Below are 115,343 nucleotides of genomic sequence, written 5' to 3'. Positions count from 1 at the left end.
CTATTTTGTTGCCATCTTTGTATAATCAAAAGATGAAGATTATGAAAGCAACAGATAATACAGTAAAGAAGACGTTTCCCGTACTCCAGATGTCATGCGCGTCGTGTGCTATAAGCGCGGAGAGTATCGTTAAGGAACTGAAAGGAGTGGTAAATGCATCAGTTAACTTTGCTACTGCAACATTGGCTGTAGAATATTTGCCGAATGATATATCTCCCGAAAATATGCGTGATGCAATTCAGGACGGGGGATATGACCTGCTTATTGAAGAAGACGAGAATACAACCGCTGAAACTTTGGAAGAAATTCACCGGAAGAAATTCGGTGATCTGAAACGGAAAACGATATTAGCCATCGTCCTTTCTATACCGGTAGTTGCAATAGGGATGTTCTTTATGCATATGCCTTATGCCAACGAAATAATGTGGGCGCTTTCCACTCCTGTTATTTTCTGGTTGGGTAAAGGCTTCTTTATCAATGCATGGAAGCAGGCAAAACACAAATCTGCCAATATGGATACGCTTGTGGCATTGAGTACAAGTGTGGCTTATTTGTTCAGTGTGTTCAATACGCTGTTTCCTGATTTCTGGATAGTAAGAGGAGTAGAACCCCATGTCTATTTCGAGGCTGCCAGCGTTATCATTGCATTTATTCTATTAGGACGGTTGCTGGAGGAAAAGGCAAAAGGGAATACTTCGTCTGCCATAAAAAAGCTGATGGGCTTGCAACCGAAGACTGTTACGATTATACAAGAAGATGGTAGTCACAATCAAATACCAATTGAAAATGTAAGCATAGGCGACCTGATTCTGGTTAAGCCCGGAGAAAAGATTGCAGTCGACGGACGGGTTAAGGAGGGGACATCATATGTGGACGAAAGCATGTTGAGCGGAGAGCCTGTCCCCGTATTGAAAGAAGCAGATGAAAAAGTATTTGCCGGAACAATAAACCAGAAGGGAAGTTTCCGCTTCAAGGCTGAGAAAGTAGGCTCCGAAACCATGCTTGCTCAAATTATAAAGATGGTGCAGGAAGCGCAGGGCAGCAAAGCTCCAGTGCAAAAACTGGTTGATAAAATAGCCGGAATCTTTGTCCCCGTGGTAATAAGCATTGCTATTGTGTCTTTCATTGTCTGGCTCATACTAGGTGGTAGCGGAGGTTTTACACATGGCTTACTGGCATTGGTAACGGTGCTGATTATTGCCTGTCCTTGTGCTTTGGGACTTGCAACGCCTACAGCGATAATGGTCGGGGTAGGGAAAGGCGCTGAAAAAGGCATCCTGATAAAAGATGCCGAAAGCCTCGAACTGGCGAAGAAGATAAATGCAGTTGTGCTGGACAAGACCGGAACCATAACAGAAGGTAAACCTCAGGTAACCGATATTCTCTGGTTGGATAATGATGACAGCCGCAAAGCTGCTTTACTAAGTCTGGAGAAGCAGTCGGAGCATCCGCTGGCAGAGGCTGTGGTACGATATTTCGATGCAGAGGCGTCTATTCCCGTTTCCGGTTTCGAAAGTATTACGGGAAAAGGAGCTAAAGGCTTTGTTGGCGGGCAGTTATACTTTTCCGGAAATTATAAATTGCTGAATGAGAACAATATTACTATAAATGAAGTATTAAACAATAAGGCAAAAGAACTTAGCTCCCAGTCTAAAACCGTAATCTGGTTTACCGATGATAAACAGGCGATTGCAGTCGTTGCCATTGCCGATGAGATAAAGACGACTTCACAAACCGCTGTCCGGCAATTGCAATCATCCGGAATAGAGGTGTATATGCTCACCGGAGACAATGGCTCCACAGCAAAGGAGATAGCTGCACGAGTCGGTATAAAACACTATAAAGCCGAAGTATTGCCTCAACAAAAGGCTGAATTTATAAAGCAATTGCAAGCAGAAGGTAAAATAGTAGCAATGGTCGGAGACGGGATTAATGACAGTACGGCGCTGGCTCAGTCCGATTTGAGCATAGCGATGGGTAAAGGCAGCGATATAGCTATGGATGTGGCAAAGATGACAATTATATCGTCGGACCTCACCAAGATACCCGAAGCTATTAAGCTGTCGCGGCAAACTGTGACTACTATACGGCAAAACCTGTTCTGGGCATTTATATATAACCTGATAGGAATCCCTATTGCCGCGGGCATCCTTTTCCCAATCAACGGCTTTTTACTTAATCCGATGATAGCAGGCGCGGCCATGGCGTTGAGTAGTGTCAGTGTGGTTAGCAATAGCTTACGCTTGAAATGGAAGAAATAAAGATTTATAACCCTCATAATTGCCCGTAGGGCAAAGTAACTCATAACTTATAACTCATTAAACATATGGAAACAAAGATATTCACATTTAAGACCAATATCAATTGTGGCGGATGTATCACCAAAGTTACCCCGTTCCTCGATGAAGTAAAAGGTATTTCAAACTGGAATGTTGATACCGCCAATAAGAATAAAATACTTACAGTAGTATCGGACGGCATCAGCGAAAGCGAAGTAATAGATACTGTGCAAAAAGCCGGATTTAAAATAGAAATGATATAGAGTATTATTTAACGGTTGTCTGATTATATAATTAGTCGCCCGTTTTTTTGAGTAGATTCATCTTTGTTGCTAAATATCTAAATACTTTTTATTATTTATATCTCTAGTTATATTGAAGTTTTATAAATGCCTCAAAGAACGATTGTTTTTTACATATAGATAAAGTTTCTCTGAAAATATTCAGATAGTTACTATGATTTTCATCCGTGCAATATTGGCGCATTCGTTTTTATTGTCTTACCTTTGTCGCAGCATTTCTAACGTTGTGTAATGTCATGGATTGGTTAATGGAGACCATTTTTGAACCCTCGTCGGTTCAATCTATTATAATTATTTCGGTCGTTTCGGCCATTGGGTTGCAACTGGGTAAGTTACAGCTGTTTAATATTTCACTGGGTATCACCTTTGTTTTCTTTGTCGGCATTATTCTGGGGCATTTCAATCTTGACCTGAATAAAGATATGCTTAATTTTGCTCAAAATTTTGGGCTTATACTCTTTATCTATGCTTTAGGATTGCAGGTGGGTCCCGGCTTCTTTTCATCTCTGCGGAAAGGTGGCCTCCGTTTAAATCTGCTGGCTTTGGGCGTCGTATTCCTCGGATTGGCAATGGCGCTTATATTCAGTATTGTCAGCGATATTTCTTTACCTAATATGGTCGGTATCCTTTGTGGAGCCACAACGAATACCCCGGCTCTGGGGGCGGCACAACAAGCATTGAAGCAAATAACCGGCGGAGATGTGAAAGCCATAGCCGATATGGCATTGGCTACAGCCGTTGCATATCCGTTGGGAGTAGTAGGTGTAATACTGGCTATCATATTCCTGAAGAAAGTATTCGTGGCCAAAGGGGCTTATGCCGTTCCCAGCGAGAAGAAAGACCATAATACATATGTAGGGGAGTTTCACGTGACCAATCCTGCCATAGAAGGAAAGACGATCCGTGATATCATGAAACTGTCCTCAAAGCGTTTTGTGATATCACGCATCTGGCGCGACGGCAAAGTGACCATACCTACTTCCGAGAGTGTGATGCAACATGACGACCATCTGCTGATTATCTCCATCAAGTCGGATGTGGAACATATCAAGGTTTTGTTCGGTGAGCAGGAAAACGTAGACTGGAACAAGGAAGATATAGACTGGAACCATATAGATAACAGCCAACTCGTATCGCGCCGTATTATCGTAACCCGCAGCAAGGTTAATGGTGTGAAGTTAGGTACATTGAGGCTCAGAAACAATTACGGGATCAATATTACCCGTATCAATCGCGCGGGTATAGACCTGCTTGCTTCACCGGACTTGTCGTTACAGATAGGCGATAAGCTCACAGTTGTAGGAGAGAAGGCATCGATAGACAATGTTGCTAAAATACTCGGTGACGAAGAGAAACGTCTCGACCGTCCCAATCTCATTGCTATCTTTGCCGGTATTGCATTAGGTCTTATACTGGGAGCATTACCCCTGCCTTTCCCGGGTATGACATTCCCTGTGAAGCTGGGTATAGCCGGAGGACCTATCATTGTAGGGATACTGATGGGCGCATTTGGCCCGCGCTTTCGCTTTACCACATATACAACTCAAAGTGCAAACTTACTGATGCGCCAGTTCGGGCTCACGGTTTATCTGGCATGCTTAGGAATCAGCGCCGGAGAGCATTTCTTCGAGACGGTATTCCAGACAGAAGGGCTTTTATGGATAGGCTTCGGTTTTATACTAACTGTTGTCCCTGTCATTATTGTAGCCCTGTTTGCCATGAAGATGTTCAGACTCAACTATGCCAAATGTGTTGGAATGCTATGCGGCAGTATGGCGAATCCAATGGCGCTCAACTATGTAAACTCGATAATAGAAGACGATGAACCATCAGTAGCATATGCTACTGTTTATCCCGTATCCATGTTTGCCCGGATAATCTTTACGCAACTATTGCTGATGTTCTTTATTTAGTTACGGGTTGTTGAAAGTGAAGGACAAAAAAACGAAAAATATTTTTCACTCTTCATTTTTAGTTTTTCACTTATTGTTTATTCTTCTTCCGGCTTGGCACCATTATAGCAATATGTACAAACGCATTCTTTAGGCAGTCCGATTGATGCGATCAGATCCTCTACCGTAATAAACTTCAGTGTTGTTATATTCAGTTTTTTACGGATGCAGTCTATCATATTCTTATATTGCTGCGAATCGGTAGTAGCGTACTTATCCAGATCTTTTGCGTGATCTCCTTCCAGTTCCTCCACCGTACGGCGGGCAATCAGTTCCAATGGTGAACGTGATGCCGAAAAACCCAGGTAAGGGCATGAAAACAAAATCGGCGGGCTACCTAAGCGAATATGTACTTCTTTAGCTCCGTATCCGTAGAGTATATTCACATTATCGTTGAGCTGCGTGCCCCGCACAATAGAATCGTCACAGAATATTACGCGCTTGTCTCTTAACAGTTCCCGGTTGGGGATTAGTTTCATCTTAGCTACCAGGTCACGCACTTTCTGATTGGCCGGCGTAAAACTTCGCGGCCACGTAGGGGTATATTTGATAATGGCGCGGCGATAAGGGATTCCTTTTCCTTCGGCATATCCCAAGCCCATACCGATACCCGAGTCGGGGATAGCGGCAACATAATCAGCTTCCGTATCGTCTCTCTTAGCCATGGCCTGCCCACTGGCATAGCGCACAGCATCGACATTTATTCCTTCATAGTCGGATACCGGATAACCATAGTACACCCAGAGAAAAGAGCAGGCCTGCATCTTTTTGTTTGGTTTGCGCAGTTGAGTCATACTGTCGGCAGTAAGCATAACTACTTCTCCGGGACCGACATTATATTCCAATTCGTACTCCAGATTAGGAAAACTGCAAGGTTCGCTTGTTGCTGCGTATGCTCCGTCTTTCTTTCCTATAAGGACAGGAGTACGCCCCCATTTATCACGTGCCGCGATAATCCCTTCTTCGGTAAGGATAAGCATGGAACAAGAGCCTTTTATCTTTTCCTGAACAAGCTCTATTCCTTCTACAAAGGTATTGGCCTGTGATATAAGGAGAGCGATCAGTTCCGTTTGATTAATTTGTCCTGCATTAAATTCCGAAAAATGACATCCTTTATCGAGCAATTCCTTTTCCAGTTCATCTATATTATTCACTTTGGCGACCGTTACCACGGCATATTTGCCCAGATGGGAACTGATAAATATAGGCTGAGGGTCGGTATCGCTGATAATACCGATACCCGAGTTACCCTGAAATTTGTCCAGGTCGGCTTCGAAGCGCAGGCGAAAATATGAATTCTCAAGATTATGAATTGCCCGTTTAAAGATTCCGTCATGGAGTGTAACCATCCCTCCTCTGCGGGTTCCCAGATGCGAGTTGTAATCCGTTCCGTAAAAAAGGTCTGTAGCACAGGCTGTTTTAGATATTGTTCCAAAGAAACCACCCATTTTCTATTGTGTTTTTAATTAGTTGCAAAAAGTAATTTTATACCGTGTCTTAAAGTCATAACAGCCAATCATTGTTATACTTATATGGATAACATAAGGTGTGATACCTTATTTTTTAGATTGGGATATAAAAGTACAGATTTCGGGGAATAACCACCCTATAAGTAACAGATTAATTTAAAATTAATACACATGTTTCAGTTTTCAGTTAATAATACTCTCGCAAAGACGCCAAGGCACAAAAGGTAACAAAAGTAACACATATACCAGTTATCAGTTAACAGTCATCAGTTAACAACTTGTATCTCGTGTCTTGTCTACTCGTATCTCATATAACTTTCAACTTACGACTTGCTAAAAGGTAACAAAAGTAACAGTTTTTTAGCTTTCTTATCTTTTTATATTTTCTAATAAATTCAGTTTTCCAAAGAACGATATTCCAGTGAATACTATATAGATAAACTCTTAAAAAAATCATACATGTCTGAAGATCAAGATTCAATTTGTATAAAGATAAAAGCATGGAAAATATCCCATGCTTTTATCTTTTGACTATATATAATATTGTTTCCTATTTTTTCAATGTAAAGAAGAATTCCAATCCTCCTCCGGCGCGGTTTTTAACCTCTATCTCTCCTTTGTGGAACAGAACGGCATTCTTTACAATGGATAGACCTAAGCCAGAACCGCCCGTATCACGAGTACGCCCTTCGTTAACACGGTAGAAACGTTCGAAAAGCCTAGCCAGATATTGTTCGTCAACACCCCGGCCCGTATCGCAGAAACTAAAATACAGATATTCATTATCCTCCATATAGTTTTTGATATTGATTTCTATATGTTGTCCTGCATAACTGATTGAATTATCTATCAGGTTTCGGAAGATAGAATAGAGTAGGGTATAATTCCCGTCTATAGTCAGGTCATCTTTGATGGATACATTTAGTTTTATATCATTAGCTGCCAGTCCGTCGGTTAAATCTATCCTGACTTCATCCACGAGCTGTGCCAGATTCACTTTCTCCAGTTTAAACTGGGCAGGAGCTTCTTCTATTTTACTTATGAGGCTTACATCATCTATCAGGTTCGACAGGCGGATGGTCTGTTGGTGAGCCCTGTGAATAAACTGTGCTTGTTTATAGGCTTCGAGTTTTTGAGAATCCAGCGTCTCAAGATATCCACGCAGGCTTGTAACAGGAGTTCTCAGTTCATGGGCGATATTGTTTGTCATCTCCTGTTTCAGCAGACGTGTTTTCTCAGTACGTGTAATGTCTTTTATTGTAATCTCGAAGCTGTCGTCTTCGAAAACAATTGTCTGAATAGAGAAGGTCTTTCCGTTCTTTTTCAGTTGGAACGTATGGAAATTCTCATCCTTTGTCCGTTTACTGATAAACGCTATAGCAGGATCGAATACTTCTTCTTTGATAATGGCTTCCAGATTGAAAACAGGCTGGTCTACAATAAAATTGAAATACTGGAAAAAATGTGTGTTGGCATATATTTTCTTAAACTCTTTGTCGAAGATACAAATGCCTTCATGTGAAAACTGGAAGTGTTGTATCAGTTTTTCCCGCTCCACTTCTATTTCGCGCTTACTGTTTTCTTTCTGTTTGAGTATGGTTACCAACTGCCTGCCGATTTCGCCCAACTCATCGTCAGGGAATTCTATCCTTTCGGTCAACGGCTTGTCATCTTTTATTTTAGTCGTCAGTGTTTTTAGCTGCGAGATAGACTTTCCGAATCTGCCTGCTGCATAATTCAGAAGAATCAGTACTATAACAAATATCCCGATGACAATATATATAAAGAAATTATCTGCTTTAAGCATACCTTTTGTCTCGATGGTATATGGCAGGGCTACCCGTACATAGTATCTTTTATAGTGCTTGGCATAATATAAATATTCGTGTTTGGTAGATGCTGACATCCGGATATTGGAACCTGTATTCTGATACAAAGCATTGCGTATTTCCGGACGGTCGAGGTGATTATCCAGTGTACTTATATCCTTAACATCTTTGTCGAAAGTAACCTTTCCTTCCGTATTTATAATGCTGATACGGATATCTTCGGGTAATATATAGGCAAGTGTATCTACATGTACCATGTCGCTATCCGTAAGCTGACGCATTTGTATATATGTATGTATCATCTCGGCATAGCTGTCGAGCCTGTCTTCCAATGCTCTTGTCCGTTGTGCCTTTTCCTCCTTCTGTTCGAATATAATAATAGACACCGTAAAAAGTGCAAATATGATAAAGAAGTAGGAAAATATTCGTTGCTTGTAAGTTAATTTCATAATCTTTTCAGTTACAAGTTACAAGTTACGAGTTACAAGAACAGAAACTCGTAACTTGTAACTACTTATTTTGTAAATTGAATGTATATCCATAACCTGTACGGTTTACGATATAATCGCCATATGTACCAATCTTTTTTCTGAGACGCGCGATGTGTACGTCCACAGTTCTTTCCAGAACAATTCCGTCATCTTTCCAAGCCTTATCCAGTATGTCGGTGCGTGAAAATATGCGGCCGGTGTTCTGTACAAGCAATACCAATATATTGAATTCGGTTTTGGTAAGCTCTACAACTTCTTTATCTACGGTAACGGTTTTTGTATCGAAATCTATCTCCAGATTGTTCACTGTCAGCAGATTCTTATGTGCCGCGTTACTTTGGTTTTCCGCCCTTTTCAACACGCTTCTTACACGGGCTACTACTTCCTTTATAGAGAAAGGCTTGGATATATAATCGTCTCCTCCAATGGAGAAGCCTGTCAGCATATCATTTTCGGTATCCTTTGCCGTAAGAAAAATGATAGGAATATTGTTTCCGTCTTTTCTTAACTGGTCGGCGAATTTGAATCCTGAAATCCCTCCCATCATCACATCCAGTAATATCAACCGATGCTTGGGTGTCAGCATTTTCGCAGCCTGTTCGGACGATTCGGCGAGGTCTATATCATAACCCTCATTTTGCAGGTTGAATTGCAGAATTTCGCGGATATCCGGCTCATCGTCTACTATCAAAATGGATATATTCTTATTGTTTGTTTCCATGTCTGATGTCTTTTCCTTCTGTTAAATAAATAGTGGCTTCAGCGATATTGGTAGCGCTGTCGCCGATGCGTTCCAGATTGTGAGATATGGAGTTTACATTTATCATATTCTGTATTTCTTTTTTGCTCAACTTCTTATCGGCAAAAGTCTCTTGTAAAGATAAGCCTATTTGATGATATAATTCATCAACTTTGTCATCATCTTCTATTACCTGATAAGCAATATGGCTATCTTCATTGGAGAAAGAGAAAATTGCGTTCCGGAGCATTTCGCTGGTATACTGTACCATCTTGCTGATAATCTTTTTTATATCTTCGAAATATGGAGTGGATAGATCCACTTTTTTCAAGAAATGGATGATGTTCAGCAGCATATCGCCAATGCGTTCCAGATTTGTGGTCAAATCCTGATAAGTTATTATCTTACGCAGGTCGGCGGCAATAGGGTTGAACTGGAAAATGGTAAATACCACCTCTTCACGTACTTTTATTTCCAGCCTGTCCATGATTATTTCGTTCGATTCGGCTTCTTCATAAAGCGATTCGATTGTATTGTCATTGAGCAGTTTTGTGGTTATCTGCATCTGTATCATGGCTGTCCGTGACAATAGTTCGAAGTCGTGGAGAAGAAGTTCGAGTTGCTTAGCTTTTATATTTGTTGTCATGTCTTTTAGCTTTTAGCCATTAGCTTTTAGCCAATAGCTTTTTGTTTTACATTATAATATTTTGGGCTAACAGCTAACAGCTATCAGCTAAAGGCTATATTAACTAAATACCCCTGTCAGGTAATCCTCCGTACGCTTGTCTTTCGGCTTGGTAAACATCTGTTTGGTAGTACCATATTCCACCAGTTCGCCCAGATACATAAACATCGAATTGTCTGATAAACGGGCTGCCTGTGACATATTGTGCGTAACGATTACTATTGTATATTCCTTTTTCAGTTCAAATATCAACTCCTCTACTCTGTTGGTCGATATAGGGTCGAGGGCCGAGGTTGGCTCATCCATCAATAGTAATTCGGGTTTCAGAGCCAGTGCGCGTGCTATGCACAAACGTTGTTGCTGTCCTCCCGAAAGGAATGTGCCTTTCTTATTCATAGAGTCCTTTACTTCGTCCCAGAGGGCGACACTGCGTAAACTGCTTTCCACAACTTCGTCCCGTTCCGTTTTACTTAGCTTAATATTATTCAGTTTATATCCTGCAATGACATTATCATAAATACTCATTGTAGGGAACGGGTTAGGCCGCTGAAATACCATGCCTGCAAGGCGTCGAACCTTCATTGGGTTCATATCAAAGATATTTTTCCCTTTTAGCAGGATTTCTCCTGTTGTTTCAATCTCAGGATACAATTCATGCATGCGGTTTATAGCGCGCAGAAGTGTACTCTTACCACAACCCGATGGTCCCATGATGGCTGTAACCGTATTCTCCCTGATATTGGCATTCACCATATTCACAGCATTCTTGCCGGGAGTATATGAAACAGATACATCCTTGAGTTCCAGTATATATTGTTCGTTCAAATTTACTGTATTTTCCATTTTTTTGCTATACTTTTTGCGAAAAGATTTATACCCAATACAAATAAGAGAAGCAGCAGGGAAGAAGACCATACCAGATTCGCCAGATTGGGATCGTTATAAAATTCCCATATCAGTAAGGATATGGCGCTTGTTGGGTTGGTTGCATCCCAGTTTACAGTAGATGCACCCAATGCTGTAACCAACAGAGGGGCAGTTTCGCCCATCACTCGGGATATGGCCAGTAGCGATCCGGTAAACAATCCGCTGAATGCCGAAGGTAATAATACCCGCAATACAACGGTTGTGTATGAACCGCCCAATGCCAGTCCGGCTTCCTTAAGGGATGTCGGCAGCATCTTTATACTTTCTTCGGTGGAACGTATTATCATCGGCAGCATCATTATGGCGAGAGCAATACTACCTGCCAGAGCTGAATAGCCCGACATAGGGATAACTATCCAGATGTAAACCACAACCCCGATGACTATCGACGGTATTCCCTGTAAGAGGTCACTAAGGCTGCGTACAAAACCCGCCATACGTTTTTTGGGGTTTTCGGCAAGGTAAACGCCCACCATTATCCCGACAGGGATAGCTATTACTATAGCAATGGCGAGGATAAGCAATGTACCGGTGATACCATTCAGTATCCCCCCCGGTATAGGGCTGTCGCTGATACGGGCGAGCATGGCTTCCATAGAGGTAGGCGCTACTTCCGTAAACAAGTTTAGATTGAATTGTTTGTATCCTTTTTTTACTAGTTCCCAAAGGATAAGAAAAAGAGGAATCATAGTGATAGCCGACAAGGTGCAAACAGCGAAGAAGAATATTTTACTCTTCGTCAGCCTGTATTTGGCTGTGGATGTCAGTCTCTTTTTCTTTTTCATTTATTTACCATTTTCATGATGTACTTGGCTACAAAATTGATACATGCCGTTATCAGGAACAGTAATAATCCGATGGCCATTAATGAACTTAGTTTTACTCCGCTGGCTTCTCCAAACTGGTTGGCGATAATACTTGCCATTGAATTTCCTGTATCTGATATACTGGTAGGTATGTTATTGGTGTTTCCTATCAGCATGGTCACGGCCATTGTTTCTCCCAGGGCACGCCCGAATGCCAATACATAGGATGCGAATATACCCGAACCTGCAACAGGCAGGTTTATGGAGGTTATTACTTCCAGGTTGGTGGCTCCGAGGCTGTATGCTCCTTCTTTAAGATCGTTAGGCACCATAGCGATGAACTCGGCACTGAGAGATGAAGCATAAGGGATAATCATAATTGCCAGAACGATAGATGATAACAATATACCGAATCCCTGATCGCTCACACCCATATCAATCAATATAGGGCGCAGGGTATAAAACCCCCACAACCCGTATACTATCGACGGTATCCCTGCAAGCAGGTCTACGACAGAGCTTACTATTGTCGATATCTTTTTATTTCTGAAGTATTCTCCGTTAAACAATGCTACGGAGAGAGAGAATGGGATACAGAAAAGCAGGGCTAAGATAGATGTCATCATTGTGCCTGCAATGAAAGGCAATGCACCGTATACATTGTTTCGTGAATCCCATTCGGTAGAGGTGATAAAGCCTAATCCAAATTCGGAGAATGCTCCGATGCTTTTGCTTACCAGCCCGTATATGACTCCTGCTGTGAGTAATATTATCAGGCAGGCTGCGATGAATAATGTGGCTTTAAATATTTTATCTTTGAGCCCGTCCGAACCTCCCCGAGGGGAGGCTTTGGTAAACCCTGATGAATTTTTAGTCTTCAAATAAAACATGTTGTATCGTTTTATAAACCTTCCCTAAAGGGAGGAATGTCGGAGCCTTAGTGGGCGGCTCCTTTTGCTACAGATAATTGATATGTTTCTATTTTCTTTCCATCATAAGTCATCGACTCAATAATAGCTTTTGTTTTTTCAACAGCTACCGGAGGAAGTGGTGCATAGTGTGTCTTAGTGGCTATGGCCTGTCCTTCTTCACTGATGATATAGTTGAGTAATCCGGCAAGTGCCTTGGCCTGAACCTCAGACTTTGCGTTATAATTCTGCTCTTTATATGCGATAATCCATGTAAATGTGCTGATTGGATATGCTTCAGGATTTGGAGAGTTAGTGATAACTACACGCGTATCGTTTGGTATATCTACATTGGCAGAAGCCGAGATACTTTTGCTATCGGCCGCTATAAAGTTGCCTGCGCTGTTTTGTAGTAATGCTGCGGACATATTTAATGCCAGTGCGTATTCGGAGCCGATATATCCTATTGCTCCTTCTGTTTCGGCAATAATTCCTGCTACGCCCGGATTGCCTTTAGCTGCAATACCTACCGGGAATTTCAATGATTTGCCTTCGCCTATCTCTGCTTTCCATGCTTCGTTTACCTTCGACATATATTCGGAGAATACAGATGTGGTTCCACTGCCATCCGAACGATAAACAGCTGTGATGCCTTTATCCGGTAAGTTTAAGTCAGGATTTATTTCCTTGATCTTAGCATCATTCCAGTTTGTTATTTTACCTCTGTAAATATCTGAGATAATATCTGCTGTCAGTTTGAGCCCTTTTACATCTTTCAGATTATATGATAATACAACAGCTCCCAGACAGGTCGGGATGTGTACTATGTCCGCACCCATATCTTTCAGTTCAGTATCCGATAAGAATACATCGGTTGCACCGAAATCCACTGTCTGGTCTTTGAGGCTGCGGATACCTCCGCCGCTACCGATAGCTCCATAGGTAACAGGACTACCTATTTTTGCATATTCTTTAAACACTATGTTATAGAATGGTGCGGGGAATGTAGCTCCAGCTCCGGATAATGCTGATTCTTTCTTTCCGCACGAGCTTAGTGCGATAGCTAATGTGATTGCTGTAAATAATAAAACTTTTTTCATTTCCTTTTACTTTTAAATTCTGATGCAATATTATTATGTTATTATAACAAACGGACTAAGGATTTGTTACGAAACGGTTAAGATTAAAGGCGTGTCGTTGTCGTGAGTTCTGGAAATGATTTAGTCTGGTTAGTTATCGTCAGAAGGTGTAGTATTAGTCATTGTTGCTTCCTTATCGGCAATGCGGGGAATTCCATATACAGGAAAGAAAAAAGAAGGTGTGCCAAAAGTATTTTTCACTTTCTATTTACATACGCTACGCTCCTGTGACCGTTGGTTGTCATGTTGAACGGAGTGAAACATCTCGTTCCTCAGGGTCGAGATCCTTCGTTACACTCAGAAACAACGTTCGGCAGAGCGAAGCGGAGCCAATGACAAAGAGGGTAGCACATTGATCGTGTTGTTCTCCTTTTGACACACCCTCCCTCAAGATTATTTTGTGTATCAGAAAACTTACAAATTAATCTCCAGGTTGATAAAGAAATACTGTTCAGCTTTACCTCTGTCTGCGTTTATGTTGCGAAAGTTGGGAGCGATTTTCAATTGTTTCAATGGCTGGAATTCCGCACCTATCATCATAAGTTGGCCATCCAGGCTGTTCCATGGTGATGTAAAATTATCGGGATTGGACGAATCCATCAAATCGTAACGTGCAAATGTCCTCCATTTGGGGGCTACCTTGGCCGATGCATAAACGGAATAGCCATAATAGTCTTTTTTGTCTATAAAGCCTTTGTTATAAACTCTGTTATATTCCACACCTCCCGATATTTTCTTATCCTGATAGCCCGCAAAGAGCGATAATGAGTACTGGTCTTTGTATTTAGCATCTGTTATTCCTGTTGGCAGGGCATCCCGTTGAGTTTCATCGTCGTTGTATACGTCTGCATAAACCCTGAATATTGTGTTTTTTATCGGGTGCAGGCTTAGTCCGGCAGCATAACGCATGCTATTGTCTTTTTTCACTTTTTTGTATCCTTCTCCATTGGTAAGGCTAATGTCGGCAGAAATATAGTCATTGAAAGTGTATTCTGCCGTAACGCCTAAGTCTACGCTAGGAGCCATTTTATTCAGATCCTGAAAAGATTTCATTACATAGCGGTGCATCCAGTATTTTTCCTGAATGCTGAATTGCATCAGATTGGTTTGCCCGAGATTTACATTAAAGCCTTTGTCGTTCCAGTTTACAAAAGCATTGCGTAGATATACCTCAAGCCCGTCGGATGATGTTTTTCCTGCTGCACCGTCAATAATGACCTGTGCCTGTATCGTACGGGTAAATTTATAGTTATATCCGAGAAATGCCCGCGTAATATCAAATCCTTTTTCTTTATTCACGTGTCCAAAACCTGTACTGTAATCTAAAAATCCTCTGGCAATAACATTACCTGATGGTTTGAAAGAAACGGAGTCCTTTTCCTGAGCAAAGCAAGGGTTGATGGCCTGTAAAATTATGAGGCTGAAAATAAAATAAAGTTGTTTCATATCAATTTCCTATTTTTTTCTGCAAAGTAAAGCGTAAAGATTTGAAAACAGCTTTGTATTATCATTAAGGTTTCGTTAAGATAACGTTACAAAAAATGCAGACTCAGACTGTGCAATGATTACCATGTTTTTATATACTTAGATTTCTGCAAAAATAGTGATTTATTTATATTGTTGAATGATAAAATAAAAAGCTGTTTGGGCATCTGCCCAAACAGCTTTTTCTATCGAAAGAATTATAATAGAATTATTTCTTAGGATTCATTATCACTTCAATAAAGTTACTCTGTGATATCAGTTGTTTTGTAATATCTTTGATGTCGTCTTTAGTCAAAGCATTTACGATTGACAGATAATTTGAGTAATTATCCTCTCCATAGAAATGGTATGCACTCAGTACACTCACCCAGTAACCATTTTGCTTTTCATCTTCCTGGAATTTCTTCACCATATATTCTTTTACTTTCTGGAAATCTGCATCTTCAGGTCCTTTTTCCGCTATGTTTTTCACTTCACGGTCAACAATAGGAGCTATTGACATGGCTCTTTCAGGATCGGTGTCGAATGTCATTTGCAGAGTGGTCTGCCCTTCCGGTATTCGACTGATTCCGGCTTGAGCACGTACTCCATATGTTCCGCCTGCTTCTTCTCTGATGGTGCGTACATATACGATATCCAGGATTTGTTTCAATGCAGATAATGCGATTTGGGCCTTCTGATCGCGTTTCAATGTTCCGCTATATAATTCGAATACAGAAGTCTTAGGTGTTTTCATTTCCTGCTCGAATACATCTTCAAACTTGCCTTTGCGTATATCTGCCTTTACATTTTTATATTTAGCATCTTTGTTCCCTGATGGTAGAGATGCCAGATACTGTTCTACCAGCGGTTTTAAAGTAGCTTCGTCTATACTTCCCACAAATGTGAAAGTGAATGAACCGGGATTAGCGAATACTTCTTTGTAGATTTCGATGATACGGTCATAATTCAGTTTCTCCGCATCTTCCAGGGTCATTTCTTTCATACGTGGATTGTTCTCGTATTTAGCTTCATTGGTGCGCAGCCCCATAACATAAGATGGCTCTGAACTCAGGTTTTTCAACTGGTTCTTTATTGCATCCATCAATGTTGTGTATGCCCCCTCATCTTTACGAGGCGCGGTAAAGTACAGATATGTAAGCTGCAACAGAGTTTCCTGGTTTTTGATATTTGATGAACCATTCAATCCTTGTGTCCAGCCTGATATGTATGCATTTACATTTGCCGATTTACCAGCTAATGCCTTTTTCAGGTCAGTAGAACTGAAGTTTCCGATACCGCCTACATATGGCACCATAGATGCCATGTTTGCATTGTTTATATCTGCATCGGCTATAATGGATGTGCCTCCATAGGCATGAGATGCCATAATGATTTCATCATCTTTAAAATCAGTCTTTTTGATAACGACTTTCATTCCGTTCGACAAAGTCCAGACTGTAGCTCCCAGTTTCTCGTCTGTTGTCGTACTAACAACCTTACCGGCTTGTGGCATCTGGCTAATAAGCGGTTCATCCGAAACAGTTTCCGCATATGGAGTAATATCTTCGGCTTCCACAGCTTTGAATACATTAAGTAATTCATCTGTGGTAGGATATACCAGACCTTCTTTTTCCGGGCCTGTAACGGTAATGATAATGTTTTTGTTATTTATAAGCCCTTGCGACATAGCATTGACCATCTGGGCGTTAATCATAGGAGCGATTTGTTTCAGGAAATTGTATTCATATTCTATCCCGGGAATGCCCTCATTGTCAGAGAAGCTGCGGACATATTCCTGCACATATCTTCTGTTCAGCTCTTTATTTCTGTTATTATACATATCCTCATATCTTTGCAGAAGGGTTGCTTTCGCCCTTTCTACTTCTGCTTCGGTGAATCCGAATTTGCGGATACGTTCGTTTTCCCTTATCATACTTGCTAATGTTTCATCCACTTTACCCTCTTTGCTCAAAGCCATTGTGGTCCAAGCATCTTTGGTTTTGGATACAAAGAAATTACCATCGTAAGCATATGATGCTGCAAATGGAGCGTCGGCTTTTTGAGATATTTCATTTAATCTGTCAGATAACATGCTGGAAGCCATGCTTTTTACGATGCCGGTCATTAGTTCGGCTTGTGTTTTCTTCAGATTTTCGGGCAGAATATCATGCTTTATATATAAGCTGACAACGGTTTGTACAGCTTCCGGATCTGTTATTACCGATACGATAGGCTCTTCATTGTCCGGTACAGGGAAATATACCCTTTCGGCAGGGTTGACAGGTTTAGGTATATCGGCGAACATGGTTTTCACCTGTGCCTCTACTTCATCTACATTTATATCTCCTACAACAATAATAGCCTGCAAGTCGGGCCTATACCATTTGTGATAATAATCTTTTAGCGTCTGATATGGAAAATTTTCAACGATTTCCATTTTTCCGATAGGCATACGGTCTGCATATTTACTACCTTGGAAAATAACGGGCAGTTGTTTATCCCAAATGCGGGATTGCGCCCCGCTACGCGTACGCCATTCCTCTTTTATAACCAGGCGTTCTTCGTCTATTTGTTCATCCTTGAGTGCGATAAAACCCGACCAGTCGTGCAATACAAGCAAACAAGAATCGATGATGGTCTGACGTACAACCGGTACATCAGAAAGGTTATATACTGTTTCGTCAAAAGATGTGTATGCATTAACGTTTGCTCCAAACTTAACACCGATACTCTCCAGATAATTGAGCATTGTCTTTTTACCCGGGAAATTCTTTGAACCGTTAAAGGCCATATGCTCAAGGAAGTGGGCCAGCCCTGCCTGATCGTCTTCTTCCTGCATCGAACCTACTTTCTGAGCGATATAAAAATCGGCTCTTTTTTCAGGATATGCATTGTGTCTGATATAGTATGTCAGACCATTCTCCAGAGTGCCGAATCTTACCTGTGGGTCTACCGGTAACGGTTGAGGTGCTTGTGCTTTTATCAGGCCTGTTATGGCTAATAAAGCAAATAAAATAATTGATTTCCTCATACTTAAATGTTTTAGATTAGTGAACATGTTTGTAATGATGTGGTTAATTGTATTTTTAGTTCAAGCCTAAATATTTATATTTGATAACATTTATTATTAGTCTGATTTTTATGTAAAAAAATCACAAATCTTAGGTAAGAAAATAATTATACCGCAAGCAACGGATATCATGGCCGCCAGGAAAACGGCTGCAGCAGCGAGATCTTTTATTTTTCTTATCTTCTTATGCCATTCGGGTGATATATAGTCACATATATTTTCTATAGAAGTATTAATAATTTCGAGAGACAAAACCAGCCCTATCAGTACCAGGATAACTAACCATTCGGTAAGAGATATATTGAGTAAGGCACTTAAAGCTATGACAATAACCGATGTAATAATATGGATGCGGGCATTGTGTTCTTCAGCCCATAATACTTTGAACCCATAAAATACATGCTTAAATGTTAATAACCTTTCTTTTACAGAAAATTTTTTTTCACTTTTCTCCATATTTATCAGCCGGTTCATCTATCCTAAGGATGTGCTAATGTATGAAAAATATGTTGTGATTTTTTATATTGAGGCCACATTTAAATCAAAATTATTTATTATTCGACATCCAATTATGTTGATTCGGGCTTGTATCGGCGATTTTTAATTCTTAATTTTGGGAGACTTCGGAAAATTAAGGTCGCAGGTCTATAAGTTGGCTTATTGAATGTGTATGTTGTTTCAAAAAAATATAAATAGTATGGATATAGAAGATTTACAATCTGATTATGAGTCTATGACTGTCTCGATAGCCAGATGGATGCAAGAAACATTATCTCATTTGGGGGTTCCTGAACAATGGATAGAATATGTCAAATTAATAGTATTGCTGGCAATTGTAACAGTAACAGTGTATGTGTTGCAGCTGGTGGTTAGAAAGATCCTGACATTTGTTTTTCATCGTGTCGAAAAGATAACCACACTTTCTTTTTTCGGATACACCATAAATAATAAGCTACCTCATTATCTGGCTTTGGTTGTACCGTATTCATTTGTCAGGGGAGCCATACCAATTGTATTTTACGACTTCAAAGGCCTGGTAAGTCCGCTGATAAAGCTGACTGATATTTATTTAGTCTTCATGGTGATATGGACTGTAATGGCATTGGTAAGATCGTTTGGAGATGTCTTACAGGAAAAGCCTGCATTCAAGAATAAGCCGATGAGGAGTTATTTTCAGGTAATACAGATCATTCTTTTCATATTTGGAGCAGTAGTTATATATGCCATTCTTACGGGACGCTCTGCCACGGCGTTTTTTGCTGCGATGGGGGCAGCTTCTGCTGTGCTGTTACTGATGTTTAAAGATTCTATCATGGGGTTTGTAGGTAGTATACAGATTACGACAAACGACATGGTACAGATAGGAGACTGGATAACAATGAACAAATACGGAGCGGATGGCAATGTGGAAGAAATAACACTGACAACAGTAAAAGTCCGCAATTTCGATAAAACAATTACTACAATTCCTACTTATGCTCTTATATCCGATTCGTTCCAGAATTGGCGTGGTATGCAGGAATCAGGCGGCCGGCGGTTCCGGCGGGCATTGAATATTAAATATGATAGTATCCGCTTTTTGACCGAAGAAGAGATTGAAAAGTTCAAAAAAGTAGATGGTATTGCCGGTTATATAAAGGAAAAGCAAGGGATATATGCGAAGTTGAACAAACAGACGGCTAGTGATCTGCCGTTGAATAAGCATGCTATTACCAATTGTGACCTGTTTATGCAATATGGAATCCATTACCTGCGTAATCATCCGAATATAAATAAAGATATGACCCTTCTGGTAAGGCAACTGGCGTCAACGACACAAGGCTTGCCGATAGAACTATATACATTTACCAGTACAACCATATGGGCAGAGTATGAGACCATATTGGCCGAGATAATGAATCACCTGATCAGTGTGGTGCAATATTTCGGGTTGACAATACATGAGGAATCATCGGGAAGTGATGATTATAATGTATATATGAAACGGATGGAGCAATAAGATTTCGAGTAGATAAAGTAGATAATTTGAGTATTAGCAGATTTGAAAATTCGAAAATGAGATTGCCGCTTCGCGCCATTTGCTAATCTGCTAATTTTCGAATTCGCTAATTATTTTTTATAAAACAAATATGAAAAAGTATATATTTTCCGTAATCGTCCTTTTTTGCACCTTTTCCTTAATTTCTTGTCAAAGCGATTTGGACAAAATGGGACAGGCTGTGAAGAGTCATTTTAAATACAGGGATACTGACAACGGGACTATCACAAAGATAGAAGAAGTAAAAGCTCTGTCGTATGATAAGATCCCGGAAGATAAACGTGAAAATCCTGATGAAATTTATCTCTGTAAAGTATATGTAAGAGGTACATGGAGCTATGCAAACAGTTTTCGTATCTATAATATAGATGATACGCTTGATTGTTTTTTTAGCAAGAACAAGACTTTTCTAAGATTGGGAGCGAATAAAACCGAGTGATGTGCTGTGAGATAAGGTTGTACGATGAATATTGTACAACCCTACCGGATTAGCGTAATCTCTATAATTTCAGGAGGGGCAAAGAATCGGAAAGGTACAGCTCCCATGCCGATTCCCGAAGTAACATATAATTTGATGCCGTCTTTTTCTTTCCAGCCATAGCGGTATCTCTGTCCGGTATTCAGATAGCCTAGATCTTTCCTTCGCGCTTCTGTACTGGGCATAGCCGGTGCATATATACCGAAAAGTGTAATTTGTCCGGCATGCGTATGGCCGGAGAGCATGAGGTCTACCTTGTTGGTATTCAGTAGTTCCAGATAATCAGGGTTATGAGACAAAAGAATACAGAAATCGGATTTTTTGACATCATTAACCGTATTCCCAATCAATTGCTTGTCTTCCCAGAAATCGCCGACACCTCCTATTTTTATACTGTCGTTTCCTTCTTTTATCCAGTAAGACTGGTTGTCACAAATATAGAATCCGCAATCCGCCAATCCTTTCTGAATGAGACTGGCATCTTCCCAGTGATCGTGATTTCCCAAAACGGAATAAACTCCGTAGGTGCTTTTAAGGTTCTTTATTTCTTTAAAGAACGGATTTGTATATGTTGTATCCTTGAGGATATAATCTCCCCCAAGCATGATAATATCCGGATTCCTCTCGTTTATTTGTTGCACGAGTTCCTTTACATCCGCAGGAGTAAAATAACGGTTGCAATGAATATCAGATACAAAAATGATCTTCTTACCTATGAAAGATGCCGGAATATCTTCGCCGGAGAAAGTCATTTCCCGTATCTCTATATTTCGTGCCTCCCAGTATCCGTATGCAAGACAAAGGATGCATGCCAATAAAACAGCAGATACAATAATCAGGAATCTTTTCCTCTTACTTCTCATTTCTGTACTCGTTGTCGTAATCTTCAATAGACCTTCGGATGACTTCGTGTGCTGTTTTTACGTCATATATATCAGTTAAAATACAGCGTGGAGATTTATCTCCGGGCAAATCCTTATAAGTGGTGAAGTAATGTTTCAGCCTGTCTATTACCATAACAGGGACATCGCATATATCACGGAACGAACCGTATATGGCATCATTCTCAAGTACTGCTATCAGTTTATCGTCGGCCTTGTTATGATCCAGCAATCGAAATCCGCCTATGGGACGAGCTTTGACGATAATATCCCCATGGGTAATATCTTTTTCTGTCAGTACACATATATCTACAGGGTCATTATCGCCTTCTATATCCGTCCGGTTCAACTGCATATTAGTAACTTCAGCTACCCGGTCGGCGCTATATGTCTGAGGAATAAAACCATAAAGCGCAGGAATGATATTCGAATATTTTTGAGGACGATCTATGCTCAGATACCCGGTTTCTTTATCTACTTCGTATTTCACGGTATCAGTCGGTACTATCTCTATAAAGCAAGTTACGACTTCGGGGGCATTATCGCCAATAGCGATACCGTGCCATGGATGAGCTTTGAATTTCTGTCTGTTCATTTCAATATTTTATCTTTCTGTAAGTGTTGTATTTCGTTTTGCGGGTGCAAATTTACATCAATATTTCTGTATCTCCATATCGATTGATAAAACATCTCTAGCAGGACTGGGGCATTTAGTTTGAACTCCTTACAGTACTTAAAAGTGTTTTTTTACAGAATTAGCTACGAAATCTATTGTTGTTTTGCATGGATTAATAGTTAAAAAGTAACAAATGTAACAGTTTTTCTGTATTTTCAGTTTTTTTCAATTTTGTTGTCTAATTGCAAAATAAACTTGTATGATACTATTTCAAAGAACTCTTTTTCTCAGGTAACATATAGATAAAAAGGATTTGATTTCACATGATTAAAATTTTACTTTGGTATAGAATGTGAATATATAAAGTGTTACGATATAGAGAACATTTAACAGGTTAAACTCGTCATAGAATTATTAAATGTCATTCTTTTTTTATTCCTTTGTTGTGGAAACGATTTTGAAAAAATAAGCATGCACAATAAATGAGATATGTATATATAATATTAGGGTTTATATCTCTGGGTCTTGGTTTATTGGGTATAATTACACCCGGTCTCCCTACGACTCCTTTTATTCTTCTTACGGGTGTCTTATTTGCCAAAAGCTCACCGCGCCTACATCAGAAACTAATGGACCATAAGCTGACGGGTAAATATATTCGCCGGGTCAACGATGGGTTTAGCTGGAAAGGGTTAGCTCTTTCTATCGGGATTATGTGGTGTATGATCTTCTTCACAGCATTTGTCGTATTTGGCCATGGTACCATGCGCTTTGTAATGCTGGGTTTAGGATTGATCGGTACTGTTGCCCAGATAATAGTCCTGAGTAAAAAGAAAAGAAAAAAAGCGTTATTGATGCCGATAGATTTACCTGATAATAACGAAGTAGGAGAGGATAAACTTAAGGTATCCTGAGAGCTTTAAAATATGTATATTTGTGTTATAAAATATATATACTTTCCTTTGATTTTATGCGATATTTCTGTTCCTTTGTAGGAAGGGCTATCAGAAAAGGGATTTTATATAGTTTACAATGGATGATTTCATAAAAGATATCTGTATAGTATTGATATACAAAATTCTGAGTTGAATCAACAATCACCGGTGCGAATGTTGGTAAAGTCGGCGGAGCCAAATCTTGAATTGAAAAATCGACGTAAGTCAAACAGAACATATATAATAGAAAAGTTATGGAAAACAGAAATGAACAGGACAATCAAATACAGATAGAGCTGCCGGAAGACGTAGCCCAGGGTACATACTCAAATTTGGCTATTATAGCCCATTCTTCATCCGAATTTGTTATTGACTTTGTTCGTATTTTGCCCGGACTACCGAAAGCAAAAGTAAAATCACGTATTATATTAACACCCGAACATGCCAAGCGATTGCTATATGCATTAAATGAAAATATCAACAGGTTCGAAGCCCAAAACGGACCCGTATCTGCCGATAATTCGGCCGGATTTCTTCCGCCGATAACAGGACCAATAGGAGAAGCATAAAGTTATATTTTTAACTAATAAATAAAAGATTCTTATGAAAATCGGAATTCCTAAAGAGCTGAAAGCTTTTGAAAATCGGGTAGCAGTTACACCGGCAGGTGTGTATGAGTTTGTTATTGAGGGACATGAAGTATTTGTACAAACCGGAGCCGGGGTTAGTAGCGGTTTTACCGATTTGGACTATACGGAGGCCGGAGCTACCATTCTTTCCAGCATCGAAGAGGTTTATGCTATCGCAGACATGATTGTGAAAGTAAAAGAGCCGATAAAAGAGGAATATGACTTGGTAAGGGAAAATCAGATTGTATTCACTTACTTTCATTTTGCATCCAGCCTTGAACTGACTAAGGCAATGATAAAGAGTAAGGCAATCTGTATAGCTTATGAAACAGTTGAATTGCCGGACCGTTCATTGCCCCTGCTTGTGCCAATGAGCGAGGTTGCCGGTCGTATGGCTATTCAGGAGGGTGCACGTTTTCTCGAAAAACCGCATCTGGGGAAAGGAGTTCTCTTAGGGGGAGTGCCGGGAGTAAAACCGGCGCACGTGATTGTTATCGGAGGTGGAATTGTTGGTGCGCAATCAGCTAAGATCGCAGCAGGAATCGGAGCCAGAGTGACTATTCTGGACAAGAGTCTGCCTCGTTTGCGTTACCTGAGCGATATTATGCCTGCAAATGTGACTACCCGCTACTCGGATGCCCATACAATTAAGGAATTGTGTAGAGACGCCGACCTGATTGTCGGAGCAGTCCTCATTGCCGGAGATAAAGCTCCGCAGGTGATATCGAAAGATATGCTGAAGATCATGCAGGCAGGAACAGTATTGGTCGATGTGGCGATAGATCAGGGCGGATGTTTCGAAACATCAAGACCGACTACGCATCTTGACCCTGTATTTGTTATTGATGATGTAGTACACTACTGTGTCGCAAATATACCGGGAGCTGTACCTATGACTTCTACTTTGGCTCTTACAAACGCAACATTCCCTTATGCCCTCAGTATTGCTAACCTGGGTTGGGAAGAAGCTTGCCGTCAGCATAAAGATTTACGGAAAGGACTGAACATTCTGAAAGGTGATATTGTTTACAAAGCCGTAGCCCATACATTCGGCCTTGAATATAAAGAATATTGATATCGGTAATGCAAAGTGAAAAACGGAGAATGATAGATGAAACATGAAAAGTGTTTTTCACTTTTCGTTTTTCACTTCTACTAATAAATAATAGAAATCCTCATATATTTACTAATATAAAACTAATATTTATGGAACTACTAAGTACATCGTTAATAGACTGGTCAAGAGCCCAGTTTGCTATGACAGCAATGTATCACTGGTTGTTTGTACCTCTTACCCTCGGGTTAGGGATCATAATGGCAATCATGGAGACAATGTATGTGCGTACAGGTAACGAGCAGTGGAAGAAAACCGCTAAATTCTGGATGGTCATTTTTGGTATCAACTTCGCTATAGGGGTTGCTACAGGGATTATCATGGAATTTCAGTTTGGTACCAACTGGTCTAATTACAGCTGGTTTGTTGGCGATATTTTTGGTGCGCCATTGGCTATTGAGGCCACGTTGGCATTTTTTCTTGAAGCCACCTTTATTTCTATTATGTTTTTCGGATGGAAGCGGGTTGGCAAAAAAGTTCACTTGACCGCTACATGGCTGACAGTTACCGGTGCAACACTTTCGGCTTTATGGATACTTATTGCAAATGCATGGATGCAATATCCTGTAGGAATGGAGTTCAATCCGGATACTACCCGTAACGAGATGATTAACTTCTGGGATATTGCCTTATCTCCTGTAGCTATTAACAAATTCTTCCATACGGTGCTTTCGGGCTGGATACTGGGTGCAGTATTCGTAGCCGGAGTAGCTGCGTGGTATCTGCTGAAAAAGAGAGATACTGAATTTGCTAAACAGAGTATGAAAGTTGCAGCAGGATTTGGACTGGCATCGTCACTTCTTATTGCATGGACAGGACATGGTTCGGCTCAGCAGGTAGCAGATAAGCAACCTATGAAATTAGCTGTAATGGAAGGCCTGTATGAAGGTGGAGAAGGTGTGGGACTTATTGCCTTTGCTATACCTAATCCGGCAAAAGAGTCGTACAATGACGGAGTAGACCCGTATTTAATTAATATAAGCATACCAAAAGGCTTATCATGGCTTAGCTTTGGCGAATTAGACGCCTATGTTCCTGGAATAAAGGATATTATTGAAGGCGGATATAAAGAGCCGGATGGTTCTACGGCACTTTCGTTTGCCGAAAAGCAGATCAAAGGAAAAACGGCGATTCAGGCATTGGCAGATTATAAAAAGGCTAAAAAAGAAGGAAATGAAACTGCCGCCAATGAATATAAAGAAGTGTTGAAGGCTAATTATTCGTATTTCGGATACGGTTATCTGGATACTCCCGATCAGTTGATACCGAATATACCGTTGGTATACTGGCCTTTCCATATCATGGTCTATCTTGGAGGCTGGTTCGTATTATTGTTTGTTGTGCTTTCCTTCTTTGTGTATAGGAATAAAGATATTGAAAACAAGAAATGGCTTCTATGGGCATGTCTGTGGACTATTCCTTTGGCCTATATTGCAGGTCAGGCCGGCTGGATGGTTGCCGAAATCGGGCGTCAGCCTTGGACTATACAGGATGTATTACCATTACAGGCAGCGGTCTCGGCTATTTCTGTAAAATCGGTAATGATATCATTCTTCTTGTTTCTGGCTCTGTTTACAGCTTTGCTTATCGCGGAGATTCGTATTATGCTCAATCAGATTAAAAAAGGTCCGGAGGACCACTAATAACAGTTTCAAAATTTAATAATTTCAAGATTTCAAGATTGAATATGAAGTTCCTGATTTATAAGATTTAGAATCTTGAAATTATGAAACCTGAAATCTTGAAATACAATATAAAATATAATAATTATGGATTATTCATTTTTACAACATTATTGGTGGTTCCTCATATGCCTGATCGGAGGTCTTTTCGCATTCCTTCTATTCGTTCAGGGCGGGCAATCGATGCTCTTCTCTTTAGCTAAAGACGAAAAAGAGCGCATGATACTTGTTAATGCTTTAGGGCGCAAGTGGGAATATACATTTACTACTCTTGTAACTTTTGGCGGGGCTTTATTCGCATCTTTTCCATTGTTCTATTCTACCAGTTTCGGCGGGGCATATTGGGTATGGATGGCAATCCTGTTCTGCTTCGTGTTGCAGGCTGTTTCATACGAGTTCCAGTCCAAGCCGGGTAATTTATTCGGACGTAACACATATCGTTGGTTTTTATTTACCAATGGCTTACTCGGTACGTTCCTCGTAGGTGCAGCTTTGGCTACTTTCTTTACTGGTTCGGATTTCACAGTGAATAAAGAGAATATGGCCGATGTGATAAATCCGGTTATCAGCCGTTGGGGAAGTGAATGGCATGGCTTGGAAGCTTTGGCCAATCCCCGTAACTGGCTGCTAGGGCTGACAGTCTTCTTCCTTGCACGCACGCAGGCATGTTTGTTCTTTATCAATCGCCTTCAGGACGAAAAACTGGTGGACCGTTCACGCAAGTTCTTATTATATAACTGTGTACCATTTGTAATATTTTTCTTAGCATTTGTTATCTGGGCATTTATTGCTGATGGATTTGCTGTAAATCCTGATACAAAAGAAGTATTCATGGAACCGCATAAATACTTTAATAACCTGATAGAAATGCCAGTGGCGGGTATTGTATTCGTCGTGGGAGTTCTGCTTGTACTGTTCGGTATCGGAAAAACGTTATTGACGAAAGGTTATAACAGTGGTATTTGGTTTACAGGATTAGGTACCGTATTGACTGTATGTATGTTGCTACTTATCACCGGGTTTAACAATACAGCCTATTATCCTTCTGCAACCGATCTTCAGAGTTCGCTGACACTGGAGAATTCTTCATCGAGTGAATTCACTTTGACGGTGATGAGCGTTGTTTCTATCCTTGTTCCGTTTGTTCTAGCATACATCATCTATGCATGGAATTCTCTGGAAAAGAAACGCTTCGATATAAAAGATTTTAAAGATGACGGACATGTATATTAATCTGTAGCACTAAATAAAAAAGCGGGAATACTTTATCAGTATTCCCGCTTTTTTATAATGTTATTGATTTGTCCTGTTAGTCTCAATGTACTTTTGGAAAAACAAAAAAGGAAGCTTATTCTAGCTTCCTCTGTATTTTATACTCCTGATAATATTATGCAGGGTGAATTGCTTCAGTTGGACATGCATCAGCACAAGTTCCACAATCTGTGCAAGTATCTGGATCGATCTTATAGATGTCGCCTTCTGAAATTGCGTTTACCGGACACTCGTCAATACAAGTACCGCAAGCAATACAATCTTCGTTAATTACGTAAGCCATGATTTTCGATTTTTAATATTATTACTAACTTTGATGTAGCAAATATAAAGAGTTTTTTCGGTCAGCCAAAATAGATAATGTTAGATATTATAAATAAATCATCACTTTTATCTATCTTTAAATTTGTGCCATTAGATAATTGACTGTTTTAAAGTATATTATATTGATATCAATCGTTTAGAGGGCTATTTAACGATTCGCTTATTTTTACTCTTTCTAAGTAATGATTAATATCGTTTTTTAGTATAATAACGGTTGTAGATCTACGTTTTATAAAAAAAAAGAATCTAAATTGAAAACGAAAACATATATATTTATTTTAATAACCTTGGGTTTTGTTTCGGTAGTTACTACTCAGGCTCAGACACGCAAGGCATTAAATCAGCCGTTTGCCGATCAGAAGATGTATCATCTGGGCTTTTCGATAGGGATCAATGCTCCCGATCTGATATTTTCCCATACAGGCTTTGTGGGGGAAAACGGCGATGCATGGTTTGCCGAAATACCCTCTTACTCTGTCGGATTTAGTGTAGGTATGATTGGAGACAGATACCTGAATGAATATTTCAACCTCCGTTTATCCCCCAGCATGCATTTGGGCGAAAGGCGTTTTGTATTCAGAGAACAGTCTTCGGGAGAGGAATATACAACATCATTGAAGGCCAGTTATCTCACGGTGCCATTACATCTTAAATTCAGCGCTCCCCGTATGGGGAACTACCGTCCTTATGTGTTGGGCGGGGCTTATGCGGCTTTGGATATCGGCTCTAAAAATGATCAGGCATTACGTTTTAAGAAGATGGACTACGGATTGGAATTCGGTGTGGGATGTAACATCTATCTGCCAATGTTTAAACTATGTCCGGAATTGCGCTTTTCTTTCGGATTAGCCGATTTAATAGATAAAGACAGGTCAGACATAACGGATAAGGAAATGTTGAAATACAGGGACGCAATATCTTCCGGGAAATCACGTATGATTTCACTTATTTTCAACTTTGAATAATTAGCTATTACATATATGGATTTAATATACCAAACTGATTGCCGGGATATATCCTGGGAAAGAGTCCGTAATTTGCTGGATATTGTAGGTATGTCTACAGTTGATCCGGAGAAGCACCGGATTTCTTTTGAGGCCAGTCATTCTGTTATTTTTGTTTATGATGATACTACGCTGATTGGATTTGGACGTATGATATCCGATGGAGTGCGGCAATCGGCGCTCTATGACATTGCTGTCGCCCCTTCTTATCAGGGCCATAGAATAGGACAGGAGATAGTGACACGGTTAATGGCTGTTACTCCCGGTTGTAATTTTATTCTATACGCCTCTCCGGGAAAAGAAGGCTTTTATAAAAAGCTGAACTTTAAGAGAATGAAGACGGGAATGGCTTATTTTATAAATCCGGAAAGGATGGTTGACGGAGGTTTTGTCGAAGATGAATAATACAGAAAAAAAGACGGTGACAAAGATGATAAAGATATACTGTGCCGCCAGGCATGGTACATCAAAAAACTTGTGTGCCGACTGTTCGCAGCTTAATGAATATGCGATGAACAGGCTGGAACGCTGTACTTTTGGTGAAGATAAACCCACGTGCCAGAAATGTCCTATCCATTGCTATAAGCCTGATATGAAATTGCGTATGCAGGAAGTCATGCGTTATTCCGGGCCGCGTATGATGTTCCATAGCCCCATGCTGGCTATCGCTCATCTTGTTAAAGGTATGAAGGCCTCAAAGAAGAAGACACCCTCTAAATAAAAAAAGCTGCCGGAATCTAATCCGACAGCTTTTCTTTAGTAGTATAAAAAAGTGTGTATATCTTATTTCACTTCCTCAAAATCCACATCAGTTACATCATTATCACCGCTTTTCGGCTGCTCTCCGGCATTGCCTCCGGCTTGTTGGCCCGGATTTGCTCCGGCCTGATTGTACATTTCCTGACTTAGATTCTGGAACAATGTGTTCAGTTCATTCATTGCAGTATCTATACCTGCCAGATCCTGCGCCTTGTGAGCATCTCTCAGCTTGTTTAAGGCTCCCTCGATAGGGGCTTTCTTGTCAGCAGGGATTTTATCACCAAGTTCACTCAATTGCTTCTCTGTTTGGAAAATCATAGAGTCGGCCTGATTCAGCTTATCTATTTTTTCCTTTTCTTTCTTATCAGACTCCGCATTAGCGGCAGCTTCGTCTTTCATCTTCTGGATTTCAGCATCGCTAAGGCCCGATGAAGCTTCGATACGGATTGATTGCTCTTTTCCTGTAGCTTTATCTTTTGCCGATACGCTCAGGATACCATTGGCATCGATATCGAATGTCACTTCTATCTGAGGTTCGCCACGACGTGCAGGCATAATGCCATCCAGATTGAATACGCCGATTTGTTTGTTATCCCTGGCCAACGGACGTTCTCCCTGTAATACATTTATCTGTACTGAAGGCTGGTTGTCGGCCGCAGTCGAGAATGTTTCACTCTTCTTGGTCGGGATGGTTGTGTTAGACTCGATTAATTTTGTCATCACGCCACCCATGGTTTCAATACCTAAAGAAAGCGGAGTCACATCCAATAATAACACATCTTTCACTTCACCAGTCAGTACACCTCCTTGTATAGCAGCACCTACAGCAACCACTTCGTCAGGATTTACACCCTTGGACGGAGTTTTACCGAAGAATTTTTCAACTTCGGCCTGTACGGCAGGGATACGGGTAGAACCCCCTACAAGAATAACTTCATCTACATCGGACGCTGAATAGCCTGCGTCGCTCAATGCCTGGCGGCAAGGATCGATACATTTGCGTATCAGGGTATCGGCCAGTTGTTCGAATTTAGCACGTGTCAATGTTTTTACCAAGTGTTTTGGAATACCATTTACTGGCATTATATATGGTAAGTTGATTTCAGTAGATGTTGTGCTCGAAAGTTCGATTTTTGCTTTTTCAGCGGCTTCTTTCAGGCGTTGAAGAGCCATCGGGTCTTTGCGAAGGTCGAGTCCTTCATCTTTCAGAAATTCTTCTGCCAGCCAGTTTATAATCACCTGGTCGAAGTCATCACCACCGAGGTGGGTATCTCCGTTAGTCGATTTCACTTCGAATACACCGTCACCCAGTTCGAGGATAGAAATATCGAATGTACCACCACCAAGGTCGAATACGGCGATTTTCATATCTTTATGAGCCTTGTCAAGACCGTAAGCAAGGGCTGCGGCAGTAGGCTCATTGACGATACGTTGTACTTTTAGTCCTGCAATTTCTCCGGCTTCTTTTGTAGCCTGACGTTGCGAATCGCTAAAATATGCAGGTACGGTGATAACAGCATCTGTAACTTCCTGTCCAAGATAGTCTTCTGCTGTTTTCTTCATTTTCTGAAGAATCATGGCCGAAATTTCCTGTGGAGTGTAAAGACGTCCGTCGATGTCTACACGTGGAGTATTGTTGTCTCCCTTAACTACTTTGTAAGGTACACGTGTAACTTCTGTCTGAACCTGATCCCAGGTTTCTCCCATAAATCTCTTTATGGAGTATATTGTTTTTTCAGGATTTGTAATAGCCTGACGTTTAGCAGGGTCTCCCACTTTACGCTCGTTCCCTTCAATAAATGCCACAACAGAAGGGGTTGTTCTTTTCCCTTCGTTGTTAGCGATAACGATAGGTTCGTTACCTTCCAACACGGCAACACAAGAGTTTGTGGTACCTAAGTCAATTCCAATTATTTTTCCCATTTTAGTTTATTATATTTATTTGTTTTTAATTCTGATTGATCATGTTTACGCTTTGTAGCGACACTATCTGTTATTCAAATGCTGTGCCAAAGTAATAATTTTTTTAAGAAAATGTGAAATATGACGATTTGTCAGAATTTTTTATTAGGTAAAAAGTGTGGATTTATGCGGTAAGAGACGGGGTGTTTTCGTGGTTTCAGCCATGTCAGGGTGAACGTGTGAAATTTAATCTTTTCTAAAAACTTTATCTATATAGTAAGCTGATAGCCTTTAGCTGTTAGCTTGTAGTTCTTTGAAAAAATAATTAGCAGATTTGTAAATTAGCATATTAGCAAATGAGTGATAAGTGTAACCTTTGTTACCTTTTTATAAAAAGATACGGGTAGAAAAGAACCGAGATGCAAGTTGTTTACTGATGACTAACGAGATGCTTCGCTCTGCTCAGCATGTCAATCAAATTATTGATTTTTCATCCTTAATTATTAGTTGATTTTTCTGTTACTTCTGTTACTTTTTAACTGTATATGGTTAACAGATGCAAAAATAATAAGATAAAAACAATGAAGAAAGTGTCAGATGTGTCAGGTTTTAACAAAGTATAGTTAATAAATGTAAATATAGTAATGAGCTATGGATTATGAGTTATACGTGATGAGTTAGACTTTGCGGCTTAGGGTTCTTGCAAGAGAATTCATTATTCTATTTCGGACTAATGGAAACTTTTTGTAAATTTGGGTTACGATAATCTCAATAAATATATGAGCCAGCCATTAGCAGAACGTTTGCGTCCACGTACCCTGGACGAATATATAGGACAAAAGCATCTTGTGGGTGAAGGTGCTATCCTGCGCAAGATGATAGAATCGGGACGAATACCTTCTTTTCTTCTTTGGGGCCCTCCCGGAGTAGGGAAGACGACATTGGCCCAGATTATTGCCAATACGCTGGATACTCCTTTCTATACATTGAGTGCGATAAACTCGGGTGTAAAGGATGTACGTGAGGTGATAGAACAGGCTAAAAAGAGTCAGTTCTTCAATACGAAAAGCCCTATTTTGTTTATTGATGAAATCCACCGCTTTTCAAAATCACAACAGGATTCGTTGCTCAATGCAGTGGAAACAGGTGTGATTACATTGATAGGCGCTACAACGGAAAATCCTTCGTTTGAAGTTATACGGCCATTGTTGTCACGTTGTCAGGTGTACGTTTTGCAATCCTTGGATAAGGATGACCTGATCGAACTGGCTCATCGTGCCGTGACGCAGGATATTATACTTAAAGAACGGAATATCGAATTACAGGAAACCAATGCATTGCTTCGCTTTTCGGGAGGTGATGCCCGTAAACTGTTGAATATACTCGATCTGGTAACAGGCGCGGATGTGAGTGACAAAATTGTCATAACGGATAAGCTTGTGACAGAACGCTTACAGGAAAATCCGGCGGCATACGATAAAGGAGGTGAGATGCATTATGACATTATTTCAGCCTTTATCAAGTCTATCCGGGGTAGTGACCCCGATGCGGCTATTTATTGGCTGGCGCGGATGGTGGCTGGGGGGGAAGATCCGAAATTTATTGCCCGGCGGTTGGTTATCTCGGCGGCGGAAGATATAGGGTTGGCAAATCCTAATGCCCTCTTACTGGCGAATGCATGCTTTGATACTTTGCAGAAGATTGGCTGGCCGGAAGGCCGGATTGTCTTAGCCGAAGCCACCGTGTATTTGGCAACTTCACCAAAAAGTAATTCTGCATATATGGCTATAGATGAGGCTATCGCATTGGTGAATGAAACGGGTAACCTGCCGGTTCCGTTGCATTTGCGTAATGCACCGACCAAGCTTATGAAAGAACTGGATTATGGCAAAAACTACAAGTATGCCCACAGTTTCGAGAATAACTTTGTACAGCAGGATTATGTGCCTAAAGAAATAAAAGGACGCCAATTCTGGAAGCCGCAGCAAAACGCATCGGAGAGCAAAATTGTAGAATGGCTGAAAAAATTGTGGAAAGACAGATATTGAAAGATGCGCCAATGAAGTATAAGACGCTGAAAGAACTTTATAAATGATGAAAAAAGCAGTAGTCAGAATCCTTGTGGTTTTATTGTCACTCTATATATTACTATGTGGATTCTTCTACTTTTTTCAGGAAAGACTGATTTTTTACCCTGCAAAACTTGATAATAATTATACTTTCCGGTTTAAGCAGGATTTTGAGGAAATATATTTAAAAGCGGATGATGGGACATCATTGAATAGCCTTCTGTTCAAAACAGAAAATCCCAAAGGATTGATTTTCTATCTGCATGGCAATGCCGGGGCTCTTGATTCATGGGGACACTTGGCTTCTGTGTATACGGATTTAGGCTATGATGTATTCTTTCTCGATTACAGGGGATTCGGCAAAAGTAGGGGCGAGATTAACAGCCAGAATCAATTATTCAGCGATATTCAGCTCGCTTATAATGAAATGAAGAAGCGATACGATGAAGACCGGTTAATTGTACTGGGTTTTTCTATCGGAACGGGGCCGGCCGCAAAGATTGCATCGGTAAATAACCCCCATATGTTGATTTTGCAGGCTCCTTATTATAGTCTTACGAATGTGATTCAGGATATTTGCCCTGTTATCCCCGGTTTTCTGGTCAAATATAAGTTGGAAACATATAAATATGTAAGTGAATGTAAAATGCCTGTTGTCATCTTTCATGGAAATAAAGATAAGGTGATAAACTATAATAATTCCATGAAATTGAAGCCTATATTGAAAGATTCGGATTTGCTTATTACATTAGAAAACGAAGAGCACAATGGTATAACCGAAAATGAAGTGTACAGGGAGGAAATAAAGAGGCTACTTACAAAATGACGTAGAATTTTATAGAATTCTTAATCATCTTTACAACATTCACAACCCTCATGTTTGTCCAATACCCGATGTGGAAAATCGCCGTGTCCGACAATTTCGATAGGGCAGGAGGAGTATGATTCTTCGAGCCATTCGGTCGTGATATTGGTACCTGAATGATAGTGGAGTCCTTCGTTTACACAGGCTATATTTTTAACCAGCGATATTACGGTACCTACATCATGTGAGACAAGAATAATGGCGGTGTCTTTATTTATATCTTCGAGTATCTTATAAAAATCAGTCTCGAATCGTTTGTCCACATATGAATTAGGTTCGTCGAGCACCAGCAGGTCTGGTCCGTCTATAATAGCACGCCCAAGCAAAGTGCGTTGGAGCTGGCCTCCGGATAATGCGCCTATAGGCCTGTCGATAAGTTTATCCAGTCCCATCTGATGCGCTATTACGCCCACCCTTTCTTTTTGCTCTTTGGTATAAGGTGAAAATACGCTGTGTTTGATTGTCAGCCCCGACAGTATAACATCATGGACGGATATGGGGAATTTTTTATCTATCTGGTTTATTTGCGGCAGATAACCGATGTTTATCTTATCCGTTTTCACGTCATTCCTGAAAAAAGATATACTGCCGTCCGTCGGTTTTACAAGTCCGAGGATCGTTTTCAATAAAGTGGTTTTCCCACCGCCATTGGGGCCGATAATACCGAGGAAATCGTCCTGAAAAATATTCAGGTTCACGTTTTTCAGTACATAAGGATTGTCATCATATCCTACCGAAAGGTCACTTATTTCGAGTATTTTGCTCATTCGTTTTCCTGTGCCAATGCTTTGGCTATTTTTATCATTTCTTCGTCCCAGTTATACGATAACAGGCTTATCCGGATTGTTTTTCCATTTATCGCTTCTGCTACGGTTTCTGCATTTTTCGTATCGAACTCCTGCTGGATGAAAACAACTTTTATACCTTCAGCTTTTGCTTTATCTATAAGATCCTTTAGCTGCGACGGCGACGGGTTTTTCCCTTCATGCTCGATTGAGTATTGGGTCAATCCGTATTCATCGGCAAAATAACTGAGTGCGGGATGATATATTATAAATGCTTTGCTCGGAGCTTTGTCCAAATACGATTTGATGATGCTGTCGATACTGTTCATCTCAGCAATCAGCTTGTCGTAATTGGCTGTATAGTCTGCTTCATTATCAGCATCCAATTCTAATACAGCCTTGTACATGTTTTCGACTATAATTTTAGCCGACCTTACCGAACTCCATGTATGCGGGTCACCTGCTGCATGGGAATGGGTATGATTATCGTCTTCACAGTGTATATGGGCGTCACCTATAAGCTGAATACCTTGCGAACAGTTTACTACTTTTAGTTCCGGGTTACTCCGGGATATTTTATCTATCAATGTATTTTCTATCCCCAGATAACCGATTTTGAAGTAGGCCACACTTTTATCCAGAGCCATCATCTGCGATGGGGTGAAGTCTGCACTTTCGGGATTGGAACCCGATGGCACGATGCAATTTATTTGATAGTGATCCCCTGCAATTTTACTTAGAAAATATTTTTGTGGTTCTATAGTTACCGACAGAGTCCGGATTTTATCTGCTTTAGATGGTTTACAACCACTAAGAGATAGAATACCCAGTAATATCATGGTAACAACTAATTTATAACTCATAACTTATAATTTATAACTTGCGTCAGACCTATTCTCCTTTTGTTAGATCGTATATCTTGCGGATACGGTTCAGTTCTTTTTCAAAGTCTATTTCCAGATCGTGAAGTATACCGTCGTTCAGATCGTAGACCCAGCCGGCTACACGGGGATAACCTTTTGCCAGATACGATTTCTGTACTTCCGCTGTCTTTATTATATTCAGGCATTGTTCGTATACATTTATTTCTACCAGACGGTTATATCTGGCTTGCGGATCGGAAATGGTATCCAGTTCTTTCTCGTGCAGGCGGTACACATCGCGTATGTTACGCAGCCACGGATTGAGTATTCCTAAATCTTTAGGTTCCATTGCGGCTTTTATCCCTCCGCAATTGTAATGTCCGCATACAATGATATACTTTACATTCAAATACTCCACCGCATAGTTTATTACCGACAATACGTTGAGGTCGTTATTGACCACCATATTAGCGATATTACGGTGTACAAATACTTCTCCGGGTTGCAAGCCCATTATCTCATTGGCATGAACGCGGCTATCGGAGCATCCTATATAGAGATAATCAGGATTCTGTTCGTTTGCCAGATGGGAAAAAAAGTCCGGATTTTCCTCACTCATTTTCCCGACCCATTTTTTATTTGCTTCGAATATAGCTTTATATGATTTTTGTATTTCCATTATGTTTTATAAGTCTTTTACCTGTTTCAGAATGTCGAGCACTTGTTCAATCAGTGAATGTGCACCATCATTAACAATTACAAAATCAGAAAGTTTAGCTTTCTCTTCATCCGGCATCTGGTTTTGTATGCGTTCCAATACTTTTTCGCGGGTAGTATTATCCCGTTTTATCGTGCGTTCCAGCCTTATTTCCAAAGGTGTATATACCATCACTATTTTATCCACCAGTTTATTGAATCCGGATTCGAAAAGAATCGCTGCTTCGTGTGCTATTAACGGATAATGTGCATGGTTAATCACCCATTCTTTAAAATCTTTTTCTACTTCGGGATGTATTATTGCGTTTACCTGCTCCAATTTGGCTTTATCATTGAATATATGGGAAGCCAGTAATGCTTTGTTTAGCACGCCGCCTTCGAATAATCCTTCCCCATAGATATTAATCAACTTTTCTTTTATGATTGGGGAAGTTGCCACGAGCCTTTTACTTTCCGTATCCGCAATGTAAACGGGAACATTACAAAGGGTGAATATCTCCGAAACGGTAGATTTGCCACTTCCTATTCCTCCTGTTATACCTAATTTAATCATTCTAAGAGATTGTTATTAAGTAAAAGAATGTATTGAGTATCTATTTCTGTTCCAGTACAAATTCCACTTCGGAAGGAACGGGGCCTTTAGTCTGTATATAATCCGGGCTTTCTGTTATTCGCACGGGGATCGAAGCCTCTTTCAGGTCTTTGAGATCATTATAGTCTATAATTACCTGAAAGTCGTGAGACGAAATGTCATTATATCTTTTGATGCCGACAAAGAATGGTATCTTGATCGACGACGGGAAGAACTTGATTGTCAGATTTTCCGGTAGATTGATACATTCAACGGGAACTTCCACTTCCTTTGTACTGAATTTATCTACCGATACATTTAGTTCTACAGTGTTGGGTACAAAACGAATGCCTTTGGTTTGCTTCATTGCCACCAGCATTTTTTTATCCTCCGTTACTTCTCTAAGTGTATCATTCACTGTGTGAGCGTAATGCAATGTATCCAATGCGGCTCGGCTGCCATATACAAGCACCGAATCGGGTTTGATTGTCAGTTCCCCGTCGATCAGATAACCTGATGCCAGACTTATATAACCGTCATATATAACGGGTAGTTTCTTTTGGTGCAATACGGCATAGGCATAAGATACGCGGGTGGGGGAGTAGCTTATTAATTCTGACGAAGCGAAAAGTTTTCCCCGGACCAATTGTTCGAAGTTCCTACCCTGTATAACCTTCTCCTGTGTTCCTTTTACTATATCCCTCACATCTACTTCCAAAGAGTCGTATCTATGGGTGAAATAGTATTTGAACATGGCTGCCCCGTCGTCTTTGATGCGTACATATATTTTCGATGGTAGTTCGTTTTCGAAAACGATGCTATCGGGAACATTTACATATTTAACAGGTATAGTGAGGGTAGACTCAAATTTTTGACGATAGACCTGCATCATCCAAAAAACTGAGGACAGCAATACAAAAAACAAAAAAGTCAGCATCTTTTTCCATGATATATTTGTGAAAAACGATCTGACTTCTTGTATGATGATATTTTTAGTATCGCTCATATAGCTATACCTGACTTTTATGTTTCATTCAAACGAATTATCTGTTGTTAGCCTGAGTATCAGCCGCTGAAACGTAAACAGAAGATTTTTCGATTGTGATTTTTACTCCGTCGGCAATTTCCAGTACAAATGTAGAATCGTTTACCTCTTTCACTTTTCCGTGAATACCTCCGGCTGTAACTACTTTGTCACCCACTTTGATTGCATTCCGTGCTTCCTGCAATGCTTTTTGTTTCTTTTGTTGCGGACGTATCATAAAGAAATACATGATGGCAAATAATAGCACCATCATTACAATCATGCTACCGCTGCTGCCTAATCCCAGAAAACCTCCGCCGGCAGGTGCACCACCTTCGGTTGCTTGCAATAATACATTTAATAAAGTCATAAATTCTTTAATATTTGGTTTATATTATTCTTTATTTATCTCCTTCCCTGAAAAAGCTTTACAAATATAAGCGATTATTTTGAATTAGAGTGAAGGTGAAAATATGATAAATATTATTATTTCTTAATTATCTTCTTTTCTTCCTTTAGTTCTTTTACAATTGCATCCAGAATACCGTTTATAAAAGAAGCACTTTTGGCTGTGCTGTATGATTTTGCTATATCGATATATTCGTTCAGAGTTACGCTTACCGGTATGGATGGAAAACTTACGATTTCACCTATTGCTATCTGCATTATTACCATATCCATGAGGGCTATACGTTCCGATTCCCAGTTTTTGGTATATTTATCTATGAGTTCGCGGTATTCCTTACCATTCCAGAGGGATTCACGTAGCAATTTTACTGCGAATTCTCTGTCGGAATCATCTTTGAACATAGGAAGTAATTCCTGGGCTGCTCCCTTGTTTTCCTCAAATCTTTTAATCGTTTTCAGGACAAAAGACTCAATGATTTCAATGTCGTCATTCCAGTAAAGGCTTTCATCCTCCAGCAAGGTGTATAATTCTTCATCGGTACAGATGATATGCTTGAATGTTTTGCGCCAAAACTCTCGGTCGTCGTCATAGCTATGGGAATCACCGTCCATATATTCTTGGTAAATATCCGAATTGAGGATGTTTTCAAGCATCTTACGAACAAAAGTATCGTGGTCGTACCAAGAAAAAGGCCTGTCTTTAAGATATTTATTCAATTCGAGGTTTTCTCTCAATTGAAGAATAAATTTGTTCTTTAATAACCTGGTGTTTGGTTTTATATCTTCTTCTGTGGGCAAAAGCTTCGACTTGCGGTTATCGACTTTCTGGGCATAAGAGTCGGTAAGTTCAACCAAAAGTGATAGTAGATAGAAGTATAAATCGTATGATTTTTGTAGACTGAAAAGAAGCTCGTTTTCGGCTTTTCTCATGTCTGTAGTTTCACCCTGACTGTATGAAAACAGTATTTGGACAACTCTGATACGGATAAGAACGCGGTTTATCATTTTTACATTAAAATGTTTCAGGCTGCAAAATTAAACATTTTTTTCAATAAAGTGAATAGAGTTAGGGCAAACCACGAAATTTATTTTTTTGAAATACTTTATCTATATGAATTAGCCTTTAGCTGTTAGCTTATAGCTCTTTGATATATTGGGAAAAAATTACGATACTTCACCCCGCCGGCAGTTACGAGCTACAAGTCTAAAAGGCTGGCGGCTAAAAGCTATTGGCTAGTAGCTAGATACTGTTACCTTTTAACTATGTATGGTTTATATATATAGTTAATGTATGTGAAAATCAGAGATGGGGAATAGAATTCTTTTTTTAGTTTTATATTTTGTTCATCTATCAATGATAGTATAAATAGATGACTTTTTAACCCTTACTATTTTCATGGGAAACATTCTAAGGCTTATCTTTGTTTTATATTATCTAAAATCATAATTCACAATATAGATGGAACATGTAAAAAAACCGGACTGGTTGAAAATAAAACTGGGAGGTAGCGATCATTTCTCCGAAACTTTAAATATAGTAGAATCACATGGATTACATACAATTTGCACCAGCGGACGTTGCCCGAATATGGGTGAATGCTGGGGGAGGGGAACTGCCACATTTATGATTGGCGGAGATATATGCACCCGTTCATGCAAGTTCTGTAATACAAAGACCGGACGTCCACTGGCTTTGAATCCTTTCGAACCGGCAAATGTTGCCAAATCGATACAATTGATGGGACTTAAACATGCTGTGATAACTTCGGTAGACAGGGACGACCTGCCGGACCAGGGGGCCCAGCATTGGGTGGATACCATCAATAAAGTACGTCAGGTAAACCCTTCTACTACTATTGAAGTGTTGATACCTGACTTTCAGGGAAAATTTGAACTGGTAGATATGGTATGCAAAGCTGCTCCGAATGTTATTTCACATAATATGGAAACAGTAAGAAGCCTTACCCCGAAAGTGCGCAGCGCGGCAAAATATGATGTAAGCCTGTCAGTATTGAAACGTATTGCAGATAATGGGCTGAAAGCCAAATCAGGAATGATGGTCGGTCTGGGAGAAACTACCGACGAGATATTTCAGTTAATGGATGATCTCCGGGCATCGAACTGTTCGGTGTTGACAATCGGCCAATATTTGCAACCATCCCGTAAGCATCTGCCTGTGGTTTCATACATTCATCCGGATGAGTTTAAACGTTTTAAGGAAGTTGCCTTGAGTAAAGGATTCGACTATGTAGAGAGCGGTCCGTTAGTGCGATCGTCTTATCATGCTGAAAATTGCTTGTAATCATGGTCAATCAAGTAGAATTCTCTTTACAACCACGAAACAAAGGCTTTCATCTGGTAACAGAAGAAATAATGCAAAACCTGCCTGCTTTACCTCAGGCAGGTTTGCTGCATCTGTTCATAAAGCATACCTCTGCAGCTCTTACCGTCAATGAGAATGCCGATCCCGATGTGCGGGAAGATATGGAATCTATATTCAATCGTCTGATACGCGAACGTGAGCCTTATTATGTGCATACAATGGAAGGTGACGACGATATGCCTGCGCATGCAAAGACGACTCTTGCTGGGGTTAGTCTTACTATACCGATTACAAAGAGCCGCCTTAATATGGGTATCTGGCAGGGAATCTATTTGTGCGAGTTCCGCAACCATGGAGGCAGCCGTCATATTGTGGCTACCGTTATCGGCTGATTACTTGCTGAAGTATAAATAGTATTCACCCGGATTCAGTGTTATCTCTTGTGTCGATTCATTTACAACCAAAGTCTTGCCGGTGAAATAATCCTGCCATGTTCCTGTCTTGCTGAAATTTACGGTTGCAGTTGCAGGTACAATAGCGAAGTTTGCTATAGCACACACATATCCCTCAGCCGACTTTAGCAGTATTTGTTTGAAGTTATCACCAATACCGATGGTATAATCAGTTGTAGAAAAAATAGGATTAGTCGTATGCAATTTGTTCATCCTGGCATATACATCATGCAAGGCTTTTCTCGTGGCAACATCGTAATAGTCCCATTTGATTGGTTTCTTAGCAGTGCGATAACGCCCGTCCTGATAGTCGCTTGTCCAGTAGCCGTCTTCACGGGCATTGATAGAATAATCATATCCAAATTCGCCAAACTGCCAGATCATCTTCGGACCGGGAAGCGACATCAGGATAACAGCGGCAGCTTCTGTACGTGCCAGTCCGACAGGTAACTCCTGCACATTGTAAGACGGGTTGTTCGTATTGCCATAACTATTGTTTTTGAACATGATGCGTTCTTCGTCGTGGCTTTCCATATAAGCCACAAGGTTTGGTTTTGTCCAGCCCCGTTCCTTGTATGAAGCCCAACTGATATCTCCTTTCAGTTTTTCATAGTCTCCCATCTCATGTCCCCATCCCATAGTTACTTCATTGAAGTTGTAGTTGATATTACCCCATAGATAGATTCCGTCATCGGACAATATCTTCTCTTCTCTATTATCTGCGAGATGTTCAAAGATGATAATTGCATCGGGATTACGTTTGCGAATCTCATTCACCATCCTTTTCAGTATATCGATACGGGACTGGTCAAATGCATTGCCATCTCCTTTAGTATTGGTAAAACCTTTTGTGAAGTCGAAGCGGAAGCCATCGACCTTATACTCTTTCATCCAGTATGAGCAAACACTGTCTACAAAAGCTTGTGTATATTTGCTTTCATGGTTGAAGTCATATCCCCAGAAATAATCAGGATTTGGAGACTCCTTATTATACCAAGGATTATCCCCGATATTATCATTGTTATCGTTCTTATACATGGTGACCATAGGACTTTGGCTGTAACTGTGATTCAGTACCATATCCATAATTACCGCTATGCCCTTTTCGTGGCAGACGTCGATGAAAGCTTTATAATCGTTTGAGGTACCATATGCTTTATCCGTCGCAAAATAGAAAGATGGGTTATAGCCCCAACTGTCATTCCCTTCAAACTCATTGAACGGCATCAGTTCAATAGCATTTACTCCCAGATTCTTTATATAGTCGAGCTTCTCCTGCACTCCTTTTATACTTCGTGTCTCTGTAAAATCCCGGATAAGTACTTCATAAACAACCATGTTATCGGGATTCTGAAGCCTAAAATCCGATATATTCCAGGAATATTTGGCAGGAGAGGTATTTACTACCATAGACAGGCCGGTAGTTTTTGTCGTCGGTGTAATCAAGCCCGGATATATCTCATATTCCATATTTATGTACAGGTCATTTTTCGGATCAGATATCTTAGATGCATAAGGGTCTGCCACTCTTATTTTATTATCGATCAGATATTGGCATATGTACTCTTTGCCTTTTTCCAAACCACCGATCTTTATCCAGAAGCGGTCATCCTCCTGATTCATTTTGTATGCCTCAGACACTTTCCAGTCATTGAAATCGCCGATAAGATATACTGATTGCTTATCGGGTGCGAATAATACAAAGGCCAGAGAATCGTCGCTGAGAATAGTTATACCATCTCTTAAATTTCCGATAGATGAACCAGATGTCGGAGGTTCCGGAACCTCCGGTATAATAGGATCGTCATTGTTGTCGCTGCAAGCTACAAATATTAATAAGAACAAGACTAAAAAATGGAACTTTTTCATGATTAAAATTAGATTGAATTATCAATAGGTAGAACCGAATGTAAAACTAGCTCAATTTATTTATGCTGGTTTTTGTTTAACTGTTTAATCGATAAATTTAACCTGCAAACGGTTGCAGGTTAAATGATTGAACGTGCAAATAAATATGCATAATTTGAGCTATAACGATAAGTCAGTATAATAATACGTTTTGAAATATCTGTTAATGATAGTTGAAGAGAATGATTTATTGGATAGTAGATGTACTAAATTAGGAGTGCTTTATCTATTTAAGGTAGTACTGATGTGGTAACTATTATGAACCTTCATAAAAACAAAACACAGAGTCTGTCAAACAGGCTCTGTATTTCTTATTTTGATACTCGATATACTTTTTCTATTATATAGAAAGTATCTTCAATGTATTTAAAAGATCTTGTTGCAACGGCTTATTCTTCTTAATCGCTTTTGAAAAAGGCACATTTACTATTTCATCATTTTGTATGCCAATCATCACATTACGCTGTCCGTCCAATAACGCATCAATTGCCGCTGCACCCATTCTGCTTGCCAGAATTCGGTCGTTGGCCGTAGGAGAGCCTCCTCGTTGCACATGTCCCAGAATGGTTACACGTACATCGTATTGCGGATATTCTGTTTTCACACGTTCAGCCATGGCCATTGCGCCTCCGGTAATATCGCCTTCGGTTACAAGGACTAAGCTACTGTTTTTGCTTTTGCGGAAACCATTGGAAATCAGGTCTCCCAACTGGTCTTGTTGCAGCATCATCTCGGGGATAATGGCGGCTTCGGCGCCCGACGCAATAGCTCCGTTCAGGGCAAGGAAACCACATTCACGCCCCATCACCTCTATAAAGAACAAGCGTTCGTGTGAACTCGCTGTGTCACGTATTTTATCTACCGCCTGCATAATGGTGTTCAGAGCCGTATCATACCCAATGGTAAGGTCAGTACCTTGCAAGTCGTTATCAATCGTTCCGGGTAAGCCAACAATCGGATAGTTGAACTCCTGCGCAAATATACGCGCTCCGGTAAGGGAACCGTCTCCTCCGATAACTACCAATGCGTCAATTCCTTCTCTTTGCAGTGCTTCAAAAGCGATCTTACGACCTTCCGGCGTTTGGAATTCTTTACTACGGGCGGTTTTCAGAATTGTACCGCCTTGTTGTATTATATTACTTACACTATTGGTTCTGAAAGGTTCGATTTCGTCGAATATCAGTCCCTTATAACCACGCATAATACCTTTTACTTCCAGCCCGTTATAAATAGCAGCACGAGTGACAGCACGAATTGCAGCATTCATACCGGGAGCGTCGCCTCCGGATGTCAAAATACCGATACACTTGATTGTAGACATAGTTTTACTAATATTTTATTCTCTTTTTTGCACGTTAAAAAATCAGGTACAAAAGTAAGAATAAAATGGCTGATTCGGTAATTTTTTAAAGCAATTTGGCTAAACTAATACCGATCTTATTTCATTTATCTTGGCTTCAACCTCTTCCATTTGCCATTTTGGTGTGGAGGTCGCACCACAGATTCCGATGGATGCAGTCTTACTTACAACATCGGGATCAATATCTGAAGGCGTTGTGATAAAATAAGAGTTAGGATTATATTTCTTACATTCCGCAAACAGTACCTTTCCGTTCGAACTCTTTTCTCCTGCAACAAAGAAGATGATATCATTCTTAGAGGCAAATTCTTTGATATTCGGAATGCGGTTCGATACCTGACGGCAGATAGTATCAAAGAATTCAAACTTGGCATCGCCTATCATACGGCTCTGCATAATATCAATGATCTCCTGGAACCCATCGAGAGGTTTGGTTGTCTGTGAGAATAAGCATATATTTTTTGAAAAGTCGAGCTTTTCCAAATCCTCTTTCTTCTCAATAACAATTGCAGTGGACTCTGTCTGGCCTAACAGTCCGTTTACTTCCGCATGCCCATTCTTTCCGTAGATAACGATTTGTGTATTATTGTCTTTCTCATTATCATATTTGTCGTGTATCTTTTTCTGCAGGCGAAGCACGACCGGGCATGAAGCATCAATAATTTCAATATTATTATCCTTTGCAATCTGGTATGTTGATGGCGGCTCGCCATGTGCCCTCAATAAAACCCGGGCATCTTTCAATTGTGCAAATTCTTCGTGATTGATTGTTTTTAATCCAAGTTTTTCGAGTCTGTCAACTTCCAGATTATTGTGAACTATGTCACCAAGGCAATACAATGTACCACCTTTTGCGAGTTCCTCTTCCGCTTTTTTTATGGCATTGACCACTCCAAAACAGAAACCTGATTTTGCGTCTATCTCTATATTACTCATTTAGTTTGTTGTTATTTGTTTGAACTTCTCCAGCAACCATTGCATCTGTTCATCAATGGTCATATGTGAATTGTCCAGAAGGATGGCGTCATCCGCTTTTATCAGAGGGCTTTCAGCCCGCGTCTGATCCATATGGTCTCTGGACTTTAAATTTTCTAATACTTCATCAAAAGTTGTTTCCGTATTACCTTTCGAGCGTAATTCATCGAAGCGTCGTTGTGCCCTTATCGTTGCGTCAGCCGTAACAAAGACTTTCATTTCAGCATTAGGAAATACGACTGTACCGATATCCCTCCCGTCCATTACTATGCCTTTAGCCTCACCCATTTGCTGCTGTAAGGCAACCATTGCATGACGCACAAATGGAATAGCACTAACAATACTTACTTTTGAGGAAACCTCCATACTACGAATGGCGGATTCAACCTTTTCTCCGTTAAGATATGTATCAGGCGCCCCTGTATCTTTATTTAGATGAAATTCTATTTTTATATTTTTTATATCGTCATGCAATCTATTTTCGTTTAGTTTACCATCTTCAAATAAATTCTGTTGTATGCAGTAAAGTGTAACCGCCCTGTACATGGCCCCGCTGTCGATGTAGATGTATCCGATTTGTTTTGCCAGGCTTTTAGCCATTGTGCTTTTACCGTTCGATGAAAAACCGTCGATTGCAATAACTATTTTCTTCATATTTAATTTTAAAACATTCTATCAGAATAAATGTTTAGTCTATCCCTTATAAATTTATTTAATAACAGAGAGCAAAGATAGCTATTTTTGGCTATTGGCAGACACCTTTATTATTCTTGTCACTAACAGGTAATAATTCGATTCTGATGACAATTCTCTATAGGTTTGATTCTCTGTTGCAAAGAAATTCATTTAACTGTTACATGCTTTTTGTTATTAACATTATTGTTGTATGTAAATCAAAAACTGAAAATGAACACTCTATTTTTTTATATTTTGATAGGGAAAATAAATTTTGTAATTTTGCAGCACCAACCCGTATATGGTATTTCTATCTGATATTATATACGAACGATAAAACAAATGGAGGGGGTATCCGCAAAAGGGTACTCCCTTTTTGTGTGTCTTCTTCTGAAAAAAGTATGTCAGAATGGCAATAAATAACTTAAATTATGAATGAAAGAATAAAAGGTGGATTGCTGGTATTCACTGGAGCAGCCAGTTTTGGTCTGTTATCTACAATTGTAAAATTTGCTTATGCTAATGGTTATACTCTGGGCGAAATTACAGGTACTCAGTCTTTTTCGGGAATGGTTATCTTGTGGTTGCTATACATGGTCTCCAAATCATTTAAGAGAAAACATAAACCCGAAGATCCGGTTGTAATAAAATCTGTGACCAGTTGGTGGAAAATTGCCTTATCAGGAATCTTTACCGGTCTGGTGGGAATATTCTATTATCAGTGTGTCAGATTGCTGCCTGCATCAGTGGCTATTATCTTACTGATGCAATATTTGTGGATAAGTATATTGATTGAAACTATCGTATTTAAGAAAAAGCCAAGCAGGAAGCAACTGTTACTGCTTAGTGTTGTACTATTAGGTACGCTTTTGGCCGGTGGAATATTCAGTCAGGAAATAATTCTTAATCTGAAAGGTATTATTTTCGGTTTACTGGCGGCGACTTGTTATGCTATATTCCTGATGACTAGCGGACGTGTAGGTAATGACCTTCCTGTGTTGAAAAAGAGCGCGTTGATGATTACGGGTTCCTGTGCTATCACCTGGATTATTTTCCCTCCTATATTTTTCTTCAATGGTATATACTGGGAAGGATTGGTCTTTTGGGGATTAATCCTGGCTTTACTCGGCACTGTCATCCCTCCGCTTCTGTTTTCAATGGGGATACCGCGTGTCGGTGTTTCTATCGGAGCCATACTTAGTGCAGTAGAATTACCGGTAGCAATTTTTTCTTCGGCATTCATTCTTCACGAATCTGTAGACTATATACGATGGGTCGGAGTAATTCTTATATTAATAGCTATTATAGCTACAAATCTTAAAACAAAAGAAACTATCGGTCAATCAAAAATAAAAGATGATTGCATTCAATAGATTATCTGTAAGCAAGAGTGTGGATGACTTGGGCTATATATAACAATAAGATTATAAAGACTGTATATTTTCCGAACCCGGATTGTCAAATAGATTATTATCATCAATTACCGGTTTAACTTTCTTTTTTCGGAATATGATAATCAGATAAACCACCGACAGAATTGAAGTGGCACAGAGCAGATACACCCCGCTTCCATACTTCGGAAGCTTATAGAAAAGATTGAGAGATACAACGAAAGCCAATATACCCGCTATCATAAGGAGTACGCGCGCTGATTTCTTTTTGAGGGACAGCCATGACACCGCGCTGAAGATACTGAGTAGAGGAACGAGATAAACAACATATGTAGTATAAACCGACTCTTTATTACGGGAGAAAAAATTAGTCACTTTTGTTACCTTTTTCTGTATGTCGGGTATATCCCAACCTACGATTTTCACCAAACCCATATCGAGCCACGGCAACGAAAACGCGATAATAAACAACAGGGCAAAAAGTAATTCGAAAGATATGTAACGGTTTAGCTTATCCATAATATTATAGTTCTATTTCGTCGGCGGTTATATATCCGTTTGTCATGCAATAGAATATCAATCCCGATACTGTTTTTATCCCCAGCTTGGCTGTGATATTCTTTCGGTGCGACAACACGGTGTTCAGGCTTATATTGAGTTTATCGGCCACCTCTTTGTTTAACAGTCCCAAGGCCACAAGGCGAAGTACATCCAACTCTCGCTGCGACAAGGCCTGTGTTTTTGTTGCTTTAATAGCATGGCTAACCGATATCAATTCCTGCAGGTCTTCTATCCCTGATTCGGACAAATCCGCAATCATGGGTTTTAAGATTTTCTCCCTTATACGGTTATGCTTCTCCAAATCCCGTTGAAAACTGTCTATCGTAAATATAGTGGCATAGCACATGTTTTCATTAAAGTTTCCGGATATATGTTTAATTATAATGCTCTTAAGATCGGTAAGGAGGGCTAGGGGGGCATCCCCTTTCATCATTCCCTGCTCAATCTGTCCGATCAGTTCATTCTTAAACTCTGTGAACAGGCGGCTTATGAGTTTCAGCTGGGGGTTATTGGGGTCGCTCATAGATATGAAAGCGTTCAGATGCTTTTCCAGATTGTGGAGTTGCCCGTGTATCAGGTATGCATCGGTCTGCTTTATGTATGTGACCACCAACTCAATATCAAATTTTTGCAGTTTGCGTTCCGGGAAGTAATCCTCGTTAAGGAAAGTATTGAGTATGGCGAGAAAAAACTCTGTATTGATACCCGCTTTCCGGCAAATATCGGCGATGGTTTTATCTCCCAGTCCCAGTTTTATCCCGAAACGGTTGATAACAGGGATTAACTGATGATTTTCTTCTATGATTTCCGATAAAATAAAGGACGAATCTACAAAGAGCATATACTTGATAATTTTGATAACAAAAGTACATATTTATTCTGATATCTTTTTCTAAAATCTTTATCTATATAATTAAAAAAATCATAGTCTGTATTTATATCACAATCAATACTTATAGATTTTAGCGATAATCCCTTAAAAACAATTTATGATAATTATCAGCCAATTGTTAAACAAATATTGGATTAAGATTGTTAAATTTGCATACACACTAAAAAACAGAAGTTTATGAAAGGAATATTTTTTACGTGTCTAACGCTCTCTGTATTACTTATAAGTAATGCAAAAGCACAAAATATAAACAACGATAATAATAACAATCAAAAAACAAAAGCTATGAAATTTGAATTGCCAAAGTTGCCATATGCGACAAATGCTTTAGAGCCGGTTATAAGCCAACAGACTATCGAGTTACACTATGGTAAGCACCTTCAGACTTATATAACAAACCTGAATAATCTTGTTCCCGGAACCAAATTTGAGAATGCCGACCTTGAAACAATCGTAAAGGAAAGTGACGGAGCTATTTTCAACAATGCAGGACAGACATTGAACCACAATATATATTTCCTTTCTTTCAGCCCTAACGGTGGCGGAGAACCTAAGGGAAAACTCGCCGAAGCCATTAACAAAAAATGGGGTTCGTTCGAAAACTTCAAAAAAGAATTCGTTACAGCAGGTACAGCAGTATTCGGCTCGGGTTGGGTATGGCTGGCTAAAGATAACGCAGGCAACCTGGAAATTACAAAAGAGCCTAATGCCGGTAACCCTATTACAAAGGGCCTGACTCCGCTTTTGGGATTCGACGTATGGGAACATGCTTATTATCTTGATTACCAAAACCGTCGTGCAGACCATCTTGCCGAATTATGGAAGATAATTGACTGGAGCGCTGTAGAAGCTCGTTATTGATAAAGTAGTGTTTATTATATTAGAAAAGCAACCTTTCGAGGTTGCTTTTTTTGCTTATATTTGTATCAGAATGTAATACTTAAGCGATGAAAAAAACAGCCATACTAGCTATAGACCTGCAAAACGACTTCACCTCTCCTACAGGCTCCCTGTTTGTGAAGGATGCAGATATAGACGTAGTCCGTATCGCAGACTTTATCCGGAAAAACCAGGCTAAGATAGATTATGTGGCTCTTACGCTCGACTCACATCAGCCTATACATATAGCTCATCAAATCTATTGGAAGAATAAGGATGGAAATCATCCGCTGTTGTTTTCCATTATCAGCGCGGCAGATGTTAAGTCGGGATTATGGCAGGCGCAATATAACAAGGAATTAGCCATTCCATATCTGGAACAGCTTGAAGCCAAAGGCGAAGTATGTACTATATGGCCGATGCACTGTATATTAGGGACAAACGGGTGGTCTATAGACAAAGCTGTTACCGACAGCCTTACTGAATGGACCGTGAATAATAATAAGTCGTATGAACTATTCTATAAGGGATATTCGCAATCGACCGAACATTACAGTATCTTCAGAGCGGCTGTAGAATGGGATTTCCTGCCGGAGACTCAATTGAATAGCAGGTTGCTGTCTATTCTAAATTCATATGATGAAGTATTGCTTATAGGGGAAGCTGCAGATTATTGTGTGGCCAACTCTCTTAATGACATTCTTGATACTTCCAGCGAACTGGCGAAGAAGACTGTGGTTCTCACGGATTCCATGTCGTGGATCGATCCGGAGAATGTAAGGGCAAAAGCGATATTCGATAAAGCAAAAAAAATGGGAGTCCGCTTCGAAACAGCCGTGAACTATAAATTCTGAAACCAACTGATACTTATATATAACATATAGCATGAAAAACCAACTGATTTTATCCGTACTGTCGGGGTGTGCATTTATTCCCGTACAGGCGCAGGTACACACTAATTTTATCGTTATCAATCTGGATGATGCGGGGTATGGAGACTTTTCTTATAAAGGTGCACTGGGATACAAGACCCCCAACATTGACAAAATGGCGGCGGAAGGGATGCAATTTACACATTTTCTTGCTGCCCAGCCCGTGAGTGGGGCGTCACGTGCCGCGTTGCTTACAGGATGTTATCCAAACAGGATCGGATTTTCCGGAGCGCCGGGCCCTGACTCCAAAACGGGAATAGATGCCGGGGAAGAAACGATTGCAGAAGTGCTGAAGAAGAAGGGTTATGCCACTGCCATTTACGGTAAATGGCATTTGGGGCATCTCGAACCATTCCTTCCGCTTCAAAACGGATTTGACGAATACTACGGACTACCTTATTCGAACGATATGTGGCCGTATCATCCTCAAAACGGCATATGGTTCAATTTTCCAGATTTGCCGACCATCGAGAACAATAAGATTATAGGATATAATACAGACCAGTCGAAATTTACGAATGACTATACAGACCGCACCATCAACTTCATACGAAAGAATAAGGATGTACCCTTCTTTATCTATCTGGCGCATTCCATGCCCCATGTGCCGCTGGCGGTATCCGACAAGTTTAAAGGTAAAAGCGAACAGGGACTATACGGAGATGTAATGATGGACCTGGACTGGAGTGTAGGAGAGGTATTGCAAACGCTGAAAGACCTGAACCTTGAAGAAAATACTCTGGTCATACTCACTTCTGATAACGGGCCGTGGATAAATTATGGCAATCACGCAGGTTCGACCGGCGGACTAAGAGAAGCAAAAGGAACTACCTTCGAGGGTGGAAACCGTGTTCCCTTCATCGCATACTGGAAAGGCAAAATAGAAGCGGGGACGGTATGTAACAGGATGGCGTCCAATATAGACATACTACCCACATTGGCAGATATAAGCAATGCGCCGCTGTCCCAGAACAAGATCGACGGGGTCAGCCTGTTGCCCCTGATGAAAGGTGATATGGAAATGATTCCCCACCAATATTTCTTCTATTATTACAGGGTGAATGATCTGGAAGCCGTAACCGACGGAACTTATAAACTTATATTTCCGCACAAGCACAGGACCTACAGCCTGTTTCCTCCGGGCAATGACGGAAAACCGGGAGATGTAAAAGAAGATTTTGAATTGAAAGAACCACAATTGTTCGATCTGCGCCGCGATGCGGGTGAATGCTACAATATCATAAACGAATATCCCGAAATAGCCGACAGGCTGGAAAAGGCAGCCATGACAGCAAGAGAGGATATCGGAGATAATCTTACGAATATGAAAGGAGCAAACCGCAGGCCAATAGGCAGGGTGGATAAATAAGCCTTTCGTACTACTCTTTTGCCGGGATGTTTTCGTCGAAACTGTCGATAAAAATCTTTTTGGCTACCTTGCCCACGACCCTTGTGGATATGGCATCATATGAGCCGCCGACTATGCCGCCGACTATAGGTATGGCTTTCCCTATGGAGGTTACTCCTTTTTCGCCTGCTTTTGCTGCCAGCTTGGCACTGACTTTTTCGATGGTTTTGGTTATAAGCTTTTCGCTGGCCTTGATACTTACATCTTTCAGTAGTTCCTTTGCTCCATTGCCTACCATGCAAATATAGACAAGGGATTTGACTCTATCGTCTCTGATATCGTGCCCACCCATATAGGCTATAGCCGTAATCATACGTATCTGTACATAAATCACGCTGGCAATATTAGCAGGAACAGTCAGAGGCATAATCATAACGCCGCCAAGGCCGGTGACGAAACCACTCGTAGCAGCTTTTGCTACCTGCCATTTGATTAGCGAGTCTACTTGCTGGCTCAGTGTACCATCCTGATGGAGATAGCTATTACCCAGATCATAGGCTGAATCAACACCTGTAAGTCCGACTACAGCTTTTGAATATGCCCAGTCGAGTGTTTTGGCCATTAGCCCTTTGTTTGGCTTTGTATTTTGTTTGTTATCAGTCATTATTCTAAATTCCTAATCTTTTATTTACTAGAACAATAACTATGCCAAGTTAGACAAAAAGAATAAAGCGTCTCATTTTCAGGAAATGAAACGCTTTAATAAAAAGTAAAATAATTTAATTCTCATTCAACAGTCTGCCCAGATCGTTAGGCGTAAGGTTCATTGCCACGATTACCCCGTTTTCATCAATCAGGTAATTCTTAAACCCACGTTCCAACTGATAGCGATCATACAGCTCGGAGGAAACATCCCCTTTGGCCAAAAACTGATATTTCGTATCAATTTTATCCATGACCAACGTCCTCTCATACACTGACTCGCTCTTGTCAAAAGAAACTGAAACCATCTGCACCGGATACCGCTTATTCTCGATAATATGAGACAGCAGCACATTGTCCTTGTGCGAATAGGCGTCGTAAGCCGCCCAGAAGTTTATCAATACTTTTTGACCCCTAAGGTCAGACAAATTAATTTTTGTTCCTGATTCATTTACCAAATTTTTAATATCAGGCAACAGGTTTCCCGGATAAATACCTTCCGAAAGACTAGAAGTTCTTGACATATTGGATGATAAACTTATAAAAGTTATACCCGCAATCAAGAAGTACTTCAAATACTTCATAAAATAATCATTAGGTTACCACTAAAGTCTTTATCCCTCACTTTCCTCACAGAAAAGGAAAAAAGACCCTCCCAACTTTTGGGAACAGAATCAATTATCTACGCTTAGATAATTTATAATCCTGTATTTCGGGTTCAAAGATAATACAATTTCGCGAAATGTGAATAATCTATTCAGGCTAATTATTAACAGTTGCAATTTTTACAATGTATGCTTGTTGTGTATATATATGATAATCAATTGATAACAAAGTATTATTTGTGGTTCTTTTTACTTTTGCAACATACTTTAAATTAGTGCCTGAAGATAAATAAACCCCGGTTTCTGCTATGAAACCGGGGTTTATTTTTAATATTTATATATTATTTACTTTGTAATGCGCTCAAGCCATTTCAACATAAAGAGCATTGTAAACATTGATATACAACATGCTGCAACAAATACACACCATGTGGCCCAAATAGGAATATTTTCATACAGAATAGCACCAATAAACAACAATTGATTACCTAATGCCGTAGCACCAAGCCAGCATCCTTGCATAATTCCCTGATATTGTGGAGGTGCCACTTTAGACACAAATGATATCCCCAGAGGACTGATAAATAATTCCGCTATTGTCAATATCAGATAAGTTCCTATCAATAAGAATGGTGTTACACGAGCAGAATCCGCTAATCCACCCACTGCTTTTACTTCATTAGCTGATGGCAAACCTAAGGAACCCAAAGACATTACAACATAGGCCAAAGCTGCAATACCCATACCAATGGCAATTTTTTTAGGAGCCGAAGGCTCTTTGCCTTTTGCCCGTAACCAGCCAAATACAGCCAGAATTATCGGCGTTAATAAAACAACAAACAGCGGATTAAATGACTGAAATAGTTCTGCGCCTTCCAGTGTAACTAAACCAAACAGATCAAGCTTCATACTACTCAAATCGGTGTAATCGTTTGCAAAGAATGTTAAAGTTAATCCGTTTTGATGGAATGAAAACCAGAAGAAAATCACAACAGCAAATACAGCAAATAAAGCGTATAAGCGCTGTTTCACTTCGTTCGCATCCATAGCAGGCGCTTCTTGTATTGCTGAGTGATCTTTCTTTACAGCTTTCTTCAATGCCGGATCTGGAAAACGCTTCTTATTTATAGTATAAATAGTAAGAGAGATCAGCATGGCAAAGATTGCTATACCGAAGGCATAATGGAATCCTGTATTAAATACACCAAGATATTCATTGGCAAACAAAGTCAGATCAGCAGGGGCACCATTCAGACTAACTTCGGGAGCTAACTTTGTAAAACGTTCAGCGGCTTCACCTGTAAGAGTTCCACCGATTTGCTGGTGACAAAGAGCCGGAAGATCGGAATTATATATAAAACCGTTTGTTTTAAGCCACCAGTTTCTGATACCTACTGCAATAAGCGGTGCAAAAATAGCACCTATATTAATAAACATATAAAACAATGAGAAACCGGAGTCACGCATTTTTCCATACTCTTCATTATCATACATTTGACCCACCAGGGCCTGCAAATTACCTTTAAATAAACCATTCCCAAAGGCGATAACAAATAGGCCAAAACAAGTAAGAGTTAGATATAAAGCTAAATTAGGAACCGGGGTAGGGGTCGGAATCGCTATAAGTAAATACCCTACGGCCATTAATATAATACCTACTTGAATTGTACCTTTATATTTCTTCGTTTTATCTGCAATAAGACCCCCGACAAGAGCCAAAGCATAAATAGAAAAGTAAAATACAGAGTAAATAATACCTGCATTTGATTTATCCAAACCAAATTTTGACATTAAGAAGAGGGACAGAATAGCCATCATAATATAGAAGCCGAAACGCTCTCCCATATTTGACAATGAGGCCGCTAATAAACCTTTAGGATGATTTTTAAACATAAAATTATATTTAAGATTAATATTATAAGTTATTTCATTCCTCTGTATGGTATTAAACTTTACAAAAGTAAGAAAACATACCAGATAATCGTTTTATCCAAACATATTAAAGAACATAAAACCCTGCTAACGGCATTTTTATGCAAATAAGATAGTTTTGTTCTTATATACCAATACCCTTCTCGTAAGATGATATTCGATGGCATGGGATAATACTATCTTCTCCAGATCCTGCCCTTTACGCACCAGATTTTCCACACTATCGCGATGCGTAATGCGGGTAATATCCTGTTCTATAATCGGTCCTGCATCAAGCTCGGCTGTTACATAGTGACTTGTAGCGCCGATAATTTTCACCCCTCTCTCATAGGCCGCATGGTAGGGTTTTGCTCCCACAAAAGCCGGAAGGAAAGAATGGTGGATATTTATTATCTTATTAGGATATGTTTCGATGAATTTATCCGTCAATATCTGCATATAACGTGCAAGAACAATAAAATCGATTTCCTTATCTTTTAACAAAGCCAACTGTTGTGCTTCTATTTCATCCTTATTATCCTTGTCGAGCTTTAATACATAGTATTCAATACCGAAGCGTTCGGCAACCCACCGCATATCTTCGTGATTACTTATGATAAGGGGAATCTCCACATTCCATTCTCCTGCTGTGTAGCGAGCCAGTATATCGAACAGGCAATGTGACATCTTAGAAACAAAAACGGCCATACGTGGCGTATAGTCGTTGAAATAGAGCCGGAATGTCATATCGTACTTCTTAGCATACATCGTCTGGAAGTAATCGCTGATCTTCTCACGGGGAATAATAAAATTGGTTAAATCCCATTCGATACGCATAAAGAACGTATTCTCCTGCTTATCCACATGTTGTTCCAGATTGATGATATTACCTCCATTCACATTGATAAAATCGGTAACGGCAGCTACCAGCCCCGGCTGGTCGGGTGAAGATATAAGTATAATTGCGTGAGCGTTGTTCATTTTAATTTATTTAGTCTTCTTCTATCACCAGATTATCAATAATAAACTCTTGTCTCTCAGGGGTATTCTTACCCATGTAGAAATTGAGCATATTATTCACTAAATCTTCTTTCTTCATTGTCACCCGGTCGAGGCGCATATCTTTTCCTATGAAATGCACAAATTCGTCCGGTGATATTTCACCCAGACCTTTAAAGCGGGTTATTTCAGGATTTGCACCCAACTTACTGATGGCAGCAATTCGTTCTTCCTCGGTATAGCAATAGAATGTCTCTTTCTTGTTGCGAACGCGGAAAAGCGGTGTTTGCAATATATATACATGATTCTTCTTTATCAAATCCGGAAAGAATTGCAAAAAGAAAGTCAGTATCAGCAAACGGATGTGCATACCATCCGTATCAGCATCGGTAGCAACTATTATCTTATTGTAGCGTAGCCCGTCCAGTCCGTCTTCGATATTCAAAGCTGCCTGCAACAAGTTGAATTCTTCATTCTCATATACAATCTTCTTTGTCAACCCGAAACTGTTCAATGGCTTTCCACGAAGGCTAAATACCGCTTGCAGATTCGGATTACGACTCTTTGTGATAGACCCGCTGGCGGAATCCCCTTCGGTAATAAAAATACTGGTTTCATCCAGATTATCGCCCTTGGTATCGTTATAATGAATGCGGCAGTCGCGCAATTTTTTATTATGCAGATTGGCTTTTTTTGCACGTTCACGGGCCAGCTTCGTTACTCCTGCGATAGCCTTACGTTCTTTCTCCGAGTCAAGAATCTTTTTAAGTAACGTCTCCGATACATCGGTATGTTTATGCAGATAGTTATCCAACTCCTTTTTGAGGAAGTCCCCGATAAATTTCTGTACAGAAGGCCCCCCCGGTCCCATATCTTTTGATCCCAGCTTCGTTTTGGTCTGGGATTCGAATACGGGTTCTTCAACCTTTATACTGATAGCTGCCACAATACCGCTACGGATATCGGCATAATCGAAATTCTTATTATAGTATTCTTTGACTACACGGGATAATGATTCACGAAATGCAGACTGATGCGTCCCTCCCTGTGTGGTATGTTGTCCGTTCACAAACGAATAATATTCTTCCCCGTACTGGTCGGTATGCGTAATAACGACTTCTATATCTTCATCTTTCAGGTGAATGATCGGATACAACGCTTCGGAGGTCATATTCTCATTCAGGAGATCTACAAGTCCGTTTTTGGAGAAGAATTTCTTACCATTATAAATAATCGTAAGTCCGGTATTAAGGAATACATAGTTTTTAAGAAGGCTCTCTACATAATCGTCCCTGAAATTATAATTTGTAAAAATCGTATTATCAGGAATAAATTCAATTAGTGTACCGTTTTCTTCTGTTGTTTCGTGTATTTTATCCTCTTTGGTTACAATAGCTTTGCTGTATTCTACAGAAGTTGTCTGTCCGTCGCGAAAGCTTTGAATCTGGAAAAATGAAGAAAGTGCATTTACAGCTTTTATACCTACCCCATTCAGTCCTACCGACTTCTTGAAAGCCTTTGAATCATATTTGGCTCCGGTATTCATTTTTGATGATACATCTTTCACTTTACCCAATGGTACCCCACGTCCGTGGTCACGCACTCTGACAACGCCTTCTTCGATAGCGACATCGATAGTCTTGCCATAGCCCATCATGTATTCATCAATAGAGTTATCCAGCACTTCCTTCAAAAGTACATAGACACCATCATCGGCAGATGAGCCGTCGCCCAACTTACCAATATACATCCCCGGACGGCGACGGATATGTTCTTGCCAGTCGAGGGTTTTTATATCATCATCGGAATAATTAACTTCGGGTAATTCGATCTTCTCTTCTTCCATAAACTTTTTAAAAATCTCTAGTAATGAAAAACGCAGCGTAAAATTATAAAAAAATCTTCGGAAGAAAAAGTTAAAGTGATACCCCTCATCCTCAATTTAGATGTTTTATATACGCCCGTCGCATCTTATGATTCTCAGCATTAAAGCCATCCCATAATGATGCCACTTTATTATTCATTTCCAGTTCGGGATTGGATTCGGCGAACTGAAAACCACATTTGTATGCCGACGGTATAAAGTCATTAAATATAATCGCGTTTACCCCTTTCCCCTGATATTCAGGCGCAATACCTATTAAGAGTAGGTCTATAACCGGATTCTTTTTGCTCTTCAGATCTTTCAACAGGTGATACCATCCGAAAGGGAATAGTTTTCCACGCGACTTAATCAGCCCCCGCGATAAACTTGGCATTCCGATACCAAAACCGACAACTTCATCCGTCTCTTCTTTTATAATGATAGATACAATATCCCAACGTAAAAGAGGTACATACATTTTTACATAATGATCTATCTGCTTCTGGGTTAAAGGGGCAAAGCCATAAAGGGGCTTATAGGCTTCGTTCATCAACTTGAACAGTCTGTCTACATATGGGGCAATCTGTTTCAAATTTTTAAACTTCAATACTTTCAAACCATACCGGGTGGCTACCATATTGGCGATGCGCTGATGCCTTTCAGGCACTGCATCAGGCACAGGAATCCGGTATTCATTCCAGTCGGCTTCCTTCTCAAAGCCTAAACGCTCAAGTTGTGTCACATAATATGGATAACTATATTTAGTGGCCATAGTACTCACCTGATCGAACCCTTTTATAAGCATACCTTCGGGATCGAGATCCGTAAAACCCATAGGTCCTACTATAGCATCCATACCTTTATCTTTTACCCATTTTATCGCTGCGGCGAATAAAGCATCTACAACCTCGTTATCATCTATAAAATCGACCAGACTGAAACGCGCATGTTTTTCGTTCCATACTTCATTGGCTTTATGATTGATGATCGCGGCAATCCTGCCTACAATCTGATTCTCCTTATAGGCCAGGAACATTTGCATTTCGCAAAAGTCAAATGCAGGATTTTTCTTTGTATTCAGGGTATCCAACTCGTCCAATATCAGGGAAGGCACATAATACGGACAATCTTTATATAATTTTATAGGGAATTTCACAAAGGCCTTCTTTAAAGCCTTATCGTCTTCTTTTACTTCTCTAATTACTACAGACATACTTCAATTTCTGATTCTATTTTGGGCGTAAAGATAATATTTTATATGATGAGTTATAAATTATAAATAATGAATTAGCTTCTGTTAACTGGTACCTCACCAAATCAATTCATTCTCTGATACAATATAATCCATTTTTACATCATTTCTATCAGCAGGTATTTCGTCGAATAGTTGGAACTCGAAACATATCCCCAGCTTAGGTACTTTTACTTTGGGCAAAAAACGATCATAATAAGCCTTACCTCGACCCATCCGGTTCATTTTCCGGTCAAATGCCACTCCGGGAATTATTATCAGGTCAACCTTTTTATAATCAGTGTAATTTTCACCCACAGGCTCCATAATGCCAAATGCCGATTGTTGGAAACATGTATTGGAAGTGCATCTCCTGAAAACCATTTCGTCTTTTTCAATCACCGGGAGATAAAAGTTTTTCCCGGAGCTCCACTTACGGATAAAGTCGAAGGTCTGCACCTCGTCTTCAAGACTATTATATATAAATATTGTCTTCGATTCCTGGAATATCCCTGTCAATTCAAGAACAGATAGTACTTCCTGGGAACGATTATATAATTCATCAGAAGTAAATTTCTTTTTAAGTGCAGAAATCTCTTTTCGTAATTTATCTTTCGCTTGTTGTATATTACTCATTTTTTTGAACTATTGAGGCTAAAAAAATATACCATAATCCAGCCTGATATAGAAATATCAGACAAAAATACATTTCTTCAGTAATATTATCCTATTTTTGATGCTGAAAATAAGAAATATCCTAAAAAACAACGAATAATAGTCATGAATTCCTTTTCCAAGTTCTTTCAGAGAGCGGTTTTCTATGATAAGCGCCTGATATTTGTCTTATGGATTGGTGCTGCTTTGGTTGCAGGGCTGGGACATCTGAACAAGGCCAATAATTACCAGATATTCAAACATGTATTCTACCATACCATCGAGCAGGTGAACCTGTATGCCGAATACCCGGACCAGTATTTTGACTCGAATCATTACGGACCGCTATTCAGTATTATCATAGCCCCTTTTGCCCTTTTACCTGATTTCCTTGGAATACCTTTATGGGAAATGGTAATTGCCTCTACATTACTGATTGCGATCTATAAACTTCCGATGTCGTGGAAAGGCAAAGTTATCATCTATTGGATCGCCATACTTGAAGTATATCTGAATGCGACTAACAGCCAGACAAATACACTTATAGCAGCATTAATAATAGGAACTTTCATTTGCATCAAGTCGGAAAAGGATTTCTGGGCGGCTTGTTTTATTATGCTGGGACTATTTATAAAACTGTATGGTATTGTAGGGCTGGCATTCTTCTTTTTCTCAAAACATAAACCAAAACTTATTGGCTACTTATTCTTATGGGGGATTATTTTCTTTGTATTACCTATGATTATCTCTTCGCCTCAGTTTATCGTACAAAGCTATGCGGACTGGTACGAATCGCTGATGTTGAAAAATACATTGAATGCAGATTCGGTCTATCAGAATATATCCGCAATAGGTCTGGTGCAAAGGGTTTCGGGGCTAACATTCTCAAATCTGATTATTCTGATTCCCGCCGTCCTTTTGTTTGCTTTACAATATATACCGGTAAAGGAATACAGAAATCCGGTTTATCAATATGGCCTTTTGGCTTCTACCCTTATCTTTATCGTCCTCTTCAGTACCGGCTCCGAAAACAGCACTTACATCATAGCCGTAACCGGGGTTGCTATATGGTTTCTGATACAGAAGAAGCCCCTGAACAGATATCTGCTTATCTTATTTGTATTCACCCTGTTTTTAACTCTTTTCGCTAACTCGGACATAATTCCGGCCTTTATCAGGAGAGAGATTATAAGGCCATACTCGCTAAAAGCACTTCCGAGCCTGCTGGTATGGTTTGTCTTGGTTTATCAGCTTGTAACATTCCGGAAAGCATCCGGGAAAGAATTATCAAGCCGGTATCTGATAGTAAATGAAACGGAGAAATGATGAGCCCATAAAAAAAGCATGAGTTAATATCTCATGCTTCTCTTTTTATTCTATTTATATTGTTCGCTCTTTATTGCTTCGGGAGTTGCCTTATTAGCTTTGAGTAGTTTAACCGCCTCTTTCATTATCAGATCGTCTTTCTGTGCTACCGGATAATATGCGTCTTCTCCGAAGATGTTCCGCAGGATGATTGCCTCCATTTGTGCTTGTAACAGTTTTCTGGATTCTTCGATCAGGTATGGCTGGCGGCGTATTCCTTTGTTGTATGCATACTCTACCAGATAATCTACGATCGGTTGAGCAGCCAGGTATTTATGAGCCTCCTGCCATGTCTTATACCCTTTCAGTTTATCCCTGTTCTTGGCCGAATAGACAAAAGAGTATTCACGCATCATACCACTGTTAGCTACTTTCAGGTAATAAGAGTTGATTCCTACCGTATCGCGAGGTACGAATACATCGGCCAATATACCGTCATCACCGTATACGGGACGTCCCGCTAAAGTATGGAACAATGGGAGGTTGTCCAGTTTTATACTGTCCCTGTTCGAGAATTCCCCTCTGTTATACCTGTTTAGTATATCCATATCGTAATCGGTGCGGTCACCTTTTTTATATGCTTTTTGGATACATCTTCCCGAAGGAGTATGATAACGGGCGATAGTCAATTGTAAAGCCGACCCGTCTTTGAACATAAAGCGGTTTTGTACAAGACCTTTTCCAAACGAACGGCGGCCGACAATCAGTCCTCTGTCATTATCCTGCATGGCTCCTGCAAAGATCTCACTGGCTGAAGCACTTCCTTCGTCAATAAGCACGATCAGCTGGTTGTCTTTACATGTGCCCGAACCATCGGCGAATACATTTTCGCGGGGATAAGCACGGCCTTCGGTATAGACAATCATATTTCCGTTTGCAAGGAATTCATTTGTCATCATTATTGCCGCACCCATATAACCACCCGTATTCTGTTGGAGGTCTACGATAAATGATTCACATCCCAGGCTTTTCAGTTTTGCAATAGCCGTAATGAATTCATTATAAGTTGTACTGCCGAATTTCGTAACTTTGATATATCCTATCTTATCATCTATCATATATGATACCGGAACTGTTTTTACAGGTACATCGGCACGGGTAACCTCAAATTCGATCAGGTCGGGGCTTGTATCCCTTTTTATTTTTATCTTAACTTTGGTATCTTTCTTACCCCGTAGTGTCTTGAAAACCTTCTCTTCACTAAGTCCTTTCCCTACAAAAAGGCTATCGTTTACATATACCAGCCTGTCGCCGGGAATGATACCTACTGCCTCAGATGGTCCTCCTGGTATAACGTTCACGATATTCACCGTATCGTTCTTGATAAGAAATTCTACTCCGACTCCGCTGAAGTGACCTTCCAGTTCATCGCCGCTATATGCCATATTTTCTGCCGAAATGTATACAGAGTGGGGGTCTAGTCCGGCCAAAATCGTAGGAATAGCATCTTCCACCAATTCATTTACGTTGACAGTGTCTACGTACGACTTATTTACATATTCAAATATAGTCTCCAGTTTATTGCTACCTCCGAATATTTTCCGTACAGGGGTAAACACAGAAAATAAATTACCAATGAGAATCCCTACAGCGATACTCAATGCGATGCACAAGGGCAGCCAAATATATATCCTTTTACTTTTCATTTATTCTTTGACTCTATTATTATTTTCAGTTTCGTCCATTTCGATAAGAACAACTTCAATTCCGGCACGTTCCAATAATGCCGCGCCGTCGCTGCGCCGGTATTTCTGGTTGTAAACAACCCGTTTAATACCTGCCTGGATAATCAATTTAGCGCATTCGATACAAGGAGATGTCGTTACATACATTGTCGCACCCATACTACTATTGTGAGAGCATGCTACTTTTGTTATGGCATTGGCTTCGGCATGTAGAACGTACGGCTTGGTCTCATTGTTCTCATCTTCGCAGATATTTTCAAAACCGGCCGGAGTGCCATTATATCCATCCGATATAATCATTTTATCCTTTACAATTAATGCTCCTACTTTCCTGCGTACACAGTATGAATTTTCAGCCCAGATAGCTGCCATTCTCATATAACGTTCATCCAGCAGCTGTTGCTTATTTTTAGTCATATACTTCACCTCTTTTTCGAAGCACAAAGATAATGAAAAGTTCGCGATATGTTATTATAAGCGTGTTTTTTATCAGAAATTGATATTCGGTAAGACAGTAGTCCCTGATTATTCATTTTCCCATATTAAGACATGTAAATTATGGTACGGCATGTAGCTAAGAATATGTTTTATATTAATCAGGAATTAAAATAATTTTGTTGGTATATAAAATGTTCGGTCTTAACTAATCTGTTATGAGTAAACAAAAAAGCAGGAGTCTTATTAAACTCCTGCCTTTATACTTTCTTAAAAAGTTATTTTTACATATTTGTTTTTAAAAACTTAATTACTTTCTCATACAGATAAGTACGGTTAGCCGCACCCCGTATCGAATGGTCTTTGTCTGTGAATACAAACATATCGAATTGCTTGTTTGCTTTAACCAGAGCTGCCGCATAGTCCATTGTATTCTGGAAATGTACATTATCATCTGCCGAGCCGTGTATCAATAGCAGATTTCCTTCCAGCTTATTTGCAAAATTGACAGGCGAACCGGCTTCATATCCGGCATTGTTTTGCTGAGGTGTACGCATAAAACGTTCAGTATAAACCGAATCATAGAAGCGCCAGTCGGTTACGGGTGCAATTGCCACTCCGGCTTTAAATGTGCCGTTACCGCGGCTCATGCTCATCAGTACATTATATCCTCCGTAGCTCCATCCCCAGATTGCCATTTTGCTGCCGTCGATATATGGAAGTGTGGCAAAGTATTTAGCGGCAGCTACCTGGTCGTCCGATTCATAGATACCCAGATTCATATAGGTACATTTGCGGAATTCTTCACCTCTGGCTCCTGTGCCGCGTCCGTCTACACAAGCCACAATAAAGCCCTGAGTAGTCAGGTAATCTGTCCAGTCCATACCGTAACGATCCTGTACCTGCTGAGAGTCCGGTCCACTGTATTGTACCATAACGAGCGGGTATTTATGAGACGGATTAAAGTCGGCAGGCTTCATTATATATGCATTCAGATCCCTGCCATCAGCCGATTTTACGGTAATAAACTCTTTCTTGGGAAGAGTCATCGATGCCAGTGTTTTACTTAGTGCGGCATTATCCTCCAGTACCCGCAGTTCTTTGCCTGTAGCGTCGTGCACTGTGGTTATCTTTGGGGTAGAGGCGTTGGAGTAGCTGTTGATATAATATTTACCGTTTTGACTGAATGCCGCTTCATTTGTGCCTTGTTTAGCCGATAGCTTTGTTTTGATGCCTTTCACCATATCTACTTTATAAATGGCGCGTTGCAAGGGACTTTCTTCTGCAGCCTCGTAGAATACCGTTTTTGTAACAGGGTCTACTGCAAGCAGGCCGGTTACATCGTAATTGCCCGAAGTCAGTTGTTTCTGCATTACACCTGTATTGTCGTACAGGTAGATATGCGCATAGCCGCTTCTCTCGCTCACATATGTAAACTGATTTCCAAAGAACCGGATTGTATTCAGCGATTGGGAATCCACATAGCGGCTATTCACCTCGTTCAATACTGAGCGGGGAACGGCAGAACGGGCGTTAGTGAAGAACATCTCAAATTTATTCTGATCACGGTTTAGTGTCATAATAGCCAGTTCGTCACCTGTGGGAAGAAATTCTATACGCGGGATGTACTCCGTACTTTCAGGAATATTCATTTTGCGGATAGTCTTGGCATCTATATCGAACACATTACATGTTACTCTCGAGTTTTGTTCGCCTGCTTTCGGGTATTTGAATGTAAACAGCGATGGATACAACTGATTGTTATACATCTGCATCGAATATTGCGGTACTGCGGTTTCGTCGAAACGGACAAATGCCAATAAGCTTCCGTCGGCTGAAAAATCCATCAGTCTGGTCGTTCCGAATTCTTCTTCGTATACCCAATCGGTACCTCCGTTGATAATCTTATTTATTTCACCGTCTTTGGTTACCTGCGATTCTGTATCATAATCGAATTTAGCCAGCCATATATTATTGTCTATCACATAAGCAAGCATACGCCCGTCGCGGGAGAATACAGGTACAGACTGCTTCCCTTTGTTTTCGGTTAGTTTACGCACCAGGTTGCGGCGCACATCATAGTAATAATAATTTGCTTTGAAAGAGTGGCGGTATATAGATTCGGAATCATTGTATACGACCAATCGTTTTTCGTCGGGACTTATCAGAAAGCCCTGGAATGAGTCGAATGTACAATCGCGTGCTTTCTTTACATTAAAAATCGTATCGGTAGGCAAGCCTGTTTTATACGAATATTTGATAATCATTTTATTGTCTCTGTCGGCCTGAAAATATGATTCTCCGTCAACTGACGATGTTACAGGCTGTACGCCACGGGCGTAATATTTCCCGGAATTGATATCCCTGAGGTCTAAACGTTGCGCGTTAGCTGTTGTAAAGAACAGGCTAATAATCAACAATCCAAAAATGTCCTTCATGCTTTTATATGATTTTTATTTCTTGCAAATATACCGATTTTTAACAGGTGATGTATAGATTATAATGTGATTATTAGGGCAAACGCACGAAATTTACTCTTTTTAAAAAAGTTTATCTATGTATTAGTGAATAGCCTTTAGCTCTTTGATGTATTGATTGGCCCCTCCAAGCTCCCCTTGGGGCAGGGCTGTTAAGTTCTTCACTTTGTTCTGTTATTCTCTGCTGTCATCCTGAGTGGAACGAAGGATCTCATTCGATTTAAGAGATGTTTCACTTCGTTCAACATGACAAAGAGTATATAAGAAATCAGAACTTAACAGCCCTGCCCCAAGGGGCTACAGAGAGGGCAAAAAGTAATTATTAATTATTCATTCTTAATTACTTTCCGTGTAACTTTTGTAACTTTTTTTGAGATACGAGTAAACAAGATACGAGTTGTTAACTGATGACTGTTTACTGTTAACTGAAAAGTGTCAAGTTTGTCAAGTTTTAACAATATATTGCAATTATAAGTTAATTTGACGATGTATAGGGAAAATTATTCGTTAATTTAATAAAGCGAATCAGCAGTTGAATTTTAACGTTGGATTTTTCTAATCCTAGTAAGTGTTCTTTGTAAAAACTTTTATCTTTCGGTTCAAACCTGCCGCACCCTCCTGGGCTTGTCCTCACTTTTGGCATTGCCCAAAAGTAAGCAAAAGGCTAGCGCTCCGTTCCTCGGCGACCCACAACCGATTTGCCGGCTGAAAGTGACAAACGGGCTATCGCCCAATCCCTTTCTACGCCGGCTGCACCGTGTGGGTGCCCCGCCTGCGGAACTAATGCGCAGAGGCTAACGCCATAGTGAAGGCAAAGCCCTTAGATCAAATATGCGCCAGCCTTGTCGTGCGTCAGCGGACGCCATATGCTTTATGGACGGGGTACCCATAGGGCGAAAAAGACTAAAAAACGAAAACGTGTCTGAGCTTATCGGTCGATTCGTATCAGACAATATTCGGAGCGAGTTTTTTCGTTTAGTCTTTGAGTCCGTTATGGGTCGGCCTATAAAGTGGGCGTCAAAGCGTTTTTGGTTCCTTTTGCGGCTTTGGGCAAAAGGAACACAAGCAATCTTTGATTGCGCGTAGTTGAAAATAATAGAACAATTTTATTCTACAATAATCGCTTCAACTACTGATTAACATTAATAAACAGTTTTGGAATGCTGCTTATTAAGCATCCGGCAACGAGTTCTTTTTTTATGCTATTATGTATGATGAACGAAAACTCTCAAAATATTTCTATCTTTGAACTTCTATTTTGAGTAATATTTATGAATCAAAAATATCCTTCCGTGCTGCTGGAGAATGCAGTAAATGAATTTGCCCGCCTGCCCGGCATAGGTCGTAAAACGGCCTTACGCCTAATCCTTCATCTGCTAAGGCAGGATGATGCGATGGTAGACGGTTTTGCCCAATCGCTGGTAGCCTTGAAGCATGAAGTAAAATACTGCAAGGTATGCCACAATATAAGTGATGCCGAGGTTTGTCCTATTTGCCAGGATAAGTCACGGGACGCCGCAACAATCTGTGTGGTGGAAAACATAAAGGAGGTAATGGCTATAGAAAACACCATGCAGTTCAGAGGACAATATCATGTACTTGGCGGCATTATTTCCCCGATAGACGGGATAGGTCCTGCCGACCTTGAGATAGAAAGCCTCGTGAAACGTGTGTCGCAGGGAAATATCAACGAAATCATTCTTGCCTTGAGCACAACAATGGAGGGTGATACCACTAACTTCTACATCTATAAAAAGCTGGCGCCTTACAATATAAAGGTATCTATGATAGCCAGGGGAATTTCCATTGGAGATGAAATAGAATACGCCGATGAAGTCACTCTCGGACGTTCGATACTGAACCGGACGCTATTCAATGAATCGTACAGGATGTGAAAGTGAAGAATGAAAGTGAGATGTGAAGAATTATCTTGTAACTCGCAACCGTAATTTATTCTTATATTTGTATCATTCTTAACAACAATGCAATTTAAAATTTGTAACCAATCAAACATATGGTAATCGCAGTAGATTTTGACGGAACAATCGTAGAACACCAATACCCTAAAATAGGCAAGGCAATACCTTTTGCTATCGAGACATTACTCCAGCTACAGAAAGACGGGCACATTCTCCTTATGTGGACAGTACGCGACGGCGACTTACTTCATGAGGCAGTGAACTATTGCGAAAAGAAAGGGCTGAAATTCTATGCAGCCAACAAGAACCATCCCGATGAAGATGTTTATTCTGCCTCGCGCAAGTTGAATGCCGATATGTTTATCGACGACCGAAATTTGGGAGGTTTACCCGACTGGGGTGTTATCTACCATGCAATAAAAGCAATGGAAAGAGGTGAAACTTCGTTTGAAAGGATAATGATGTCGTCAGGCGAAAACCAACGTATACGGCGCAGAAAGAAGAATTTCTTTATCCGTTTGGGGGAAATGTTTGAGAACAACAGATACTGAAATAATTAAGGATGAATAATAAAGAATGGCGCAGGCGATTCTTAATTCATAAATTATAACTAGTTTACCCGTAACTAAGAAAAATCATGTTGCTAAAGAATACGCATATATCGTTAAGGGCCGTGGAACCGGAGGATTTAGACCAACTCTATGGCTGGGAAAATTCCACTGCACTGTGGGTTCACGGTAATACGCTTGCCCCGTATTCAAAGCTGATATTGCGGCAGTATATAAATGATGCATTGGAAATGGATATTTTCCAGAGCAGGCAATTGCGTCTGATGATAGACCTTACGGATGAAAAAGTCACCATAGGTACAATCGACCTGTATGAGATAGATGCGCATAACCGTCGGGCAGGCATTGGAATACTGATAGACGAAACATATCGCAAGAAAGGTTATGCTTCGCAAGCTCTAAGTCTGATGGCCGATTACGCCTTCAATTTTCTATACCTTCATCAGTTGTATGCATACATATCTGTCAGCAATATAAACAGTATCGGACTTTTCGCAAAAGCCGGATACAAAGAAGTCGGCATACTAAAAGAATGGATACAAAGAGGCAATAAGTTTGAAGATGTACAATTATCTCAATTAATTAACAACAAGTAGTTTAAACGATTATAATGAACGAAGATATAAAAAAGGCTTTCGATGTATTGGTGGCAGGAGGCCTAATCCTTTACCCAACTGATACTATCTGGGGTATCGGCTGTGACGCGACTAATGAAAATGCTGTAAGGAAGGTATATGAATTGAAGAAGCGCATAGATAGTAAAGCGCTTATCACATTGATAGACAATCCGGTGAAACTGGACTTCTATATCGACGGGGTACCTGAAATCGCGTGGGATCTGATAGAACTGGCAGATAAGCCTCTTACCATAATATATGATAATGCCCGGAATGTGGCACCCAATCTGATAGCGGAAGACGGCAGCCTTGCTATCCGCATTACAAAGGAAGGCTTTTCACAGGAACTTTGTAAACGTTTCCGCAAGGCACTTGTTTCCACTTCCGCCAATATTAGCGGGGAACTATCCCCGGCAAATTTCAGTGAGATAAGTGATGAAATCAAAAACGGAGTGGATTATATTGTCCAATACCGACAAGACGATATCTCCAAATCAAAAGCGTCGAGCATCATTAAGCTTGGTAAATCGGGAGAAGTAAAAGTAATAAGAGAATGACAGTTATACATGAAGATAAGCTATTGGAGAGCATATCCTATACCAATGGGATAAGTAAAGAAACATTCGACCAGTGTACATTCTCTAAATGCGATTTCTCCAATGCCAGGGTTACAGGTTGCAGTTTTACTGATTGTATCTTTACCGACTGTAATTTCTCCATGACCGATTTATCACAAACCACGTTGAATAATACAGAGTTCAGCAACTGTAAAATGCTGGGAGTGAAATTTAACCACTGTCACGCCTTTATATTTCAGGTTGACTTTGATAAATGCATACTGGATTATAGTTCGTTCGAGAGACGGAAGATGGTCAAGACACATTTCAAAGATTCATCGCTAAAAGGTGTGGACTTCGCAGGAGCTGATCTCAAACAATCCAAATTCATCAACTGCGACCTGAACGAAGCTATTTTCTACAACTCTAATATACAAGAGGTAAATTTCGCCTCTGCGTTCAACTATATAATAGATCTTAGTCAAAACCAGATAAAAAAAGCCCGTTTTTCGAAAGACGGACTGGCCGGATTACTCAGCCAGTTTGATATTGTGATTGAATAGGAATAACAAGGCCGACGAATAAGGTTTTATTTTTTTGTAAAAGTTTATCTATGTAGTAAGACAGCTGTTAGCTTATGGTTCTTTGAAGAAATTACAGAGGGCATGATAGATATGAAAAGCGACAGGGAAAAATGTGAAAAAGTAAGGTCTATAAAGTTACAATAAGAGATAAGTTTTAAGTTACTTATGCGATAATCGGAACTAAAAGCGATCAGTTAATTTCACATTAAGGTTATTCTGCCCCATCTTTTTTATACTTTTGTGCTCGGAATGATAAATTGAAGCCTGTATTCATGAAAAAGTATTTGTTTTTTGTTTCCTTATCGTATTCATATACTATCCTTCGTCCTTTACAAAACGAAATATGGAGAAGAGGTGACGACGTAGCATGGTATATTGAAGATTCTGCTCCCGTATGCCTGCGTGATAATGAGAAACAATTGAATACAATTAAAGAAGTTATGGAATACAACCCCATCGCAGTATTCGTACCCGGAGTACGTGTTTATGATTTTTTCCCCGGATTGAAAGTTGAAGTATTCCATGGACTATACTACAAACGGGGTGACTATGGAGACCATTACAAAATCAGAGGATTCTTCGATATTTATTGTACCACCAGTCCGATGTTCACACCCCGCTTTAAAGAATTGGAACAAAAATACGGATTCTTTAAAGTATATGAAACCGGATGGAGTAAGTTTGACGGGTGGCTTCCCACTCCTGAAAGCAAAATCTCAAATACCAGACCGAGTATTGTATTTGCTCCGACTTTTACTAAAAATATGGAATCAGCATCGGTCCTCCACGATAAGATAGAAGAACTCCTGAATAAGCAAGACTGGATATGGTTGTTTTCTTTTCATCCAAAGATGGATAAAGAAACTGTTGACCGTTACAGAGCTCTGGCTCAACGATATGACAATGCTGTTTTTTGTGAAACAGATGATAAAGCAGATCTGTTCCGGCAATCGGATGTAATGTTAAGTGATACCTCATCAGTCATTTATGAGTATCTATGGTTCAATAAACCAGCTGTAACATACAAAAATACTTTTCCGGCTAATCATCTTATAAACATAGACAGCCCTGCTCTTCTTGAAGAAGCTTTGGAAAAAGCATTGAAACGCCCGACTGAGTTGATGGAAAATATAAGGCTATTTATGGAAGAAGTACATCCTTTTCGTGATGGTAAATCGTCGGCCCGTATTCTTGACTCCGTCGACGACTTTATCGCTAATTATAAAGGTAAGATAAAGAAGAAGCCGTTGAACCTGTATCGCAAATACAAACTTCGCAAGAAAGCCGGATATTTTCCTTTTGGTCCCCGCTATAAAAAGCTATCTGAATAACCTGACTATATAAAAAGGTATTTTGTATGCCGAGAGGAAATATTCTTTGTTGGGAACCATTAGATACCATGACCTCTTTATGCTTTCCCCCGTTAATTATTCTGGTTAATTAACCTGTGTGCCTTTTTGACAACGTTGAACGTTTGGAAAGTTCATATTTTGACCAGGTGACTTGCGTTGTGATATCTATGGATCAGAAATAGACATGTATGTATGGGTTGTGTGTCATTGTGGGGTATGGGTAGTTGAAAAAAAACATATATTGCTTATGTAATAAGTAAATACACCCAAATATCTCCTTTTTATAAATTATGATAAATTATTTTTACTGTCGAAGATTTAATAAAGACAAAAGACTCAAATTCAAATGATTTGATTTTGGCGGCAAATAAATGAAGCCAACAAAAAGCTATCACATGTGATTTGCTACTGTCTGTTTTTTAGGAAGCAGTAACAGCTAGTGGGTTAGTTACAATATGCAGGTAATAATAAATAAAAGTATTTACACATCTGAGGAATTCGTCTCCACTTTATCTTCTTAATTATTTAATTCGCTATTTAATAGAATTATGCATTGAATACTTAATCATGGAATTTACAATATCGCCATACCAGACTTAACATATTGTTATACTATATTGAACAGACATTAAGATAAAAAGACATAAGACAAATTCATAATAAAAACGTTAATAAATTCTGACATGAAACTACAAACACACAGATTTTTGTACCTGTTGCTATTGGTAATAATTATTTCGGTGCGAGTTGATGCACAAGTCACTGTTGGCTCAAATCTGACACCTTTAGATGGGGCTTTGCTCGATTTGAAGCAAAACGATAATATTAATTCAAATTCAACCAAAGGGCTCCTTAATGCACGCGTATATCTGATTGGTCTGGATAAAATGGACCCATGTATTAAAACAGAGGATCTCCAGCCTGGCGATAAAGAAGCGCATATCGGTTTATTGGTTTACAATATTACGGATTCTCTGGAAGTAGGGTTGTGTCCGGGCCTGCATGTATGGGATGGTATTCAATGGGTAAGGCTACCTGAACCATGCTATAATCCGCTTGATCCTGAATTGATAAATTCTCCGAATTGTTACATTGTTCCTCCTAATGGTGGTGTGTCTGAAGAAATACCTGTAGGTAAACCCTATCTGGTGTGGGAACAACGCTCCGATTTGGGTACTTTCGATGACAAAGCAAAAGTTTTTGTGGATCTGATTTGGCAGGATAAAAAAGACCTTATAGAAAAGGTAGAACTGTCGACTGGGGACAAAGGTGGCTTTTCTAAATTTAAAGTTACGACTAAAGCCGGAAGCACGGAAGGCAATGCTTTGGTTGGTATTCATATAGGCCCTAACGGAGACGCCACAGATCCGATATATTGGTCTTGGCATATATGGGTAACGGGTTTTGATCCTGATGCTACATCTTATACACATGATAATGGTGAGGCTACCTATATTTTTATGGATCGTAATCTGGGAGCCGTAAAAATGGATTCGGGCGCAGCCCCTTCCGAACCTTATTTCGAAGATGCCATGGGATTGCTATATCAGTGGGGAAGAAAAGATCCTTTCACCGCTTCCGCATCATTTTACAATGATCCTGATATACGTGAGTTGTATGATATAAACAATAATGTGTTGACAGAGCAGAACGAATTTGATTTCTCAGGAGTTTCGGGAAGTGGAATAGGACATGTGGAAGTTGCAGCAAATACAACATCCAACCTGAAAAATTCGATACAGGATCCGACGACTTACTACTATGGAGAATATAAATCTTCATTTCCTCCATTCGACTGGTTTACATCGGACGATACGGGAGCCGGAGGAGACAACTCCTTATGGGCTGAATCCGGTAAAAAATCAATGTTCGATCCTTGTCCTGCGGGATGGCGCGTCCCGGCATATAGCAGTGCAAGTAAATCGCCTTGGGTCAAGTTCGAATCGGTCGGATGGAACCCTGCCCCAAATGTTACTAAAGCCGGAACAGGAGGTGGATATGGAATCGGGCTTATGCTCAATGCTTATCCTTCTTCCAGCAGAACGGAGCTGGGTTTTTATCCATATGGTTTCGAACGTATAGCCAGACAATTCTATAAACCAGGGAGTGTCGGTAGCCAGACAGGTGCTGTTGCAGGCGGGCTTTTCACCTATTCCATAGAAGTATCTAACCCAACAGGATATTATTGGACTGCAACACCAAAAACCGGAGAATCTTCAGCCAGAGCAGAAGTAATTAACTATTCACCATTTGAAGGGCCTGTTGTATCTGCAACAACGGCTTCCAGATCGATGGGTGCATCTGTAAGATGTGTTAAGGATCAATAAAACACAACTTTTATATATTATTGTATTATATCCGAAAGTTTTTGAGTTCCTCTATCAGAGACTTTCGGATATAATCGTAAATGAAACATGATATCAAGGGTAAACTTTATCCTTTGTATTAGTAAGGCTTTCAAATTAGTTCCAGTTTTTGGACTTATCATTTTACTCTGTTCGGATTGATATGAGGGTAAAGATTTCAGAGCCTGATTGCCATGTCATTCGCTGTAAGAGTTTTTCCGTATATTTGTCATTACAAAAAAACATCTTTATATGCGTAAATATAAACATAGACTATCCGACCTGACCGAAAATGACGTTTGGAGAGAGCCTATTATTCCTTCCTACGGAAATATGGGGCAACCGGAAACCGTACAGGATTTAGAAAACCGGAAAGCATATATTGAAAAGATAAAAGAAATACGGGAAGATATAAGGCATGGCACTCTGGCGATAACTTCAGATGGAAAAATCATTGCTATAAAAGGTGAACCTGTGGAAATAACATTCATCCTGCCATTCAAGCCGCGACGTCCGGCCGGAGGATTCAGAGTGATGTATGAATATGCTAACCGCCTGGCAAAACGGGGATTTAAAATACATCTCATATATCCGATAAGAACCCGGTATATGAAGTATCGCCTACCTTACTCCATCCGTTGTATACTATCCAAAATAGAAGGATTCAAAAGGGATATATGGTTCGACTTTGAATCATCCATTACTATGTCATATGTTCCTCGGGTAGAAGATAAGTATATACCAGATGCCGATATTGTAATAGCTACGTGGTGGTCCACTGTCCTGGAGATGGGTAGTCTGAACGTTAACAAAGGCAAGAAGATAAATCTGATACAGGGATTTGAGAACTGGGAAGGGCACGAAGACTTGCTGTTTGCGTCTTATAACCTAAACGATACCGTAAATGTGGTGGTTGCATCGTATCTGAAAAATATTGTAAGTAAGTACACTAAAAACAGAATAGAACTTATTGAAAACGGGATAGATAACACGAGATACTTTGTAAAAGACAAGATCGAGGGACGAAATCCGGCATCTGTAGCCATGACCTATTCTATACAGGAAATCAAAGGATCGAAATACGGACTCGAAGCATTGATGCTCGTGAAAGAAGTAATACCCGAACTACAAGTCGAATTGTTTGGCATTTCACCTTGCCCGGATGGCCTGCCGGAATGGATACAGTATTTTCGCGAACCAGGTGATCTTTGCGACCTTTATAATCGCAATGCTATTTTTATTTCCAATAGTTTTACGGAAGGCTTTGGACTGGTATCTGTCGAGTCCATGTTTTGTGGGTGCGCGCTGGTGTGCACTGATATAGAAGGCCATCAGGAATATGCCTTCGACGCTAAGACTGCGTTACTCGTAGAAGTGAGGAATGTGAAGCAGATGGCCGACCGGATTATCTACCTGATAAGGAATAATGAGTATCGTATAGCGATGGCTAAAAATGGTAATGAGTATGTCCAACGTTTCAGATGGGACAATGCGATAGAGAAGATGAGGAAGGTGATACAGAGTGTGTTGTAAGAGAGGGGTATAGCTGCCGTCATATGGCTATCGAAGTCTCAAACCGGCTGGTATAAAATAAAAAAGCAACCGATATTTCGATTGCTTTTTATTCCTTATAAAAAGGACTTATTTACCTGACTCAACAAATAATAATCCAGAATAGTCATCGCAGCCATAGCCTCTACAATAGGCACAGCCCGGGGAAGAACACAGGCATCGTGGCGCCCGCGCGCTTTAAGGTCTGTATGCTTACCCTCTTTGGTTATAGTTTCCTGATGCATCAATATAGTCGCTACGGGTTTGAACGCCACACGGAAATAAATATCCTGCCCGTTGGATATCCCACCCTGTATGCCACCTGAGTGGTTTGTATGCGTTTTTATCTGTCCATTGTCGTTATAGAATACATCATTGACTTCGGAGCCACGATGGTTGACATCGAAACCGTCGCCGTATTCAAATCCTTTTACAGCATTGATTCCAAGCATGGCACTACCTAATGCTGCATGCAATTTTCCGAAGACCGGTTCACCCAAGCCTACAGGGGTTCCTGTAACAACACAGGTTATAACACCACCAATTGTATCTCCTTTCGATTTTACTTCTTCTATCAGAGAAATCATTTCTGCAGCCTTTCCCGTGTCGGGGCAACGTACCGGTGTAGATTCTATTTGTGAAAAGTCATATTCATTATATGCTTTTTCAAGTTTGATATGCCCTACCTGTGACGTATAAGCCGTAATTTCAATATCAAGTTGTTTCAAAGCCAGCTTGGCCAATGCTCCACCTACACAGCGGGCAATAGTTTCGCGGGCAGATGAACGTCCCCCGCCGCGGTGGTCACGGATGCCATACTTTTGGGTATAGGTGTAATCGGCATGGGACGGGCGGTAAATATCTTTCAGATTGTCATAATCGGATGAATGCTGGTTGTTGTTACGGATAATAAAACCAATTGGAGTTCCCGTCGTCTTGCTATCGTATATTCCTGATAAAAATTCTACTTCGTCGGATTCTTTGCGAGGTGTAGTTATTTTTGATTGTCCGGGACGCCGGCGATTCAGTTCATTTTGGATAAAATTCATATCTACTTCGATTCCCGCAGGACATCCGTCTATAACTCCGCCAATAGCTGCACCATGTGATTCACCATATGATGTAAGTCTGAAAATATTGCCAAATGTATTCATATCCGATTGTTTCTCTAATATTTTACAAATTTACATCAAAATATTCAAACGACATGCAAATCGATATATTTCGCATTATTATTACATTTTTTGTTTATCTATACGATCTGAATAGGGACAACTCATTTAATATAAATTAAAATGAAAATTAAGATTAAATTACTAAATTTGCAACTTAGTAAATAGACGGATGTATTTGTTACCCTATTTCTATGAATAATAATTATTTATATGGGACAATAACAAATGGATCTGAAACTCCGGAAAGCAGTCGAATGTCCTTTTATAGAAAAAAGATAAATGAAATGAGAGTATTCAAGTTCTTTTTCAGTTTTATTATATTTTTTATTGTGTTCGTATCGGTAAGTGCCCAACATACGAATAATACGAAAATCAATAAAGACAGCCTGTTAAATAAAATAACAGATATTGATACCAGGCTGAAAGAAATTTCAAGCAAAGATACAACCAAAGGATTTTCAGCTCCCCTGAAGATAGATACTGCATATATTAATCAAATTCATGAAGCCAATTTACAACCGCTTCGGGACAAAAATGGTTTATTGATAGCAGAACCGGATTGGACCCCTTTCGATAATTATATATCATTCAGGGATACGGTTATTTTCGAACCGGCTTTTCTTCCTGTTGTATTTGATGGTAAGATACTTCCTCCACGCTTAGATTTTATTCCGAAAGATACAGTCTCTACTCAGCCGGAACCATTTTATCTGATATCACCGGATAGTACATTTGCTCCCATGCTCAAACGCTCAGAAGAGATAGGGGCCATGAGACGGAGGTATTATATGAATAACCCGCAACAGATAAGATTAAATGCCATGACATTTGAGGGCGCTTCGGTTATAAAAGAAAAGGTCGTAGAACAAAGGAATCCATGGAAAGAGTTGATAACTGCCGACAATCCTGTGGAATTGAGTACTCCTGAGATAGAAAAGATAAGAATTAAGCCTGTATATTGGCTCAAAAATGGTTCTCACAAATTAGACTTAAGTCAGAATAGCTTTTCCGACAACTGGTCGGGGGAAAACAACTTTAATATATATAGTGAGCATAAAGTGAATTTGAATTATAAGAAAGATAAGATATATTTCAACAATCTGCTGGAATGGAGGCTTAGTATGCAGCAAATGAAGGCAGATACAGTCAATAAAGTAAATATACTGGACGACTTATTCAGGACATATAGCTCTTTTGGTGTAAACGCATTTAAGAACTGGTCTTATTCTTCGAATCTGGAAATGAAGACGCCATTGTTTAACAGATATAATGTAAATGATGCGAATAAAGTAAGACAGAGAGCCTTTCTTTCCCCGTTTGAACTAAATCTCGGGGTCGGTATGAGATATGCCAAAGAAATAGTTTCTAAAGCTGACAAATACAGGAAATTTAATATAACCGCGGATATCTCGGTATTGTCTCTTAACTACAAATATGTGAGGAGTGATAAGGTTAACGAGACATGGTTTGGCATAGATGAGGGAGATAAAGCTAAAACTGAATACGGTTCTACATACAACCTGAATGTTAGCTATAGTCGCAACAGATATACGAATTTCACTTCCCGTCTGAAATATTTTACAAATTATGAGAGGGTCTATGTCGAGTTTGAAAACTCCTTAAATTTCAAGCTTAACAGTTATTTCAGTACTTCCCTTTACCTGTATGTAAAATATGACGATAATATTCCATACGACAGAAAAGATACAAAATGGGGATATTTCTCCTACTATCAGAGAGTCGGATTTGGTTTATATTATAGTTGGTGAAAAATGTCTATCGCTAATCTATTCCTAATCAGATAGTAGCATTAATCGCAAAAGTTTTTTATTTATTAATGCCATTTTTATTTGGAGTGTTATAATAAAATGCATACTTTTGCACTCACAATATCGCGGGGTGGAGCAGTGGTAGCTCGCCAGGCTCATAACCTGGAGGTCATCGGTTCGAATCCGGTCTCCGCAACTAGAATAAGCGGAAAGCCTTTATAATAAAGGCTTTTCTTTATTTTATACCCTCCACACATGGGCAGTAGCGCGTCAGAGTCAATAAAATGTCGAACCATTTTAAAAACTCAAAAAAAATGACATCATTGCAAGATTCAAATACAAAGGATCCGCTACGGAAAATCAAGCAATTTACATATCCGAAGTTAGTAACAGGTAAAGACTGGTATGTAGTATTCTATGCTTACAATCCGGCTAAGGATAGCATGTGCAGGAAACGGATTCGCATAAACCATGTAGAAAAAATCGTACAAAGACGGAAATATGCAGACGGACTCATAAAACGTCTGATCGAAAAACTTGAAAAAGGATGGAATCCATGGATAGAATCTGAAAATGGTAAATCATACACTACTTTCGAAGATGCCTGTACCCATTACAGAAGGTATATACAAAAATTATTGAATGATGGAGTACTTAGGGAAGATACACACAGATCATATTGTTCCCAGTTACGTAATATTGAGAACTGGAATAAACAAAGGTCATCCCCTATTACTTATATATACCAATTCGACAGAAATCTAATAACGGACTTCCTCGATTATGTATATGAAGACTTGAAACGGTCTGTAGTAACACGCAATAACTATCTGGTTTTTGCCAGTAATTTCAGTCAGTTTCTGGTTAATCACCAGTATTGCAAAGTAAAACCTTCGGAAGGAATAACTTCAATAAACAAAAGCAGAGCCAAGAAGATAAGGAAAACCATAGACGAAAAAGATATTATCCGTTTATATAATTATTTATATGAAACCAACAAACATTTTCTTTTGGCTTGTTATATTATGCACTATGGCTTTGTCCGGCGAAAAGAAATGAGTTTTATCAGGATATCAGATATATCTGTATCCAGGCAAACACTATATATAACAGGAGACCATTCTAAAAACAGGAAAGGTGAGATCGTTACATTACCGGAGAAAATAATACACCTGATGATCGAATTGAAAATTTTTGATTATCCCGGCAAATTTTATTTGTTCTCTGATAGATTCAAACCGGGAGCCGAAAGGAAATATGAGAAGCAGTTTACAGACTATTGGGCATTACAGGTTAGGAAGAAACTAAAGTTCCCTGTAAGCTATCAGTTTTATTCACTAAAAGACACGGGTATTACAAGTATGTTGAGAGACAGGGTGAATGTTCTGGCCGTAAGAGACCAGGCCAGACATTCAAGTATAGAGATTACGAACAAATACACTCCTAAAGAAATATTGGAAGCAAATCAGACAATAAAGAAACATGAAGGAATATTTTAAATGACAGCAATGTAAATTAATTATTTTATCAATAATTCCGGCACATCTACAAATACCCTGTCCGCCATTTCTTCCATACCGATAGGATTAGGATGTACACGCCAATCAGGATCATCAATCACAAACTTATCAGGGTTTACATCTAAGCCGTCATAATTAAGGGATGTAGGTATATCAAACAAACATCCTTTTATCTTGTATTCATTTCTTATCTGTGCTAACAATGGGTTATGTGTGGTTTGATTTACAGCAAAATTATTGCACGGTATATTATTTAAAATAGGTATTGCACCCTGTGCTATAATATAATCAACCAATTGCCTTAACTTTTCGGCTGTATTTCCTTGATTTGTTCCAATTGTAACCATTATATATTTAGGCTTCAGGAATGGCACTTCGTTTTCTATCCTGTCGAATATAGCATCTATTGTTGTGCCTCCGATACCGGAAGTCAAACCTTTGTCTCCTAACATTGAAATAATACGTTGCGCATAGCCGTTATAGACATTCAGTAAAGCTGGGTATTGAGCATCCGTAATCGAATCTCCATATATCATTATCAGAGGGTTTGACACGTTAGACAACACTTGTAACGACAATAAGTCTATATTGCCAGATTCTACTGATAGCGTATATAATCCGTGCTGTCTCCCAGTTTCTCTCCATGCATAATCGTAGACATTAGCTGATATTTCAGCCGATCGGCCGGTAAGGGCATCGCGTATTATCAGGCGGTTAATATCATTATCCTTTATTTGATAAATAATATACTGTCTGCCATTTACCAGCGAGAACCCCGCAGGCATATTGATTGTATTATAATTCGTGTAACCGCCTGATATATGCTTAAGCCCGATGGATAGTTGTGTCTGTGTTATTTTAAATATCGTTCCATTACCATACAGGAAGCGGGAACCAACATATATTACAGCATTATCCTTGTATGTGATTCGATAAGCTGCTGTACGTTTATTCAGTGCATATATTTTGTTGAACTCGACATAAGCCGTCGTAAATCCTACACCTGTGTTACTTAACACGCCATCTACAAGCTGCCAATTATGCAATCCATAGTCAGCTGATTGAAAGCCTAGTTTTGTAGAGTCATATAAATTAGTTGAATTAGTTATAACATTTGATTTTACCTGTACACTGTCTATCCTGTTAGAAAGCAGTTTAACATCGCCTAATCTTGCAACAGCACGTGAAATAAATTGATTAGCACTCGATGCAATGGTACTGACTGTACCTGATGTCTGATAGTACCAACCATGTTCATATACAGGTCTTCCGGCATATGCAGTTTTTACGTCCCTGCCTGATCCTATTTGCCCGAATGTCCCGTCAGCGTTAATAGCTGTAACTGCAAATAGATATATATAATCAGGGCTTGCGTTAATGGTATCGAAAGGGAAACTTAACCATGCTCCGGTTGTTTCTAAAAAATTATAACTCTTTGTAAACAGTAGTTTGTCGTTTCCAAAACTAGGATAATGGGTAGCTGCTGCATCGCTTATGGGACGTGTATATACATTCAGTACTATTCTTTGAGTTGCGCTGATAATAGAAAGGTACATATCTATTGATGAAATTCCCATTGTTTTATCAGGTAGATACCCGAAAGCCCATCCCTTGGTTGCTATTGACAGCCATGCATTATCAGTTGATGGTATTTTTAACTGTATATTACCTGCATATACCTGCCTTTGCGTTGCATTCTCTTTTTCAGCATTCTCTATTAAGCAGCTCCTTTTCAGTTTTCCGTTTTCAATGGTTATGTTGGCTATTTGGAGTGATCCATGTTCAGCTATATAACTTGTTAAGTTAAGTGCATCTAATCTGACATATACGTTACGTACTCCGTCCGTGCCTATCAACACATCGTCGGTAGCTGTATAATTATTTGATGAGATACTAACCATATCGGATTCATTAGCGGAATCACACACAACAAAAACAAAGTTATTTTCAGTGTAGTGATAGCCGAAAGCCAGTATCTTCCAAACCTTAGATGTGTCGAAACCTTCTAGAGTAATTGATCTGATGCAGGATGATAAGATACGGGTATACAGATTAAGGGTTGTTATATCTAACACTGTTGTTTTCAAAAGAGATTCGTCAGTTATAGAGTTAATACCTTTTTCAACCTTTGTAAAATTATCCCTCAGTATTCTGGCAGCCTCTTCTCCCACTGTAGCCGGGTTACCATCCGGATCGGTTGTTGAATATATTGGCTCAAGTTCCATAGAACTTTCAAATTCATTTGTTAATAGCATAATCTTTTATTTTTATTGTCCGTACAACATATTATCACCACCATGTATAAAACCGTCACCTCTCCATTGAGGAGCACCCGGTCTCGTTATATTTTCATAGAGGCCAGTACTCAAAGTCAAATCTATTTCCGGAGAAACAAATTTTTCTTCCGTTACAAACCTTATTTTTAACTGAATGGAATTAGGCTCTCTTATTACTTGTAGATACTCGTAATTTTCAACCGATACATGGCATCTATATAGCATTTGACTTACATCTTTCTTATATATCAGATATATTTCATTGCTTTTTACCATATCGAGGATGAAAGCATGTTCATCCTGTGATTTATAGCCTGTATGAACAGTAAGCCCCTCTTTAGATACAACCCTGTCTCGGTGTTCCTCAAAATAATTATCCTGATTTTGTGATTGCCACGTATTTTCCTCCGACATCTCATATGTGCGCAGGGCTTTTCCGGTCACTTCTATATCTTCATAGCCGCCAAGCGAATTTTTGAACCTGAGCGTATAAACTTCTTCTGAAAAACTACCGGGAAGCAATGTGATATCAAATACTGTCTCTCCATCTACCTGAACTGCAAAAAAAGACGGCAATTCACTATACAGGCTCTTGAATGTGGCTCTTAGTTCGTAGATATCCATAACACAAACTGTACCTTCAGGGAACACCTCAGGAATAATTACACGCCCATTAGAAGTCACGAAAGATACAGGTGTACCCGGATGGATAAAAATAAAAGGATACAATTCGGTTTCTCTCAACCTGAGATGAACCGAGTTTGTCCTGGTTGTAAACAAAAACTGCCGGGTGTAATTTTTCAGCCTGTATATAAACATATCCCATCCCCAGCGTTTTAGCCGGGAATAGTTAGTATTGTCAACACCACCCCAGAAAGCAGTTCCGGTAAACGATGCACCCGAATATCCGCCGACTTCCACCGTATAAGACACTGTAAAGTCTTCTATATCGGATATGATCGAGCCTTGAGGAATATAAATATCTTTAAATGCAGCCTCTAACAGACCTGACAAATAAAACGCCCCTTTATAAACACCGGACTGTGAATACGGAAAAAGAGAAAGCGTTACATCCGGTTGTCCGTTGATTTTGAGAGTCAGCGTAACTTCGTCGGCACTATTGGCGGTTATGCCTACAAGCATCGGATTGCCTATAAAGCAGTTCTCATTCGGATATGTGACAGCTGTAACCATTATTGAATTTTTGGCTTTATTTTCAGAACAACAGTAGACCCAGCCTTCACATAACTATAATCGCAATACTGCTCTAAAAAAGCAGACCTTTCGGCGGTATTATCTATTATAAATTTATAGAACGGGACAGGAGGATTACTTTCTCCTGCATAAATAGAATTATAGATTGCCTCCAGGGCTTCTATTCCGGCAATATCTTCACAACTTACTACGACACTCATTTTCTGAATTTTTTAAATAAAAAGAAAGCTAATGCGAGAAATACAGCAATGCCTGATATCACATAAAGCCACTCCACACCCTGTATCATCCGGGAATCCGTCTTCACAGCTTCCTTTATGGTATCGAACGTATTTTGTTTCATCTTTTTATGCGATGCCTCCTTACGGTCCGTCACATGTACCTCAGATGTTCGTCCCGATCGTACAGCCACCCCAGAAGACTCTGCGTTCCACCATTCTTCACGTACTGCTGATATTCTTCCTGAATCTCCGAAGAAGGTTGTTTTTGCATACAGGGATACGTTAGTGACTGTCGACGTAGAGTCGCGTTGCTCTGTTGTAGTTCTTGTACTGTCATTCTGAGAGACTGTATTTGTTTCCTCTGCAACCGATTTACTTTCAGTTGTACGATCCATAGTCCTGTTGCTGCGACAAGCAACAAAAACAGCAAGAAGTAATATGTATAGTCCATACTTCATTTCTTCACTTTTCGACTGACATAATTATTGCAATCCTCGATTGAATCTACGATCCAGTCTTCAACCTGTTTGCAGAACCGCGGATCTTCCAACCGGGCGACATCTTCTTTGTTATCCTGAAATCCGCACTCTATCAAGAGAGCGGGGTAATCGCCCATCAGCACGGTGAAGTCACTCTCAAAATCACGGTCCAGATATGCCGGGGAATATATCCGGCGGTTTACAGTTGACATCCATTCAGATATTCGCTGTATGAAGAAATCGGCGAATATGTCGGAAGTGGTCCGGCCTTTAGATGTCCATACGCTAACACCGTTTGCCTGTCTCCATTCAGGGGTAACGCCTGATGCGTCGTTATGAAGCGATATAAATAACGGCACAAGTCCGGGATGTTGTTTAGCAAGCTGCGTACCGATATTTTGACGTTTCGTCAAGCCTATTTCCCGATCCGTCGTATTTGTCCACACAACGGTATAGCCATGAACCTGCAATAAGTGCTCTATTACTCTCAGGCGTTCACGGCTCCACTTATATTCACGATGGCGTCCATCGGGAGAACGCTTTCCGGATATTTCTTCACCATGGGCAGGATCCAGTATAACAAGTAAATTTTTCATTTTATCCGGTCTTTTAATGTGTTAAGCATACCTTTCCATGTATCCTGTATAAATTCAATAAAATAGGTTTTGGGCTTTTCGTCTATTATTGCTTTATTTTCCAGTATAGAAGTCAGATGCTCCACCAGAAACATAGACATAGCACCAAGGAAGACGAGTTTAAAGAACAGGAAAGCAATCATATCGAATACATGGGTACGGCCCGCATATTCGTTTTCGAACTGATGGATAACGAAAAACAGTATCGCCCATAATGCCAACTTGAAAACGCATCGGGAAAAACGGAAGCTTTGGAAGTTTTGCCCCTGCTTACCCGAAGCTTTCAATCCTGTTATTATTTCCGTCAGCACAGCCAGAAACATAGCTATTCCCAATACAGGGCCAAAACCAAATAAATAACTAAGCAGACCCGACACACCGGACACTAACAATGACAGGTTTTGGAGGTGATACTTCCAACTGGGAAACATAGACTCAAATAACTCTTTGAGAGTTTTATAGTCATAACTGGACAATAGCTTCATTAAGAAATTCATGTTGTTTTTGTTTCAAAACTACATGCTTATAGTATGGGGAGAAAGGACAAAAAAAACACAGGAAAATAGCTATAGATACAACTTAATGGTACGGAACTGGGCTTCACTGACTGTGACTTTATTATTCCTATCGATAGAAAACGATAGCTTTTCCGGTAACAAAGGCTGGTTCTCTATCATATAAATGTTATCGAAGCGGAAGTTCTGTATATCGGTCAGATCAAAATGCAAAGGCAATTTCACTACATTGAATGAATCGCGTATTACTGCCGCATACTTTGCCCAGAATTTAGAATACAGTCCGTTAAGACCTCCGAAAACTAAATTGAACCCTCCGGAAAAGACAATACCTGAAGAATTGAATCTAAATATGTTCCCGTACACCTTCAATGGATTATCGCTTATAGTAGTGTTGGTATTTCGGCCACGATAAAAAGCCGTCATTATAGGACATTTATTAGTATCACTACTATTATCCAGATATATATCATTGCCACTGGCGTCCTTATTGCTGGTTTTTACAGATGTATTCAAATGTCTGCGCTTGCCAATAAAAGGCATTTGCAACTGAAGTCCAAAATTACCGGCTGAAGCAGCTCCTGTATAACGGGGATATGCTGTGATGTACGGGATTATATCCCGTTTACTATCGCGACTGTCATAATCATCATCTACGGAATCGGGTTTATCTATATAAAAGTCAAACAAATATTGCGAATGATATTTCCATGTCACATTTGATCCGTTTGAGCGTCGTTCCCATATCTGTCCGTAACTGCGGACAAAATAATATCCATCCATAGCCGCCTGTGAAAAGCTGGCTATTTCATATAAAACCTCCAGTCCGGATTGGAACTTATTCAGAGTATCAAAGTTGATATCAGAAAACTCTATCGAGCGGCTAGCGGTAAGTTTTATTAATTTTGAATCGGATAGATTAACTATAGGTATTCCGTCTAACTTCGAATCCAACAATTTATAATCCTTATTGTCCAGTATATCGTTCCAGAATCTTACTATCACAGATTTATGATCAGGAGATATAAAAAACTCACATCCATAGTCATCACGCACAGACTGCAAATAATCGCTGATTTTTACAGATGGCACCAAATGGGAATATCTGAGCTGCGATGCACATATAGCATCGGCGGTATTATTCAACACAGCTATCTTTTGCATTTCCGGATCCGTATCGAAAATAGATTCTTCCAGGTCGTAGCCGAAAAACGCAAATATACGACGCAGTACATATGACTGCTTTAGAAATGGGGTTATGCCATATCCTACGGGTACATTAATAAGCCTGTCGCCTTCGCGATATTGACGCGCATTGCGTCCGGCAAGCATATAATATTCTACATTATTCATATCGGTGTCGGTAATGCCCGCACTGGAAGTAGACGACATTTGTTCATTCAGCAACTGATGAAAAGTAAATTCCCTGTTTTCTCCTGATATGGTTACTGTTTGAGTATAGTAATCCGTAGCTACGGGAAACAGGCAAAAGTGGGGATGTTGAAGATTTCCTACCATCACCAGTTCCATATATTTGATCATCATATCCAGGTCGCTACCGAACGTGCCGGGGACATAAAAAGACGAGGCGGGAACCGTGATATCGAATGCCTGATCCATATCCATTTCTTTCATACGGGCATACATAGGAGATTCTTCCAGGTAAATGGTCGCCTCCATATCTTTGCTTCCGGAAGCCATGCGTAACAATGCCGGTTTCTGGAATATACCGGCCTCTAGTGTTATATCCCTATTCCGCTGATATTTATAGGCCGATTGCAGATTTATTGCTCCCAGATATCTTTTATTGTCCGCAGTGTTTGGCAAAGACAATGGAAGTGACATAGACCCCTGTTCTGTCAACATCGGATTATTCATCGTTATATTTAATGAGGCGTCGGGTTTCAGATCCAGTATACCGCCCCCCTCTCTTAATCGGATATGCATGTTATTTCAATATTTGGATATTAGCAAATCAGTGTTTATTTCCGAAATTTTGATAATCGGTCATTTTGGATTCTACATCTTTAAACTCCTGATAATTCACACTGGCCTGTATCTTATTAGCACTCAAATAAGCAAGAAGTGTGCGCACCTCTCCAAGAACGGAAGCCAACGCGTCCTGGCCGCCGGTATTTGCAGCATTGCTCTGACGCGTAGTATTTACTATCCCTGTCGGTTTTGCAATAAATCCGCCTGTTTCGAATCCTGCCATACGTGCACGTATCAATCTATTCATATCTATAGTGCTGGCATGTCCGGACGTTTGCGCCTTATCCATCAAATCGATAATAGGCCGCGCAGTCGGATTTTCCACCAGCGCATTGCCTGCTACCCATTCCCTATTCCTGCCGGCAGGGCCTTCTCCGACAATTACTGTGGGACTATCGACATATCCACGCTTTTCCGGATCATATAGTGCTGTAAACGGTTTGCCATCCTGCTCCCTTTCTACATCTATGTATCCGCCCGTTTCTTTACCCGGGGTAACCACGCGATCGTATTTTGCTGAACTGTCGGAGGACCCGCCAAGAGTAAGATTTTTAACTTTCTGGCGTTCGGCATTGGCGGCGATTAACTGTGCTGCGCCCGTAGCTCCCAACATTACAGCCGCTACAGTACCGGCAATAGGCCCCAGCTGGGCATATCCCGTCATTATAGCAACAGCGGTATTGGCTATTATTTCCGAAGCTTTTACGGCAAACTGCACATCGGCATATTTCTTTTCTATATCCAGCTTCTTCTGGGCCTTTTCTTTTTCGAGTCGCTCGGTTTCTTCTGTATTGCCTTCGGCGGCAGCTATACGCACATCATATTCGGCGTCTAGTTTGGCTGTTTCGGCTTCCATCAGGGCAGAGACAAGGTTAGAAGCTTTTTCCTGCCAGTGTTTCTGCTCTTCTACCCATTTGGCGCCATATTCCATCTTCAGCCGGAATTTGGCTTCCTCGAATTCTGCTTCAGAAAGTAAGCCTTGTTCATGTTGCAGCCTTAGATTCTCCAACTCCATGTTATACAGCTCACCAACAGTTGCTAGTCCATATTGCTCTTTTACCTGTAAACGTTCGTCTTCGTATTTTTTATTAAGTACGGAAAGCGCTTTCTGATAGGTTTCATAATCGATCACTCCGGCCATCAGTTCAGCCTGTAGTGCGCGTTTCTCACGATTCTTATTCTCTCCCTGCGATACCAGCCCATAAGATGAACGTATATCATAATTTCTTTCAGACCGGTTCAAGTTTAGAGCATTACGGTCCGAAACTGCTTTCTCTTCCTGCTTTATGATCTCTTCATTTGCTTTACGCAGAGCTTCGGCTTTGATACGTCCGTTTTGTATTTCTGCGGCTTCTACATTTACTCCATACTTTTTCAGTATAGCCAACACTGTTTCGGTACGTGCAAGTTCGAGAAGTTCATATTCGGCGTCATACTGGGTTTTCGTCAGGTTACGTTCAGCCAGTGCTTTCTTCTCTAATTCAAACCAGTTTTCAATTACCTGTATAGACTTATCCCGTTGGCGTTCCAATTCAGATAATGTATTGGCATCGAATTGCGGGAGAAGGTCGAACTGGGAGTTTCGGGTATCAGCCTGTATTTTTCCTATATCCGCTAAGAATTTTTTATCTTTTATCTTAAACTCTTCCAGAAAATCACCTACAAGCTGCATCCTGTCGGCATAATATTTATAATCACTTTTGAGGGTAGCATCTTTCAGTTCTTCTTCGGTCTGATTGTTTTCAAAAGCGTACTTCTTAAGGGCAAGCAGTTCATCCTTATGTGCATTTTCCAGATTCTCGAGGCGGGCAGCAAGTTCTTTTTTTTGTTTCTGCAAAGCTTTTTTATCTTCTTCCACAATAGGACCGCCGCCCGTATTATTTATTGTTTCACCGCTAACGGGTGTTATATAATCCAGCTTGCTGCCTTTTATTGACTTGGCAAAATCCTCGGTATCTTTTTTGACAGAAGCTAAATAGTCTTCATATGCTTTAAAATTACGTGTTGCATATTGTAACTGCGCCAAGGCTGCATCCTGTAAGCTGTCCAGACTTGGGTTTAGGGCAGCATTAAGAGATTTACCTAGCAATATGGCCTGATTTATACCAAAATCAAAAACCAGCTTCATGTTATTAAACAACAATTTAAATCCGTAGGCAATGCCATACACAGAGGCCCTGAGTAATTCAGACCCGTTATATGCAGTTACAAAATGATTGTACAGATTTATAAGTTTATTCATTATATCAGGCAATTGCCGTTCGGCGAAATCAGCTACCCATCCGGCTATTTTACCCGATAATTTACTCCACAATTTATCTATCCATAGAAATTGGTTTCCGACCTTAAGCTGCGCATTCTGCCATTTCACAGAAGCCTGCACAGCCATATCGGCAGCAGTAAGTGCACGCGGGCCTTGTTTTTCAAGTTCTTCATTCACCAGGGAGATCACACCTTTAGCAAATGAACCTTGTTTGGCAATAGCTTTATTTATCTCCACTGAAGAAAAGCCCAAATCATCCAGAATTAGCTTAGATTGTTTACCTATACCATTTATAATTCTCTTTTGAAAATCGTCAACGTCCTGCCCCATATCTATTGCCCTGCGGGAAGCAAATTCCAACAGATTCCCGACCTCGTCGACGGGTATTTTATATTTATCAGCTTTCACAGCTGCCTGCATCAGTTCAAAGTCACCTATCAGCCCCCGCGTTTGTTCGCGTAGATGGTCCAGCAGCTTAGGTTTATCGAGTGACTCAAAGGCCCGGGATACACCTTCAGCCTTTGCGGCCAGTTCTTTTGCTTCAGTAACCCATTCCCTTGTTTTAGCGGCCAGATCCTGAAAGAAACGCAACGCACTATAGGCAGCCATCAAGAGGAATACTTTACCTATCGTTTTACCCGCCTCTTGCGCCGCTTTCCCTAACTGGCTTAATCTATTCTTTACCTGTTCGCCTCCAATGGATACTTTCTTCATCTGATCCTCAGTCGCAATCAATTGGTCATTGAATTTTTTCCACTTCTCAGGTTCCGCCGACTTAGATATATTGCCAAGTCTGGCCCGCAGATATTCGGCGCGCCTCGAAAGTTGATTCATTGTCATGTCCTCAATTTTCATAGTGCGTATTAGGGCTTCGCTTGCATTCTGAAGAGTATTGATAGAAGCGTTATTTTTATCTATCTGGGTAGTATTATTATCGATATCCCGATTCAATTTCTGTACATTCTGCGACAATTGTTTGGCCCTGTTACTGGCACCCTGCCCCTGCTGTTGAAGTTGCTTAAGTTCAGTGCTAAACTGTTTTATCAATCTTACGTTCTCTTCGTTTTGCTCCTTCAGCGCTTTATTTTCATCTTTAAGCCCGCGAATACCCGCCTTAGCGTCCTTGGCTTCCAATTCGATCTCCTTAATACCTTTTGCCAGCTTATCCAGATCGATAGTGACTTTATCCACGCCCTCACTCTTTATCTGAAGAGTTATCAAATCTTTGGTTATCATATATTTCAGATTTCGATTGTTCTACTATTTAGTTTTTCGGCTACAAACCGGGCTATTCCGCCGCGGGTACGGCTGTAGATATATCCCATAAGGAAGCCCCAGAGATATTTATTGTAGATAGGAGTATGCTTTTTCTTGGGCTTTCTCCCACGAAGGCGCAAATCCAGATAACGCATATACATCGGATAGGTAATGGTAAGTGTAGTTTCATCGCTCCCGGAAGCAACATTATACGGCCCTGATCGCATATATGCAGACAAAGCGCCTGTTCGCTTAACATTATCACGTCCGGCAATAGTCGATTGTATACTCGTCATCTCCTTGGCCGCCTTATTAAAAATCTGCGGCACGTCGATCGTATATGTATTATCTGTAGTTATCATACGGCTAATTTAGCCGCATAGAAGAGGGTAGAAAAGGACAAAAAAAACGTTTATTAGAAATGATTCAGTGTGTTGATAATTCAACCATGTTTCATTCGGTTTACGATGGCTTATTAGGTACCTTTGCGGAAACTATCAACAAGTAAGCTATGAAATTTAGAGACGGCGTAGAACGTGATCCGGAAGATTACGGATATCTTATTCTGAGACAAAAGGATTTGGATTCTATATCCAAAAAGAGAAAAGAAAGGCCTGATTACAAAAAGAGCCTTGAATACATAAAAGAATTCTCTCAAACACCCCCTGTGTTCATGTATAAAATCAAACTGAAAGACTTAGAAGTGGGAGAAGGATTTCACGATGCAAATATTAATTATGTTTGTATGAGGGTGGAGTAAAAAAAAGCCCAGCCGGAGATGGCGGGGCTTTTTTATACTACAAAAAAATATATTTTACTTTTTGCTTTTCTTCTTATCACTGGGAGAATCTTCTTGATTCATCTTTTTATAGCCTTCTTTTAATTCCTTTTTTACATTGGGAAGTTCTTTTTGCTGAGTTAAATTCTCCGGAGCTTTCCCAACATTCTCTACAATGATATTACGAACTTCTCTACCTACATTATAATGAGTTTGTTCCAATGCTTTCTGTCCAGTAATATTCTTATTTTTTATTCGCTCTTCAGTCTGGGTAATACGGAATAAATTTGCAGCCAATTCAGTACGCCCCATATAATCAGCAAGCTTTCCCTTTTTTACGTTCCTCTTTTTTTCTAACTTCCACGATTCCATATTATACATGCCTAAATAGCCGGCATTTTGGAATTTAGCATAATCGGCAACATCATGTTGTTTCGCTACAGATGCCAATGATTTATTACCCTCTGTCAATTCTTCCCGAATAACAATTCGTTCTATTTCTTCATTATTTTGTAAATACAACTCAAATTTTCTTGTTTGTTGCGCAAAATACACCTGCGCTGCTGCAACTTCGGTCTTTTTCGAGTCTGCATTCATTACAGCCATATAACAAGCAAATCTTGTCATTTTAAAATTATAACCATCCTCTGTATTGACTGCAATTATATTTTCATAATGAGGTATATTTAAAGCTACAAATGCTTTAGTAGTCCTATCCAATACTTTCTGAAAGGATTTAAGGTCTTTATATCCTAACATAGTCATTAAATCGGTAGCCCACCAATATGTTATACCGTTTTGATTTTTAAAATCCTCAAACGATAAGCTTCCATTGTCATTATTTACTTTTGTAATATCTTCCATCGATTCATAAATTGAGATTCACGAAGATAGGATATTCCTTTCAAAATTGAATCAATCTGTTATAAATTTATTCTATCACAATTATAAAACACACAATATAAGAATACTCAAAAAACCGCCCTACTTATCACAAGCAAGGCGGCAACATAAACCTAAATTAAACACAAAATTAACCATGAAAAACGAAACAACACTATCAGAGTTATTTACCACGCAACAAATCAAAGCCCTGTCGATGGATGATAACAGTCCACCCGTAAGAAGAGGCCATATCATCCGACACCCACGGAGTAATAATATGGTCAGCCTGGAAGTTTTTCAGCCAGGGGATACATTTTTCTTCTTGTATAAGTATATGACGTAGGCGACACAGAAGGTCGAGCGCCCGATCCGATTTAATAGCCCTTTCTACCAGGTCATTATTACTATCGCGACTCGGATAGGCGATAGTAATTGCTATAATCCACGATTCACGGCGGTTGTTTACTCTATCTATTTCATTTTCTATCTGTCCGTAGTCAACAAATAAAAAGCAATCAGAGAATGTACTTATGCGTGACACCACATTTTCGGGATCCACCCCCATAACATAATGTTTTATATCCCCTAACAAAGGATTATCCGGTAGATTATTAACTTCCTGCATCCACTGGGTATATTCCGGCAGATCGGAACGGCCGTTTGTAAACATCTCCAACACACCCGCCTTTTGTGGAAAACGGGCAAAAAACATAAATATATCTTTAATCAATGTGACCATAATTTTAAGCTTATTAAAATTCTACATGGACTATCTCTTTCAGGCATATTGAACTTAGGGTTCCTTTTCATACACCTTCGACAATGCAATAACCCTCCGACAGAAGTGACCCAATACGAATGACCTAATATTTTACAAAGAACGCTCATTGTTACCTCAGATTATTTTGTTTATAGTTTCTATATCCAGCCCCGTCTTTTCGGCGATCTCGGTTAGTTTCATTTCGGCGCTATGCATCGAGCGTACAGCATCGATTTTCTTTTTCCGTAATATTTCCAGATATTCAATCAGTGGCATATCACCCACAGTGTTTATATCTCCGTATCCGTCTTCTGATAAGGCATAAATACCTTCTTTCAGGCCTACCGAAAGTTTATTCTTATTCGCCTTGCCTTTGTCTCCCTTTTGCCACAGGATGCTAAAGTGAGTTTTGGTAAACAACAACAATACGAAAGCCTGAAAGTTAAGCGCTACAGCTTCGAGTATGGACTGATCTACAGAACTTAATACTCTTGCATTATCGTGCGCCCACACTGAAGAGTACGCCCCCGGCTGATAAAGTGTAGCTGCCAGCAAAGGCATAAGATCGCGATTCTTATCTATACCGGCAAGGCATTCCGAAGCGTCGACATACTGACGAGCCGTAAGCGAAGAGGACAACTGCCCGCATGATGTGTTTACCGTATAGCCATTCAGCTCAATATCTCCGGCTTTGACAGATGGAAGCAACTGAGCGGCAAAGCATGCATCTACTACGTAGCTGTAATCTGATCGGCGGAGCAAACGCGCCTCCGGAGAATCGGGCAGATCCGTAGGCTCCGTCTTGCAGGCAATCTTTCTTAGCTCCGGAGAAATATTATTCCATACGGTATCCGGATATTTTATATTGAAAATAAACGTAACCTTCGAGAGTAATATATAAAGGTTCTGGGCAATAGTATCCCTGTGTTTTTTAGGAACATACCGCATATATATTTCCAGCACAAACACGACAAAGCGCAAGCGCACATCCGATACCGACAGCAACCCGGCAGCATACTGACGAAGTAATCCGGACAGGAATATAAATTGTGCGGGAGTCAGCTCTTCCCATGCATTCGGGATACTATAAGGCTTTCCTTTAATTTCAAGATCGATACGTTTTTCCATCGGTCAATAATATTTATGCTTTACCTTATCCCATGCCCCTTTTGATGCTCTGTGAGAGGCGTTAAACAGACTGTCAGCATTTATAAAACTTTTTGTAAACCTGTTTTCGTTTTCCAGATAACCAGATTTTGTATATCCAGATTTAGGCATATCCTTATTTTCTACGATATAAATATTATATGTTTTACACCCTGAAGCCATAATTAATAAAAACAGCAGAAACCATATAGGATGTTTACAAAACCGACAGAAACCTGCTATAATTCCATCTGAATCTTTTTCATGCAGATAACTATTCTTTTTACAATTTGTGCACTGATGCTTACTATAACCAAGTCGGAATGCTATTTTTTTTATAATTCTATTCATGTTTATATTATTTTTCATTAACCCATTAAATAATACTTGTTTGATTCGTCGTTCACATCGGTGCCTGTGTCTACATTTGTAGTACCGTCGGTAAGGGCCAGATCGATATTGCCAAGCAGAGAATCGGCATCAGACAGGAAACTATCTGCCATATTGTTTACTGCGTCGCGTTCGTCTTTGCCATTACGTGAAAGGGTATTGTCATCGAAATAGTTACGGATAGTCGGCGGCAGCTCTATAATGTCGAATTGCTGAAGTGTGCGGGCAATGATAGTATATACCAGTGCTGTGTTCAGGTTGGGAAGTAAATCTTCACGGTCTGTAATTTTATCATAGTAAGAGTTGAAAGTAAGCAGCAACTCCTTTTTCTGAATGGGAACCGTACGCGTGAAATACAGATAAGCTGTATCGATATGGTAATATTCTTCGAAATCGAGTACCGATTTTATCTTGAGCGAGGCCATTTGCTTTCCCATCCACGAAGACTCCCAGTCGTATGATGCATCATTACTCAATATCTGCAACAACGAGTCCATAGCATTATGGTAGTTATCGATATACTGACGCTTCATAGCCTCCAGTTCATATTTGTAGGTATCGCCTTTCTTTTCGAGACGGTTATTTACGGCCACAAATATTTTTTGGGCATACATGGTACGGTTAGCCCATGCCGAACGCAGATACATCAGGGCATCAGTATCCGTCTCGCTTTTGATCTTATTCCATATCGGTTCGGATATAACGCCTACAATCGTTTTGCGTGTAGAGATGGCCGTGGCATTCAATGCTTTGAAATCGGCCGTGCTTTCTACATTCGGTGCCGACTCCCTGAAATCGGCCAGGGTCGGAAATAGTTGATAGAGTATCGGTGTTGGCATGGGGTTACTGTTTTACGATTAATACCTTCTTTGGCGTTCCAATGCAGATATTATGTTTATCCTCAAACCGCATGAGTCATTAGGACAAACAACATAATCTCCATCACGTTGATCGATGTGTATATCTGAACTGTCATATACAAATTCGCATCCACAACGATTACATGTACATCTCTTACGGGATGCTTCTTTTAGATTTTTTCCTTTTTTGATGACTTCCACTTGTTTATTATTTAAGCTTGCAACGAATCCATTCTCTTATTCTCAGACACTTCGCTCTGACGGCTCGGTATTTCGCGATAGTAACCTATACGATAACCGGCTTCATATTTCTTCGGGAAGTTGACCTGAAGTGCATAGTTGAAGGCTTCGCTGCATATTTCATCATCAGAGGTAAGCGAAGCCAGATATACGATGTAATTGTAATACACATCGGCTCCCGATTTGGAAATAACGCCATCCTGAGATATACCCGTAATGGACGGATCTAAACCCATGGAAGATACGAGCACGCCATCGACACGTTTATCGTAGGCGATCATAGCCTCGATATACTCTTTGTACTTCATATCGATGGTTTCGAAGCGCCAGCGCTCTTCTTCTTTTGCTCCGGTCCGGAACGAATAGGACACAAAGCTTTTGCCCTGGTTATTCTTTCCGGACAGGAATTCGGTAGCCTTTTTTATTTCGGCATTCATATAGCGTACCAGGAACGATTCGCTATAGTCGGTACCTACCTCTATATTATTGTAAGTAAGCAGGGGCTTACTATCGGCCTTACGCTTCTTGTTTTCTTCGCAGATGGCTTTTATCTGGCTTCGCTTCGATACTATCCATGCATCGGGGATAATGATATGAATCTTGGCCGAAAGCGAGTTTTTTAGAAATGAATTAATATAATCGGGGCTATCGTTTGCTCCGCGGATCCACGGCTTAGTACCTTCGTAGGTTTCATTACAGCCGTAAAAGTCGCCTACGGTACTTTGTTTGTGATGCGAGATCGCAGCATACCGGTAGCGGTGAATCTCGGCGATATCGAAGCGCGGATATATCTTAAACTTAGTACTGGCCAGTCCCCAGTTACCGAAAGCTACGTAACGGAAATCACTGTAAACGGGTATCTCCATCAGCGCATCGAACGTTTTGGAAGTAGCCAGGCGGCAATATTTATTCTCTACCAGTTCGAGCCCGGTGATCGGATATCCGATGCCGAACTGGGCACCCATGGAGAAACGGTGTTTTGCAAAATAATCGTAGAAAGTATAGAAACGGCGGATAAGGGCTTTTGCAAAGTCGGTATAGGAAGCCTCTATCCCGTTCCTTTGCCACGATTCGAGCCAGCGGAACACTTCCGGGTCACGCTCCCATTTGCGCTGAAGCGTGCCTTCGCTATCTGTGGTGATATAGTATCCGTGAGGGCCTTTACCATACAGGAACTTAACCTGTTTATCTATAAGGCGGGGATGTAGGCGGTTACGCTTGATGTTATACTCCAGCTCTTCGCATTGCAGGTTATGTTCGCCCCGTGCATACACATTATATCCCTGCACATTGAGCCACTTAGGAATAACAGGATGCATGACGGACCGCTCAAAGCCCGGATCGTTCAGTACGGAGCTGTTCATGGGACGGTCGCCGATCTGAAAAGACGTCACAGTATCTTCGGCGATACAGAGACCATAGTTGCCAAGAGTGGATATTTCGCTCATACGGATTTAATTTTTCTCAGTTTATAGTTGTCGACGGCAAAACCGATGTAGCGCATCAGTACACGGTAACAGGCTTTCGGGCTACCATCGGCATCACTGTACAGGAAGAAATTGTCGGAGTCGACAGCAAACTTATCTTTAGGCAGCTGGGTACGAAAAGTACATTTCTCTTTAGTCACTAATCGGGCCGACGCATCACCCTTAGACCGCGAATAAGGAAAAAAGCAGATAGTAAATCTGCATTGAGGCTCGGGAAGCTGTGAAACTTCACGTGCCAGGCGGACGGCTTCGGATATGCTGATGGTTTCTTCCATGCAGCGAAAATAGGATACACGAAGATGTGCGGAAAGGACAAAAAACAAGGCCTGTTTTCACAAACAAGCCTTATCTATAAACATTAATTGAAATCATATTCATTCCTGAAAAGCAGGAATACAAATATAATATTTTTAAAATAAAACACACAAATATGTGCACACAAAAAAAATGACATCTCTTGCCATATATGCACACGGAGATAGAAGAAATATTTCTGCCGGAAAAATTTTTGCCCAGAAAAAAAATGATACTACTCGCCATATATGTATGCGGGAGACTTCTACACTTTGTACTCCGAGAAAAAATTCGAAAAAATTTGATCACTGTTTACTGCTTACTGCTTACTGTTAACTGAAAAAAGAAGCCCCGACCTTCACAGGCAGGGACTCCAACAAACTAAATATTTAATAAACGCTTTTTATTACTCTGTGATCAGGTTGTTTTCAGAGCCTCCAAATCTTTACGCAACATGTGATTTTCATGTAACATACCGAATATTTCATTTTTGGACTCTGAAGCTTCCATATCTCCACCCATCCGGAAAAGGATATCAGATACTTTGTCAAGATGGTTTATATACATCAACAAATTTTCATTATTGCCCGCCTGTAAATCTTCAATGACTGTTATCATTCTCTCAGAAAAAGATATACCGGTCTCCAATATTGCTTTTTTCGCCATGGCCTACGCTCCTTTCTCCGGCTCGTTTTGCCGGATAGTGATCAGTATTGTATATTTATCGCCCGTGAATACATGTGTATCGCACCCGGCCGACTTGGTACGCACCACACGGAAGCGGTCGCCGTGGCTCAGGCCGTTAGCCTTTGTTTGCAGTTCGCTGATGAACCGGAAATAGGAATGTATATAAGCGATCATACTGCGAAACCTGATGCCCTTACGCATGATAAGAGGCTTTTTTGTCGTGGTTCTAGTTATTGTTTCCATAGGTTATTTATTATTTGTTATCGATTATTTCGTAATTGTCGGGCCAGACTACACAGGTTTGTTTAAAGCCGTTGTAGTACTGATCAAAATATACGGCTCCGTTTTGGCTGGGTGTGGAGTGCTCTTTTATCACGTCGCCCGGTTCTAATCCCAAGCGGGTTAATTCCCAATCTAATGCACCTTTTAGTTTTATCATGATGGTACGGTTTTGTTATACATTGAATTAATAAGTAGATCCAGCAACGACACCGGGGTAAACATGCGTATATTTTCTACATACAACATAATGCCACCGGCATGTATACGGATATCTAATACACTCCCCGATGCTTTCTTGTATAAGTATGAATAGGCATGTAATACGGCGTTTCTTAGACTTGTGCCGGTGATATTTTGCGTTACCAGGCGGCCGCCTTTTGTATAGGCTATATCCAGTCCCTTTATATCAGGGAGGGACGGGGGAAAAATGCTTTTGCTTTCCATATATGCAGGCGCAGACGTATCAGGCGCTCCGGGCTCCGGAATTTTTTTTTCTTCCGGAGATATTTCATTTTCAATTACCAAGGGCAAAAGATCGCCGTTTTCGACAGACAGAGCCGATACGGTTATTATTTCGTCCTGATATGCGTTTTCTACCTTAAAGTCGTGCCAGTCGCCCCCGGGCATCGCCGGGAAAGGGCCTATGTAATTTACTTTAATAACGCCCCGATTGGTGTTATATATGTAGGTGTGTCCGATGGATAGGGTTATAGGGTTCATATGCGTTTATTTTCGGGTATATCCCATATTTAACATAAATTTTTCAGCGCCCGCAAAAGTCTTGAACGTACGGCTTTTTACCGCTCCTACTGCCAGATACTTAGGGCCTACAGTTGTATTTATTAGGCCTATTTTGCCTTCTAAAGAACCTTTTTTGTAGATTGTTGTGTTCATATTTTTTTTGAATGTAGGGGCGTAATGCTTACGCCTGGGTGATTATTTCAATAAATAGGCATTAGTTTGTACCAGTGCATCAGGATGTAGAGGATCTGCATTTTGGCGGCGGCGAATTAGGCTACTAACCCTGCCCACAGCTTTAAAAAATCTCCGGGGGCTTACCCCTGTGTTATGCGTATACGCCTGTATACGGATGATTTGGCTTTTTACGTCGGATGCTGTTTTGAATCTTGCTTTCATAGGGATAATATTTAGTTTGTTAATATCCTCTCTGTTCGTAATAATCGGGGCAAAGGTTCAGTTCTATTATACTATGTTCATTTACCCGCAAATAGCCTTTTTCCATCAAAGAATCCCTTGCAATATCAACACGTTTATTGCTCTTTATCGGGCTACCTGTTATCACTGCGTGTAATAAGGTTGCTTCTGTTTTGTTCAATGTCGTTTTCATAATCGTTTTTAGTTTGTTAATATTCAACCTCGTTTGTTTAATTGCAGCCCCGGGGCTGCAACCCATCACAATTTATTGCCGACTTTGGACGGCGGGGGGGGATTATCTTGGTAAAGGGAAAATAAATTCGTGCCTGTGTACCGGTTCGTGATCGGATCCGATGTAAAACAATCCGTTTGCGATGCCTTTCACTTGTTTTTTACAATTGTAGTATATGTCAAATACGTATTGTCCGATAGAAGGGGTTTGCGCTTGTTTGTTATTTTCGCACTCTATAGTTAAATTTTTAGGATCTACAGGGAACCAATAAGAATCTTTATCAAGGTATACACATCTTCCATTGTCAGGGGTGCAGAAGCCTAGAATAGTATAACCTTCGAACTTAACGCCGTAATCATTTGTATAGGTTACTTTTTGCCCTGCTTTCAGGTCAACTCCGGGAAGGCTGTTTAATACTTCTACATTTTTTTGTTTTGCCCAGTTATTAAAGTCTTTAGCATTACCGGCGTTTTTTTCGTTTCTGTTGTTTAATTCTGTTGCTTTCATAATCGTTTATTTTTAGTTTGTTTTTGTTTCTTGATACAAACATACAGTTATATCTGTATCATTGCAAATATAAATACAGATTTAACTTTATTTTAACATTAAAACATATAGGTCTAACTGTATATTCAATTATTTACTTATCTTTGTATTCAATAATAAAAAGTTAGTATGTTAAGAATCAATGAAATAAGAAAAGAAAAAGGGTTCACATTGAAAGAACTAGCTGATAAGATAGGCATTAGCTTATCCGGTATTAATCAACAAATATCAGGCAATCCAACATTAGAGACATTAGAAAAAATAGCCAGTGCCTTAAATGTAGAAGTATGGGAGCTATTTACTCCATCAGTTAGTAAAGAGGAATTAACGGCCCTGGTAGATCACCGGGGGCGATTATATAAGGCAAATAGTATAGAGGAGTTGCAAGGGATAATAGAGGAGATAAAAAAAGAACCGGTGTAAGCCGGTTCTTTTTTATCTATATCTTGAATTGTGGATATTATCTATTATTACGCACAGAATACTTAGTGTTGTTCGATTTTTCTTTATTGTTTTCAAGCCCTTTCTTTTCTTTATCAAAATCTTCCTTTGTTTTAAAGCCATCCTTTATATCTTCCTCTGAAAGAATTTCTTTTGAAAGAAGCCAGTGATAAACATTTTGATTACTGACTGTAACTACATAAGCTTGTTCAAACTCCCATCCTAAAGCCCCCATGTAATTCATCGCATCTACCATAGAATTAAATTCTATAGATTTCCCTTTTTCATCGACTAAGCCTTGGTTAGAGCTTCCATACCAGAAAGATGTACTTTGCCCAAAGTCTACCTTTACAGTAACCTTACTGCTCATAAACTTACCGGTTCCTACAAGCTCACAAAACACTTTTCTCTTTTTTTCCTGAGCAAAAGAAAGCAGTGGAATAATTAATAACAACACAAACAATAGTTTTCTCATAATATTTTATTTAGTTATATAACTTATAATAATACCTACAATAAGAATAACAGCAATAACGATCAAGATATACATACCAGTAGGTGTACTGTCTTCTTTGTATTTATATTTACTTTTAGATGCCGGTACATCTTCCGATGATGTAAAATGTTCTAAATTCGCATTTTCCTTTTTGTATTCCGTATTCAGATATTTATTCTTTATTTCCCCTATATCATTAGTCATTCCCCATAATTTAAAAAATAGCATTATTTGCAATATAGCAAACAGAACCCCTACGATAGTTAATAGAATACTCATATATTTATAAATTAAGTTATTTGAAATAATCCACTGCTAAACGTCCCTCTCTGGGAAACAACCGAATATATACTGTCGCGATATCATCAGGATCCGGAATAGTGAAATCAATGACAGCGAAATAAAACAAGCTGTCATTTTTCAAGTTATTTGATACCTCTTCAGAATTTTCAATAGGTACATAACCTATATGTATCCCATTATGCAACACCTTAACAGCATTAGAATCAAACTGATTACTCGGCTCTCTCTTCAATTCCAGAAAGTCACCAGCCTCAAGTTCATTTGCAATTTTCTTCGCTCGAACTGATCTGTAATATAATCCTGCTAATTCAAAAAACAAAATATCAAATTCATTATTGGTACTTTCTCTTAAAAGATCGAGCCTTAACCTTTTATTTTCAAGCCGTGATAGCTCTTTAGTATAAATATCCTCTAAATGTTTTTTATAGGATAGTTCATTTCTTTTTTTAGCCTCATAATAGTTATGTAGTTCTAATGTCCTCTTTGAATCTAATTTACCTTGATATACAACCAGATATATAAATCCAAATATTAAAGCAGAAAGAACTAGTATTACACCCAAGACAAAGATTACTGCTAACATTTTGTGCTTATTAATTTAGTTTTCACAAATGTATAAAATAATTTAACATTCAATACATAATATTATCAGCCGGTATGTTTATATGTATCACACCATGTGTACACAGCACCGCCCCACCTATAGCCCCAGAAAAAAAATGATACCGTACTCTATATATGTAAATACACATAACACACTGTATATCAACACCAAATACAGGATAATGTTAATATTTTGACCTAAATGTTAATTTTAACTTAAATCACATTTGCCGCGGGCAACCCCTTTTGAAATGCGTGTGAGAAAGTCAGCGTTCGCGGCTATCTCGAAAGATGTAAAAAGTTTTATTTTTTTTATTTTTCAAAATAAAGACTGAATGTGAATTGATTGACAAATCAGTCGATGTAAAACAGATATGACTATATACCTGAAAAGATAAATTTTAGAGGATAAAATACATCAAATAACAGTGTTTTCAGGTAAATTATCAGGTATTGTGCTGAATTCGTTAGGTAACAGATGCCCATAACGGCCAAAATAGAAGTAAATAAGGGCTGATGGAAGCTGCGTAGACCTTCCGGCCTGTAGCTTCATTGGTACTTTCTTCTCAGAAGTCTTATCGAGTTCTATCTTGCCGTCTGTAGTCTTTTTCATAGGGCTAAGCATAATAGACGAACAAAGGTTCGGGCATTGATTTTCGCAAATATAAGGCCGCGGAAAGGCTGCAAACTTATTGCTGAATATGTAATCCAGTAGTTTCTTTTGCTGCCAGTAGTAGATTGTAGGCTGCCCCTCGTTCATTAATTCTACATAGAATCCGTAACGCTCCAGTTCGGCCTTCAGGAGACGGGCATCTGTAGTTATTTGTTCGAGTTCCTCCTTTGTCTTATTGCCTGCACGGTCATAATACAGTTTCAGATGTTTGTTGCGTGCATCTTCTCCAAAAAAGTTATAAAAATCGAGTGCCAAATGTGTCTGATCAGCCGGAGAGTAGCATGTAAATTCTTTGATCGTGCGTACTTCTTCCCCGAACCGTTTTTCTTGGGACACCGTGAGGCTCTGGAATTTGCCGGGATCGTAACCCAAGAGTAATTCATCATCCGGATTGTAGTATTTAAGATATCCGGCGGTAATGCGAAAGCCACCCATAAGATCGACCTTCAGCAGCATGTCGTTCTTATAACTGTTACTAAACTGATGAACTTTAGGTACATAATTGGCAAAGAAACGATCGACAACGGCACGTATACGTATTGCGCAGATAGCAGTAAGAAATTCTTCCATATCGAGAGATTCGAGCTGTGTTTTGAAAAACTTTTGTCCGAGGAAGTCTTTATTTACAAAAGAAGAGGCACGCATGTAGTAAGAGGCCTGTGTCCGCATGGTACTAAGACGGCGTTCCCACAAATGAAGAGTTTTGAGAGCTTTTTCGTATTGCGGATAAAGAGGTGTTAACTCAAATATATCCCGATGTTTGGCTTTGACTTCTCTTTGCAACCAGTCGAAATGCGTTTTTATTACCATAGCGTCGTTTACAGGCTTGGCTACAGAAGCAATCTCATTGATCAGATCCATATCCATATTGGTTTCGTATTCTTCAAACCAGTTATCTTCCCCCAGATCGACCCGGGCGGTATCGGATACACCTGTTATACCCTGGTATAGATGGTGATTGCGAACATCGCGATTATCACTACCGCGAAGAGCAGGGAAAAGTCTTGTTTTTAATTTTTCACCTTTATTATGCTTCATTTCCTCAATGAAAGCATGCACACCTGATCGACCGGCTACGGAATCAGGCTGATCGGAAGAAACGAGCTGTATGTTGAAACCATTGCGCAATACAATAGAATGGCGCGGGTAATAGATCGGATAACGAGGACGTGAAAAATGTTTTGGTAATTTAGCTGTACCTATTACATAATCGAGCCCTTCCTCAAGCATACAGCGCTGACCATTAAGAATCGGTTTATTGAAATAGGAGATAAGATTGGGTACAATGTTAGACAATAGGGCGGCGTATGTTTTATGTACAAGAAAGGCCAATTCACGGGGCATAGCATCCGCGACACGCAGAATACGAGGACCCATAACACCTTCTGTCTTACCTCCGGCACGAGCTATTTCAGCTATCAGAACATTCGGATCAATCAATGTGGCCCGTATTTGCGCCATATTCATGTAATATTGCTGAGACCAGTCTAATTGTTCATCAAAAGCCATAATCAATCACTTTCTAGTTCTATGCATGGAGTTTCCGGAAGATTGGCGTCAATACGTAATCTTTTCTTTTCTGGTTCATCAATAGGCAGACTATTAATTTGCCGCACATAGTATCCTTCATTATCCTTTTTCGCTATTTCTTTTAAATTTTTAGGCTCGAAGCCAGCATCTATAATTGAAATATCACTAGAGATAAGGAATACAGGTATAAATTTTACATCGAGACTAGCTGCAACACTCGATTTTTCGCGGCATTCTTCAGCAGCTTTGCGAAACATGTATGCAGCTCGGAAATCTTCGGCCTGAATGGCTTTTTCGGCGTCTTCTTCGTATTTATTAGCAAAATCGATATACCATACCTTATCCGAAACAATATTGTCGACATGGAAGTATTCCAGAGCGGAATAAATACGTTCCTGGCATGTACGGACACTAATTTTATTCCGGAATTTCGCCGTAATCCGGACTTTAAGACTTTCGGCAGCTTTGGAAATATTCCTATTCTTATCGTATTCCTCATAGGCCATAGATATCTCCTGTAGCCATTGTTGGGTTTCGGGAGGAATACCTTCAGACTGGCCAGTTTCAAGAAAATGAGAAATTATAGCCGGATCCAGTTTAGATAATATTTCGAAATGCGTCATAGTCTATTGTTCAAATTCAGGATTACATCCGGTTGTTTCTTTTATGACAGAAAACATTTCCTCTAAAGTGTCAGTAACCAGAGATGGGTTAGCCCCAAATACTTTTATGAATACAAAATGTGAGGTACATTCATAGATATCCCCATAATTCCCGGATGAATTCCATTTACCCATTGAATCCTCACGTGTACCCAAAAAAAACAATCTTATACGATCATTCTTACAGTCATATCTGTATGTAATTTTGTCATATTTCATAACCTATTGTTCTCTATTACAGATTCAAATATTGATTTCGTTTCGGTATGCTTTTGAAGAAGGGCTTTATCCGTGTCTCGTTTGTCAATTCGTTTTTCGCTTCGCAGATAAGACTCATAGCGTGATATATTACAGCAACAGCGGTTGTATTCATCCATAAACCGGGTATGATCGAGCGCAAACAATTCTTCCAGGCGGGAATAAGCACTACGGTGAGTAATCAAAGGATGCTTCTGTATCCATTTACCGGAGTCATTGAATGATTGTAGTTCACGGAAACAAAGAAGGTTCCTGATGCGCAATTCTGCCATTTCCATCACAGCTTTCGCGGTAGGCTTAGTGTCGAGCAGTACATCAAGAACCTTCATTTGATTGTGCGTATTTATCCGGTCTGAATAAATAAGCGTAGCCGTTTTAACGTCATCATCGAGATAGTTTTTCCACTTTATTTGCGGGTACTCTTCTTCTTTGAGACGCTTTTTTTTTCAATGGCAGACTTATTCTTCAGGTCAGTTTCCTTAACTGCCAATTCAGCCTCTTTTTCATCCAACCGATCTTCTTTTTTGGATAGTTCAATTTCTTTATCCTCCAAATCAGATTCTTTGTTAAGTAATTCCTCTTCCTTCTCATCCAGTTCAGACTCTTTTTCCGCTAAAACATTTGCAGCAGATTCAGCCTCTAATCTTTTGCGTTCAGCTTCTCCCTGCTCTTTTTTGAGTTTGGCAGCAGCTTCACGAGCAATTACCGCTTCGGCGGTCAGGCGTATATCGAACTTTTCGTTGTCAATAGAAAATATCTCAATTTCGGCAGGGAAAATTTCTTCACCCACAGGCAATACCGGAGTTACAACCAATAGCAAGCCCTCTGATATTTTATCTATAAGAAGTTTTATATCGATTGCTTTCTCGACTTCCACCTTAGCTATATAATCGGCAAAGCGTTTTTTAAGGGTTTCTGTATGGGCCTTTTGGAGCTTTGCCTTGGCAAACTGACGACGAAATGAAACAATATCACAATCGTTGGTAAGAGAAAGAAGTGCGTAAAGCACGTCATCAGCATATTTCTGATCTTTACCGGATGGTTTTACGATCAGCGAATGGTTCGGATCTATCGACTTCAATAATGCAAGGTCTGCCTCCACATGGGAAGCAGCCCGCAATCTATTGAAGTGACCTCTTTTTTCTCTGTTAAGTGAAATCATAATTCAATAGTTTTTAAGTTTATATCCGGTTAACCTCTATCAGGGTATTAGCATCGAATACCTTCAGATGTAATTCCTTACCTTTGGATGCAGTCCATGTAGCACCATCTACCAAAAGGAACGGGTCGCCATCGGCCACGGTTGCGGCATTCGTAGTACCGTCACCTATAAGAGCAATTACACGCCCTACATCTGCGGCAGTAATACCGGATACAGCATCGACAGCATATGTAGCAGATGTACCGTTTGGTAAGATGTATCTGTTATTTCCTGCAACAATAGGCAAAGTTGTGGTACCGGCAGGTACAGTAACAGGATCCTGGGTAACGATGCCACCAATGTAAGTCCAAGGTTGCTGAATAGTAGTCTGAGTAAACGTAAATGTGACAGACCGGCTATCGGCGTCGTTTTTATTTTCGTAAGTACTTAAAACAACCGGTTTACAAGGATTTCCAATACCCTGCATTATATTACTCTCACATTCTTTGAATATTACGACAAACTTAGTCCCGGCATAATTTTCAATAAAATTTAACAGCTCGGCTCTATTACCTCCCATAATAACAGTAAATGTATTGGTCCCAGTGATAGTTACCGCATTTGCCTCTTTCGTTCCATTCGATATAAAGGTAGGTATTACATGCGCCTCGAAATAGTGCATATATTTTCCGGATTTCATTGGAATAGAGGAAACCTCTCTATTTACGTTTACCGTAGGAAACGGAACAGAATCATCGATATCGGATACAGGAATAAGCCATACCTTATATCCGATTGCATTACCGGATGTATCTCTGTCAGCCACATCATTTATTGATACCATGGCGCACATAGCCAGTGATCCGGTACCGGAAGTAACCAGGATATTCTCCAGGGCATTATGAGGTTCTATAATCGCTCCATAAACGGAGACGGCCATAAACACAAGCCCTATAAGCATCAGAGAGCGGAACAGTAGAGATTGGCGACGTGCCAGGGCTTTCTGATTTACATATTTCAAATGTTTGTCTAATTGTGTCATTGAAATGTATTTTTATATTTAAATAATCAATTATCTGAAAAGGGATTCGGGAGGCCGGAGCCTCCCTACCTTATTTATCGTACACCCGGCACGTTAGGCTGCAATGCAGCATTGATAGTGCGGACACCTCCGACCATACGTTCCAGTTCGAAAAATTTAGTTTTATCGGAATTTGGAACAAGCATTATATAGTCCCCTACCGCCGTAGGCGAAAAGGCAGCCGACAATTCAGAAAATTTGCCAGTCCTAGCGATCGTTGTGGCATTAGTCGTGCTGCCTATTTCGAGAATATAGGCCACACCTGGACGGATATTTGCAATATCGGTCAGAGCAGTAGCTGCAGTGTTTGCTTGTGTTACGAACCAGAAACCGTTTGCCCCGTTGATAGTTGTAGCGCCATCGGCCAGGTAAGAAGCGGGTTTGTTCATAAATACGCGCTGACGCAGGAAGTTGTTATTATCCATCGCGGCTTTCGTCGAGAACTTTTGCCCGATGAAAGATGCTGAAGTTCCTTCTTTCCATACACTCCAAGCCTTGTATACTTCCATCGCACGCTCAAACTGCAAAGCAAGCATTTCGCCAGGCAGATATTCTATGCATTGCAGGTTCCCGGGCTCCTGAACTAAGATAAACGGAAGATTGCCAAGGTTAGGAAGCCATATTATAGGCGTATCAATATCCGGAACCTTATTCATCATGCTGTCAGGGCCTGTAAAATCAAGATCCTTGCCGTATTTTGCGCGACAGTTCTTTTTCCACCAAAGCTTATGGTTCGTATTCAGGATAACAGAGAGCTTTTCGAAAGGAACAGTATAATCTTCTGTTATATCGAGTTTGATTTCCTCCAGCATATCCTGAACGGTTTCAAGGAATGTGCTATCAGTATAACCCATATAAGCAGAATCGTCATGAATCTTAAGTTTGAATTCATGTGCATAACGAATCAGGGTGTAAACAATACCTGTAGAAGAATTCAGATAATGTCCCGGTATACCGGTTTCAGGATGTACGTAAACACCCATAATACGACGGTGATTTTGCTCACTTATGGCCTGAGTCATAACATTAAGTATCTGCCACTCGATAAGAGACCATTTCATAGGATCAGAGCCTTCTGTATTCAGATAACCTATATACATACGCTCAATCTCTTTCATAGGCTTGAACTTCAACTTGATCATAGCGTCGTCTACATACGCCAGTTCCGGTTGAAGATCCATCTTACCTTTGAAGACTTCGCCTTCCTGCCATGCCTGGGATACAGTATCGAAGAATGCTGAGAACATCACTTCGCGGTCCTGCACACCATAACGACGCGGAAATACATCATAGATGTTATACATTGTGATCAGGCGTGCTATCAAAGCATCCTGACGGCGAATAAGATAGTAATCCGGCAAATTAGCAGGATCCAGTCCGGAATAATCATTCTCGAATGCCATCAAGCGCTTAGCATCGAGCATATTATTCTCTTTGAGATAAGCATAACGCTGCGACAGGCTTAACCCGAAAGCGCGATATTCTTTTGTAAATTCTTCGAAGTCTTCGGCTGTAGGCGTAGGATTCTGAGTGGCATAACTTGTGTTAGCCGCAATTTTGTTCCAGCGTTTATCCAATGAAAACATTGAATGTGCTATACCCAGGAAGTGAGTTTTGTTTGTACCCGGTCCATTGATATTGAATACCGGCTTGGTCTCGTCTTCCGCTTTATCGTGGTTAGCTCTCGCGGCCATACTTTCAATAGCGTCAGCCATTTTCTGTACAATCGCTACCGGATCCACATTATCTGAAGGTTTAGGTGAACCTTCATTTTCACTTTCACCTCCATTATTTTCAGATTCATTAGAAGCCGGTAAAACCCGGTTTGCAATAGCCAATATTTGAGAACGTTGTTGTTCGGCTAGCGCTTTGGCATCGTTCTCTTCTTTTAAAGCAGTAGCCAGATCCGTATCAAAATTACGCCCTGGATTTTGAGCTTCATACTCCTGGGCTATATTTTTCCATTCTTCTTCCGATAGCTGATCAGCCTGGGCCTTATCTATCAGATTAAGTTTCTGAAAAATACCTTTTAATGTTTGAAAAAATTTTTTCATTCAGATATAATTATATGTAAGACATAAGGGATTTGCGATTATTCTGATTTCTAGCCCATTCTTTTCCCATAGCAGCAGCTTCGGCCAGTGCGCTATCAAAAGAGGTAAGGCCGTCTATCAGTTTTTTGTCGATAGCGGGAGGGGATGCATAGAAAGATTCGCCACGGAAAACAGGATCATCATCGGGGATATCATTTAACTGCGGCCTGGCAGAGCGTATGGCAGACTCGAATTGCTGCTGTAAGGGATCTAATTCTTCTCGGATAAACTGCTCGGGTTTACCGTTTTTCAAATCTTCATACTTTTTGTTTTTGAGGTCGGAACGTGTGGCAGTCTCACGAATACGGACAATTCCCATTTTTTCGAAATAAGGCATAATATCAAGCCCGTCGACCATAGTTCCGATACTGCCAACGAGATCGTTTTGTGTTAAGGCTTTAATAACCTTACCGTGTACACCGATATAATATCCGGCACTGGCGGCAATTTTTTCGACCAGCGTATACACAGGTTTATTCAAGCCTGAAAGCGTTTTGGATACTTCATCGAGATACCAGGCTTCGCCTCCGCCAGATTTGACATGTAAAAAATGAGCATTAATAGAAGGGTTTGCTTCGGAGTCGAGCAGATCCAAAACAAATTGTTTGGAAGAAAACCACCAACGGGAGTCGGCCGTAATCATTCCTTTTATTGGATAGTACGCTAATGATCCGGGCTTTAATTCGTCTGAAGAGTAATCGGTAGTAACATAAATATCTTTATCCGGAAGTGAAGATAAAAGAGGTATAGTTTCCAATGCCATACGGGATTTGTAGACAGGAAAGTTATCTTCGGATACACTGAACTTATCTGAAAAATGAATTACAGACAGCAAAGCAGCAGACAATTCGGCTTCGGTACAATAGAATCGTGCGGAAGCCGAAGAAAATAAGGATATGAGCTGTAAATACGGATTCATGCGCTATTGTTTGACACAAAATTGTGCAAACAATAGCGCGACGGAAAGGACTATATTATAGGGCTAACGGTAGTTGTAAGGCTGAATTTGAGAGAGTCTTTTTGTTGCTCACGGGTAAGCAAAACCATAACCGGATATTGAGGTGATCCGTATATGGTGCGCGAGCCATCGGAATAGTAAACAATAAGAACAGAGGAACGTAAATATGAATACCTGATAGCTATATCATTAGTAACCTTATCTACACTAACGGTTTCACTTACAGACCAAGCATCTCCGGCTTCCGATGAATCAGAGGTAACATTTATATTTAGAGAATCGGCATAGAAACGGTCGTAAAGTTTATCGTTTAGCATACTAATATTATTACGATCGACGTACTCTACATTAGACAGAGGTATAATATCAAAATAAAGACATATTTCTTTCATAACTGTTAAATTTTAAAGGACACCCATGGATGAAAAATACATGATAAAAAAGAATATTATTGTTAAAAAGCGCAGGACATCTATGGATGAAAAATACACAACTTATTTTCCCTTACTTTCCGTTCCCGATAATATTTTTTTATTAAAGCGTCGGAATGCTGTGCATAATCTATTCCGTAGTTGTCACAAAAACTTTCAATTAATTTTTTAATCTGATCTTCGGTGTATTCCACTGTAATAGATACTACGGTGAAAAATAGTTCATCGAAAAACAATCGAATGCTTTTTTCAAACTCCTGTTGTTTAGATCGGGGAAAATAATAATGTGTATCGGGGCGTTTACGGGAATCTACAGCACGGCCGAGAGAATTGATATATAACGTAAGCTGTACTTTCCGATAATGAACCGAGGGTACAAAATGGCAGTCTTCAGGTACTTTTTCCAATAAATTATACAGGAGTGAACCAAAATAATGATCTCTGGGAACAATAGCTGAATTCCCTTTACCATGAAGGACACCAACCACGAAAGCGACCAGGTAAGCATCCATATTTACGACTATTGAATTAGATGTATCCATATTGAAATATATTTTAGGTTATAGATATGGCGTATTTTCATACCAACGTACCAACATACCAACAAAATAAAGTTTTTTACACCTAAGTTACTGAATTTTAATAATATCACAAAATAAAGACACACGATAATGTGTAAAATATCATACCAACACGGCCAACAAACATAAATTTAACAGAAAAACATACCAACAGACACGAAAAAGCATACCAACACATACCAACAAAATGCCAACGTACCAACAGAGGTATATTATATTAATATTTTTATCTAAATAATTAATATATAATATAATACGCTGCATTGTGTGTTGAAAAATAAAAATTTTGTTGGTATGTTGGTATGTTGGTACACTTCGGTGAAAAATATTTTTCAAATATGTGTGCATGTAATTTATCTTATTTACAGAGGGGGTACGGGGGAGATTTTGATAAAAACAGAAAAGACATATCCGGAGACATGTCTTTCTAAACTTTAAAATTGCTTTCAGGAGAGAGTCATAAGAGGTGTTCACTCCCGGTAATCCGTTTAATCGCTCCGGCATACGCCGTCGCTCTCGTAACGGATCACCTTCGTTCACGATTAGAAAGTCCGGCATTAAGCCGGCCGTGTAAACCATGAGTAATAAAAATGTTTCAGAGAGGGTCATTCTACTAATATTTAAAGTCTGTAAAATGAATAATCTTCTTAACTCCCGGCTCTTTGAACCAGCGTAAGAAATCTGCGGTAGAACTAAATCCGTCATTCTTGGCTAGAAAGTTTATCTCTGATCCGTTCAATAACCGTCCATCTACATATAGCTGAAAAACATCAGAATCCTTGCCCGGCGTCATTTCAATAGCTTTTATTTGGCGCGGATCGGTAATAATATCACGCCAGCTTACTTTTTCTATTTTCAGAATTTGTATATGAATGCATTGTCCGGTAGCAAAACACTCATAGTTAGATGTTCTTACACCGTAAGCATGCTGTATTATCATGCCAGGCTTCCAGCGATTATAGATATCGTCCCGGATAGTATGTATCTTCCGGTTCACAATCCATAGATCAGAAAGATTATTGCCTTCATTATCATATTGGGATATGCAGGAACCGATATAATCGAAAGCTGTATTCCTGATTTGTTCCCTGAAATATGTAGGTTCTCCCCACGGAAATTTTTGTTTATAGGATAGTATCATGGTTGTTATCTTTTATAAATATTATAGCGACTCAAGAACTCATTCTTTACATCCATGTGAGACCAAGGTATAATAAACTTATTGAAACCTTCGATCAAGCTGTCCCATTCATATTTCAACATATCTTTATCTGCCTTGTGTATTGCTTCTGGAAACGGGTATGCTAGATTAAACTTTTTAGCAATAACTTTCATCAGGTTATCTTCTATCGTTTTATACTCAGACATACGATGTTTAATCGGGCTGGGTAGATCCACTAGATATGCTTCTGCGGCGTCGTGCAAAAGTGCTTCCAGCTTATACGGTTCAGCTACAAGATCGGCACATAATATACTATGCTGGGCCACTGAATAGAATTCGGATGTATGACCGCCAAAGCGACAGAGCATAGATAATGCATGTGCAATATCTTCTATACATATCATATCGATAGTAGGGGCAAATACATTCATATACTTGCCGGAGAATGTCCGGATAGTATTCGGGTATGCTGTGTTTGTTTTATAAGGGGTTATCATTGTTGTTGTTTAGGTTTGTTAACTTCTGTATTCTTAATAAAAACATAAGCAGTAACCGGAAATAGATCGTGATCATGTGCAAATTGAAATTGTGCACCAATGTAGCACTGGTATCCGTAACGATCAACACAAATAATTTCACCTTTATTATAACTCCCTAGCCACGACGAAGCATGATTGACCCAGCTATAGAAAGTTTGAAATTCGCAAATTTTGTAGGCTCGAACAGGTATCTCATCCTCTTGTAAATATAATATGTCATTCGTTCCTATACTTTCATTATTTTCAACTCTATTATAAGAGCGAATAACCCCTGCGACAACAAGAAGTATTATTAATATTAGAACACCAATTGGATTAGGTGTTAGATATATTATACACACTATGATTGCGAATGCAGATAAAAGAATAATACTAGAAATTATCGCTTCTGCAATACTGTTTAAAATTTTCTTCATTTTCATAATTAATTGTTTTTATGTGGTTTATATTAAAATGGTAAATCATCTTCTGTTTTATCATCCGGAGATACGAGGTTAAACATTGGCGGTTCATCATCGTTTTGCTTCGGTTCTTTTTGCTCGATACGTTCAAAATCTATTTCGAACCTGGTTTTGAGCATATCGTAGTTGAACATATGAGCTGATCCGGTACGGCTACGTGATTCGATCTTAGGCACGGCTCGTTTATCCACTTCCCCGTTATAATCGGTACCGCCTTGTGTGCCATGAGTGAATTCTGTCCACCCATAACGCACTCCCCGGTTATAACCCAGATATGCCTCATTCGATTTGAAATTCATTACTAAAGTCTGCATCGGTGCAGCTGCATCTTTTCCTACGAATGATTCATAATCGGAATACAGCGCATTCAGGTCCAGATAAAGCACATTCATACCGGCTTCGAGTTTTAATTCTTCAGTATCTTTCCCTTTTAGTACCCGGCGTACAGACGTTTCAGGCTTAATGCGGAAGTCACGTCCCGGTACCGTTTTACCACGGGTAAGCAGAGTGTTCATGGCATTGAAGAAAGCAGCCAGTTTGTTTGTAGTGGCGATTTGTTCCAATTGTGACACTACCTGTGTTACGGCCAGATCAAAGAATTTATCGTAGGTAAATGGCAGATTGAGATCAGTGTGAAGTTCTACCAGTTTGCATGTAGCCGTAAGAAGCGAAACGGCATTGATAATACGGGTTAGCCCGTCAGTATTAGTGACGCTTTGTTTTACTTTTTCCTTCAGCAACTTCACCTCCTTAT

At 39.9% G+C, this 115,343-nt stretch carries 115 protein-coding genes and 1 tRNA gene (1 of these 116 only partly in view); 36 read left to right on the top strand and 80 right to left on the bottom strand.

What is annotated here, in order from left to right; translation table 11 throughout:
* The first annotated feature begins 41 nt into the window (after positions 1-41).
* The 3 genes from B3317_RS08665 (at position 42) to B3317_RS08655 (ending at position 4,494) form a co-directional block, all read left to right on the top strand.
* Positions 42-2,261 carry a heavy metal translocating P-type ATPase gene (locus B3317_RS08665; RefSeq protein ID WP_291110681.1) on the top strand — a complete coding sequence of 740 codons (2,220 nt, stop codon included), beginning with the start codon at positions 42-44 and terminating at the stop codon, positions 2,259-2,261.
* A gap of 65 nt (positions 2,262-2,326) precedes the next feature.
* Positions 2,327-2,542, top strand: coding sequence for a heavy-metal-associated domain-containing protein (locus tag B3317_RS08660; protein ID WP_291110679.1), 216 nt, complete (start codon positions 2,327-2,329; stop codon positions 2,540-2,542).
* Positions 2,543-2,817: 275 nt separating this feature from the next.
* Positions 2,818-4,494, top strand: a complete 1,677-nt coding sequence (locus B3317_RS08655) for a putative transporter (protein ID WP_291110677.1) — start codon at positions 2,818-2,820, stop codon at positions 4,492-4,494.
* A gap of 77 nt (positions 4,495-4,571) precedes the next feature.
* Here B3317_RS08655 and B3317_RS08650 read toward each other — a convergent pair whose 3' ends face one another.
* The 11 genes from B3317_RS08650 to B3317_RS08600 all read right to left on the bottom strand — a co-directional run bounded on the left by B3317_RS08650 (position 4,572) and on the right by B3317_RS08600 (position 18,519).
* Positions 4,572-5,981, bottom strand: coding sequence for an amidophosphoribosyltransferase (locus B3317_RS08650; RefSeq protein WP_291110675.1), 1,410 nt, complete (start codon positions 5,979-5,981; stop codon positions 4,572-4,574).
* Positions 5,982-6,552: 571 nt separating this feature from the next.
* Positions 6,553-8,280, bottom strand: a complete 1,728-nt coding sequence (locus tag B3317_RS08645; protein WP_291110673.1) for a sensor histidine kinase — start codon at positions 8,278-8,280, stop codon at positions 6,553-6,555.
* A 61-nt stretch (positions 8,281-8,341) separates the two neighbouring features.
* Positions 8,342-9,043, bottom strand: a complete 702-nt coding sequence (locus tag B3317_RS08640; RefSeq protein WP_291110671.1) for a response regulator transcription factor — start codon at positions 9,041-9,043, stop codon at positions 8,342-8,344.
* The gene (locus B3317_RS08635) at positions 9,027-9,707 is read right to left on the bottom strand and encodes a phosphate signaling complex PhoU family protein (protein ID WP_291110669.1); all 681 of its coding nucleotides are present in this window, start codon (positions 9,705-9,707) and stop codon (positions 9,027-9,029) included. The genes B3317_RS08640 and B3317_RS08635 overlap by 17 nt, the downstream gene beginning before the upstream one ends.
* A gap of 99 nt (positions 9,708-9,806) precedes the next feature.
* Positions 9,807-10,589, bottom strand: coding sequence for a phosphate ABC transporter ATP-binding protein PstB (gene pstB, locus B3317_RS08630; RefSeq protein ID WP_291110667.1), 783 nt, complete (start codon positions 10,587-10,589; stop codon positions 9,807-9,809).
* A complete protein-coding gene (gene pstA, locus B3317_RS08625; RefSeq protein WP_291110665.1) occupies positions 10,574-11,458 on the bottom strand; it encodes a phosphate ABC transporter permease PstA in 885 nt (294 codons plus the stop codon). The genes pstB and pstA overlap by 16 nt, the downstream gene beginning before the upstream one ends.
* The gene (pstC, locus tag B3317_RS08620; RefSeq protein WP_291110663.1) at positions 11,455-12,369 is read right to left on the bottom strand and encodes a phosphate ABC transporter permease subunit PstC; all 915 of its coding nucleotides are present in this window, start codon (positions 12,367-12,369) and stop codon (positions 11,455-11,457) included. The genes pstA and pstC overlap by 4 nt, the downstream gene beginning before the upstream one ends.
* Positions 12,370-12,416: 47 nt before the next feature.
* Complete coding sequence (pstS, locus tag B3317_RS08615; RefSeq protein WP_291110661.1) at positions 12,417-13,487, bottom strand: phosphate ABC transporter substrate-binding protein PstS; 1,071 nt, start codon at positions 13,485-13,487, stop codon at positions 12,417-12,419.
* Positions 13,488-13,940: 453 nt separating this feature from the next.
* Positions 13,941-14,972, bottom strand: a complete 1,032-nt coding sequence (locus B3317_RS08610) for a hypothetical protein (protein ID WP_291110659.1) — start codon at positions 14,970-14,972, stop codon at positions 13,941-13,943.
* 247 nt (positions 14,973-15,219) lie between these two features.
* Positions 15,220-18,024: a M16 family metallopeptidase gene (locus B3317_RS08605; RefSeq protein WP_291110657.1), complete on the bottom strand. Its 2,805-nt coding sequence runs from the start codon at positions 18,022-18,024 to the stop codon at positions 15,220-15,222.
* Between the two features lie 108 nt (positions 18,025-18,132).
* Positions 18,133-18,519, bottom strand: coding sequence for a diacylglycerol kinase family protein (locus B3317_RS08600; protein WP_291110655.1), 387 nt, complete (start codon positions 18,517-18,519; stop codon positions 18,133-18,135).
* 241 nt (positions 18,520-18,760) lie between these two features.
* Between B3317_RS08600 and B3317_RS08595 the strand changes: the two genes are divergently transcribed.
* Complete coding sequence (locus B3317_RS08595) at positions 18,761-20,062, top strand: mechanosensitive ion channel family protein (protein ID WP_291110653.1); 1,302 nt, start codon at positions 18,761-18,763, stop codon at positions 20,060-20,062.
* A gap of 130 nt (positions 20,063-20,192) precedes the next feature.
* Positions 20,193-20,540: a hypothetical protein gene (locus tag B3317_RS08590; RefSeq protein WP_291110651.1), complete on the top strand. Its 348-nt coding sequence runs from the start codon at positions 20,193-20,195 to the stop codon at positions 20,538-20,540.
* 41 nt (positions 20,541-20,581) lie between these two features.
* Here B3317_RS08590 and B3317_RS08585 read toward each other — a convergent pair whose 3' ends face one another.
* Both B3317_RS08585 and B3317_RS08580 read right to left on the bottom strand, forming a co-directional pair.
* Positions 20,582-21,442, bottom strand: coding sequence for a metallophosphoesterase (locus B3317_RS08585; RefSeq protein WP_291110649.1), 861 nt, complete (start codon positions 21,440-21,442; stop codon positions 20,582-20,584).
* Positions 21,432-22,055: an inorganic pyrophosphatase gene (locus B3317_RS08580; protein WP_291110647.1), complete on the bottom strand. Its 624-nt coding sequence runs from the start codon at positions 22,053-22,055 to the stop codon at positions 21,432-21,434. Before B3317_RS08580 ends, B3317_RS08585 begins: the two co-directional genes overlap by 11 nt.
* 503 nt (positions 22,056-22,558) lie before the next feature.
* Here B3317_RS08580 and B3317_RS08575 point away from each other — a divergent pair.
* The 5 genes from B3317_RS08575 (at position 22,559) to cydB (ending at position 27,669) form a co-directional block, all read left to right on the top strand.
* Positions 22,559-22,990 (top strand): YbaN family protein, encoded by a 432-nt coding sequence (locus B3317_RS08575; RefSeq protein WP_291110645.1) that lies wholly within the window; start codon positions 22,559-22,561, stop codon positions 22,988-22,990.
* Between the two features lie 275 nt (positions 22,991-23,265).
* The gene (locus B3317_RS08570; RefSeq protein WP_291110643.1) at positions 23,266-23,580 is read left to right on the top strand and encodes a DUF3467 domain-containing protein; all 315 of its coding nucleotides are present in this window, start codon (positions 23,266-23,268) and stop codon (positions 23,578-23,580) included.
* A 34-nt stretch (positions 23,581-23,614) separates the two neighbouring features.
* A complete protein-coding gene (ald, locus tag B3317_RS08565) occupies positions 23,615-24,715 on the top strand; it encodes an alanine dehydrogenase (protein WP_291110641.1) in 1,101 nt (366 codons plus the stop codon).
* Between the two features lie 131 nt (positions 24,716-24,846).
* Complete coding sequence (locus B3317_RS08560; protein WP_291110639.1) at positions 24,847-26,397, top strand: cytochrome ubiquinol oxidase subunit I; 1,551 nt, start codon at positions 24,847-24,849, stop codon at positions 26,395-26,397.
* Between the two features lie 126 nt (positions 26,398-26,523).
* Positions 26,524-27,669 (top strand): cytochrome d ubiquinol oxidase subunit II, encoded by a 1,146-nt coding sequence (cydB, locus tag B3317_RS08555; RefSeq protein ID WP_291110637.1) that lies wholly within the window; start codon positions 26,524-26,526, stop codon positions 27,667-27,669.
* A 154-nt stretch (positions 27,670-27,823) separates the two neighbouring features.
* Here cydB and B3317_RS08550 read toward each other — a convergent pair whose 3' ends face one another.
* Positions 27,824-27,991: a DUF362 domain-containing protein gene (locus tag B3317_RS08550; protein WP_006799560.1), complete on the bottom strand. Its 168-nt coding sequence runs from the start codon at positions 27,989-27,991 to the stop codon at positions 27,824-27,826.
* A gap of 292 nt (positions 27,992-28,283) precedes the next feature.
* Here B3317_RS08550 and B3317_RS08545 point away from each other — a divergent pair, with 292 nt between their 5' ends.
* Genes B3317_RS08545 through B3317_RS08535 form a run of 3 tightly spaced genes read left to right on the top strand, consistent with a single transcriptional unit; the run spans position 28,284 to position 29,757 of the window.
* Positions 28,284-28,997 (top strand): porin family protein, encoded by a 714-nt coding sequence (locus B3317_RS08545; protein WP_291110633.1) that lies wholly within the window; start codon positions 28,284-28,286, stop codon positions 28,995-28,997.
* Positions 28,998-29,012: 15 nt separating this feature from the next.
* Entirely contained in the window at positions 29,013-29,441 is a 429-nt protein-coding gene (locus B3317_RS08540; protein WP_291110631.1) for a GNAT family N-acetyltransferase, read from the top strand.
* Positions 29,434-29,757 carry a nitrous oxide-stimulated promoter family protein gene (locus B3317_RS08535; RefSeq protein WP_291110630.1) on the top strand — a complete coding sequence of 108 codons (324 nt, stop codon included), beginning with the start codon at positions 29,434-29,436 and terminating at the stop codon, positions 29,755-29,757. Before B3317_RS08540 ends, B3317_RS08535 begins: the two co-directional genes overlap by 8 nt.
* 62 nt (positions 29,758-29,819) lie before the next feature.
* On the opposite strand, the gene dnaK is transcribed toward B3317_RS08535, so the two are convergent.
* A complete protein-coding gene (gene dnaK / locus B3317_RS08530) occupies positions 29,820-31,718 on the bottom strand; it encodes a molecular chaperone DnaK (protein WP_291110628.1) in 1,899 nt (632 codons plus the stop codon).
* Between the two features lie 758 nt (positions 31,719-32,476).
* On the opposite strand from dnaK, the gene B3317_RS08525 reads away from it, so the two are divergent.
* Entirely contained in the window at positions 32,477-33,745 is a 1,269-nt protein-coding gene (locus B3317_RS08525; RefSeq protein ID WP_291110626.1) for a replication-associated recombination protein A, read from the top strand.
* A gap of 43 nt (positions 33,746-33,788) precedes the next feature.
* Positions 33,789-34,592, top strand: a complete 804-nt coding sequence (locus B3317_RS08520; protein ID WP_291110623.1) for an alpha/beta hydrolase — start codon at positions 33,789-33,791, stop codon at positions 34,590-34,592.
* Between the two features lie 20 nt (positions 34,593-34,612).
* On the opposite strand, the gene B3317_RS08515 is transcribed toward B3317_RS08520, so the two are convergent.
* From B3317_RS08515 to nusB, 7 genes are all read right to left on the bottom strand, one after another.
* Positions 34,613-35,398 carry a metal ABC transporter ATP-binding protein gene (locus B3317_RS08515; RefSeq protein ID WP_291110621.1) on the bottom strand — a complete coding sequence of 262 codons (786 nt, stop codon included), beginning with the start codon at positions 35,396-35,398 and terminating at the stop codon, positions 34,613-34,615.
* Positions 35,395-36,279: a metal ABC transporter solute-binding protein, Zn/Mn family gene (locus B3317_RS08510; RefSeq protein WP_291110619.1), complete on the bottom strand. Its 885-nt coding sequence runs from the start codon at positions 36,277-36,279 to the stop codon at positions 35,395-35,397. The genes B3317_RS08515 and B3317_RS08510 overlap by 4 nt, the downstream gene beginning before the upstream one ends.
* 28 nt (positions 36,280-36,307) lie before the next feature.
* Positions 36,308-36,958 carry a carbonic anhydrase gene (locus tag B3317_RS08505; protein WP_291110617.1) on the bottom strand — a complete coding sequence of 217 codons (651 nt, stop codon included), beginning with the start codon at positions 36,956-36,958 and terminating at the stop codon, positions 36,308-36,310.
* A gap of 6 nt (positions 36,959-36,964) precedes the next feature.
* Positions 36,965-37,549: a dephospho-CoA kinase gene (gene coaE / locus B3317_RS08500; protein ID WP_291110615.1), complete on the bottom strand. Its 585-nt coding sequence runs from the start codon at positions 37,547-37,549 to the stop codon at positions 36,965-36,967.
* Positions 37,550-37,589: 40 nt separating this feature from the next.
* Positions 37,590-38,573, bottom strand: coding sequence for a YbbR-like domain-containing protein (locus B3317_RS08495; protein ID WP_291110613.1), 984 nt, complete (start codon positions 38,571-38,573; stop codon positions 37,590-37,592).
* Positions 38,574-38,610: 37 nt separating this feature from the next.
* Positions 38,611-38,961 (bottom strand): preprotein translocase subunit YajC, encoded by a 351-nt coding sequence (gene yajC, locus B3317_RS08490; RefSeq protein WP_291110612.1) that lies wholly within the window; start codon positions 38,959-38,961, stop codon positions 38,611-38,613.
* A 116-nt stretch (positions 38,962-39,077) separates the two neighbouring features.
* Positions 39,078-40,004: a transcription antitermination factor NusB gene (nusB, locus tag B3317_RS08485; protein ID WP_291110610.1), complete on the bottom strand. Its 927-nt coding sequence runs from the start codon at positions 40,002-40,004 to the stop codon at positions 39,078-39,080.
* Between the two features lie 454 nt (positions 40,005-40,458).
* Between nusB and lipA the strand changes: the two genes are divergently transcribed.
* Positions 40,459-41,301 (top strand): lipoyl synthase, encoded by an 843-nt coding sequence (lipA, locus tag B3317_RS08480; protein ID WP_291110608.1) that lies wholly within the window; start codon positions 40,459-40,461, stop codon positions 41,299-41,301.
* A 2-nt stretch (positions 41,302-41,303) separates the two neighbouring features.
* Positions 41,304-41,714 (top strand): secondary thiamine-phosphate synthase enzyme YjbQ, encoded by a 411-nt coding sequence (locus B3317_RS08475; RefSeq protein ID WP_291110606.1) that lies wholly within the window; start codon positions 41,304-41,306, stop codon positions 41,712-41,714.
* Here B3317_RS08475 and B3317_RS08470 read toward each other — a convergent pair whose 3' ends face one another.
* The 4 genes from B3317_RS08470 to cmk all read right to left on the bottom strand — a co-directional run bounded on the left by B3317_RS08470 (position 41,715) and on the right by cmk (position 46,671).
* Positions 41,715-43,643, bottom strand: a complete 1,929-nt coding sequence (locus tag B3317_RS08470) for an alpha-amylase family glycosyl hydrolase (protein ID WP_291110584.1) — start codon at positions 43,641-43,643, stop codon at positions 41,715-41,717.
* 379 nt (positions 43,644-44,022) lie between these two features.
* The gene (gene pfkA / locus B3317_RS08465) at positions 44,023-45,003 is read right to left on the bottom strand and encodes a 6-phosphofructokinase (RefSeq protein WP_291110581.1); all 981 of its coding nucleotides are present in this window, start codon (positions 45,001-45,003) and stop codon (positions 44,023-44,025) included.
* Between the two features lie 99 nt (positions 45,004-45,102).
* Entirely contained in the window at positions 45,103-45,978 is an 876-nt protein-coding gene (locus B3317_RS08460; protein WP_291110579.1) for a 4-hydroxy-3-methylbut-2-enyl diphosphate reductase, read from the bottom strand.
* Entirely contained in the window at positions 45,979-46,671 is a 693-nt protein-coding gene (gene cmk, locus B3317_RS08455) for a (d)CMP kinase (protein WP_291110577.1), read from the bottom strand. It abuts the gene before it with no gap.
* A gap of 452 nt (positions 46,672-47,123) precedes the next feature.
* Between cmk and B3317_RS08450 the strand changes: the two genes are divergently transcribed.
* On the top strand, positions 47,124-48,065 hold the full coding sequence (locus B3317_RS08450; RefSeq protein ID WP_291110575.1) for an EamA family transporter: 942 nt from the start codon (positions 47,124-47,126) through the stop codon (positions 48,063-48,065).
* Positions 48,066-48,116: 51 nt separating this feature from the next.
* On the opposite strand, the gene B3317_RS08445 is transcribed toward B3317_RS08450, so the two are convergent.
* Positions 48,117-48,602: a hypothetical protein gene (locus tag B3317_RS08445; protein WP_291110574.1), complete on the bottom strand. Its 486-nt coding sequence runs from the start codon at positions 48,600-48,602 to the stop codon at positions 48,117-48,119.
* A gap of 4 nt (positions 48,603-48,606) precedes the next feature.
* On the bottom strand, positions 48,607-49,485 hold the full coding sequence (locus B3317_RS08440) for a helix-turn-helix transcriptional regulator (protein ID WP_291110572.1): 879 nt from the start codon (positions 49,483-49,485) through the stop codon (positions 48,607-48,609).
* A gap of 336 nt (positions 49,486-49,821) precedes the next feature.
* Here B3317_RS08440 and B3317_RS08435 point away from each other — a divergent pair, with 336 nt between their 5' ends.
* The 3 genes from B3317_RS08435 (at position 49,822) to B3317_RS08425 (ending at position 52,716) form a co-directional block, all read left to right on the top strand.
* Positions 49,822-50,397: a superoxide dismutase gene (locus B3317_RS08435; protein WP_194225796.1), complete on the top strand. Its 576-nt coding sequence runs from the start codon at positions 49,822-49,824 to the stop codon at positions 50,395-50,397.
* A gap of 86 nt (positions 50,398-50,483) precedes the next feature.
* The gene (locus B3317_RS08430) at positions 50,484-51,269 is read left to right on the top strand and encodes a hypothetical protein (protein ID WP_291110569.1); all 786 of its coding nucleotides are present in this window, start codon (positions 50,484-50,486) and stop codon (positions 51,267-51,269) included.
* Positions 51,270-51,300: 31 nt separating this feature from the next.
* Positions 51,301-52,716, top strand: coding sequence for a sulfatase family protein (locus tag B3317_RS08425; RefSeq protein ID WP_291110567.1), 1,416 nt, complete (start codon positions 51,301-51,303; stop codon positions 52,714-52,716).
* A 10-nt stretch (positions 52,717-52,726) separates the two neighbouring features.
* Here B3317_RS08425 and B3317_RS08420 read toward each other — a convergent pair whose 3' ends face one another.
* The 7 genes from B3317_RS08420 to B3317_RS08390 form a co-directional block, all read right to left on the bottom strand.
* Positions 52,727-53,359: an EcsC family protein gene (locus B3317_RS08420; RefSeq protein ID WP_291110565.1), complete on the bottom strand. Its 633-nt coding sequence runs from the start codon at positions 53,357-53,359 to the stop codon at positions 52,727-52,729.
* 115 nt (positions 53,360-53,474) lie between these two features.
* Positions 53,475-53,921: a peroxiredoxin family protein gene (locus B3317_RS08415; protein WP_291110563.1), complete on the bottom strand. Its 447-nt coding sequence runs from the start codon at positions 53,919-53,921 to the stop codon at positions 53,475-53,477.
* A gap of 426 nt (positions 53,922-54,347) precedes the next feature.
* Positions 54,348-55,895 carry a peptide MFS transporter gene (locus B3317_RS08410; RefSeq protein ID WP_291110561.1) on the bottom strand — a complete coding sequence of 516 codons (1,548 nt, stop codon included), beginning with the start codon at positions 55,893-55,895 and terminating at the stop codon, positions 54,348-54,350.
* A 138-nt stretch (positions 55,896-56,033) separates the two neighbouring features.
* Positions 56,034-56,894, bottom strand: coding sequence for a formyltetrahydrofolate deformylase (gene purU, locus B3317_RS08405; protein ID WP_291110559.1), 861 nt, complete (start codon positions 56,892-56,894; stop codon positions 56,034-56,036).
* 10 nt (positions 56,895-56,904) lie between these two features.
* Positions 56,905-58,758 (bottom strand): DNA topoisomerase IV subunit B, encoded by a 1,854-nt coding sequence (locus tag B3317_RS08400; RefSeq protein WP_291110557.1) that lies wholly within the window; start codon positions 58,756-58,758, stop codon positions 56,905-56,907.
* A gap of 91 nt (positions 58,759-58,849) precedes the next feature.
* On the bottom strand, positions 58,850-59,989 hold the full coding sequence (locus tag B3317_RS08395) for a hypothetical protein (protein WP_291110555.1): 1,140 nt from the start codon (positions 59,987-59,989) through the stop codon (positions 58,850-58,852).
* 96 nt (positions 59,990-60,085) lie between these two features.
* A complete protein-coding gene (locus tag B3317_RS08390; RefSeq protein WP_291110553.1) occupies positions 60,086-60,643 on the bottom strand; it encodes a 5-formyltetrahydrofolate cyclo-ligase in 558 nt (185 codons plus the stop codon).
* Between the two features lie 144 nt (positions 60,644-60,787).
* Here B3317_RS08390 and B3317_RS08385 point away from each other — a divergent pair, with 144 nt between their 5' ends.
* Positions 60,788-61,987, top strand: coding sequence for a glycosyltransferase family 87 protein (locus tag B3317_RS08385; protein WP_291110551.1), 1,200 nt, complete (start codon positions 60,788-60,790; stop codon positions 61,985-61,987).
* 50 nt (positions 61,988-62,037) lie between these two features.
* Here B3317_RS08385 and B3317_RS08380 read toward each other — a convergent pair whose 3' ends face one another.
* The 3 genes from B3317_RS08380 to B3317_RS08370 form a co-directional block, all read right to left on the bottom strand.
* Positions 62,038-63,672, bottom strand: a complete 1,635-nt coding sequence (locus B3317_RS08380) for a S41 family peptidase (RefSeq protein ID WP_291110549.1) — start codon at positions 63,670-63,672, stop codon at positions 62,038-62,040.
* On the bottom strand, positions 63,673-64,128 hold the full coding sequence (locus B3317_RS08375) for a deoxycytidylate deaminase (RefSeq protein ID WP_291110547.1): 456 nt from the start codon (positions 64,126-64,128) through the stop codon (positions 63,673-63,675).
* Positions 64,129-64,430: 302 nt separating this feature from the next.
* Positions 64,431-66,584 (bottom strand): S9 family peptidase, encoded by a 2,154-nt coding sequence (locus B3317_RS08370; protein WP_291110545.1) that lies wholly within the window; start codon positions 66,582-66,584, stop codon positions 64,431-64,433.
* Positions 66,585-67,247: 663 nt separating this feature from the next.
* On the opposite strand from B3317_RS08370, the gene B3317_RS08365 reads away from it, so the two are divergent.
* From B3317_RS08365 to B3317_RS08325, 9 genes are all read left to right on the top strand, one after another.
* Positions 67,248-67,421 carry a hypothetical protein gene (locus B3317_RS08365; RefSeq protein WP_291110543.1) on the top strand — a complete coding sequence of 58 codons (174 nt, stop codon included), beginning with the start codon at positions 67,248-67,250 and terminating at the stop codon, positions 67,419-67,421.
* A gap of 473 nt (positions 67,422-67,894) precedes the next feature.
* A complete protein-coding gene (recR, locus tag B3317_RS08360) occupies positions 67,895-68,518 on the top strand; it encodes a recombination mediator RecR (protein ID WP_291110541.1) in 624 nt (207 codons plus the stop codon).
* A 119-nt stretch (positions 68,519-68,637) separates the two neighbouring features.
* Positions 68,638-69,093 carry a BT0820 family HAD-type phosphatase gene (locus tag B3317_RS08355; RefSeq protein ID WP_291110539.1) on the top strand — a complete coding sequence of 152 codons (456 nt, stop codon included), beginning with the start codon at positions 68,638-68,640 and terminating at the stop codon, positions 69,091-69,093.
* Positions 69,094-69,179: 86 nt separating this feature from the next.
* Positions 69,180-69,707, top strand: coding sequence for a GNAT family N-acetyltransferase (locus B3317_RS08350; protein WP_291110537.1), 528 nt, complete (start codon positions 69,180-69,182; stop codon positions 69,705-69,707).
* A 14-nt stretch (positions 69,708-69,721) separates the two neighbouring features.
* Complete coding sequence (locus B3317_RS08345) at positions 69,722-70,285, top strand: L-threonylcarbamoyladenylate synthase (protein ID WP_291110535.1); 564 nt, start codon at positions 69,722-69,724, stop codon at positions 70,283-70,285.
* Positions 70,282-70,848: a pentapeptide repeat-containing protein gene (locus tag B3317_RS08340; RefSeq protein WP_291110533.1), complete on the top strand. Its 567-nt coding sequence runs from the start codon at positions 70,282-70,284 to the stop codon at positions 70,846-70,848. The genes B3317_RS08345 and B3317_RS08340 overlap by 4 nt, the downstream gene beginning before the upstream one ends.
* 293 nt (positions 70,849-71,141) lie before the next feature.
* A complete protein-coding gene (locus B3317_RS08335; protein ID WP_291110531.1) occupies positions 71,142-72,200 on the top strand; it encodes a CDP-glycerol glycerophosphotransferase family protein in 1,059 nt (352 codons plus the stop codon).
* 704 nt (positions 72,201-72,904) lie between these two features.
* A complete protein-coding gene (locus B3317_RS08330) occupies positions 72,905-74,548 on the top strand; it encodes a hypothetical protein (protein WP_291110529.1) in 1,644 nt (547 codons plus the stop codon).
* A gap of 270 nt (positions 74,549-74,818) precedes the next feature.
* Complete coding sequence (locus B3317_RS08325; RefSeq protein ID WP_291110527.1) at positions 74,819-76,099, top strand: glycosyltransferase family 4 protein; 1,281 nt, start codon at positions 74,819-74,821, stop codon at positions 76,097-76,099.
* Between the two features lie 95 nt (positions 76,100-76,194).
* Here the strand turns inward: B3317_RS08325 and aroC are convergent, their stop codons facing one another.
* The gene (gene aroC / locus B3317_RS08320; RefSeq protein ID WP_291110525.1) at positions 76,195-77,271 is read right to left on the bottom strand and encodes a chorismate synthase; all 1,077 of its coding nucleotides are present in this window, start codon (positions 77,269-77,271) and stop codon (positions 76,195-76,197) included.
* A 305-nt stretch (positions 77,272-77,576) separates the two neighbouring features.
* On the opposite strand from aroC, the gene B3317_RS08315 reads away from it, so the two are divergent.
* The 3 genes from B3317_RS08315 (at position 77,577) to B3317_RS08305 (ending at position 80,560) form a co-directional block, all read left to right on the top strand.
* On the top strand, positions 77,577-79,061 hold the full coding sequence (locus B3317_RS08315; protein ID WP_291110523.1) for a DUF3078 domain-containing protein: 1,485 nt from the start codon (positions 77,577-77,579) through the stop codon (positions 79,059-79,061).
* A 124-nt stretch (positions 79,062-79,185) separates the two neighbouring features.
* Positions 79,186-79,257 (top strand) — tRNA-Met (locus B3317_RS08310).
* A gap of 118 nt (positions 79,258-79,375) precedes the next feature.
* Complete coding sequence (locus B3317_RS08305; protein ID WP_291110520.1) at positions 79,376-80,560, top strand: tyrosine-type recombinase/integrase; 1,185 nt, start codon at positions 79,376-79,378, stop codon at positions 80,558-80,560.
* A 20-nt stretch (positions 80,561-80,580) separates the two neighbouring features.
* Here the strand turns inward: B3317_RS08305 and B3317_RS08300 are convergent, their stop codons facing one another.
* From B3317_RS08300 to B3317_RS08260, 9 genes are all read right to left on the bottom strand, one after another.
* The gene (locus tag B3317_RS08300; protein WP_291110518.1) at positions 80,581-82,836 is read right to left on the bottom strand and encodes an SGNH/GDSL hydrolase family protein; all 2,256 of its coding nucleotides are present in this window, start codon (positions 82,834-82,836) and stop codon (positions 80,581-80,583) included.
* 12 nt (positions 82,837-82,848) lie between these two features.
* A complete protein-coding gene (locus B3317_RS08295) occupies positions 82,849-84,051 on the bottom strand; it encodes a hypothetical protein (protein ID WP_291110516.1) in 1,203 nt (400 codons plus the stop codon).
* Positions 84,051-84,272 (bottom strand): hypothetical protein, encoded by a 222-nt coding sequence (locus B3317_RS08290; protein WP_291110513.1) that lies wholly within the window; start codon positions 84,270-84,272, stop codon positions 84,051-84,053. The genes B3317_RS08295 and B3317_RS08290 overlap by 1 nt, the downstream gene beginning before the upstream one ends.
* Positions 84,269-84,751, bottom strand: coding sequence for a hypothetical protein (locus B3317_RS08285; RefSeq protein ID WP_291110511.1), 483 nt, complete (start codon positions 84,749-84,751; stop codon positions 84,269-84,271). Before B3317_RS08285 ends, B3317_RS08290 begins: the two co-directional genes overlap by 4 nt.
* Positions 84,748-85,368 (bottom strand): N-acetylmuramoyl-L-alanine amidase, encoded by a 621-nt coding sequence (locus B3317_RS08280; RefSeq protein ID WP_291110510.1) that lies wholly within the window; start codon positions 85,366-85,368, stop codon positions 84,748-84,750. The genes B3317_RS08285 and B3317_RS08280 overlap by 4 nt, the downstream gene beginning before the upstream one ends.
* Positions 85,365-85,904, bottom strand: a complete 540-nt coding sequence (locus B3317_RS08275) for a phage holin family protein (protein WP_291110508.1) — start codon at positions 85,902-85,904, stop codon at positions 85,365-85,367. The genes B3317_RS08280 and B3317_RS08275 overlap by 4 nt, the downstream gene beginning before the upstream one ends.
* Positions 85,905-85,973: 69 nt before the next feature.
* Positions 85,974-87,869 carry a hypothetical protein gene (locus B3317_RS08270; RefSeq protein WP_291110506.1) on the bottom strand — a complete coding sequence of 632 codons (1,896 nt, stop codon included), beginning with the start codon at positions 87,867-87,869 and terminating at the stop codon, positions 85,974-85,976.
* Positions 87,870-87,897: 28 nt separating this feature from the next.
* Positions 87,898-91,413, bottom strand: coding sequence for a hypothetical protein (locus tag B3317_RS08265; protein ID WP_291110504.1), 3,516 nt, complete (start codon positions 91,411-91,413; stop codon positions 87,898-87,900).
* A gap of 5 nt (positions 91,414-91,418) precedes the next feature.
* Positions 91,419-91,796 carry a hypothetical protein gene (locus B3317_RS08260; RefSeq protein WP_291110502.1) on the bottom strand — a complete coding sequence of 126 codons (378 nt, stop codon included), beginning with the start codon at positions 91,794-91,796 and terminating at the stop codon, positions 91,419-91,421.
* Positions 91,797-91,945: 149 nt separating this feature from the next.
* Between B3317_RS08260 and B3317_RS08255 the strand changes: the two genes are divergently transcribed.
* On the top strand, positions 91,946-92,194 hold the full coding sequence (locus B3317_RS08255) for a hypothetical protein (protein ID WP_291110500.1): 249 nt from the start codon (positions 91,946-91,948) through the stop codon (positions 92,192-92,194).
* Between the two features lie 54 nt (positions 92,195-92,248).
* On the opposite strand, the gene B3317_RS08250 is transcribed toward B3317_RS08255, so the two are convergent.
* From B3317_RS08250 to B3317_RS08180, 15 genes are all read right to left on the bottom strand, one after another.
* Positions 92,249-93,076, bottom strand: a complete 828-nt coding sequence (locus tag B3317_RS08250) for a BRO family protein (protein WP_291110499.1) — start codon at positions 93,074-93,076, stop codon at positions 92,249-92,251.
* Between the two features lie 202 nt (positions 93,077-93,278).
* Positions 93,279-93,836, bottom strand: a complete 558-nt coding sequence (locus B3317_RS08245) for a hypothetical protein (protein WP_291110497.1) — start codon at positions 93,834-93,836, stop codon at positions 93,279-93,281.
* Between the two features lie 156 nt (positions 93,837-93,992).
* On the bottom strand, positions 93,993-94,985 hold the full coding sequence (locus B3317_RS08240; RefSeq protein WP_291110495.1) for a hypothetical protein: 993 nt from the start codon (positions 94,983-94,985) through the stop codon (positions 93,993-93,995).
* Between the two features lie 3 nt (positions 94,986-94,988).
* A complete protein-coding gene (locus tag B3317_RS08235) occupies positions 94,989-95,372 on the bottom strand; it encodes a hypothetical protein (protein ID WP_291110493.1) in 384 nt (127 codons plus the stop codon).
* The gene (locus tag B3317_RS08230; protein ID WP_291110491.1) at positions 95,372-96,232 is read right to left on the bottom strand and encodes a hypothetical protein; all 861 of its coding nucleotides are present in this window, start codon (positions 96,230-96,232) and stop codon (positions 95,372-95,374) included. Before B3317_RS08230 ends, B3317_RS08235 begins: the two co-directional genes overlap by 1 nt.
* Positions 96,233-96,465: 233 nt before the next feature.
* Positions 96,466-97,941, bottom strand: coding sequence for a hypothetical protein (locus B3317_RS08225; protein ID WP_291110489.1), 1,476 nt, complete (start codon positions 97,939-97,941; stop codon positions 96,466-96,468).
* Complete coding sequence (locus tag B3317_RS08220) at positions 97,938-98,255, bottom strand: hypothetical protein (RefSeq protein ID WP_291110487.1); 318 nt, start codon at positions 98,253-98,255, stop codon at positions 97,938-97,940. Before B3317_RS08220 ends, B3317_RS08225 begins: the two co-directional genes overlap by 4 nt.
* A 436-nt stretch (positions 98,256-98,691) precedes the next feature.
* On the bottom strand, positions 98,692-98,940 hold the full coding sequence (locus B3317_RS08215) for a hypothetical protein (protein WP_291110486.1): 249 nt from the start codon (positions 98,938-98,940) through the stop codon (positions 98,692-98,694).
* 3 nt (positions 98,941-98,943) lie between these two features.
* The gene (locus B3317_RS08210) at positions 98,944-99,204 is read right to left on the bottom strand and encodes a hypothetical protein (RefSeq protein WP_291110483.1); all 261 of its coding nucleotides are present in this window, start codon (positions 99,202-99,204) and stop codon (positions 98,944-98,946) included.
* 10 nt (positions 99,205-99,214) lie between these two features.
* Positions 99,215-99,400 carry a hypothetical protein gene (locus B3317_RS08205; RefSeq protein ID WP_291110482.1) on the bottom strand — a complete coding sequence of 62 codons (186 nt, stop codon included), beginning with the start codon at positions 99,398-99,400 and terminating at the stop codon, positions 99,215-99,217.
* Positions 99,397-99,963: a hypothetical protein gene (locus B3317_RS08200; RefSeq protein WP_291110480.1), complete on the bottom strand. Its 567-nt coding sequence runs from the start codon at positions 99,961-99,963 to the stop codon at positions 99,397-99,399. The genes B3317_RS08205 and B3317_RS08200 overlap by 4 nt, the downstream gene beginning before the upstream one ends.
* 6 nt (positions 99,964-99,969) lie before the next feature.
* Complete coding sequence (locus tag B3317_RS08195) at positions 99,970-100,137, bottom strand: hypothetical protein (RefSeq protein ID WP_291110478.1); 168 nt, start codon at positions 100,135-100,137, stop codon at positions 99,970-99,972.
* A 42-nt stretch (positions 100,138-100,179) separates the two neighbouring features.
* Entirely contained in the window at positions 100,180-100,380 is a 201-nt protein-coding gene (locus tag B3317_RS08190; RefSeq protein WP_291110476.1) for a hypothetical protein, read from the bottom strand.
* Positions 100,381-100,399: 19 nt separating this feature from the next.
* Positions 100,400-100,591, bottom strand: a complete 192-nt coding sequence (locus tag B3317_RS08185; protein WP_291110474.1) for a hypothetical protein — start codon at positions 100,589-100,591, stop codon at positions 100,400-100,402.
* 102 nt (positions 100,592-100,693) lie between these two features.
* On the bottom strand, positions 100,694-101,137 hold the full coding sequence (locus B3317_RS08180) for a hypothetical protein (RefSeq protein ID WP_291110472.1): 444 nt from the start codon (positions 101,135-101,137) through the stop codon (positions 100,694-100,696).
* Between the two features lie 168 nt (positions 101,138-101,305).
* On the opposite strand from B3317_RS08180, the gene B3317_RS08175 reads away from it, so the two are divergent.
* Positions 101,306-101,599: a helix-turn-helix domain-containing protein gene (locus B3317_RS08175; RefSeq protein ID WP_291110470.1), complete on the top strand. Its 294-nt coding sequence runs from the start codon at positions 101,306-101,308 to the stop codon at positions 101,597-101,599.
* 37 nt (positions 101,600-101,636) lie between these two features.
* Here the strand turns inward: B3317_RS08175 and B3317_RS08170 are convergent, their stop codons facing one another.
* From B3317_RS08170 to dnaG, 17 genes are all read right to left on the bottom strand, one after another.
* Positions 101,637-102,092, bottom strand: coding sequence for a hypothetical protein (locus tag B3317_RS08170; RefSeq protein ID WP_291110468.1), 456 nt, complete (start codon positions 102,090-102,092; stop codon positions 101,637-101,639).
* A 6-nt stretch (positions 102,093-102,098) separates the two neighbouring features.
* Positions 102,099-102,392, bottom strand: a complete 294-nt coding sequence (locus tag B3317_RS08165; protein ID WP_291110466.1) for a hypothetical protein — start codon at positions 102,390-102,392, stop codon at positions 102,099-102,101.
* A 16-nt stretch (positions 102,393-102,408) separates the two neighbouring features.
* Positions 102,409-102,999, bottom strand: a complete 591-nt coding sequence (locus tag B3317_RS08160; protein ID WP_291110464.1) for an HIRAN domain-containing protein — start codon at positions 102,997-102,999, stop codon at positions 102,409-102,411.
* A 438-nt stretch (positions 103,000-103,437) separates the two neighbouring features.
* Positions 103,438-105,201, bottom strand: a complete 1,764-nt coding sequence (locus B3317_RS08155) for a hypothetical protein (protein ID WP_291110462.1) — start codon at positions 105,199-105,201, stop codon at positions 103,438-103,440.
* 2 nt (positions 105,202-105,203) lie between these two features.
* Positions 105,204-105,845 (bottom strand): hypothetical protein, encoded by a 642-nt coding sequence (locus B3317_RS08150; protein ID WP_291110460.1) that lies wholly within the window; start codon positions 105,843-105,845, stop codon positions 105,204-105,206.
* A 3-nt stretch (positions 105,846-105,848) separates the two neighbouring features.
* Positions 105,849-106,103, bottom strand: a complete 255-nt coding sequence (locus tag B3317_RS08145) for a hypothetical protein (RefSeq protein ID WP_291110458.1) — start codon at positions 106,101-106,103, stop codon at positions 105,849-105,851.
* The gene (locus B3317_RS08140; protein WP_291110457.1) at positions 106,100-106,471 is read right to left on the bottom strand and encodes a hypothetical protein; all 372 of its coding nucleotides are present in this window, start codon (positions 106,469-106,471) and stop codon (positions 106,100-106,102) included. Before B3317_RS08140 ends, B3317_RS08145 begins: the two co-directional genes overlap by 4 nt.
* A gap of 77 nt (positions 106,472-106,548) precedes the next feature.
* Positions 106,549-107,304 carry a hypothetical protein gene (locus B3317_RS08135; RefSeq protein WP_291110454.1) on the bottom strand — a complete coding sequence of 252 codons (756 nt, stop codon included), beginning with the start codon at positions 107,302-107,304 and terminating at the stop codon, positions 106,549-106,551.
* 19 nt (positions 107,305-107,323) lie between these two features.
* Entirely contained in the window at positions 107,324-108,325 is a 1,002-nt protein-coding gene (locus B3317_RS08130) for a hypothetical protein (protein WP_291110453.1), read from the bottom strand.
* 74 nt (positions 108,326-108,399) lie between these two features.
* Positions 108,400-110,418 (bottom strand): hypothetical protein, encoded by a 2,019-nt coding sequence (locus B3317_RS08125; RefSeq protein WP_291110451.1) that lies wholly within the window; start codon positions 110,416-110,418, stop codon positions 108,400-108,402.
* Between the two features lie 10 nt (positions 110,419-110,428).
* A complete protein-coding gene (locus B3317_RS08120) occupies positions 110,429-111,376 on the bottom strand; it encodes a S49 family peptidase (RefSeq protein WP_291110449.1) in 948 nt (315 codons plus the stop codon).
* Between the two features lie 50 nt (positions 111,377-111,426).
* Complete coding sequence (locus B3317_RS08115) at positions 111,427-111,807, bottom strand: hypothetical protein (protein WP_291110447.1); 381 nt, start codon at positions 111,805-111,807, stop codon at positions 111,427-111,429.
* 80 nt (positions 111,808-111,887) lie between these two features.
* Positions 111,888-112,388 carry a hypothetical protein gene (locus B3317_RS08110; protein ID WP_291110445.1) on the bottom strand — a complete coding sequence of 167 codons (501 nt, stop codon included), beginning with the start codon at positions 112,386-112,388 and terminating at the stop codon, positions 111,888-111,890.
* A 652-nt stretch (positions 112,389-113,040) separates the two neighbouring features.
* Positions 113,041-113,568 (bottom strand): hypothetical protein, encoded by a 528-nt coding sequence (locus tag B3317_RS08105; protein ID WP_291110443.1) that lies wholly within the window; start codon positions 113,566-113,568, stop codon positions 113,041-113,043.
* Between the two features lie 5 nt (positions 113,569-113,573).
* The gene (locus B3317_RS08100; RefSeq protein WP_291110441.1) at positions 113,574-114,086 is read right to left on the bottom strand and encodes a phosphohydrolase; all 513 of its coding nucleotides are present in this window, start codon (positions 114,084-114,086) and stop codon (positions 113,574-113,576) included.
* Entirely contained in the window at positions 114,083-114,550 is a 468-nt protein-coding gene (locus tag B3317_RS08095; protein WP_291110439.1) for a hypothetical protein, read from the bottom strand. Before B3317_RS08095 ends, B3317_RS08100 begins: the two co-directional genes overlap by 4 nt.
* Positions 114,551-114,576: 26 nt before the next feature.
* Positions 114,577-115,343, bottom strand: the final stretch of a protein-coding gene (dnaG, locus tag B3317_RS08090; protein ID WP_291110437.1) for a DNA primase. It continues 3,286 nt past the right edge of the window; 767 of the gene's 4,053 nt are visible here — the last part of the coding sequence; its start codon lies beyond the right edge, outside the window; its stop codon occupies positions 114,577-114,579.

The sequence above is a fragment of the Dysgonomonas sp. UBA7710 genome (assembly GCF_002482385.1).
GTDB lineage: Bacteria > Bacteroidota > Bacteroidia > Bacteroidales > Dysgonomonadaceae > Dysgonomonas.
Note: the sequence above shows the minus strand (reverse complement) of the source record. Positions and strands in the feature narration are given on the sequence as shown.

What these genes read in the sequence shown, in the direction of transcription:
- B3317_RS08165 (WP_291110466.1), bottom strand. Translation starts at nt 102,392, where the DNA reads ATGAGTATTCTATTAACTATCGTAGGGGTTCTGTTTGCTATATTGCAA.
- B3317_RS08335 (WP_291110531.1), top strand. Translation starts at nt 71,142, where the DNA reads ATGAAAAAGTATTTGTTTTTTGTTTCCTTATCGTATTCATATACTATC.
- B3317_RS08260 (WP_291110502.1), bottom strand. Translation starts at nt 91,796, where the DNA reads ATGATAACTACAGATAATACATATACGATCGACGTGCCGCAGATTTTT.
- B3317_RS08610 (WP_291110659.1), bottom strand. Translation starts at nt 14,972, where the DNA reads ATGAAACAACTTTATTTTATTTTCAGCCTCATAATTTTACAGGCCATC.
- B3317_RS08135 (WP_291110454.1), bottom strand. Translation starts at nt 107,304, where the DNA reads ATGATTTCACTTAACAGAGAAAAAAGAGGTCACTTCAATAGATTGCGG.
- cmk (WP_291110577.1), bottom strand. Translation starts at nt 46,671, where the DNA reads ATGAAGAAAATAGTTATTGCAATCGACGGTTTTTCATCGAACGGTAAA.
- B3317_RS08460 (WP_291110579.1), bottom strand. Translation starts at nt 45,978, where the DNA reads ATGAGTAATATAGAGATAGACGCAAAATCAGGTTTCTGTTTTGGAGTG.
- B3317_RS08435 (WP_194225796.1), top strand. Translation starts at nt 49,822, where the DNA reads ATGAAATTTGAATTGCCAAAGTTGCCATATGCGACAAATGCTTTAGAG.
- B3317_RS08415 (WP_291110563.1), bottom strand. Translation starts at nt 53,921, where the DNA reads ATGTCAAGAACTTCTAGTCTTTCGGAAGGTATTTATCCGGGAAACCTG.
- recR (WP_291110541.1), top strand. Translation starts at nt 67,895, where the DNA reads ATGAATCAAAAATATCCTTCCGTGCTGCTGGAGAATGCAGTAAATGAA.
- B3317_RS08660 (WP_291110679.1), top strand. Translation starts at nt 2,327, where the DNA reads ATGGAAACAAAGATATTCACATTTAAGACCAATATCAATTGTGGCGGA.
- ald (WP_291110641.1), top strand. Translation starts at nt 23,615, where the DNA reads ATGAAAATCGGAATTCCTAAAGAGCTGAAAGCTTTTGAAAATCGGGTA.
- cydB (WP_291110637.1), top strand. Translation starts at nt 26,524, where the DNA reads ATGGATTATTCATTTTTACAACATTATTGGTGGTTCCTCATATGCCTG.
- B3317_RS08470 (WP_291110584.1), bottom strand. Translation starts at nt 43,643, where the DNA reads ATGAAAAAGTTCCATTTTTTAGTCTTGTTCTTATTAATATTTGTAGCT.
- B3317_RS08105 (WP_291110443.1), bottom strand. Translation starts at nt 113,568, where the DNA reads ATGATACTATCCTATAAACAAAAATTTCCGTGGGGAGAACCTACATAT.
- B3317_RS08275 (WP_291110508.1), bottom strand. Translation starts at nt 85,904, where the DNA reads ATGAATTTCTTAATGAAGCTATTGTCCAGTTATGACTATAAAACTCTC.
- B3317_RS08525 (WP_291110626.1), top strand. Translation starts at nt 32,477, where the DNA reads ATGAGCCAGCCATTAGCAGAACGTTTGCGTCCACGTACCCTGGACGAA.
- B3317_RS08340 (WP_291110533.1), top strand. Translation starts at nt 70,282, where the DNA reads ATGACAGTTATACATGAAGATAAGCTATTGGAGAGCATATCCTATACC.
- B3317_RS08540 (WP_291110631.1), top strand. Translation starts at nt 29,013, where the DNA reads ATGGATTTAATATACCAAACTGATTGCCGGGATATATCCTGGGAAAGA.
- B3317_RS08185 (WP_291110474.1), bottom strand. Translation starts at nt 100,591, where the DNA reads ATGAAAACGACATTGAACAAAACAGAAGCAACCTTATTACACGCAGTG.
- B3317_RS08285 (WP_291110511.1), bottom strand. Translation starts at nt 84,751, where the DNA reads ATGAAGTATGGACTATACATATTACTTCTTGCTGTTTTTGTTGCTTGT.
- B3317_RS08265 (WP_291110504.1), bottom strand. Translation starts at nt 91,413, where the DNA reads ATGATAACCAAAGATTTGATAACTCTTCAGATAAAGAGTGAGGGCGTG.
- pstB (WP_291110667.1), bottom strand. Translation starts at nt 10,589, where the DNA reads ATGGAAAATACAGTAAATTTGAACGAACAATATATACTGGAACTCAAG.
- B3317_RS08305 (WP_291110520.1), top strand. Translation starts at nt 79,376, where the DNA reads ATGACATCATTGCAAGATTCAAATACAAAGGATCCGCTACGGAAAATC.
- B3317_RS08100 (WP_291110441.1), bottom strand. Translation starts at nt 114,086, where the DNA reads ATGATAACCCCTTATAAAACAAACACAGCATACCCGAATACTATCCGG.
- B3317_RS08345 (WP_291110535.1), top strand. Translation starts at nt 69,722, where the DNA reads ATGAACGAAGATATAAAAAAGGCTTTCGATGTATTGGTGGCAGGAGGC.
- B3317_RS08375 (WP_291110547.1), bottom strand. Translation starts at nt 64,128, where the DNA reads ATGACTAAAAATAAGCAACAGCTGCTGGATGAACGTTATATGAGAATG.
- B3317_RS08560 (WP_291110639.1), top strand. Translation starts at nt 24,847, where the DNA reads ATGGAACTACTAAGTACATCGTTAATAGACTGGTCAAGAGCCCAGTTT.
- nusB (WP_291110610.1), bottom strand. Translation starts at nt 40,004, where the DNA reads ATGATAAACCGCGTTCTTATCCGTATCAGAGTTGTCCAAATACTGTTT.
- yajC (WP_291110612.1), bottom strand. Translation starts at nt 38,961, where the DNA reads ATGACTTTATTAAATGTATTATTGCAAGCAACCGAAGGTGGTGCACCT.
- B3317_RS08650 (WP_291110675.1), bottom strand. Translation starts at nt 5,981, where the DNA reads ATGGGTGGTTTCTTTGGAACAATATCTAAAACAGCCTGTGCTACAGAC.
- B3317_RS08295 (WP_291110516.1), bottom strand. Translation starts at nt 84,051, where the DNA reads ATGGTTACAGCTGTCACATATCCGAATGAGAACTGCTTTATAGGCAAT.
- B3317_RS08110 (WP_291110445.1), bottom strand. Translation starts at nt 112,388, where the DNA reads ATGGATACATCTAATTCAATAGTCGTAAATATGGATGCTTACCTGGTC.
- B3317_RS08330 (WP_291110529.1), top strand. Translation starts at nt 72,905, where the DNA reads ATGAAACTACAAACACACAGATTTTTGTACCTGTTGCTATTGGTAATA.
- B3317_RS08325 (WP_291110527.1), top strand. Translation starts at nt 74,819, where the DNA reads ATGCGTAAATATAAACATAGACTATCCGACCTGACCGAAAATGACGTT.
- B3317_RS08225 (WP_291110489.1), bottom strand. Translation starts at nt 97,941, where the DNA reads ATGAGCGAAATATCCACTCTTGGCAACTATGGTCTCTGTATCGCCGAA.
- B3317_RS08385 (WP_291110551.1), top strand. Translation starts at nt 60,788, where the DNA reads ATGAATTCCTTTTCCAAGTTCTTTCAGAGAGCGGTTTTCTATGATAAG.
- B3317_RS08430 (WP_291110569.1), top strand. Translation starts at nt 50,484, where the DNA reads ATGAAAAAAACAGCCATACTAGCTATAGACCTGCAAAACGACTTCACC.
- B3317_RS08220 (WP_291110487.1), bottom strand. Translation starts at nt 98,255, where the DNA reads ATGGAAGAAACCATCAGCATATCCGAAGCCGTCCGCCTGGCACGTGAA.
- B3317_RS08120 (WP_291110449.1), bottom strand. Translation starts at nt 111,376, where the DNA reads ATGAATCCGTATTTACAGCTCATATCCTTATTTTCTTCGGCTTCCGCA.
- B3317_RS08140 (WP_291110457.1), bottom strand. Translation starts at nt 106,471, where the DNA reads ATGAAGGTTCTTGATGTACTGCTCGACACTAAGCCTACCGCGAAAGCT.
- B3317_RS08115 (WP_291110447.1), bottom strand. Translation starts at nt 111,807, where the DNA reads ATGAAAGAAATATGTCTTTATTTTGATATTATACCTCTGTCTAATGTA.
- B3317_RS08170 (WP_291110468.1), bottom strand. Translation starts at nt 102,092, where the DNA reads ATGAGAAAACTATTGTTTGTGTTGTTATTAATTATTCCACTGCTTTCT.
- B3317_RS08200 (WP_291110480.1), bottom strand. Translation starts at nt 99,963, where the DNA reads ATGAACCCTATAACCCTATCCATCGGACACACCTACATATATAACACC.
- B3317_RS08450 (WP_291110575.1), top strand. Translation starts at nt 47,124, where the DNA reads ATGAATGAAAGAATAAAAGGTGGATTGCTGGTATTCACTGGAGCAGCC.
- B3317_RS08665 (WP_291110681.1), top strand. Translation starts at nt 42, where the DNA reads ATGAAAGCAACAGATAATACAGTAAAGAAGACGTTTCCCGTACTCCAG.
- pstA (WP_291110665.1), bottom strand. Translation starts at nt 11,458, where the DNA reads ATGAAAAAGAAAAAGAGACTGACATCCACAGCCAAATACAGGCTGACG.
- B3317_RS08520 (WP_291110623.1), top strand. Translation starts at nt 33,789, where the DNA reads ATGATGAAAAAAGCAGTAGTCAGAATCCTTGTGGTTTTATTGTCACTC.
- B3317_RS08475 (WP_291110606.1), top strand. Translation starts at nt 41,304, where the DNA reads ATGGTCAATCAAGTAGAATTCTCTTTACAACCACGAAACAAAGGCTTT.
- B3317_RS08570 (WP_291110643.1), top strand. Translation starts at nt 23,266, where the DNA reads ATGGAAAACAGAAATGAACAGGACAATCAAATACAGATAGAGCTGCCG.
- B3317_RS08190 (WP_291110476.1), bottom strand. Translation starts at nt 100,380, where the DNA reads ATGAAAGCAAGATTCAAAACAGCATCCGACGTAAAAAGCCAAATCATC.
- B3317_RS08210 (WP_291110483.1), bottom strand. Translation starts at nt 99,204, where the DNA reads ATGGAAACAATAACTAGAACCACGACAAAAAAGCCTCTTATCATGCGT.
- B3317_RS08635 (WP_291110669.1), bottom strand. Translation starts at nt 9,707, where the DNA reads ATGACAACAAATATAAAAGCTAAGCAACTCGAACTTCTTCTCCACGAC.
- B3317_RS08590 (WP_291110651.1), top strand. Translation starts at nt 20,193, where the DNA reads ATGAAAAAGTATATATTTTCCGTAATCGTCCTTTTTTGCACCTTTTCC.
- B3317_RS08130 (WP_291110453.1), bottom strand. Translation starts at nt 108,325, where the DNA reads ATGACACAATTAGACAAACATTTGAAATATGTAAATCAGAAAGCCCTG.
- B3317_RS08510 (WP_291110619.1), bottom strand. Translation starts at nt 36,279, where the DNA reads ATGAGTTATAAATTAGTTGTTACCATGATATTACTGGGTATTCTATCT.
- B3317_RS08240 (WP_291110495.1), bottom strand. Translation starts at nt 94,985, where the DNA reads ATGGAAAAACGTATCGATCTTGAAATTAAAGGAAAGCCTTATAGTATC.
- B3317_RS08505 (WP_291110617.1), bottom strand. Translation starts at nt 36,958, where the DNA reads ATGGAAATACAAAAATCATATAAAGCTATATTCGAAGCAAATAAAAAA.
- B3317_RS08380 (WP_291110549.1), bottom strand. Translation starts at nt 63,672, where the DNA reads ATGAAAAGTAAAAGGATATATATTTGGCTGCCCTTGTGCATCGCATTG.
- B3317_RS08600 (WP_291110655.1), bottom strand. Translation starts at nt 18,519, where the DNA reads ATGGAGAAAAGTGAAAAAAAATTTTCTGTAAAAGAAAGGTTATTAACA.
- B3317_RS08300 (WP_291110518.1), bottom strand. Translation starts at nt 82,836, where the DNA reads ATGCTATTAACAAATGAATTTGAAAGTTCTATGGAACTTGAGCCAATA.
- B3317_RS08180 (WP_291110472.1), bottom strand. Translation starts at nt 101,137, where the DNA reads ATGAAAGCAACAGAATTAAACAACAGAAACGAAAAAAACGCCGGTAAT.
- B3317_RS08095 (WP_291110439.1), bottom strand. Translation starts at nt 114,550, where the DNA reads ATGAAAATGAAGAAAATTTTAAACAGTATTGCAGAAGCGATAATTTCT.
- B3317_RS08605 (WP_291110657.1), bottom strand. Translation starts at nt 18,024, where the DNA reads ATGAGGAAATCAATTATTTTATTTGCTTTATTAGCCATAACAGGCCTG.
- B3317_RS08230 (WP_291110491.1), bottom strand. Translation starts at nt 96,232, where the DNA reads ATGCCAACACCGATACTCTATCAACTATTTCCGACCCTGGCCGATTTC.
- B3317_RS08585 (WP_291110649.1), bottom strand. Translation starts at nt 21,442, where the DNA reads ATGAGAAGTAAGAGGAAAAGATTCCTGATTATTGTATCTGCTGTTTTA.
- B3317_RS08235 (WP_291110493.1), bottom strand. Translation starts at nt 95,372, where the DNA reads ATGAAAAATAATATAAACATGAATAGAATTATAAAAAAAATAGCATTC.
- B3317_RS08350 (WP_291110537.1), top strand. Translation starts at nt 69,180, where the DNA reads ATGTTGCTAAAGAATACGCATATATCGTTAAGGGCCGTGGAACCGGAG.
- pfkA (WP_291110581.1), bottom strand. Translation starts at nt 45,003, where the DNA reads ATGTCTACAATCAAGTGTATCGGTATTTTGACATCCGGAGGCGACGCT.
- B3317_RS08270 (WP_291110506.1), bottom strand. Translation starts at nt 87,869, where the DNA reads ATGCATATCCGATTAAGAGAGGGGGGCGGTATACTGGATCTGAAACCC.
- lipA (WP_291110608.1), top strand. Translation starts at nt 40,459, where the DNA reads ATGGAACATGTAAAAAAACCGGACTGGTTGAAAATAAAACTGGGAGGT.
- B3317_RS08535 (WP_291110630.1), top strand. Translation starts at nt 29,434, where the DNA reads ATGAATAATACAGAAAAAAAGACGGTGACAAAGATGATAAAGATATAC.
- pstS (WP_291110661.1), bottom strand. Translation starts at nt 13,487, where the DNA reads ATGAAAAAAGTTTTATTATTTACAGCAATCACATTAGCTATCGCACTA.
- B3317_RS08250 (WP_291110499.1), bottom strand. Translation starts at nt 93,076, where the DNA reads ATGGAAGATATTACAAAAGTAAATAATGACAATGGAAGCTTATCGTTT.
- B3317_RS08205 (WP_291110482.1), bottom strand. Translation starts at nt 99,400, where the DNA reads ATGATAAAACTAAAAGGTGCATTAGATTGGGAATTAACCCGCTTGGGA.
- B3317_RS08145 (WP_291110458.1), bottom strand. Translation starts at nt 106,103, where the DNA reads ATGAAATATGACAAAATTACATACAGATATGACTGTAAGAATGATCGT.
- B3317_RS08390 (WP_291110553.1), bottom strand. Translation starts at nt 60,643, where the DNA reads ATGAGTAATATACAACAAGCGAAAGATAAATTACGAAAAGAGATTTCT.
- B3317_RS08515 (WP_291110621.1), bottom strand. Translation starts at nt 35,398, where the DNA reads ATGAGCAAAATACTCGAAATAAGTGACCTTTCGGTAGGATATGATGAC.
- B3317_RS08595 (WP_291110653.1), top strand. Translation starts at nt 18,761, where the DNA reads ATGGATATAGAAGATTTACAATCTGATTATGAGTCTATGACTGTCTCG.
- B3317_RS08445 (WP_291110574.1), bottom strand. Translation starts at nt 48,602, where the DNA reads ATGGATAAGCTAAACCGTTACATATCTTTCGAATTACTTTTTGCCCTG.
- B3317_RS08155 (WP_291110462.1), bottom strand. Translation starts at nt 105,201, where the DNA reads ATGGCTTTTGATGAACAATTAGACTGGTCTCAGCAATATTACATGAAT.
- coaE (WP_291110615.1), bottom strand. Translation starts at nt 37,549, where the DNA reads ATGATTAAATTAGGTATAACAGGAGGAATAGGAAGTGGCAAATCTACC.
- B3317_RS08150 (WP_291110460.1), bottom strand. Translation starts at nt 105,845, where the DNA reads ATGACGCATTTCGAAATATTATCTAAACTGGATCCGGCTATAATTTCT.
- B3317_RS08440 (WP_291110572.1), bottom strand. Translation starts at nt 49,485, where the DNA reads ATGCTCTTTGTAGATTCGTCCTTTATTTTATCGGAAATCATAGAAGAA.
- B3317_RS08400 (WP_291110557.1), bottom strand. Translation starts at nt 58,758, where the DNA reads ATGGAAGAAGAGAAGATCGAATTACCCGAAGTTAATTATTCCGATGAT.
- purU (WP_291110559.1), bottom strand. Translation starts at nt 56,894, where the DNA reads ATGAACAACGCTCACGCAATTATACTTATATCTTCACCCGACCAGCCG.
- B3317_RS08580 (WP_291110647.1), bottom strand. Translation starts at nt 22,055, where the DNA reads ATGAACAGACAGAAATTCAAAGCTCATCCATGGCACGGTATCGCTATT.
- B3317_RS08575 (WP_291110645.1), top strand. Translation starts at nt 22,559, where the DNA reads ATGAGATATGTATATATAATATTAGGGTTTATATCTCTGGGTCTTGGT.
- B3317_RS08160 (WP_291110464.1), bottom strand. Translation starts at nt 102,999, where the DNA reads ATGTTAGCAGTAATCTTTGTCTTGGGTGTAATACTAGTTCTTTCTGCT.
- B3317_RS08315 (WP_291110523.1), top strand. Translation starts at nt 77,577, where the DNA reads ATGAGAGTATTCAAGTTCTTTTTCAGTTTTATTATATTTTTTATTGTG.
- B3317_RS08425 (WP_291110567.1), top strand. Translation starts at nt 51,301, where the DNA reads ATGAAAAACCAACTGATTTTATCCGTACTGTCGGGGTGTGCATTTATT.
- B3317_RS08395 (WP_291110555.1), bottom strand. Translation starts at nt 59,989, where the DNA reads ATGTCTGTAGTAATTAGAGAAGTAAAAGAAGACGATAAGGCTTTAAAG.
- B3317_RS08550 (WP_006799560.1), bottom strand. Translation starts at nt 27,991, where the DNA reads ATGGCTTACGTAATTAACGAAGATTGTATTGCTTGCGGTACTTGTATT.
- B3317_RS08255 (WP_291110500.1), top strand. Translation starts at nt 91,946, where the DNA reads ATGAAATTTAGAGACGGCGTAGAACGTGATCCGGAAGATTACGGATAT.
- B3317_RS08420 (WP_291110565.1), bottom strand. Translation starts at nt 53,359, where the DNA reads ATGACTGATAACAAACAAAATACAAAGCCAAACAAAGGGCTAATGGCC.
- aroC (WP_291110525.1), bottom strand. Translation starts at nt 77,271, where the DNA reads ATGAATACATTTGGCAATATTTTCAGACTTACATCATATGGTGAATCA.
- B3317_RS08195 (WP_291110478.1), bottom strand. Translation starts at nt 100,137, where the DNA reads ATGAACACAACAATCTACAAAAAAGGTTCTTTAGAAGGCAAAATAGGC.
- B3317_RS08215 (WP_291110486.1), bottom strand. Translation starts at nt 98,940, where the DNA reads ATGGCGAAAAAAGCAATATTGGAGACCGGTATATCTTTTTCTGAGAGA.
- B3317_RS08645 (WP_291110673.1), bottom strand. Translation starts at nt 8,280, where the DNA reads ATGAAATTAACTTACAAGCAACGAATATTTTCCTACTTCTTTATCATA.
- B3317_RS08410 (WP_291110561.1), bottom strand. Translation starts at nt 55,895, where the DNA reads ATGTTTAAAAATCATCCTAAAGGTTTATTAGCGGCCTCATTGTCAAAT.
- pstC (WP_291110663.1), bottom strand. Translation starts at nt 12,369, where the DNA reads ATGTTTTATTTGAAGACTAAAAATTCATCAGGGTTTACCAAAGCCTCC.
- B3317_RS08245 (WP_291110497.1), bottom strand. Translation starts at nt 93,836, where the DNA reads ATGGTCACATTGATTAAAGATATATTTATGTTTTTTGCCCGTTTTCCA.
- B3317_RS08175 (WP_291110470.1), top strand. Translation starts at nt 101,306, where the DNA reads ATGTTAAGAATCAATGAAATAAGAAAAGAAAAAGGGTTCACATTGAAA.
- B3317_RS08290 (WP_291110513.1), bottom strand. Translation starts at nt 84,272, where the DNA reads ATGAGTGTCGTAGTAAGTTGTGAAGATATTGCCGGAATAGAAGCCCTG.
- B3317_RS08355 (WP_291110539.1), top strand. Translation starts at nt 68,638, where the DNA reads ATGGTAATCGCAGTAGATTTTGACGGAACAATCGTAGAACACCAATAC.
- B3317_RS08495 (WP_291110613.1), bottom strand. Translation starts at nt 38,573, where the DNA reads ATGAGCGATACTAAAAATATCATCATACAAGAAGTCAGATCGTTTTTC.
- B3317_RS08370 (WP_291110545.1), bottom strand. Translation starts at nt 66,584, where the DNA reads ATGAAGGACATTTTTGGATTGTTGATTATTAGCCTGTTCTTTACAACA.
- B3317_RS08125 (WP_291110451.1), bottom strand. Translation starts at nt 110,418, where the DNA reads ATGAAAAAATTTTTTCAAACATTAAAAGGTATTTTTCAGAAACTTAAT.
- B3317_RS08640 (WP_291110671.1), bottom strand. Translation starts at nt 9,043, where the DNA reads ATGGAAACAAACAATAAGAATATATCCATTTTGATAGTAGACGATGAG.
- B3317_RS08280 (WP_291110510.1), bottom strand. Translation starts at nt 85,368, where the DNA reads ATGAAAAATTTACTTGTTATACTGGATCCTGCCCATGGTGAAGAAATA.
- dnaK (WP_291110628.1), bottom strand. Translation starts at nt 31,718, where the DNA reads ATGGGAAAAATAATTGGAATTGACTTAGGTACCACAAACTCTTGTGTT.
- B3317_RS08655 (WP_291110677.1), top strand. Translation starts at nt 2,818, where the DNA reads ATGGATTGGTTAATGGAGACCATTTTTGAACCCTCGTCGGTTCAATCT.